At 44.5% G+C, this 115,343-nt stretch carries 107 protein-coding genes, 4 tRNA genes, 4 pseudogenes and 1 riboswitch (2 of these 116 running past the window's edge); of the genes and pseudogenes, 86 read left to right on the top strand and 29 right to left on the bottom strand.

The window, feature by feature from the left end; translation table 11 throughout:
* The 7 genes from jag to QRX25_RS19705 all read left to right on the top strand — a co-directional run.
* A protein-coding gene (gene jag, locus QRX25_RS19735) for an RNA-binding cell elongation regulator Jag/EloR (protein ID WP_065982831.1) crosses the window boundary here: on the top strand, positions 1-280 show its end. Its footprint begins 362 nt before the window's first position; 280 of the gene's 642 nt are visible here — the last part of the coding sequence; its start codon lies off the left edge, out of view; its stop codon occupies positions 278-280.
* 289 nt (positions 281-569) lie between these two features.
* Positions 570-1,949 carry a tRNA uridine-5-carboxymethylaminomethyl(34) synthesis GTPase MnmE gene (gene mnmE / locus QRX25_RS19730; RefSeq protein WP_007409903.1) on the top strand — a complete coding sequence of 460 codons (1,380 nt, stop codon included), beginning with the start codon at positions 570-572 and terminating at the stop codon, positions 1,947-1,949.
* A gap of 16 nt (positions 1,950-1,965) precedes the next feature.
* Complete coding sequence (gene mnmG, locus QRX25_RS19725; RefSeq protein WP_004392959.1) at positions 1,966-3,852, top strand: tRNA uridine-5-carboxymethylaminomethyl(34) synthesis enzyme MnmG; 1,887 nt, start codon at positions 1,966-1,968, stop codon at positions 3,850-3,852.
* A 13-nt stretch (positions 3,853-3,865) separates the two neighbouring features.
* A complete protein-coding gene (gene rsmG / locus QRX25_RS19720; RefSeq protein WP_212100021.1) occupies positions 3,866-4,585 on the top strand; it encodes a 16S rRNA (guanine(527)-N(7))-methyltransferase RsmG in 720 nt (239 codons plus the stop codon).
* 121 nt (positions 4,586-4,706) lie between these two features.
* Entirely contained in the window at positions 4,707-5,558 is an 852-nt protein-coding gene (gene noc, locus QRX25_RS19715) for a nucleoid occlusion protein (protein WP_007615083.1), read from the top strand.
* A gap of 298 nt (positions 5,559-5,856) precedes the next feature.
* Positions 5,857-6,618, top strand: coding sequence for a sporulation initiation inhibitor protein Soj (soj, locus tag QRX25_RS19710; RefSeq protein ID WP_004392964.1), 762 nt, complete (start codon positions 5,857-5,859; stop codon positions 6,616-6,618).
* Entirely contained in the window at positions 6,611-7,462 is an 852-nt protein-coding gene (locus QRX25_RS19705) for a ParB/RepB/Spo0J family partition protein (protein ID WP_212100018.1), read from the top strand. The genes soj and QRX25_RS19705 overlap by 8 nt, the downstream gene beginning before the upstream one ends.
* Positions 7,463-7,491: 29 nt before the next feature.
* Here QRX25_RS19705 and yyaC read toward each other — a convergent pair whose 3' ends face one another.
* Positions 7,492-8,106 carry a spore protease YyaC gene (gene yyaC, locus QRX25_RS19700; protein WP_212100016.1) on the bottom strand — a complete coding sequence of 205 codons (615 nt, stop codon included), beginning with the start codon at positions 8,104-8,106 and terminating at the stop codon, positions 7,492-7,494.
* Positions 8,107-8,203: 97 nt separating this feature from the next.
* Positions 8,204-8,446 (bottom strand): N-acetyltransferase, encoded by a 243-nt coding sequence (locus QRX25_RS19695; RefSeq protein ID WP_249199285.1) that lies wholly within the window; start codon positions 8,444-8,446, stop codon positions 8,204-8,206.
* A 405-nt stretch (positions 8,447-8,851) separates the two neighbouring features.
* Here QRX25_RS19695 and QRX25_RS19690 point away from each other — a divergent pair, with 405 nt between their 5' ends.
* The 12 genes from QRX25_RS19690 (at position 8,852) to QRX25_RS19635 (ending at position 18,205) form a co-directional block, all read left to right on the top strand.
* A complete protein-coding gene (locus tag QRX25_RS19690; RefSeq protein WP_212100013.1) occupies positions 8,852-9,856 on the top strand; it encodes a YkvI family membrane protein in 1,005 nt (334 codons plus the stop codon).
* 85 nt (positions 9,857-9,941) lie between these two features.
* Positions 9,942-10,148: a DUF951 domain-containing protein gene (locus QRX25_RS19685; protein WP_004392973.1), complete on the top strand. Its 207-nt coding sequence runs from the start codon at positions 9,942-9,944 to the stop codon at positions 10,146-10,148.
* A 46-nt stretch (positions 10,149-10,194) separates the two neighbouring features.
* Positions 10,195-12,198, top strand: a complete 2,004-nt coding sequence (locus tag QRX25_RS19680; RefSeq protein ID WP_212100010.1) for a molybdopterin-dependent oxidoreductase — start codon at positions 10,195-10,197, stop codon at positions 12,196-12,198.
* 126 nt (positions 12,199-12,324) lie between these two features.
* The gene (gene ychF / locus QRX25_RS19675) at positions 12,325-13,425 is read left to right on the top strand and encodes a redox-regulated ATPase YchF (protein WP_065982825.1); all 1,101 of its coding nucleotides are present in this window, start codon (positions 12,325-12,327) and stop codon (positions 13,423-13,425) included.
* Between the two features lie 111 nt (positions 13,426-13,536).
* Entirely contained in the window at positions 13,537-13,824 is a 288-nt protein-coding gene (rpsF, locus tag QRX25_RS19670; protein WP_013354264.1) for a 30S ribosomal protein S6, read from the top strand.
* Between the two features lie 39 nt (positions 13,825-13,863).
* Entirely contained in the window at positions 13,864-14,382 is a 519-nt protein-coding gene (gene ssbA, locus QRX25_RS19665; RefSeq protein WP_013354263.1) for a single-stranded DNA-binding protein SsbA, read from the top strand.
* Between the two features lie 43 nt (positions 14,383-14,425).
* Positions 14,426-14,665 (top strand): 30S ribosomal protein S18, encoded by a 240-nt coding sequence (gene rpsR, locus QRX25_RS19660; protein WP_004392983.1) that lies wholly within the window; start codon positions 14,426-14,428, stop codon positions 14,663-14,665.
* Between the two features lie 188 nt (positions 14,666-14,853).
* The gene (locus tag QRX25_RS19655) at positions 14,854-15,441 is read left to right on the top strand and encodes a bifunctional transcriptional activator/DNA repair enzyme AdaA (protein WP_212100007.1); all 588 of its coding nucleotides are present in this window, start codon (positions 14,854-14,856) and stop codon (positions 15,439-15,441) included.
* Positions 15,434-15,961 carry a methylated-DNA--[protein]-cysteine S-methyltransferase gene (locus tag QRX25_RS19650; RefSeq protein ID WP_283092404.1) on the top strand — a complete coding sequence of 176 codons (528 nt, stop codon included), beginning with the start codon at positions 15,434-15,436 and terminating at the stop codon, positions 15,959-15,961. Before QRX25_RS19655 ends, QRX25_RS19650 begins: the two co-directional genes overlap by 8 nt.
* 48 nt (positions 15,962-16,009) lie before the next feature.
* Positions 16,010-16,768 carry an exodeoxyribonuclease III gene (gene xth / locus QRX25_RS19645; protein ID WP_065982822.1) on the top strand — a complete coding sequence of 253 codons (759 nt, stop codon included), beginning with the start codon at positions 16,010-16,012 and terminating at the stop codon, positions 16,766-16,768.
* Positions 16,769-16,830: 62 nt separating this feature from the next.
* Entirely contained in the window at positions 16,831-17,769 is a 939-nt protein-coding gene (locus tag QRX25_RS19640) for a LacI family DNA-binding transcriptional regulator (RefSeq protein ID WP_212100004.1), read from the top strand.
* Between the two features lie 55 nt (positions 17,770-17,824).
* Positions 17,825-18,205 (top strand): VOC family protein, encoded by a 381-nt coding sequence (locus QRX25_RS19635; protein ID WP_013354257.1) that lies wholly within the window; start codon positions 17,825-17,827, stop codon positions 18,203-18,205.
* Positions 18,206-18,237: 32 nt separating this feature from the next.
* Here the strand turns inward: QRX25_RS19635 and QRX25_RS19630 are convergent, their stop codons facing one another.
* Positions 18,238-19,569, bottom strand: a complete 1,332-nt coding sequence (locus QRX25_RS19630; protein ID WP_212100001.1) for an MFS transporter — start codon at positions 19,567-19,569, stop codon at positions 18,238-18,240.
* A gap of 215 nt (positions 19,570-19,784) precedes the next feature.
* Between QRX25_RS19630 and QRX25_RS19625 the strand changes: the two genes are divergently transcribed.
* Positions 19,785-20,678, top strand: coding sequence for a CPBP family intramembrane glutamic endopeptidase (locus tag QRX25_RS19625; RefSeq protein WP_115996308.1), 894 nt, complete (start codon positions 19,785-19,787; stop codon positions 20,676-20,678).
* Here QRX25_RS19625 and QRX25_RS19620 read toward each other — a convergent pair.
* Positions 20,675-22,744: a thioredoxin domain-containing protein gene (locus QRX25_RS19620; RefSeq protein ID WP_212099998.1), complete on the bottom strand. Its 2,070-nt coding sequence runs from the start codon at positions 22,742-22,744 to the stop codon at positions 20,675-20,677. The genes QRX25_RS19625 and QRX25_RS19620 overlap by 4 nt on opposite strands.
* A gap of 61 nt (positions 22,745-22,805) precedes the next feature.
* Positions 22,806-23,687, bottom strand: coding sequence for a DMT family transporter (locus QRX25_RS19615; protein ID WP_212099995.1), 882 nt, complete (start codon positions 23,685-23,687; stop codon positions 22,806-22,808).
* Between the two features lie 135 nt (positions 23,688-23,822).
* Between QRX25_RS19615 and QRX25_RS19610 the strand changes: the two genes are divergently transcribed.
* On the top strand, positions 23,823-25,271 hold the full coding sequence (locus QRX25_RS19610) for an aminotransferase-like domain-containing protein (protein ID WP_212099992.1): 1,449 nt from the start codon (positions 23,823-23,825) through the stop codon (positions 25,269-25,271).
* A 157-nt stretch (positions 25,272-25,428) separates the two neighbouring features.
* On the opposite strand, the gene QRX25_RS19605 is transcribed toward QRX25_RS19610, so the two are convergent.
* Positions 25,429-25,902 (bottom strand): GNAT family N-acetyltransferase, encoded by a 474-nt coding sequence (locus QRX25_RS19605; protein ID WP_212099989.1) that lies wholly within the window; start codon positions 25,900-25,902, stop codon positions 25,429-25,431.
* Positions 25,903-26,022: 120 nt separating this feature from the next.
* On the opposite strand from QRX25_RS19605, the gene QRX25_RS19600 reads away from it, so the two are divergent.
* From QRX25_RS19600 to QRX25_RS19575, 7 genes and pseudogenes are all read left to right on the top strand, one after another.
* Positions 26,023-26,475: a MarR family winged helix-turn-helix transcriptional regulator gene (locus QRX25_RS19600; RefSeq protein WP_014471320.1), complete on the top strand. Its 453-nt coding sequence runs from the start codon at positions 26,023-26,025 to the stop codon at positions 26,473-26,475.
* A gap of 184 nt (positions 26,476-26,659) precedes the next feature.
* The gene (locus QRX25_RS19595) at positions 26,660-27,538 is read left to right on the top strand and encodes a YitT family protein (protein ID WP_065982813.1); all 879 of its coding nucleotides are present in this window, start codon (positions 26,660-26,662) and stop codon (positions 27,536-27,538) included.
* A gap of 83 nt (positions 27,539-27,621) precedes the next feature.
* Positions 27,622-28,111: pseudogene (locus QRX25_RS19590) on the top strand (MarR family winged helix-turn-helix transcriptional regulator).
* 12 nt (positions 28,112-28,123) lie between these two features.
* Positions 28,124-28,762 (top strand): nitroreductase family protein, encoded by a 639-nt coding sequence (locus tag QRX25_RS19585; protein WP_013354245.1) that lies wholly within the window; start codon positions 28,124-28,126, stop codon positions 28,760-28,762.
* Between the two features lie 30 nt (positions 28,763-28,792).
* Positions 28,793-29,161: a DUF1304 domain-containing protein gene (locus tag QRX25_RS19580; RefSeq protein WP_065982812.1), complete on the top strand. Its 369-nt coding sequence runs from the start codon at positions 28,793-28,795 to the stop codon at positions 29,159-29,161.
* Between the two features lie 94 nt (positions 29,162-29,255).
* Positions 29,256-29,385 (top strand): annotated as a pseudogene (locus QRX25_RS19895) (MFS transporter); the annotation flags it as partial.
* Positions 29,386-29,435: 50 nt separating this feature from the next.
* A complete protein-coding gene (locus tag QRX25_RS19575; RefSeq protein WP_065982811.1) occupies positions 29,436-29,945 on the top strand; it encodes a DinB family protein in 510 nt (169 codons plus the stop codon).
* Positions 29,946-30,013: 68 nt separating this feature from the next.
* On the opposite strand, the gene QRX25_RS19570 is transcribed toward QRX25_RS19575, so the two are convergent.
* From QRX25_RS19570 to QRX25_RS19550, 5 genes are all read right to left on the bottom strand, one after another.
* The gene (locus QRX25_RS19570) at positions 30,014-30,673 is read right to left on the bottom strand and encodes a GntR family transcriptional regulator (protein ID WP_212099983.1); all 660 of its coding nucleotides are present in this window, start codon (positions 30,671-30,673) and stop codon (positions 30,014-30,016) included.
* A gap of 79 nt (positions 30,674-30,752) precedes the next feature.
* The gene (gene levB / locus QRX25_RS19565; protein WP_212099980.1) at positions 30,753-32,297 is read right to left on the bottom strand and encodes a 2,6-beta-fructan 6-levanbiohydrolase; all 1,545 of its coding nucleotides are present in this window, start codon (positions 32,295-32,297) and stop codon (positions 30,753-30,755) included.
* Positions 32,298-32,370: 73 nt separating this feature from the next.
* Positions 32,371-33,789, bottom strand: coding sequence for a levansucrase (gene sacB / locus QRX25_RS19560; RefSeq protein ID WP_212101830.1), 1,419 nt, complete (start codon positions 33,787-33,789; stop codon positions 32,371-32,373).
* A gap of 359 nt (positions 33,790-34,148) precedes the next feature.
* Entirely contained in the window at positions 34,149-35,057 is a 909-nt protein-coding gene (locus tag QRX25_RS19555; protein ID WP_283092441.1) for an EamA family transporter, read from the bottom strand.
* 193 nt (positions 35,058-35,250) lie between these two features.
* On the bottom strand, positions 35,251-36,180 hold the full coding sequence (locus tag QRX25_RS19550; RefSeq protein WP_065982806.1) for a manganese-dependent inorganic pyrophosphatase: 930 nt from the start codon (positions 36,178-36,180) through the stop codon (positions 35,251-35,253).
* A 206-nt stretch (positions 36,181-36,386) separates the two neighbouring features.
* Here QRX25_RS19550 and QRX25_RS19545 point away from each other — a divergent pair, with 206 nt between their 5' ends.
* On the top strand, positions 36,387-36,758 hold the full coding sequence (locus QRX25_RS19545) for a winged helix-turn-helix transcriptional regulator (RefSeq protein ID WP_013354236.1): 372 nt from the start codon (positions 36,387-36,389) through the stop codon (positions 36,756-36,758).
* 36 nt (positions 36,759-36,794) lie between these two features.
* Here the strand turns inward: QRX25_RS19545 and QRX25_RS19540 are convergent, their stop codons facing one another.
* The gene (locus QRX25_RS19540) at positions 36,795-37,280 is read right to left on the bottom strand and encodes a spore coat protein (RefSeq protein WP_065982805.1); all 486 of its coding nucleotides are present in this window, start codon (positions 37,278-37,280) and stop codon (positions 36,795-36,797) included.
* Between the two features lie 133 nt (positions 37,281-37,413).
* Between QRX25_RS19540 and QRX25_RS19535 the strand changes: the two genes are divergently transcribed.
* The 10 genes from QRX25_RS19535 (at position 37,414) to QRX25_RS19490 (ending at position 47,506) form a co-directional block, all read left to right on the top strand.
* Positions 37,414-37,566, top strand: coding sequence for a hypothetical protein (locus QRX25_RS19535; RefSeq protein ID WP_004393059.1), 153 nt, complete (start codon positions 37,414-37,416; stop codon positions 37,564-37,566).
* Positions 37,567-37,809: 243 nt separating this feature from the next.
* Positions 37,810-38,745: a YybS family protein gene (locus tag QRX25_RS19530; protein ID WP_065982804.1), complete on the top strand. Its 936-nt coding sequence runs from the start codon at positions 37,810-37,812 to the stop codon at positions 38,743-38,745.
* A gap of 30 nt (positions 38,746-38,775) precedes the next feature.
* Positions 38,776-40,755, top strand: coding sequence for a DHH family phosphoesterase (locus QRX25_RS19525; protein WP_065982803.1), 1,980 nt, complete (start codon positions 38,776-38,778; stop codon positions 40,753-40,755).
* Positions 40,752-41,201 carry a 50S ribosomal protein L9 gene (gene rplI, locus QRX25_RS19520; protein WP_065982802.1) on the top strand — a complete coding sequence of 150 codons (450 nt, stop codon included), beginning with the start codon at positions 40,752-40,754 and terminating at the stop codon, positions 41,199-41,201. Before QRX25_RS19525 ends, rplI begins: the two co-directional genes overlap by 4 nt.
* Positions 41,202-41,340: 139 nt before the next feature.
* Positions 41,341-41,904, top strand: a complete 564-nt coding sequence (locus QRX25_RS19515; protein ID WP_212099974.1) for a kinase — start codon at positions 41,341-41,343, stop codon at positions 41,902-41,904.
* Positions 41,905-41,991: 87 nt separating this feature from the next.
* A complete protein-coding gene (locus QRX25_RS19510) occupies positions 41,992-42,648 on the top strand; it encodes a PIG-L deacetylase family protein (protein ID WP_065982800.1) in 657 nt (218 codons plus the stop codon).
* The gene (locus QRX25_RS19505; RefSeq protein ID WP_212099970.1) at positions 42,645-43,973 is read left to right on the top strand and encodes a glycosyltransferase family 4 protein; all 1,329 of its coding nucleotides are present in this window, start codon (positions 42,645-42,647) and stop codon (positions 43,971-43,973) included. Before QRX25_RS19510 ends, QRX25_RS19505 begins: the two co-directional genes overlap by 4 nt.
* Positions 43,970-45,157: a carboxylate--amine ligase gene (locus QRX25_RS19500; RefSeq protein ID WP_065982798.1), complete on the top strand. Its 1,188-nt coding sequence runs from the start codon at positions 43,970-43,972 to the stop codon at positions 45,155-45,157. Before QRX25_RS19505 ends, QRX25_RS19500 begins: the two co-directional genes overlap by 4 nt.
* On the top strand, positions 45,150-46,205 hold the full coding sequence (locus QRX25_RS19495; RefSeq protein WP_212099967.1) for a phosphotransferase: 1,056 nt from the start codon (positions 45,150-45,152) through the stop codon (positions 46,203-46,205). The genes QRX25_RS19500 and QRX25_RS19495 overlap by 8 nt, the downstream gene beginning before the upstream one ends.
* Before the next feature lie 35 nt (positions 46,206-46,240).
* Positions 46,241-47,506, top strand: coding sequence for a glycosyltransferase family 4 protein (locus QRX25_RS19490; RefSeq protein ID WP_212101827.1), 1,266 nt, complete (start codon positions 46,241-46,243; stop codon positions 47,504-47,506).
* 326 nt (positions 47,507-47,832) lie between these two features.
* On the opposite strand, the gene QRX25_RS19485 is transcribed toward QRX25_RS19490, so the two are convergent.
* Entirely contained in the window at positions 47,833-47,976 is a 144-nt protein-coding gene (locus QRX25_RS19485; protein ID WP_065522067.1) for a YycC family protein, read from the bottom strand.
* 119 nt (positions 47,977-48,095) lie between these two features.
* Here QRX25_RS19485 and QRX25_RS19480 point away from each other — a divergent pair, with 119 nt between their 5' ends.
* On the top strand, positions 48,096-48,305 hold the full coding sequence (locus tag QRX25_RS19480) for a hypothetical protein (RefSeq protein ID WP_115996337.1): 210 nt from the start codon (positions 48,096-48,098) through the stop codon (positions 48,303-48,305).
* A 30-nt stretch (positions 48,306-48,335) separates the two neighbouring features.
* Here the strand turns inward: QRX25_RS19480 and QRX25_RS19475 are convergent, their stop codons facing one another.
* Positions 48,336-48,533, bottom strand: coding sequence for a DUF2188 domain-containing protein (locus QRX25_RS19475; RefSeq protein WP_065982794.1), 198 nt, complete (start codon positions 48,531-48,533; stop codon positions 48,336-48,338).
* Positions 48,534-48,701: 168 nt separating this feature from the next.
* On the opposite strand from QRX25_RS19475, the gene dnaB reads away from it, so the two are divergent.
* From dnaB to QRX25_RS19395, 17 genes and pseudogenes are all read left to right on the top strand, one after another.
* Positions 48,702-50,066, top strand: coding sequence for a replicative DNA helicase (gene dnaB / locus QRX25_RS19470; protein WP_014471300.1), 1,365 nt, complete (start codon positions 48,702-48,704; stop codon positions 50,064-50,066).
* A 117-nt stretch (positions 50,067-50,183) separates the two neighbouring features.
* The gene (locus tag QRX25_RS19465; protein WP_212099964.1) at positions 50,184-50,597 is read left to right on the top strand and encodes a VOC family protein; all 414 of its coding nucleotides are present in this window, start codon (positions 50,184-50,186) and stop codon (positions 50,595-50,597) included.
* A 238-nt stretch (positions 50,598-50,835) separates the two neighbouring features.
* The gene (locus QRX25_RS19460; protein ID WP_013354219.1) at positions 50,836-52,128 is read left to right on the top strand and encodes an adenylosuccinate synthase; all 1,293 of its coding nucleotides are present in this window, start codon (positions 50,836-50,838) and stop codon (positions 52,126-52,128) included.
* A 202-nt stretch (positions 52,129-52,330) separates the two neighbouring features.
* Positions 52,331-52,406, top strand: a tRNA-Lys gene (locus QRX25_RS19455).
* An 8-nt stretch (positions 52,407-52,414) separates the two neighbouring features.
* A tRNA-Glu gene (locus QRX25_RS19450) sits at positions 52,415-52,486 on the top strand.
* A gap of 84 nt (positions 52,487-52,570) precedes the next feature.
* Positions 52,571-52,647, top strand: a tRNA-Asp gene (locus tag QRX25_RS19445).
* Positions 52,648-52,683: 36 nt separating this feature from the next.
* A tRNA-Phe gene (locus QRX25_RS19440) sits at positions 52,684-52,756 on the top strand.
* 337 nt (positions 52,757-53,093) lie between these two features.
* Positions 53,094-53,801: a cell wall metabolism DNA-binding response regulator WalR gene (gene walR, locus QRX25_RS19435; RefSeq protein ID WP_004393104.1), complete on the top strand. Its 708-nt coding sequence runs from the start codon at positions 53,094-53,096 to the stop codon at positions 53,799-53,801.
* A gap of 6 nt (positions 53,802-53,807) precedes the next feature.
* Positions 53,808-55,643: a cell wall metabolism sensor histidine kinase WalK gene (gene walK, locus QRX25_RS19430; protein WP_065982790.1), complete on the top strand. Its 1,836-nt coding sequence runs from the start codon at positions 53,808-53,810 to the stop codon at positions 55,641-55,643.
* Positions 55,633-56,991 carry a WalRK two-component regulatory system regulator WalH gene (walH, locus tag QRX25_RS19425; protein WP_065982789.1) on the top strand — a complete coding sequence of 453 codons (1,359 nt, stop codon included), beginning with the start codon at positions 55,633-55,635 and terminating at the stop codon, positions 56,989-56,991. Before walK ends, walH begins: the two co-directional genes overlap by 11 nt.
* On the top strand, positions 56,978-57,817 hold the full coding sequence (locus QRX25_RS19420) for a two-component system regulatory protein YycI (RefSeq protein ID WP_212099961.1): 840 nt from the start codon (positions 56,978-56,980) through the stop codon (positions 57,815-57,817). The genes walH and QRX25_RS19420 overlap by 14 nt, the downstream gene beginning before the upstream one ends.
* Before the next feature lie 15 nt (positions 57,818-57,832).
* Positions 57,833-58,627, top strand: a complete 795-nt coding sequence (gene yycJ / locus QRX25_RS19415) for an exodeoxyribonuclease YycJ (RefSeq protein ID WP_065982787.1) — start codon at positions 57,833-57,835, stop codon at positions 58,625-58,627.
* 86 nt (positions 58,628-58,713) lie between these two features.
* Positions 58,714-59,910 (top strand): serine protease HtrC, encoded by a 1,197-nt coding sequence (htrC, locus tag QRX25_RS19410; protein ID WP_212099958.1) that lies wholly within the window; start codon positions 58,714-58,716, stop codon positions 59,908-59,910.
* Between the two features lie 508 nt (positions 59,911-60,418).
* Positions 60,419-61,042, top strand: coding sequence for a response regulator transcription factor (locus QRX25_RS19405; protein WP_212099955.1), 624 nt, complete (start codon positions 60,419-60,421; stop codon positions 61,040-61,042).
* Positions 61,039-62,457, top strand: coding sequence for a sensor histidine kinase (locus tag QRX25_RS19400; RefSeq protein ID WP_212099952.1), 1,419 nt, complete (start codon positions 61,039-61,041; stop codon positions 62,455-62,457). Before QRX25_RS19405 ends, QRX25_RS19400 begins: the two co-directional genes overlap by 4 nt.
* Positions 62,458-62,562: 105 nt before the next feature.
* Positions 62,563-62,806 (top strand): annotated as a pseudogene (locus QRX25_RS19890) (ABC transporter substrate-binding protein); the annotation flags it as partial.
* An 18-nt stretch (positions 62,807-62,824) separates the two neighbouring features.
* Positions 62,825-64,015 (top strand): MFS transporter, encoded by a 1,191-nt coding sequence (locus tag QRX25_RS19395; protein ID WP_212099950.1) that lies wholly within the window; start codon positions 62,825-62,827, stop codon positions 64,013-64,015.
* A 164-nt stretch (positions 64,016-64,179) separates the two neighbouring features.
* On the opposite strand, the gene QRX25_RS19390 is transcribed toward QRX25_RS19395, so the two are convergent.
* The gene (locus QRX25_RS19390) at positions 64,180-65,598 is read right to left on the bottom strand and encodes a sigma-54 interaction domain-containing protein (RefSeq protein ID WP_373925708.1); all 1,419 of its coding nucleotides are present in this window, start codon (positions 65,596-65,598) and stop codon (positions 64,180-64,182) included.
* Positions 65,599-65,801: 203 nt separating this feature from the next.
* Here QRX25_RS19390 and QRX25_RS19385 point away from each other — a divergent pair, with 203 nt between their 5' ends.
* From QRX25_RS19385 to QRX25_RS19365, 5 genes are all read left to right on the top strand, one after another.
* Positions 65,802-67,007 carry an ornithine--oxo-acid transaminase gene (locus tag QRX25_RS19385; protein WP_088613768.1) on the top strand — a complete coding sequence of 402 codons (1,206 nt, stop codon included), beginning with the start codon at positions 65,802-65,804 and terminating at the stop codon, positions 67,005-67,007.
* A 222-nt stretch (positions 67,008-67,229) separates the two neighbouring features.
* Positions 67,230-68,630 carry an amino acid permease gene (locus tag QRX25_RS19380; RefSeq protein ID WP_065982778.1) on the top strand — a complete coding sequence of 467 codons (1,401 nt, stop codon included), beginning with the start codon at positions 67,230-67,232 and terminating at the stop codon, positions 68,628-68,630.
* Positions 68,631-68,704: 74 nt separating this feature from the next.
* Positions 68,705-69,595, top strand: a complete 891-nt coding sequence (gene rocF, locus QRX25_RS19375) for an arginase (protein WP_212099947.1) — start codon at positions 68,705-68,707, stop codon at positions 69,593-69,595.
* Positions 69,596-69,726: 131 nt separating this feature from the next.
* Positions 69,727-70,842 carry a response regulator aspartate phosphatase gene (locus QRX25_RS19370; protein WP_212099944.1) on the top strand — a complete coding sequence of 372 codons (1,116 nt, stop codon included), beginning with the start codon at positions 69,727-69,729 and terminating at the stop codon, positions 70,840-70,842.
* 168 nt (positions 70,843-71,010) lie between these two features.
* Positions 71,011-71,484: a GNAT family N-acetyltransferase gene (locus tag QRX25_RS19365; protein WP_115996351.1), complete on the top strand. Its 474-nt coding sequence runs from the start codon at positions 71,011-71,013 to the stop codon at positions 71,482-71,484.
* Between the two features lie 29 nt (positions 71,485-71,513).
* Here the strand turns inward: QRX25_RS19365 and QRX25_RS19360 are convergent, their stop codons facing one another.
* Entirely contained in the window at positions 71,514-72,494 is a 981-nt protein-coding gene (locus QRX25_RS19360; protein ID WP_212099941.1) for an aldo/keto reductase, read from the bottom strand.
* Positions 72,495-72,685: 191 nt separating this feature from the next.
* Between QRX25_RS19360 and QRX25_RS19355 the strand changes: the two genes are divergently transcribed.
* The 13 genes and pseudogenes from QRX25_RS19355 (at position 72,686) to QRX25_RS19295 (ending at position 88,678) form a co-directional block, all read left to right on the top strand.
* Complete coding sequence (locus tag QRX25_RS19355; RefSeq protein ID WP_212101824.1) at positions 72,686-73,435, top strand: YiiX/YebB-like N1pC/P60 family cysteine hydrolase; 750 nt, start codon at positions 72,686-72,688, stop codon at positions 73,433-73,435.
* Between the two features lie 10 nt (positions 73,436-73,445).
* Positions 73,446-74,609 (top strand): YycP family beta-propeller protein, encoded by a 1,164-nt coding sequence (locus QRX25_RS19350; RefSeq protein ID WP_212099938.1) that lies wholly within the window; start codon positions 73,446-73,448, stop codon positions 74,607-74,609.
* Positions 74,610-74,936: 327 nt separating this feature from the next.
* Positions 74,937-75,107: a CxxH/CxxC protein gene (locus tag QRX25_RS19345; RefSeq protein ID WP_004393147.1), complete on the top strand. Its 171-nt coding sequence runs from the start codon at positions 74,937-74,939 to the stop codon at positions 75,105-75,107.
* An 80-nt stretch (positions 75,108-75,187) separates the two neighbouring features.
* The gene (gene rlmH, locus QRX25_RS19340) at positions 75,188-75,667 is read left to right on the top strand and encodes a 23S rRNA (pseudouridine(1915)-N(3))-methyltransferase RlmH (protein WP_212099935.1); all 480 of its coding nucleotides are present in this window, start codon (positions 75,188-75,190) and stop codon (positions 75,665-75,667) included.
* A 280-nt stretch (positions 75,668-75,947) separates the two neighbouring features.
* Positions 75,948-79,652, top strand: coding sequence for a hypothetical protein (locus QRX25_RS19335; RefSeq protein WP_212099931.1), 3,705 nt, complete (start codon positions 75,948-75,950; stop codon positions 79,650-79,652).
* A gap of 232 nt (positions 79,653-79,884) precedes the next feature.
* Positions 79,885-81,261: a protein NO VEIN domain-containing protein gene (locus QRX25_RS19330; RefSeq protein ID WP_212099928.1), complete on the top strand. Its 1,377-nt coding sequence runs from the start codon at positions 79,885-79,887 to the stop codon at positions 81,259-81,261.
* 524 nt (positions 81,262-81,785) lie between these two features.
* The gene (locus QRX25_RS19325; RefSeq protein WP_212099925.1) at positions 81,786-81,974 is read left to right on the top strand and encodes a hypothetical protein; all 189 of its coding nucleotides are present in this window, start codon (positions 81,786-81,788) and stop codon (positions 81,972-81,974) included.
* 355 nt (positions 81,975-82,329) lie between these two features.
* Positions 82,330-83,347: pseudogene (locus QRX25_RS19320) on the top strand (FUSC family protein).
* A 69-nt stretch (positions 83,348-83,416) separates the two neighbouring features.
* Positions 83,417-84,439, top strand: a complete 1,023-nt coding sequence (locus QRX25_RS19315; protein ID WP_212099923.1) for an XdhC family protein — start codon at positions 83,417-83,419, stop codon at positions 84,437-84,439.
* Entirely contained in the window at positions 84,436-85,056 is a 621-nt protein-coding gene (locus QRX25_RS19310) for an NTP transferase domain-containing protein (protein WP_212099921.1), read from the top strand. Before QRX25_RS19315 ends, QRX25_RS19310 begins: the two co-directional genes overlap by 4 nt.
* 5 nt (positions 85,057-85,061) lie before the next feature.
* A complete protein-coding gene (locus tag QRX25_RS19305) occupies positions 85,062-87,392 on the top strand; it encodes a xanthine dehydrogenase family protein molybdopterin-binding subunit (protein WP_212099919.1) in 2,331 nt (776 codons plus the stop codon).
* On the top strand, positions 87,379-88,221 hold the full coding sequence (locus QRX25_RS19300) for an FAD binding domain-containing protein (protein ID WP_212099917.1): 843 nt from the start codon (positions 87,379-87,381) through the stop codon (positions 88,219-88,221). Before QRX25_RS19305 ends, QRX25_RS19300 begins: the two co-directional genes overlap by 14 nt.
* Positions 88,214-88,678 (top strand): (2Fe-2S)-binding protein, encoded by a 465-nt coding sequence (locus QRX25_RS19295; RefSeq protein ID WP_212099915.1) that lies wholly within the window; start codon positions 88,214-88,216, stop codon positions 88,676-88,678. The genes QRX25_RS19300 and QRX25_RS19295 overlap by 8 nt, the downstream gene beginning before the upstream one ends.
* Before the next feature lie 68 nt (positions 88,679-88,746).
* On the opposite strand, the gene fbp is transcribed toward QRX25_RS19295, so the two are convergent.
* From fbp to QRX25_RS19280, 3 genes are all read right to left on the bottom strand, one after another.
* Complete coding sequence (gene fbp, locus QRX25_RS19290) at positions 88,747-90,672, bottom strand: fructose-1,6-bisphosphatase (RefSeq protein WP_212099913.1); 1,926 nt, start codon at positions 90,670-90,672, stop codon at positions 88,747-88,749.
* Between the two features lie 541 nt (positions 90,673-91,213).
* Positions 91,214-91,678, bottom strand: a complete 465-nt coding sequence (locus QRX25_RS19285) for a DUF8821 family protein (protein ID WP_065982761.1) — start codon at positions 91,676-91,678, stop codon at positions 91,214-91,216.
* A 21-nt stretch (positions 91,679-91,699) separates the two neighbouring features.
* Entirely contained in the window at positions 91,700-92,185 is a 486-nt protein-coding gene (locus QRX25_RS19280) for a GyrI-like domain-containing protein (protein ID WP_115996387.1), read from the bottom strand.
* 109 nt (positions 92,186-92,294) lie between these two features.
* Here QRX25_RS19280 and QRX25_RS19275 point away from each other — a divergent pair, with 109 nt between their 5' ends.
* From QRX25_RS19275 to QRX25_RS19265, 3 genes are all read left to right on the top strand, one after another.
* The gene (locus QRX25_RS19275; protein ID WP_212099910.1) at positions 92,295-93,257 is read left to right on the top strand and encodes a helix-turn-helix transcriptional regulator; all 963 of its coding nucleotides are present in this window, start codon (positions 92,295-92,297) and stop codon (positions 93,255-93,257) included.
* Between the two features lie 192 nt (positions 93,258-93,449).
* Positions 93,450-93,530, top strand: a riboswitch (glycine riboswitch).
* 144 nt (positions 93,531-93,674) lie between these two features.
* Positions 93,675-95,027 (top strand): amino acid permease, encoded by a 1,353-nt coding sequence (locus QRX25_RS19270; protein WP_065982758.1) that lies wholly within the window; start codon positions 93,675-93,677, stop codon positions 95,025-95,027.
* A gap of 126 nt (positions 95,028-95,153) precedes the next feature.
* Positions 95,154-96,392: an L-dopachrome tautomerase-related protein gene (locus QRX25_RS19265; protein WP_065982757.1), complete on the top strand. Its 1,239-nt coding sequence runs from the start codon at positions 95,154-95,156 to the stop codon at positions 96,390-96,392.
* A gap of 49 nt (positions 96,393-96,441) precedes the next feature.
* On the opposite strand, the gene ahpF is transcribed toward QRX25_RS19265, so the two are convergent.
* Positions 96,442-97,971 (bottom strand): alkyl hydroperoxide reductase subunit F, encoded by a 1,530-nt coding sequence (gene ahpF / locus QRX25_RS19260; protein ID WP_014471271.1) that lies wholly within the window; start codon positions 97,969-97,971, stop codon positions 96,442-96,444.
* A gap of 13 nt (positions 97,972-97,984) precedes the next feature.
* Complete coding sequence (gene ahpC / locus QRX25_RS19255) at positions 97,985-98,548, bottom strand: alkyl hydroperoxide reductase subunit C (RefSeq protein ID WP_014471270.1); 564 nt, start codon at positions 98,546-98,548, stop codon at positions 97,985-97,987.
* 299 nt (positions 98,549-98,847) lie between these two features.
* Here ahpC and QRX25_RS19250 point away from each other — a divergent pair, with 299 nt between their 5' ends.
* A complete protein-coding gene (locus QRX25_RS19250; protein ID WP_212099907.1) occupies positions 98,848-99,534 on the top strand; it encodes a toxoflavin lyase-like VOC family protein in 687 nt (228 codons plus the stop codon).
* Positions 99,535-99,570: 36 nt separating this feature from the next.
* Here QRX25_RS19250 and QRX25_RS19245 read toward each other — a convergent pair whose 3' ends face one another.
* The 3 genes from QRX25_RS19245 to QRX25_RS19235 all read right to left on the bottom strand — a co-directional run bounded on the left by QRX25_RS19245 (position 99,571) and on the right by QRX25_RS19235 (position 101,654).
* Positions 99,571-100,026, bottom strand: a complete 456-nt coding sequence (locus tag QRX25_RS19245; RefSeq protein WP_212099905.1) for an RDD family protein — start codon at positions 100,024-100,026, stop codon at positions 99,571-99,573.
* 69 nt (positions 100,027-100,095) lie between these two features.
* Positions 100,096-101,262 carry an MFS transporter gene (locus QRX25_RS19240; protein WP_212099903.1) on the bottom strand — a complete coding sequence of 389 codons (1,167 nt, stop codon included), beginning with the start codon at positions 101,260-101,262 and terminating at the stop codon, positions 100,096-100,098.
* Between the two features lie 80 nt (positions 101,263-101,342).
* Entirely contained in the window at positions 101,343-101,654 is a 312-nt protein-coding gene (locus QRX25_RS19235) for an ArsR/SmtB family transcription factor (protein ID WP_014471266.1), read from the bottom strand.
* 142 nt (positions 101,655-101,796) lie between these two features.
* Here QRX25_RS19235 and QRX25_RS19230 point away from each other — a divergent pair, with 142 nt between their 5' ends.
* Both QRX25_RS19230 and QRX25_RS19225 read left to right on the top strand, forming a co-directional pair.
* Complete coding sequence (locus QRX25_RS19230; protein ID WP_065982751.1) at positions 101,797-102,216, top strand: DUF5391 family protein; 420 nt, start codon at positions 101,797-101,799, stop codon at positions 102,214-102,216.
* 129 nt (positions 102,217-102,345) lie between these two features.
* Positions 102,346-103,566 carry an outer membrane protein assembly factor BamB family protein gene (locus QRX25_RS19225; protein ID WP_115997079.1) on the top strand — a complete coding sequence of 407 codons (1,221 nt, stop codon included), beginning with the start codon at positions 102,346-102,348 and terminating at the stop codon, positions 103,564-103,566.
* Between the two features lie 38 nt (positions 103,567-103,604).
* Here the strand turns inward: QRX25_RS19225 and QRX25_RS19220 are convergent, their stop codons facing one another.
* Positions 103,605-104,942, bottom strand: a complete 1,338-nt coding sequence (locus tag QRX25_RS19220) for an aldehyde dehydrogenase family protein (protein WP_088613740.1) — start codon at positions 104,940-104,942, stop codon at positions 103,605-103,607.
* A gap of 141 nt (positions 104,943-105,083) precedes the next feature.
* Here QRX25_RS19220 and QRX25_RS19215 point away from each other — a divergent pair, with 141 nt between their 5' ends.
* The 4 genes from QRX25_RS19215 to QRX25_RS19200 all read left to right on the top strand — a co-directional run bounded on the left by QRX25_RS19215 (position 105,084) and on the right by QRX25_RS19200 (position 109,407).
* Entirely contained in the window at positions 105,084-106,241 is a 1,158-nt protein-coding gene (locus QRX25_RS19215; protein ID WP_115996398.1) for a TetR/AcrR family transcriptional regulator, read from the top strand.
* Positions 106,242-106,506: 265 nt separating this feature from the next.
* Entirely contained in the window at positions 106,507-107,556 is a 1,050-nt protein-coding gene (gene desA / locus QRX25_RS19210) for a Delta(5) desaturase DesA (protein ID WP_115996400.1), read from the top strand.
* 118 nt (positions 107,557-107,674) lie between these two features.
* Positions 107,675-108,811: a sensor histidine kinase gene (locus QRX25_RS19205; protein WP_115996402.1), complete on the top strand. Its 1,137-nt coding sequence runs from the start codon at positions 107,675-107,677 to the stop codon at positions 108,809-108,811.
* Entirely contained in the window at positions 108,808-109,407 is a 600-nt protein-coding gene (locus tag QRX25_RS19200) for a response regulator transcription factor (RefSeq protein ID WP_013354167.1), read from the top strand. The genes QRX25_RS19205 and QRX25_RS19200 overlap by 4 nt, the downstream gene beginning before the upstream one ends.
* Before the next feature lie 29 nt (positions 109,408-109,436).
* On the opposite strand, the gene QRX25_RS19195 is transcribed toward QRX25_RS19200, so the two are convergent.
* Positions 109,437-110,258 carry an SDR family oxidoreductase gene (locus tag QRX25_RS19195; RefSeq protein WP_065522928.1) on the bottom strand — a complete coding sequence of 274 codons (822 nt, stop codon included), beginning with the start codon at positions 110,256-110,258 and terminating at the stop codon, positions 109,437-109,439.
* Positions 110,259-110,485: 227 nt separating this feature from the next.
* On the opposite strand from QRX25_RS19195, the gene htpG reads away from it, so the two are divergent.
* The gene (gene htpG, locus QRX25_RS19190; RefSeq protein WP_014471258.1) at positions 110,486-112,366 is read left to right on the top strand and encodes a molecular chaperone HtpG; all 1,881 of its coding nucleotides are present in this window, start codon (positions 110,486-110,488) and stop codon (positions 112,364-112,366) included.
* A gap of 42 nt (positions 112,367-112,408) precedes the next feature.
* Here the strand turns inward: htpG and QRX25_RS19185 are convergent, their stop codons facing one another.
* The 3 genes from QRX25_RS19185 to QRX25_RS19175 form a co-directional block, all read right to left on the bottom strand.
* On the bottom strand, positions 112,409-113,797 hold the full coding sequence (locus tag QRX25_RS19185; RefSeq protein ID WP_065982744.1) for a sugar porter family MFS transporter: 1,389 nt from the start codon (positions 113,795-113,797) through the stop codon (positions 112,409-112,411).
* A 115-nt stretch (positions 113,798-113,912) separates the two neighbouring features.
* The gene (locus QRX25_RS19180; protein ID WP_115996403.1) at positions 113,913-114,845 is read right to left on the bottom strand and encodes an aldo/keto reductase; all 933 of its coding nucleotides are present in this window, start codon (positions 114,843-114,845) and stop codon (positions 113,913-113,915) included.
* A 77-nt stretch (positions 114,846-114,922) separates the two neighbouring features.
* A protein-coding gene (locus tag QRX25_RS19175) for a DeoR/GlpR family DNA-binding transcription regulator (RefSeq protein ID WP_115996405.1) crosses the window boundary here: on the bottom strand, positions 114,923-115,343 show its 3' portion. It continues 335 nt past the right edge of the window; only the last 421 of its 756 coding nucleotides appear in the window; its start codon lies off the right edge, out of view; it ends in the stop codon at positions 114,923-114,925.

The raw sequence follows: 115,343 nt of genomic DNA, 5'->3' as shown, positions 1-115,343 counted from the left end.
GAACCGCGGCTCCGGCCAGTACCGCCAAGTCGTTGTCGACGCTGAGAATTATCGTCTGAAAAGAAGAGAAATTCTGGATCAGCTGGCAAACAGGCTGGCCAAGCAGGTATCGAAAACGAAAAAAGATGTGCATTTAGAACCGATGCCGTCTGGTGAAAGAAAAATCATCCATGACGCTCTGGCGAAGCACCCAAATATCAAAACTTTTTCTACCGGTGAAGGCCGGTACCGCCATCTCGTTATTTCCCATAAAGATAGCAGAAAACCGAAGTCCGGGTAAAATCGGAACTTCGGTTTTTTTATTGGCAAAAATGGCTCTATTCCTAAGCAGAATCATACTTTTGGCGTTTAAGTTTTTTCTTTTTCGGTTTATGCTGTTGATAAAAAAGGTTTTAGGAAATAAAATTAATTGTTATTCACATGTGGATAAGTTAAAGTAATAAGGGATGAATTTCTGCCTTTGTGGATAACGTATCTTCCACTTCAAACCAAACTATGTTATCTTTTAATTTTGGCGTAAATAAAATTTTTTATATAGATGGAAACAGAGATAAAGAGAGGTGAACAGCATGGATACAATTGCAGCGATTTCAACTCCGATGGGTGAAGGCGCGATCGCGATTGTTCGGCTGAGCGGGCCGGAAGCCGTAAAAATTGCCGACAAAATGTACAAGGGTCCGAAAGGCAAAACGCTCAGTTCGGCAGAATCGCATACCATTCATTACGGGCATATCGCAGACAGCACTACGGGACGGATTATTGAGGAAGTGATGGTGTCTGTTTTAAGAGCGCCCAGAACATTCACAAGGGAAGATGTCATTGAAATCAACTGTCACGGAGGGATTGTGACGGTTAATCAGGTGCTCCAGCTTGCTTTAAGAGAAGGCGCGAGACTGGCAGAACCCGGTGAGTTTACGAAGCGCGCATTTTTAAACGGACGGATTGACCTGTCACAGGCGGAAGCGGTGATGGATCTGATCAGGGCCAAAACGGACCGTGCCATGAATGTCGCCATGAATCAGATGGAAGGACGGCTTTCCGCGCTTGTCCGCCGTCTTCGTGATGAATTATTAGAAACACTTGCCCATGTTGAGGTTAATATAGATTATCCGGAATATGATGACGTCGAAGAAATGACGCATCAGCTCTTAGTGGAGAAGGCGAGCGGCGTGAAGAAAGAAATCGAGGCGCTGCTCCGTACGTCTGAGCAGGGGAAAATTTTGCGCGAGGGACTGTCTACCGTCATCATCGGCCGTCCGAACGTAGGAAAATCCTCTTTGCTTAACAGTCTTGTCCATGAAACGAAGGCGATCGTAACCGATATTCCGGGAACGACGCGTGATGTGATTGAGGAATATGTCAATGTCCGAGGCGTGCCGCTCCGGCTTGTCGATACCGCCGGAATCCGCGAGACCGAAGACATCGTCGAAAGAATCGGTGTAGAACGGTCACGCCAGGTTCTGAAGGAAGCGGATCTCATTTTGCTTGTGCTTAACCACAGCGAAGAGCTTTCTGAAGAAGATGTGAAATTATTTGAAGCGGTTGAGGGAATGGACGTCATTGTCATTATGAATAAGACGGATCTCGAGGCTAAGATTGACGCTGAGCGCGTCAAAGAGCTTGCGAAAGGCCGGCCCGTCGTCACGACCTCATTGCTGAAAGAAGAAGGCATTCAAGATTTAGAGGAAGCGATTCAGTCGCTATTTTATACAGGAGCGATCGAAAGCGGAGATCTCACATATGTCAGCAACACCCGTCATATCTCGATTCTGCATCAGGCAAAGCAAGCCATTGATGATGCGCTGAATGGAATTGAACAGGATGTTCCGATTGATATGGTGCAAATTGATCTGACAAGGTGCTGGGAGCTGCTGGGCGAAATCATTGGTGATGCCGTCCACGAAAGCTTAATTGATCAGCTCTTTTCACAATTTTGTTTAGGTAAATAAAAGGGAGGAAAAAACCATGGGGTATGAAGCAGGCCAATACGACGTGATTGTCATCGGCGCCGGGCATGCCGGTGTTGAGGCTGCGCTCGCATCCGCGCGCCAGGGAGCTAAAACGCTTGTTTTGACGATTAATCTTGATATGGTTGCGTTTATGCCATGTAATCCGTCTGTCGGCGGCCCCGCGAAAGGGATTGTCGTCCGCGAAATTGACGCGCTCGGCGGAGAAATGGCAAGAAATATAGATAAAACTCATATTCAAATGAGAATGCTGAATACAGGAAAAGGTCCGGCCGTACGGGCGCTGCGAGCGCAGGCGGATAAATTCCAATATCAGCATGAAATGAAGCATACGCTGGAAAAAACACCGAATTTGACACTTCTTCAAGGGATTGCCGAACGTTTAATCATTGAAGACGGCGAGTGCCGCGGTGTCATTACGCAAACCGGTGCTGAATATAAGGCGAAAACGGTCGTGCTGACAACGGGGACGTATTTAAGAGGGCGGATCATTCTTGGTGATCTGTCTTACTCAAGCGGTCCGAATAACCAGCAGCCCTCTATTAAACTTTCTGAGCACTTAGAGGAGCTCGGTTTTGATCTCGTTCGTTTTAAAACGGGAACCCCTCCTCGCGTATCAAGCGATTCCATTGATTACAGCAAAACAGAAATCCAGCCGGGGGACCCGGTTCCGCGCGCTTTCTCATATGAAACGGTTGAATACATTACCGATCAGCTGCCTTGCTGGCTGACTTACACGAGTCCGGAGACTCATGAGATCATCGACAGCAATCTGCATCGTTCGCCAATGTATTCCGGTATGATTAAAGGAACGGGGCCGAGATATTGCCCTTCCATTGAAGATAAAGTCGTTCGGTTTAATGATAAACCGCGTCATCAGATTTTCCTTGAGCCGGAAGGCAGGAATACGCAGGAAGTATACGTTCAAGGTTTATCCACGAGCCTTCCTGAGGACGTACAGCAGCGGATGCTGGCGACCATTCCGGGACTGGAAAAGGTGCAAATGATGAGAGCCGGATATGCGATTGAGTATGACGCGATCGTACCGACGCAGCTCTGGCCTACACTGGAGACGAAAAAAATTCCTAACCTGTATACGGCCGGTCAAATTAACGGTACATCAGGTTATGAAGAAGCAGCCGGACAAGGAATTATGGCGGGAATCAACGCGGGCCGCAAAGCGCTTGGAAAAGAAGAGGTGATCCTCAGCCGTTCCGATGCGTATATCGGTGTATTGATCGATGATTTGGTAACGAAAGGAACCAATGAACCATACCGTCTGCTGACTTCACGTGCGGAATACAGACTGCTGCTCCGCCATGACAATGCGGATCTTCGTCTGACGGAAATCGGCCATGAAATCGGCTTAATTTCTGATGAGCGCTATGAAGCGTTTGAAAAGAAAAAAGCGGCGATTGAGGCTGAGAAAAAACGTCTCTGGTCTGTTATTATCAAGCCGTCTCCTGAAAATCAGGAATATATCCGTTCACTCGGCGGAAGCGAGCTGAAAGACGGAGTGCGCGGCACAGATTTAATGAAACGTCCGGAAATGAACTATGAAACAGTGACAAAACTTGCACCTGCTGATTCTCCGGTTCCGCAAGATGTGGCGGAACAAGTGGAAATTCAGGTGAAATATGAAGGATATATCGAAAAATCCTTGCAGCAAGTGGAGAAGCTGAAGAAAATGGAAAACAAAAAAATCCCTGATCGGATTGATTATGACGCCATTAAAGGAATTGCAACTGAAGCCCGTCAAAAGCTGAAAGAAGTGCGTCCTTTATCAGTTGCTCAAGCGTCCCGTATTTCCGGAGTCAATCCGGCAGACATTTCAATCCTGCTGGTATACCTGGAGCAGGGCCGTATTGCCAAGGTAGCTGAATAGAAAGGATGACGGCATGAATATAGAGGAATTTACATCCAGTTTAGCGGAGAAAGGGATTTCCCTTTCTGACCGCCAGCTGGAGCAATTCGAGTTGTATTACCGGATGCTCGTGGAATGGAACGAAAAGATGAATCTGACGTCTATCACTGAGAAAAAGGAAGTATATCTCAAGCATTTTTATGATTCGATTACGGCGGCATTTTATATTGATTTTGAAAAGGTCACCACTCTTTGTGACGTCGGCGCCGGTGCCGGTTTTCCAAGCCTGCCCATCAAAATCTGCTTCCCGCATCTGCATGTCACCATCGTCGATTCACTGAATAAGCGGATTACGTTTTTGGAAAATCTCGCTGATGCTTTACAATTAGAGCATACGACATTTGTCCATGACAGGGCAGAGACGTTCGGACAGCGGAAGGACGTCCGGGAAAGCTTTGATCTCGTGACGGCCCGTGCGGTGGCGCGTCTGTCTGTTCTGAGCGAGCTTTGTCTGCCGCTGGTCAAGAAAAACGGCGTATTTGCCGCTCTAAAAGCAGCAGCGGCTGATGAAGAATTGAAAGCGGGACAAAAGGCGATTAAAGTATTGGGAGGAGAGCTTGAACAAGTTCATTCCTTTACACTTCCCGTTGAAGAAAGTGAACGGAACATTATGTTAATTCGCAAGATGAAAAGCACTCCGAAAAAATATCCGAGAAAACCGGGTACTCCAAATAAATCGCCAATTGAAGGGTAATTTAGACAGCCTGATGTGACAATTCCATCATATTTTCTGCAAAATTGATGAAGATACAGCAGGAAAAACCATGAGAAAATAGAATTATAAAAATGGCAGTTTTTAAAGGTGGTGTAGGTACATGAAGCATTCATTCTCTCGTTTCTTCGGGTTTGGTGAGAAGGAAGAGGAACCGGAGATAGCTGAGCATGATACAAATAAAGAAGAGATACTCGAGATACCGGTACATGCTATCGTTCCCAACCGTTTTCAGCCACGCACCATTTTCTCAGATGAAAAGATCAAAGAGTTAGCAATGACGATCCATACACACGGCATCATTCAGCCGATTGTTGTCAGACATACAGAAGATGAAGGACAATATGAGCTCATTGCGGGTGAAAGGCGCTGGAGAGCGGTACAGACGCTTGAATGGGAGAAGATTCCCGCAATTATAAAGGATTTCTCTGATACGGAAACGGCATCTGTCGCTTTGATTGAAAACCTGCAGAGGGAAGAATTGTCCTCCATTGAGGAAGCTCATGCGTACGCAAGGCTGTTAGAACTTCATGATTTAACACAGGAGGCCTTGGCGCAGCGTTTAGGAAAAGGCCAGTCAACGATTGCGAACAAGCTCCGATTGTTAAAGCTTCCGGAACCCGTTCAGGATGCGATTATGGAGAAAAAAATCACGGAACGCCATGCAAGAGCCCTGATCCCGCTCAAACAGCCGGAGCTTCAGGTCACTTTGCTTGCGGAAATCATTGAGAAAAGCTTAAATGTCAAGCAGACGGAAGACCGAGTGGTGAAAATGCTTGAACAGAATAAGCAGAAACCAAAGCCGAGACGCAAAGCGTTCAGCCGAGATACACGAATTGCGATGAATACGATTCGCCAGTCACTGTCCATGGTGGAAGACAGCGGCGTCAGACTGAATACTGAGGAAGAAGAATTCGAAGAGTACATTCAGCTTACCATTCGGATACCTAAATAAAAACTCTCCTGATCAGCAGGGGAGTTTTTATTTTTATCAAAAAACTATTTTGGAATAATGATAGATTTATTGTACACCATACATTATAAATGTAAAAATTTATATTTTTTCGTCGTATATTGTCTTTTTACAGTCAAAAAAGTCACTTTATCGGAGAACTTATAAGAGAAAGTGTCTTTTTCGTTTACATTTTTTTCACTTGCTGATAAACAAATTATGAAAAAAATAAAACGCTTTACTCTTTTTTTGATAAGATAGAAACAAGACAGTACATGTTCATGTGAAGGTAGGTGACATCGTGGGAAAAATCATAGCAATTACGAACCAAAAAGGCGGAGTCGGGAAGACAACGACTTCTGTTAATCTGGGGGCTTGCTTAGCTTACATAGGTAAAAGGGTTCTTCTTGTTGATATTGATCCGCAGGGCAACGCAACGAGCGGATTAGGGATTGAAAAAGCCGATGTGGATCATTGTGTGTACGACATTTTAGTAGATGACGCAGATGTAACAGAGATTATCAAACCGACTTCAGTAGAGAACTTAGATGTCATTCCAGCCACGATCCAGCTTGCGGGAGCGGAAATCGAATTGGTTCCGACGATTTCAAGAGAGGTCAGGCTGAAAAGAGCATTAGAATCAGTGAAACAAAATTACGATTACATGATTATTGATTGTCCTCCGTCTCTCGGGTTATTAACGATTAATGCGCTTACCGCGTCAGATTCAGTTGTTATCCCGGTTCAGTGCGAATATTACGCTCTCGAAGGATTGAGTCAATTATTAAATACAGTTCGGCTTGTGCAAAAACATTTAAATACAGACTTAATGATAGAAGGAGTGCTTCTGACGATGCTTGATGCCAGAACGAATCTCGGCATTCAAGTTATAGAAGAGGTGAAGAAATACTTTAGAGATAAAGTGTATCAAACCATTATTCCTCGCAATGTCCGTTTAAGTGAGGCGCCGAGTCATGGCAAGCCGATCATATTATACGATCCGCGTTCGAGAGGTGCGGAAGTATATTTAGATTTAGCAAAGGAAGTGGCAGCGAATGGCTAAAGGCGGGCTCGGAAAAGGGATTAATGCATTGTTTAATCAAGTTGATTTGTCTGAAGAGACAGTAGAAGAGATTAAGATCAGTGATTTGCGCCCCAATCCTTATCAGCCAAGAAAACAATTTGATGATGAGTCATTAGCTGAACTGAAGGAATCCATCATTCAGCATGGCATTCTTCAGCCCATTATCGTGAGAAAATCATTGAAGGGCTACGATATTGTAGCCGGCGAACGCCGTTATCGCGCCGCAAAACTTGCCGGTAAAGAGACAGTGCCGGCTATCGTGCGGGAGTTATCTGAATCGCTGATGCGGGAAATCGCCCTGTTGGAGAACCTTCAGCGGGAAGATTTATCGCCGCTTGAAGAAGCTCTTGCATATGATTCACTGCTGAAGCATTTGGATATTACTCAGGAACAGCTCGCTAAACGGCTCGGGAAAAGCAGACCTCATATTGCCAACCATTTAAGACTGCTGACGCTTCCTGAAAGTATCCAGAACCTCATTGCAGAAGGTACGTTATCCATGGGGCACGGCAGAACCTTGCTCGGTTTGAAAAATAAAAACAAGCTTGAACCGCTTGTGAAGAAAGTTGTTGAAGATCAGCTTAACGTCCGTCAGCTCGAGCAGCTCATTCAGCAATTAAACAGTAATGTTCCACGTGAAACAAAGAAAAAAGAACCTGTTCAAGATGTTGTGTTAAAAGAGCGGGAGTCGTATTTGCAAAATTACTTCGGAACAACGGTCAATATTAAGAGACAAAAGAAAAAGGGGAAAATTGAGATTGAGTTTTTCTCAAATGAAGATCTTGAACGTATCCTTGAGCTTTTGTCTGAAAGAGAAGCGTAAAAACCATCTTGTTAAAAAAGATGGTTTTTTTATATACGTCTTGTCAGCTTATGAAACGGACTGAGCCGTTCTTGGCGGCCTTCTGTTTTATCTGTCAGCTCTAATCCCTCTGCTAAAACATTCGCCATGCTCATAACAAGATGAAGCCTCGTATTCTGCAAGACAAAATACTCCATAAACCCGCTGACATTGACGATTCCATTGATATGGACGTCACCGATCTCAGGAAGGTCTTTTTGAACACCGGCTCCGGGTTTTAGCGGCCCATCGCCGATTTGAAATGACCCTACGCTTTTAACGCGGCCTAAACAAGCGTCAACCGCAATAATAAACGGATTTTTATGTATATGGTGAATATCTTTCAGTTTGTCTTTCATGTTTACGGCATGAACAGGATCTGACAGTGTGCCGTAAACGTGCAACCTGCCTAATTTCATGTTTTCTAACTTTGTTCCTACGAGCGGACCTAATGAATCTCCGGTCGATCGATCTGTACCGATACATACGGTGACTAACGGTCGGCCGGCTGCTTTACGTAAAGATGAAGCAAGGATCGCTTGTATTTGATTCGCGGCAGAAGAATCCGTATGAGACACATATTGTTTTGCCCGTTCTTGAGAAAAAAGCCCGCCTTTTCGATTCATAGGGTTCACTTCCTTGTCATGTCATACGAGTATTACACTGATGTTTTTGATGATGTATGGTTGTTTACAGTATATCCAGCACCGCCTTTTTTTATGCTTATGCAGTGATCAGCATGCCGGTTGTTTGAAAAGAGCGGGATAGAAAAAAGAACTTAGAGCCGTTGTTCTCTAAGTTCACGAAAGAAATAAGACCATTTGATCTAATTTCAGCGCTCTTTTTTCTGTAGGTGAATCCTAATTGAGCGCAGAGTTTTTTGGCGGGTTCATTTGTTGAAGTAACAGAGAGATGGAGCTGTTCCGTGTCTTTCATCTTCTTTGCTTGGCTGATGGCTTGAGTCATTAAGGCTCTTCTTGCGCCTGGTCCCCAATGTTTAGACCGATAAACGCAATGTGACTTAGTTTTAACAGCGGCTGCTTGGAGATCTTGAGGATTCCTATCAGTTTGTCTTTTTCAAAGGCTTCAAGTTTTTCGGGCCGCCATTCTTTTTCCTCATCATAGCTGTCGGAGAATGCACCCGGGTGGTCCTTTAAAGCTTGATGAAATAAGGCCGGAAATCACGCGCTTAAACGTCTGATGTACATGTTTGAGGCTGCTTATATAAATTAATTTTCTGATTAGTCAATTATTTTTATCATGCCATATTTGTCCCGTTTGTATGAATGATTGCCGCTGTCACTCAATATAGTAGCAATATGCAGAGATTATCTGAAATTTTATGAGGTGATAAGGGTGTGGAGAGCCGGGATGCGGTGGATGCTGCTCATATTAAGCAGCCAGATTGGGGCCGGTTATGCAAGCGGGCAGGAAATATGGCAGTTTTTCGGTGTTGAAAGCGGACTGGCTATTATATTGTTTACAGTCATGTTCACCATTTCGGCTTATATAGTGTTGAAGATCAGCTATCGAGTTCAATCAACGCACTTTTTACCTGTGCTTGAGCATCTGATGGGGCCGGCTCTAGCCAAAGTCTATGATGTACTTATCATGTTTTATTTGTTTTCAACGACGACGGTCATGATTGCCGGAGGCGGTGTGACGCTGCAAATGTACAAGCTGCCGTTTTGGATCGGTATTTTTCTTTTTTGCATCGTGACCGTCTGTTTATTCTTTTGGGATATAAAAGGAATATTATCTTTGAATAGTATTTTGATACCGATTCTTGTAGCCGGGCTTTTATATGCATTGGTCTTTTTTCAGACAACCCATCATTACACGTGGACGATAGATTTGACCCGGCAATTTAATTGGCCGGCAAGTATTACCTTTACGTCATTAAACATCCTTTCTGTTGTGGCGGTTCTTTCTTCTGTCGGAAAGGATATGAAAGGGCTTGGGGAAGCGAAAATCGCCAGTATTGCAAGCGGGCTTATTTTTGGTGTGATTTCTTTTGTCTACAATGAAACGCTTGTGCAGCTTTCAGGCAGTCTCACACAATACGAGATTCCTCTCTTTGCCGTCCTTGAAGGCGCTCCTTATCCGTTATTTCTTTGTATGGCCGCGGTCCTTTTTTTAGCCATCTATACGACAACCGTGACCGGTCTGTTCGGGCTGTCCAGCCGCATGCTTGTATTTGTGAAATTGCCGAGATGGATGCTCGTTTTTCTTCTTTTAGCTGTGATGGTGCCTTTTACGACAATCGGCTTTTCAGATTTAATCGCCATTTTGTATCCCATTTACGGGCTATTAAGTCTTTATTTGCTGGTATGTCTTCTTCTTTACCCTATATTAGGAAGATGGAAAAAAGTATAATACTCATTTTGAGTGCGGCCGTTGCTCTTATCCTGTCTTTTTTTGTACAATAAATAAAGCAGTCTATGAAGAGAGGTGAAGGGTCTTGGCGGATAAAGACTTTGGCCTGAATGATATTGTTGAAATGAAGAAACCGCACCCTTGCGGTGAAAACAGGTGGAAAATCATTCGGATGGGAATGGATATTCGGATCAAATGTACGGGGTGTTCCCACAGTGTCATGATTCCGAGAAGAGATTTTGAGAGAAAGCTGAAAAAAGTACTCGTCAAGCATGAGGAGCCTACATCATAAAGGCTGGCGCTCATGCTTTTTCATATAGAGGAGAGGAAGAGGCCCGATGAGCAAAGTGCATCAGTCAGCGTGCCCGCTGAATTGCTGGGACAGCTGCGGCTTTTTGGTGACAGTTGAAGATGGGAAGGTGACGAAAGTAGACGGAGACCCGAATCACCCCATTACAGAAGGAAAAATTTGCGGCCGGGGCAGAATGCTGGAGACGAAAACGAATGCTCCGGAACGGCTTCGTTATCCTTTAAAAAAGATAGACGGCGATTTCGTCCGCGTTTCCTGGGAGCAGGCGTTAGATGAAATTGCTGAAAAAATGGCGGTGATTAAGGAAACGGTGGGCACTGCCGCTGTGCTGCACAGTCATGATTACGCAAATAACGGTCTTTTGAAGGCGCTCGACCAGCGTTTTTTCAATGGATACGGCGGTGTGACGGAGATTGCGGGAAGTATTTGCTGGGGATCCGGAATTGAAGCGCAGCGCTGGGATTTCGGGCGCTCTTACGGGCATGGACCGCTTGATATTTATCACAGCAAGCATGTGATCGTATGGGGCAGAAATGTGTCTCGGACGAATATGCACCTCTATCATCATTTGCAGCAGGTGAAGAAAAAAGGGGCGACACTGACGGTCATCGACCCTATTTTTAATCCAACCGCAAAGCTTGCCGACCGGTATATATCCGTCAAACCCGGCATGGATGGCTGGCTTGCGGCGGGTGTTTTGAAAGTATTATGCCAAACCGGCAGAACGGATGCCGATTTCATTCAAAAGCATTCAGTCGGTTTTGAAGAAATAGAAAAGCTGCTGCGCGCGATTTCTTTTGATGAGATCATTGAGAAAACAGAAACGTCTTTAGAAGAGATTGAATATCTTGCTGATCTATATGCAGACGGTCCCGCTTCTACTTTTATGGGTCTTGGGATGCAGAGATATAAAAACGGCGGCGGGACGATACGCTGGATTGACGCTTTAGCGGCGGCGAGCGGAAATGTCGGTATTAAAGGCGGCGGCGCAAACTTCGGAAATGTGCAAGTCGGTGAAAGCTTTGCGAAGACCGAACTCACCCGTCCTGATCTGAAGAAAAACGCAAGAACATTTTCGATGATGACTCAAGCTGAAGAGGCGCTGAATGCAGCTGACCCGCCGATTGAGATGATCATCGTGACGTGCGGCAATCCGCTGACACAAGTGCCGAATACGAAAAAAGTGAAGGAAACGTTTGAAAAAACACCGGTTACAGTGGCTATTGATTCGATCATGACCGATACGGCAAAGCTCTGTGATTATGTGCTGCCGACGGCCGCTGTTTTCGAAGAGGAAGATATTTATTACTCCAGCATGTATCATCACTATGTGCAATATGGCAGGAAGCTTGTGGAACCGCAGGGGGAGGCGAAATCAGACCGTTGGATTTGGACGGAGCTGGCAAAGCGTCTCGGATTCGGAGAGCTGTTTGATTATCGTCCGGAAGATTTCTTGAAGATGGGGCTTTCTTCTTTGGAGGAAGAGGGGATCACCCTTGAGCGATTAAAGGAAAAAGGTCATATGCCGCTTCCGGTCAAACAGGTCCCGTGGGATGATTTCCAATTTTTAACCCCGAGCGGGAAATTTGAATTCATCTCGTCATTGGCAGAAGAGAAAGGATACAGCGGCCTCCCTCAATTGGAAGTGCCGGAGGAGTCTGTTTATCACGACGGCGAACTGGCCGAGAAATATCCGTATACGCTGCTGTCCATTCACCCGCAGCGCTCCAACCATTCACAGCACGTGCCGTTTATTGAAAAACTTCAGCAGATTCAGGTGGATCTGTCGCCTGATATCGCCGAGGAGCTTGCCCTTCAGGACGGAGATACGGCAGAGGTATACAATGACCGCGGGCGTCTGCGCGGCAGGGTGAAAATCATGAAGCAGGCTCACCCCAAGACGGTGAATATAGATGAAGGCATGTGGTCGGCATTCGGAGGCTCTGTCAACACGCTCACAAAGGATTCAAATTCCGATAATGGAATGGGAAGTACGCTTTTTGACTGTCTGGTAGCGGTTAAAAAAGGATAATCTAAGGAGAGAGAGCGCGGGAAATGCTTTTTTCTCAGCTTGTCTTTTCCTATGAACCTCCTTATAATTGCTCTAGGTTTACAATACGTTTATACGATGATGGTTTGATATAGAGGAGATGAAAGAATGGCTTTAACTGCTGGAATTGTCGGTTTGCCGAATGTCGGAAAATCGACGTTGTTTAATGCAATTACCCAGGCTGGTGCCGAATCAGCCAACTACCCGTTCTGTACAATTGACCCTAATGTGGGAATCGTGGAAGTGCCGGATGAACGTCTGCAAAAGCTGACTGAATTGGTAAACCCGAAAAAAACGGTGCCGACTGCGTTTGAATTCACTGATATCGCGGGGATCGTAAAAGGCGCATCTAAAGGCGAAGGACTCGGAAATAAGTTTCTTTCTCATATCCGTCAGGTAGATGCGATCTGCCACGTTGTACGCGCATTTGCTGATGACAATATTACGCACGTGTCAGGGAAAGTCGATCCGATTGATGATATTGAAACGATCAATCTTGAATTGATTCTTGCCGACATGGAGACAGTCGAAAAACGCATCACGCGGGTAAGCAAGCTTGCGAAGCAAAAAGACAAAGAAGCGGTTTTTGAGTTTGACATTCTGTCTAAATTAAAAGAAGCTTTCGAACAAGAAAAGCCTGCCCGTTCCGTTGAATTTACGGAAGAACAGCAAAAGCTTGTGAAGCAGCTTCACTTGCTTACGTCAAAACCTGTGCTTTATGTGGCAAATGTGAGCGAGGACGAAGTGGCTGATCCTTCAGAAAATGAATACGTTGCGAAAATCCGTGAGTACGCCGCGGGGGAAAATGCCGAAGTTATCGTCGTCTGTGCAAAAATCGAGTCTGAAATTGCTGAATTGGAAGGCGAAGAAAAGCAAATGTTCCTTGAAGAGCTCGGCATCGAAGAATCAGGTCTTGATCAGCTGATTAAAGCGTCATACTCTCTTCTCGGCCTTGCGACATACTTTACGGCGGGTGAACAGGAAGTGCGCGCTTGGACATTCAGAAAAGGCATGAAAGCTCCAGAGTGTGCGGGTATCATCCACACAGACTTTGAACGCGGCTTTATCCGCGCTGAAACGGTTGCTTATGAAGACCTTTTGGCAGGCGGCGGAATGTCCGGAGCAAAAGAAGCCGGAAAAGTGCGTCTGGAAGGTAAGGAATATGTAGTCCAAGACGGAGATGTCATTCATTTCCGATTTAATGTATAGGACACAGTTGTAAAGGGACAAGAGCTTTGGTATAATATAAACTTGTGAGTAATAGAATTATTGCTCCTTGCCCATTATAGGGCCGCTTAGACCAAAAGGAGGTGCAAACAGATGAAAAAGTACGAAGTTATGTACATTATCCGTCCGAACATTGACGAAGAGTCAAAGAAGGCAGTTATCGAGCGTTTCAACAACGTTTTGACTTCTAACGGAGCGGAGATCACTGGAACAAAAGATTGGGGTAAACGTCGTCTTGCTTACGAAATCAACGATTTCCGTGACGGTTTCTACCAAATCTTAAACGTTCAGTCTGACGCTGCAGCGGTTTCTGAATTCGACCGTTTAGCTAAGATCAGTGACGATATCATTCGCCACATCGTTGTTAAAGAAGAAGAATAAGCAATTTGAAATATATAATGTTAAAAGGTGGTCTTTCATATGCTTAACCGAGTTGTATTAGTCGGAAGACTAACAAAAGACCCAGAGCTTCGTTATACGCCAAGCGGTGCGGCTGTCGCCACGTTTACTCTAGCTGTGAATCGTACATTCACGAACCAGTCCGGAGAACGTGAAGCCGATTTCATTAATTGTGTCACTTGGAGAAAACAAGCCGAAAACGTTGCAAACTTTCTTAAAAAAGGAAGCCTTGCCGGCGTAGACGGCCGTCTTCAGACAAGAAATTATGAAAATCAGCAGGGACAGCGTGTCTTCGTGACAGAAGTCCAAGCTGAAAGTGTTCAATTTCTTGAGCCTAAAAACAGCGGCGGTTCTGGTTCAGGCGGATACAACGAAGGAAACAGCGGCGGAGGCCAATACTTTGGCGGAGGCCAAAATGATAATCCGTTCGGCGGAAATCAGAACAACCAGAGAAGAAATCAAGGGAACAGCTTTAATGATGATCCATTTGCCAACGACGGCAAGCCGATTGACATCTCGGATGATGATCTTCCGTTCTAATAGATTATCGCTATTTTCATAACAAGAAAGGTGGGAAATGACAATGGCAGGAGGACGCAGAGGCGGTCGTGCGAAACGCCGTAAGGTTTGTTACTTCACTTCAAACGGCATTACGCACATCGATTACAAAGATGTAGATCTTCTTAGAAAGTTTGTTTCTGAGCGTGGTAAAATCTTACCTCGCCGTGTAACTGGAACAAACGCGAAATACCAACGTAAATTGACTATCGCAATCAAACGCGCACGTCAAATGGCTTTACTTCCATACGTAACTGGCGAGTAAGCCGAAAGAAAAGAGCAAGAGCCTGCGGGCTCCTGCTCTTTTTTTATATCACTCAACCCCCTGCCGAAATGTTCCACATGAAACATAGAAATGCTTCTGAGTCTTATCTTTGTTATCTTGCTCCTCTATTCAAATATGCGTACTTATGTAATGGATTTGTTTATACTGAGAAACAGGGGGTGGCTGAGATGGAAACGGAAAGAAATATCCTGACAGATGAAAAGTGGAATGCAATCATTCACAATGATGCTTCCTACGATGGGACATTTTATTATGCTGTAAAAACGACGGGAATTTTCTGCCGGCCTTCTTGTAAGTCGAGAGTTCCGAATAAGGAAAACGTGCTGGTGTTTGATACGGCTGATGCAGCACTGGAGAGGAATTTTCGTCCTTGTAAAAGGTGCCGCCCCAACGGTCTGCGTCTTCCTGATGAAGAATGGATTGCGCAAATCACCGAGTATATTGACAGCCACTATCACGAAGCACTGACTCTGAGCGTACTGGCCGATATGTGTCACGGCAGTCCCTATCATTTGCAGCGGACATTTAAAAAAATCAGGGGGCTGTCTCCAATTGAGTATATACAGATAAAAAGACTGACGAAGGCGGAGCACCTTTTAATCCATACTGATAAGACAGTCATGGAGATCGCTCTGACTGTCGGAATTCCAAACACAGCACATTTTGCGACTCTTTTTAAAAAGAGAACGGGAAGTTCGCCCACAGCATACAGAAAAACTGTCGGAAAGGGACGGGGGGAGGTTCACTGTGAGTAAAGAAAAGATGATCTATTGGACACTCTTCACACGGACTGAGTGGAGCCTGTATACAGCCGCCACTTCTAAGGGGCTTTGCTTTATAGGTTCGAATCATGGAAACTTTGAAGAGCTTGAGCGGTGGGCAGGGAAAGCAATGCCGCAACACCGATTGGCGCGTGATGATGAAAAACTGGCGCCTTACACGGCAGAGCTGTCCGAGTACATCGAAAACGGCAGATCAGCATTTTCAGTGCCGCTGGATCTTTACGGAACAGAATTTCAGCTGGCTGTTTGGAAAGCGCTGATGGACATACCGTACGGTGAGACATACTTCTATTCGGATATTGCAGAAATGATTCAGAAACCGGCAGCCGTAAGAGCCGTGGGCGCCGCAATCGGGGCAAATCCGGTGTTGATTACGGTTCCGTGTCATCGTGTCATCGGGAAAAACGGCAAACTGACCGGATTCAGAGGCGGTTTAGAAATGAAAAAGCAGCTGCTGGCACTAGAGGGCAGAAACATTGAAACACTGAAATAAGACATATGCTGAATGTTAATACCGGCTGAGCCGGGCGGGAGGGGAAACATGAAACTGATTTCTTGGAATGTGAACGGCTTACGTGCCGTGATGAAAAAAATAGATATCAATACTTACGTGCAGGAAACGAAAGCCGATATTCTTTGTCTGCAAGAAACAAAAGTACAGGACGGACAAGTATCATTGCAGCCTGAAGGATACCATGACTATTGGAACTATGCGGTGAAAAAAGGCTACTCAGGCACGGCTGTTTTTTCGAAAGTAAAACCGCTGCAAGTGTCTTATGGATTGGGAATTGACGACCATGATCAAGAAGGACGGGTAATCACGCTTGAGTTTGAGAATGTGTTCGTCGTCAACTGTTACACGCCAAATGCCAAACGCGGGTTAGAGCGAATTGATTACCGTCTTCAGTGGGAGGCAGATTTTAAGGATTATCTGCAAAAGCTTGATCAGAAGAAGCCCGTGATATTATGCGGCGATTTGAATGTTGCGCACAGGGAGATAGACTTGAAGAATCCAAAAGCCAACCGAAAGAACGCCGGTTTCTCGGATCAGGAACGGGAAGCGTTCAGCGTACTGCTGAATGCCGGATTTACCGACTCATTCCGCTATTTATATCCCGATCAGGAAGGCGCGTATTCCTGGTGGTCTTACAGGACGAATGCACGCGAGAAAAATATCGGCTGGCGGCTTGATTATGTGATTGTTTCAGACAGGCTGAAGCAGCGGATCACTCAGGCGGCCATTTGTGCCGATATCATGGGTTCGGACCATTGCCCTGTTGAAATGACACTGGATTTATGATGAGATAGCAGTAAGAGAAATTCACTCTTGCTGCTTTTTTATTACCGAAAATGGAGGAGCACATGGCAAATATAAAAGAGATTGCGAAACTGGCGAATGTGTCGGTGGCTACTGTGTCACGCGTGTTAAACCACCATCCGTACGTATCTGAGGAGAAAAGGCGTCTTGTGAATCAAGTGATGAAGGAGCTGGATTATACGCCTAATCGAACCGCCATTGATCTGATTCGCGGAAAGACCAATACGATCGGCGTGATATTGCCGTACAGTGATCATCCCTGCTTTGACAAAATTGTAAACGGTATCACGAAGGAAGCATTTGCCCATGATTACGTGACAACCCTTCTCCCCACCAACTATGACCCCGCTATAGAGATTACATATTTCGAGCTGTTGAAAATGAAAAAGATTGACGGACTGATTGTCACTTCCCGCGCAAATGAATGGGAAACCGCTGTGCCTTACCTTGAATACGGCCCCATTGTCGCCTGTGAATATACACAGCACCAAGCGATTCCCTGCGCTTATAATGACAGACAGGCGGCATACAGAGAGAGCTTTTTGTATTTGAAAAACCGCGGGCATCGAGACGTTGCTTTTACATGTGTGCGGGAAGCGTTAAAAAGCCCAAGTACGACAGATAAGGTAAACGCCTATAAAGCGGTTTTCGGTTCTTTTGATGAAACCCGCATTCTGATTGGATGCCATGATATGGACGACGGAAAGCGTGCGGGTGAGCACTTCCGGGGTTTCAGCAAGCCGCCGACAGCCATTTATGCGCACAGTGATGATGTGGCTGCCGGCTTGTACCAGTTTGCGAAAGAACAGAAATGGGACGTGGAGATCATCGGCGAGGGAAATGTGAGCGTCAGCCGGGCTTTGAATATTCCTTCCTTGGAACTTCATTTGGAACGGGTCGGAAAGGAAGCGTTTTTGCTGTTTTTGAACGGAGAAACGGCTAAAAAACAAATTATGCATCAATTTCAGCGGAAAAAGACTTGAGCTGAAATGGATTTCATGCCTTATAAATAGATTGAGAAAAAAAGGAGGCGGACCTATGAAAATTGAACATGCGGCGATATGGGTGAAAGATTTAGAACGAATGAAAGAGTTCTATGAGAAATACTTTGGGGCAAAAGCCAATGACCTTTATCATAATGAGAAAAAGGATTTCAAATCGTATTTTCTTTCATTTGACTCCGGATGCCGGCTGGAAATTATGAAAAAAGGCGGCATTGAGGAAACGCCGTCACAGAATATGACCGGGTGGGCGCATCTCGCATTTTCTACAGGCAGCAAGGAGCGGGTGAATGAACTGACGGAGACGTTTAAAAACGACGGATTTCAGGTTGTAAGCGGCCCGCGCGTGACGGGTGACGGGTATTATGAGAGCGTGATAGAGGATTGGGAAGGCAATTTAATAGAAATCACAGTGTAACAGTGCGGAGTGAGTCCGCACTGTTTTATTGATTAAATTTGCTGTGCATTTGTTTTCGGGCCGAAGAGGATTAACAGAACGGAACATAGAAGCCAGCAGCCGCCGATAAACAAAAAGACACTGATGTAGCCGAGCTTTACGGCAATAAATCCGACGAGCAAAGAGCCGAATATGTTGGAAAAACGGCCGAGCCCGTACGCCAGCCCGCTCCCTGCCGAGCGATATTCCGTAGGATACGGCTCTGATGTGTATGCGTATAGATTTGAGGTGAATATCCGTTCTGTGACGTTGACGACAAATCCAAACACAATAATCATGACGGGAATAAACGTCATGCCGTACAGCAGACCGGCCGCTGCAGTCAGAAAAGCGCTTGCGGCCAGAATCCATTTCCTTTGGAACCTTTCGGATATCATGGATCCGAGCAATGCGCCAAGCGGGGCCCCGACAGAGTGCAGTACATTGTACCACAGTGTTTTTTCCATGGTGATGCCGTTGCTTTTCAGCAGGCTTGGCACCCATGAGGCAAAGCCGTAAAAGCCAAAGGTTTCAAGGATCCATACCGCAGACAGGATGATGGTGATTTTTAGATTCCTGCCGTGAAACAGCCCTAAGTAGCCGGCGTGTTTCACGGCATGTACTTCTGCTGCTTCTTTCGGTGCGGGGAGCGGGCCTTTTTCTTTCTCTACACGGGTTTCAAGCCGATTCATAATGGCGTTTGCCTGGTCATAATCACCGCGATTTTCGTGCCAGCGCGGGGATTCCTCAAGCCGGCGGATAAAAAAGAAATAAATGAGACCGGCCGCGCCCCATACAAAGACGAGCCGCCATCCCCATGAGCCTAAAGGAATGACAAAGGCGGATACGACGTTTGTGACGGGAACGCCGATTAATCCGATCATGGCGCAAAAGGAGATATATTTTCCCCGTACGGAGGATGGAAAGAACTCCGCCAAGTAGCTGTTCGTCACAATCATGGCGGCTGCGACGCCGAGACCTGTCAAAAATCTGAAAATCATTAAGGAAGGAATGTCCCATGCCAGCGCATTCAAAAAAGATGAGATCGAAAAGATAAGGACAAAACAATTCAGCGCTTTTTTCCTGCCGATCCGATCGGACAGCCTTCCGCCGAGGGAGGCGCCTAAAAACATGCCCAAGAAGGATGCAGCCGTAATGTCGGCAATGGTGGACAGCTCTGCGCCCCAATGCTCAATCAGCGCCGGAGCTACGTTACTGAGCGTAAACAGATCAGCGAGATCGAAAAAATAGATGATTCCGAGAGCGGTTAATACTTGATAGTGCACACGAGAAATGGGGAGACGGTCTAAACGGTTCGCTACATTTGAGAATGTCTGATGTTTCATAAAAAACCCCCTGACTTGGCAATTGTAAACAGAAAATACTGTAAATTTATCTGACAAATACATTATAAAGGTCTTTTTTTGGCAAAAACAGAGTGTAAATAACCAGAGCCGAAGGAAACGGCATAGCGCTTTCTTCTTAAAAATATATGAAATTTCCTATATCTGTTTCTGTTTCTATTGTAAAATGTTGAAGGAAAGGAAGCTGATGCATAAATATGAATACTTTTGTACGGCCCGCAGAGGGAAAAAATAGTGTATGGAGATATCTCCTTTCTCTGCTGGTCATAGTGGGTTTGTTCTTTTTCGGAAGCATATTGATCGTATTTTATATGTTCCTCATGTCCGAGTTCAATCCGTCATTGACGATAAACTGGGATGAGTTGGCATTAAGTGACCCGCTGGCGGATATTTATTTACAGCATATCGTCTACTTCATAGCGATTCCGGGCATTTGGATAGCGGTTCGTTTCATTATGAAACGGCGGTTTTTATCCATCATCACACCGAATCAGTCGCTGAACTGGAAGAGGATTTTCTTTGGATTCGGCACTTATGTTTTGCTGATGTTTATTGCGGGGCTGGTTGATTTTTTAATCCACCCGGATCGCTTCGTGCTTCAGGAATTCCATGCTTCACGCTTTCTGCTGCTGTTAGCGGCGGCCGTCTTTTTGGTGCCGATTCAAACCTCTGCGGAGGAATTTCTCTTTCGGGGTTTTCTGCTTCAGTTCGCCGGAAAATTGACGGCAAACGCGGTGGTTCTGACTGCCATCATCGGCGGATTATTCGGCGTCCTTCACTTCGGAAATCCGGAGATGGAAAATGGGGCTCTCTGGGCGGGAATCGGATATATCACCATTGGTGTGATCTGGACCTTTATCACGATTAAAACGGGCAGTCTGGAGCTGTCCCTGGGCGGTCACGCTGCCAATAATATGTTTTTATTTATCTTTCTCACCGAGGATCATTCGGTTTACGGCGGCATTCCATCTATATTTGCTTCAGCCGGCGGCTATGAAATATATGATTGCATATCGAGTCTGGTGATCAACATGATCTTCGCATGGCTCGCATTCCGTTTTGTGAAAAAAGAAAAGCAGCAGGCCGCCTAGGCTCTGCTGCTGATTTGTAATATATTCATCGCTTTATCAATATCCGTCGTGGGCCTGCGGCAGGTGAAATTCTCACAAATGTAAACCGTCGTTTTTCCGTCAATTATTTGATAACCCGCGGCAAAATCAGAAATGCCTGTAAGCTCTTCCGGATGTTCCGCAGCGAGAATTGTATAGGCGGGAGTGAAATGCTCCTGAAGCGCTTCAATGAACCGCTTTCTGTCCGGGTCATCTTTGCTTCCGAAAACGACGATTTCTTTTTGAGGCATTATGTGCGTCAGTACGCTTTGCATGAAGAAAGCGCTGCTGCTCGGATAGGCCTCTATTTCCCGTTTGAAGACGGAAAACATGGCTTCGGCTTTTTCAATCAGTGATACATCACCCGTCAGGCGGCCGAGACGAAGCAGCTGAACGGCTGCCGCGCTGTTTCCGGAAGGGACGGCACCGTCGTAGACTTCTTTTTCTCTCACAAGAAGGGTCTCGGCATCATTCCCGGTAAAGAAAAATCCTCCGTGCCGTTCATCCCAGAACAGATCCAGCATGCTTGTACATAACGTTTTCGCTTTCTTCAAATAAGACGGGTTAAAACCCGCTTCATACAGTTCAAGGTAAGCCCAGATCAGAAAAGCGTAGTCATCGATAAACCCTTTGTTTTTTACTTCGCCCTCACGATAGCGGACCATGACGCGCCCGTCCGGTATGAGATGCCGTTCGAGAAAACGGATCGCTGTTTCCGCCATATTGAGAAAGTCCGGCTCGTGAAATACCTTTGCGGCTTTTGCCAGTCCGGCAATCATGAGCGCGTTCCATGAGGTCAGCACCTTGTCATCTGTGTGCGGATAGATTCTGTTTTCCCGCGCTTCCAGCAATTTTTTCCGTGCGCCTTCAAGGCGTTCGGTCAGCTCGTGTTCAGTAAGGCCGGTCTCTTCAAGGATGGCCTCACGCCGCGTGAAAATGAGGTTCGGAATGTTTTCTCCTTCGAAATTGCCTTGTTCTGTGATGTTATACACCTTGCAATAAAGTGAGCCGAGTTCGTCACCGAGAAGATTCATGATTTCTTTTTTAGACCATATGTAATATTTCCCCTCGCGGCCTTCTGTATCGGCGTCTAATGCTGAGAAAAAGCTGCCGTCTTCATGCATCATTTCCCGCTTAATAAACGTCACGATCTGCGTCGCAATCTGTTTGTAGCGCTCATTGTTCGTGACTTGATAGGCTTCTGTATAAGCGCTGAGGAGAAGGGCGTTGTCATACAGCATTTTCTCAAAATGCGGCACGAGCCATTCATTATCAGTCGAGTATCGGGCAAATCCGAACCCGATGTGGTCAAAAATACCGCCGTTTGCCATGCCGTCGAGTGTCTTGGTTACGCCGGCCAATGCCTGTTCCTTGCCCGTATAGCTGTAGTAGCGAAGCAGAAACAGGAGCATATGCGGCATTGGAAATTTCGGAGCCTGGCCGAACCCGCCGTACACCGTATCAAACCCGCCTGCAAGCTGACGATACGTGTCATGCATCGCTTGTTCGCCAAGCATGCCCTCGGTCGGGTGAACTTTAACTTCAAGATGAGCGGCGGCGTTTTCCGCGATATCCTCGACATGCTGCCGATCATTCGCAAACGTTTCAGACAGATGTTCAAGCACATCAATAAAACCCGGGCGGTTAAATTTGCTCGTCTTCGGAAAATAAGTCCCCGCATAAAACGGCTTCTGATCAGGTGTGACGAACACATTCAGCGGCCATCCGCCCTGCCCCGTCATCAGCTGGCAGATTCTCATATACACGGAATCCACATCAGGCCGCTCCTCACGATCAACCTTGATGGCTATAAATTTATCATTTAAAATACCGGCGATTTCTTCGTCTTCAAAGGATTCGTGAGCCATTACGTGACACCAGTGACAAGTCGAATAGCCGATGCTGATAAGAACGGGTTTGTTTTCGCGTTTTGCTTTTTCGAAGGCTTCTTCTCCCCATGGGAACCAGTCCACTGGGTTGTGGGCGTGTTGGAGTAAGTAAGGAGACTTCTCTGTGATTAAACTGTTGGGTTTATTGTTAGTTGGCATGGAATCACCTTCTTTCTTTTAATATTTGTATGTTTAACATACCACAATTCCCTAAAAAGATTCATTTAAGCCTGATTTTACTTGCTTCCAGATAGGTAAAACATACCCCGCAGACTGTAACTGCTCCGCCCAGAAGAGAAATAAAGGCAGGTATTTCACCTAACCACAACCAAGAAATGCCCAAAGCTATAGCTGGTGTTAAATAAAGTGAAATGGCTGCTTCTGAAGCGCCGACGAGTGAAGTGACGTATGCAAGTGCAAAGTATGGGATAACTGTTGGTAATAAACCTAAGTAAATGGCAGACAATGTGGAATTCATCGATGCGTGAACAACTTCTCCCCATAACCCCGGAAGAAACACCAGCATTGGCAATGTTGCACCCCAAATGGTGAATGTCACAAATGGAATAAAACCATATTTTTTTATATAGCGGGATTGAAAGACAAAATAGATACTCTCTGAAAAAGCAGCCAGCAGAATGAATAACATACCTTTCATTGAATGAGTATAGTCTGCTGTCCCAAATGAAATACATGCTACACCCAATAAGCTAATGATAGATCCGACCCATTTAGAAAATCCAAAATGTTCACTGAAAAAAAGCCGGGATAACACTGCAGAAAAAATCGGTGCTGTGGTTACGAGCAAGCTTGCTATCCCTGCGCTAACTGTTTTTTCTCCGATATTCAGCAAAATGTGATACAGTGCAAAACCTAAAAATCCTAAAGATAAAATAGCAGGGATATCCTTCATGTCAGGTAAACGCATTTGAGTCAAAACAGCAAAAAGCAACAGTGCCATCGACCCAATCAATAAGCGAAACAAAGCGAGGTGTTCCGGCGTGTAACTCTCCAAACCCGCACGGATTCCCGGGAAAGCTGATGCCCACAACCCAATCATCAGACTGTAAGATATACAGATTCGAACCGTTTTCTTATTCAAAATTTTCACTCCTTCTCTTATAAAAAACCAACCAGTCTCTTAATGTGTTTTATACTAATAGAGAATTAGTAAAATGGCTTCAACCAGTTAATCAAGTGTTAACCCAACCACTTATAATGAAGGAGATTGCTTTTTATGAGCCTTACAGAAGGAAAAACGGTTAGAAAACTGCCGAAATACTTACAAATCATTGATTATATAAAAGAGAAAATAGGAAATGGAGAATGGCCGATTGGAAGTAAGATTCCAAGCCAGCGCACGCTCGCTAAACACTTTGAAGTAAACAGAAGCACGGTAATTACAGCTTTAGAGGAATTGATGGCGGATGGATTAATCGAAGGCAGAATGGGTAAAGGCACAGTTGTTATTAACAATACATGGACACTTTTGGCTAAGAATTCCGCCCCCGATTGGGATCAGTATGTAACCTCCGGAATTCAGCAGCCAAGCAGAAGAATCGTCCAAGAGATCAATAAATCGGAATCAAACCGTGATCTTATACAGCTCAGCAAAGGAGAACTTTCAAACGAGATTTTTCCTTTAGCTGCTATGAAAGAGATTATGGGAAAGGTATCTCATAACATAGAGGCATTCGGATATGAGGAACCAAAAGGATATTTACCTTTAAGAGAGGCATTGAGTCACTATTTAAAAACATTTGGAATTCGTGCTTCACCTTCTTCTATACTTATTGTTTCTGGAGCGCTGCAAGCTTTACAGCTTATATCAATGGGGCTTTTGCAAAGGGGATCGACCGTTTTTCTCGATCAGCCATCTTATCTTTATTCGCTGCATGTATTTCAGTCAGCCGGGATGAATCTTACCGGGCTCCCTATGGATAAAGAGGGGCTTCTGCCAAACCATATTCATATGACAAAGGGAGAACGGGGAAGAGCCATATTATATACAAATCCCTGTTTTCATAATCCTACAGGTATTTTAATGTCAAAAAAGAGACGAGAAGAAATCCTTGCGGCAAGTGAGAATGCACAGCTTCCTATTATTGAAGATGACATTTATCGTGAGTTATGGATAGATGAAATTCCTCCAGATCCTATTAAAACAATAGATAAAAATGGGCATGTGCTTTACATAGGAAGTTTATCTAAGACATTAAGCCCCGGATTAAGAATTGGATGGATAGCGGGGCCGGAACCGGTAATTGAACGTTTATCTGATATTAAAATGCAGACAGATTACGGATCCAGTTCATTATCTCAAAGGGTAGCGGCAGAGTGGTTTACATCCGGTGAATACCAACAGCATTTAGAACAGGTTAGAAGTGAGTTAAAGGTGAGAAGGCAATTGGTCATGAGCGCTTTAGAAACCAATTTGAAGAGTGTAGCTACATGGAATATTCCGAAGGGAGGATTCTTTATCTGGGTAAAAATATTGCCTTCAATATCTATGAAATTACTTTATACAAAAGCTTTAACAAAAGGGCTGCTTCTCAACCTCGGCAGTATCTATGCTCAGGAAAAAGGGAATTATGTTCGCTTATCATATGCTTATGCATCTCTTGAAGACCTTCAAAAGGGAATTTATGAATTGAGTTTGATTATTAAAGAATTGGCAATCAGATAAATATATAATGATTACTTTAAAAGAAAGAGACATGCCACAGTGACATGTCGAATAGCCAAAACCGCCTTGTTTTTCGCGTTTTTCAAAGGCTTCTACCGGTCCACAGGGTTATAGGCGTGCTGGAGCGCCTTCTTTCCGATTCGATTTTTTAAAAAGATCAAAAAAGAAGGGATCCGGACGTTTCACTGTCATTAGGTGAAGACAACTCTTTTGTCATTAAGATATGCGGGATGCCGTCTTCCATAAATTCCGGAGAACTTGTCTGATAGCCCAGTTTGTGATAAAAGCCTTCCGCATGTGTTTGTCCATGCAGTTTACATTGGGTGATGCCTTTTTCTTTCACAATGTTTTCTAATTCGCGTATCATCACTTTGCCTAATCCGTATTTGCGGTAAGGCTTCAGGATACAGATTCGTTCGAGCTTACCTGTATGGTTTACGATGCGGACGCGTCCTGTGCCGGCAGGCTGATTTTCATGAAAAATCAAGATATGGCGGCACTGTTCCTGAAGCGTATCGAACTGATCAAATTCATCAGATTCAGGTACTTGCTGTTCCTCGATGAATACCGTTCTTCTAATATCAAGAGCTGCTTGTAAATCAATTTCCGTTGTTATTCTTTTTATCTTCATGATCAATCAATCCTTTTCACACATTAGTCTGGACTGCGCGGCTTGCTTGTGGTCTTATAGAAGTAACGATAAAACATTTTTATTGCAAATGCAACGAAAATACGAAGGGTTTGAAAAGATATGACTGATATTTTGCGGGAAATCGGCATGATCGCACGGGCATTGGATTCCATCAGCAATATTGAATTTAAAGAATTAGACTTAACCAAAGGGCAGTACCTCTATCTGGTGCGAATATGTGAAAACCCGGGGATAATACAAGAAAAATTGGCGGAAATGATTAAAGTTGACCGAACAACAGCGGCGAGAGCGATAAAGAAACTGGAAATACAAGGGTTTATTGAAAAGCGTCCTGATGATCAAAATAAAAAAATAAAAAAACTGTTCCCGACTGAAAAAGGGAGAAAGGTTTACCCGTTATTGCAAAGAGAAGGTGAGCACTCTGCGGAAGTAGCCTTGTCCGGCTTTACGCCTGAGGAAAAAGAAACCATTTTCAGCCTCCTTCAGCGGGTGAGAAAAAATATAGAACATGATTGGGAATATGTGAAGAAGGGAAACAAAAGGGAGTATTAATGGATTTTAATTCCTTTTACTGTTTTTCGTATTCTGAATGATAAAAATCATAAATGGATATGTTATCTGTAAAATCACCTTTTTTGGTTCCTGCTTCAAAATCGGCTGACAGGCTTGTTTTTTAACGAAAAGTATCAATTATGGTATATTTAAATAAGACAAAATAATTGAAGCGGGGAATGAGATGAGTACAATCGAAAAACAAAAACGTAAGAAATCCAGAGCAAAATCCATCGTACGGGCTATTATGGTCATCATCGGCGGAATAATAGCGGCTTACGGGCTGGAAACCGTATTGATTCCGAATAGCGTATCTGACGGCGGGGTGACCGGACTCAGCATTGTCGGTTCACAGCTGTTTCATATGCCTCTTGGGATCTTAATTGCGGCGATCAACATACCGTTTGTCTGGTTAGGATATAAGCAAATCGGGAAGAACTTTGCGTTTCTATCAATTCTCGGTATTGCTTCACTTGCCGCGGGCACGATTTTTTTCCACCACACTCCGGCAATCATCGAGGGAGACACCCTATTAATCACCGTTGTCGGCGGGATTATTCTTGGTCTGGGAATGGGATTGGCACTGCGCAACGGCGGCGCCTTAGATGGAATTGATATGCTGGCCGTGCTGCTGTCACGGAAATTGCCATTCGGCACGAGCGACCTCATTTTATTTTTAAACATTTTTGTGTTTATTTTCGTTTCTTTTGTATTCGGGCTGCAAGGCGCTTTGCTTTCCGTCATTGCTTACTACATTGCGTCTAAGGTTATTCATGTGGTTGAGGAAGGTTTAAGCGGTTCTAAAACATTTCAGATTATCACCAACGAGCCTGCATTAATGGTAGAGACAATTCGTGAGGAATTAGGCCGCAGCGCTACTTACAAAGAAGCATACGGCGGTTTTTCCCATGAAAAATTCAAAGAAATCACATGTGTCGTCAACCGTTTGGAAGAAACTAAACTGAAGGAAATTATTAATGACATTGATAAGCAAGCCTTTGTGACGGTATATGATGTGGCTGAAGTAAAAGGCAGTAATTTCAGAAAAGTTCATAATCATTAATAAAAGAGCTGCCGTTAACCGGCAGCTTTTTTTAAAAAAGGAGAAAAAACTTGCAAAAAAAGAATGGCGGATGTATATTGTTGATGTATCAAACATTGACTAGTCAATTAATTGTGCATAAGAAAGAGGGGATGGGTTTTGCCAACATGTTGTTCACAGGAAGGCGAGATTTTATATCAGCTTCAATCACTGCATAAAGTGATCGGAGCAAAATTTGAAGCGTGCACCGGAATCAGCCAATCCCGCCTTGAGCTTCTCGCCGTGCTCTTTCACGTTGATGAGATCAGCCAAAGCGATCTTCAGAAAAAGGTGAATATCGATGGCGCAGCCGTTACAAGACACTTGAAACAGCTTGAAGCCAAAGAAATGGTTACAAGAAGGCGGAAGCCCGAGGACAACCGAATCATACTTGTCAGGCTTACTGAACAGGGGCGGGAGAGAATTGAGACTTCCAAAAAAGAAAAGGAGCGTTTCATAAAGGAAATGCTTGCCGGCGTCAGCGCGGAAGAACGCAGTATGTTAAAAAACGTATTATCACAGATGCAGAAAAATATAGAGAATATGAAAGCATAGGAGTGTTTACACATGAAAACAGAACTGAAAACAAACGATTTTATGGACATTATGAAAGGCCGCCGTTCTATTCGGAATTATGATCCGGCCGTAAAAATCAGCAAAGAAGAAATGACTCAGATCCTGGAAGAAGCAACGACAGCGCCGTCTTCAGTCAACGCGCAGCCGTGGCGCTTTCTCGTAATTGACAGCCCGGAAGGAAAAGAAAAACTCGCACCGCTTGCAAGCTTTAACCAAACACAAGTCAGCACATCTTCTGCGGTTATCGCGGTTTTTGCAGATATGAAGAATGATGAATATTTAGAAGAAATTTATTCAAAAGCGGTCGAACTGGGCTATATGCCGCAGGAAGTAAAAGACAGACAAATCGCTGCTTTGACGGCACATTTTGAAAAACTGCCGGAGCAAGTGAACCGTGAAACCATTCTGATTGACGGAGGCCTCGTTTCCATGCAGCTGATGCTTACGGCCCGCGCGCACGGCTATGACACAAACCCGATCGGCGGCTACGACAAAGAAAAGATCGCCGACGTTTTCGGACTGGAAAAAGACCGTTATGTACCGGTTATGCTTTTGTCAATCGGAAAAGCGGCGGACGAAGGATATGCTTCCTACCGTCTCCCTATCGAAACGATCGCACAATGGAAATAATTTTGAAGTAAAGCTGAGAGGAGAGAGACAGTGGACATTATTGCAGCTGTTTTAGTCGGCATTGTAGCCTTAGAACATGTATTTATCATGATACTTGAAATGTTTTTTATCAATTCGAGGGCTGCCAAGCGGTCTTTCAATTTGCCGAAGCATTTAGAAGGTGATCGGAATGTAGCGGTCATGTTTGCAAATCAAGGTCTGTATAATGGATTTCTGGCTGCCGGCCTCATTTGGGGGCTGATCCTCGGAGCTGATCCGATTGGCCATATGATTCAGATGTTTTTCGTCATTTGTGTGGTCATAGCGGCCATTTTCGGAGGCTTTACTTCAAACAAATCAATTATCGTAAAACAAGGACTTCCGGCTGTTTTAGCGCTTATTTTTCTATTATTGGCGTAAGCAGACGGAGTGAGGGCTTCCGGGAAGGAAGCCCTTTTCATCTTACAAACATTGGAACTGTGGAGCATAGAAGCAATTAGGCAGACAGTGGTGGAGCGGGGTTATCTCGGATGTATTCGGCGTGCGGTTTATTTATGTCGGCGCGGGCCTTCCTTTTATTATTTTCGGTTATTATCGGATTTTCACAGCTGCAAATGAAGAAAACGGTACAAAGCCGTATGTAGCGTGGTATAATTAGGAACGTACGTTCTGTACCAAGAGAGGAGAGGGTTTTGTGGGACATCCGGCACTGCAATTGTATGATTATCATCTTTGGGCAAATCAGCAAATATTCACCCGGCTTAAAGAGCTTCCGGAGGATGTGTACCGTAAGGAGATTCAAAGTGTCTTTCCATCGATAGCTGGTGTATTGACTCATGTGTATTTGTCGGATAAGGGATGGTTTGATGTGTTCTCCGGAGAGCGTCTGGAGGATACGCTGAAATCAGCTGATCAGCAAAAAGAGGAAATCTTGTCTAAAGAGATAGAAGAGCTGGAAGATATGTTTTTGGAATTATCAGACCGATATCAACTATTTTTGCAAAAGGAAGAAAATATCAGCCTTCCCCTTGAAATAGAGCATCCGTCAGGTGACATTATGAAAACCGCGGCGGCCGATATGGTTCTCCATGTTGTGAACCATGGAACGTATCATCGCGGGAATATAACAGCCATGCTCAGACAGATGGGGTATGCTTCTGTGCCGACGGATTACGGTGTTTATTTATATATAAACAAAAAGTAAACAAGACAGCCAGCGCGGCTGTCTTGTAAAAAAGCCAAATCATATGATTTGGCTTTTTCGTTTCGCTATTACATGTTCTGCAGGCGTTCTAAACTGTTTTTCCAATTCGCTTCAAGCGCTGCCAGGGCAGCGCCGTCATCCTGCTGTTCTAATGCGTGAATGATATCAGAGTGTTCGTTATATGATCTGTTTAACGCGTCATTCTCACTGAAATAGCGGATTTCCATTCTCTGAATTTTTACTTTCAGGCTGACAAGCAATTTGTGAAGCTCAACGTTGTCCGCAAGCAGAATGATGCGATGATGAAATGCATTATCCGCTTCCAGAATGGCCATTTTATCGCCGTCTTTCATCGTTTGAAGCAGATCCTCATTAAGCTGTTTTAATTCCTGAATCACTGCAGCGTCCATATGAGGGAGGGCTTGCTGCATTGCGAGTTTTTCAAGCGTCCAGACAATGGAATATAAGTTTTCCGCTTCTTTTACCTCAATCGGAGCGACAAGCGTCCATCTGTTTGCCTTTGTTATTACCAAGCCGTCATCTTCCAATCGCAATAACGCTTCCCGTATCGGGGTGCGGCTGATTCCTAATGTTTCTGACAGTTCCTTGTCCTTTAACTTTGTTTCCGGTTTGAGCTTGCCCGTTATGATCCAGTTTCTGAGCGTGTGATACACTTCGTCCCGCATGATGGTTCTTTTCAGCACAGGTTCTTTGTTTTGATTATCCAATGGAACACCTCATGAATCGTAGTATACATATCTGCATTTTAACACAGTCCGGACGCTGATAAGAAATGAAGAGGGGAGCCTAAGAATGAATCGAACCGAGATGCTTCATCTCAATATGCTGAAAGTCAGCGGAACCGCCTTCAGAAAAGAGCGTAATGCCCTGATCCTCGGCTTTTGGGAACACTTCATTGGTCAGAACGGTTTTTCCGTCGTCTGCAAATACTTCAATACTTGTTTTATCCACGAGAATTTTCAGATGGACGCGGCCCTTGTTTCCGTCAAATGGCGCTTTGCTTTCGGCGTATGTTCCGGTTTTATCAGGCTGGTCTGTAAACGATCTGTTTACATAGGCATAGCCGTCTTCTGTTGAAATACCGACATCAATATGCCGCTTTTGGTCTGCTGATTCTCTGAGTCTGACGCCTGCATTTTTGATATCAGACCAAGCGATATCCATATCAAGCTGATACGTATCACCCTTGATCGGCAGTGTCTCAGAACCGTTCACCTGTTTGTCTTCAATGCTGTCAGTTGAAGAGGTTAATTGGTTCAATGCTTCGACCGGCTCTGACATCAGACTGTATGTGCCGCCGTCCTGCTGCTGAAGGCGGATTTCACGAACGATAGAATCCGTGCCGTTAAAGCCGTTCTTTATTGTCGGTGTTTCATCCGGATAATCCCAATTGTTCATCCATGCCAGCGCATAACGTTTTGTCAGCGGATCTTTGCTGTTGCCGTCTTCAAATGTGACGCCGCCGTACCAGTCAAAGCCGTAATCGAGCCATTGCGGTTCTGCTTGATCGGCAGTAAATTCTTTCCCGTCAAAGTTTCCGGTCCAATAAGCGTACGTATTCGGTTTGCCCTGGGGTTTGCCATTTGCGCTTGCGCCGAGAACCCACTTGGTCGTTCCGTCATCTGCACGCATCATATAAAGGTCGGGGCATTCGACGAGGCCGATCTCCTGCGTGATAAAACCGCCCGTGTATTGCCAATTCTTTAAATCGGGTGATTCATAAAAGCCGATTTTTTCGCCTTCGGCCATGGCCATCACCCATTTGTCATCCTGCTCATCCCAGATCACTTTCGGGTCCCGGAAATCCTTAGTGCCAGGGTTTTTCATAATGGGCTGATCACTATAGGATGTAAATGTTTTTCCTTTATCCGTGCTGTACCATAAATATTGTTCCTGTGCTTGTGTTTTGGCAGTCGGCTGTGTTGTTACGGCGACCAGTGCGTTTTCGCCGAAGCCTGCCGTGTTGTGCTTATCAATGACGACAGAACCGGACCATATATCGCCGTTTTGGTTGGTGTATTTCGGAATAGCCGTGCCTTCATCCGTCCAGTGCACCAAGTCCTCTGATACGGCGTGCCGCCATTCTGTGCCGTTGCCGTTCGGATAGTCCCGATTATAAAGATAGTAGTAATGATATTTTCCCTCGAAAAAAATCGGTTTTTGAGGGTCGTTTTTCCATTTGTCCGGGGCCGTAAAATGATACGCCGCCCGGTAATCCGTCTTATGCGCCGTGTTTGTTTCAGAGGAATTGTGGTTTTTGTCCGGCAGTAATCCGACAAACAGGAACGCACCCAGAAAGATCAATATTGCAATGGGCCATTTTCGTGCCATAGTTGAATTCACCATCTTGTTGAGAAATAAAAGAAAATGCCAATGAAGTATCGGCATTTTCTTTTTGCTGTTATTAGTTGACTGTCAGCTGTCCTTGCTCAAGGATGCTGTTTTTGACAACGGATGTTTTCTTGCCTTTGATGTTCATTAAGAAGCTTGGCGCAAATGTTGCCTTTTTATCCTCGAAGAAGCCTCTGTTTGTCATGTAGCTTGTGATAACCACATTGTTGCCTTTGGCTTGCGGCACTGCGAAGTGAGAGTAAGTGAACGTCACATCGTTTGGATCAAGACCCATTTGCAGCACAAGACCTGTTTTGTTCAGCGGCTTGTAAGGGCCGGTTAAAGAGTTTGATACATAACCAAGCATGTAAATATCGTTTGAGTTAATACCGTCGATCGTCATTTTTGAACCGCGTGAATCAGTGAACAAGTACCATTTGCCGTTCATTTTGAAAACATTCGCGCGCTCGATTTCATCAGTTACCGTGTTTGAAGTGATCAGCGGCTTCATTACTTTTTTCAATGTGTAATCATTATTTAACTCTATGATACCGAGGGCGCCGTTCGCTAACTCAGCATCGCGTTTTTTAGCGCTCTGCTGAAGCTTCTGGCTTTCTTTACGGAAGAAGTTCATGCTGCCGCCGTAGTACGCTTTGTTAAATAAAGATTCTTCGCCTTGGTATCCGTTTTCTGTTCCCGTGTTGGCTTCGAATACAAGGTATTTATGGCCTTTGTCTTCAACGTAGTGAGGGTCTCTCAGCGTATGGTTGTCGCCGGATGTATAATTGCCTTCATCGATAAACTGCTGAACGTTCTGATATGTTTTTCCGTCTCCGTCAAAAATCGTTTTGTGATCTTCCACTCCGTTGATTTTGAGTGTGTCATCAGATTTTGACACATTTACCTGCGCTGTTGTCAGGCTTTGTTTGCCGTAATGTTTACCGGAAAAGTCAGTGTAGAATAAACGGATTTTTCCGTCAGATGTAAAGGTTGCAGAACCGGACCATTCTTGCGTCTGATCTTTCAGGATCGGATCGTTGGCGTCGAACTTATCGCTGTCTTTAAAGACACGGCCCGCGTTTTTCCAGCTGTCGATTGAGTTGTCGCCGACCTTTTGATAAAACATGTAGATTGATGTGTCATCAGCGTCTTTCGGGCTTCCCGCAAGAGCAAACACAACGTGATAGCCGTTGTATTCAGCTACAGTTCCGTCAGCGTTTTGCAGCGGCCAGCTGTCCCACACATCAAGTCCTTTTGCAGACTCAATATTTTTAATCGTTGATTGATCGAATTGAGGCACTTGGTATTTTTCGTTTTGCTGCTGTTTAGGGATCTGCAGCATATCATGGCGTGTGATATGAGAGACGCCGTACGTTTCTTTGTATGGTTTTTGGTTATTTTCTTTCGCGAAGGCTTGAGTGGCTCCTCCTGCCAGAAGTGCAGTCGTAAAAGTCAGAACTGTGGCTTGTTTTACAATTTTTTTGATGTTCATGTTCATGTTCATGTTCATGTCTCCTTTTGTATGTACTGTTTTTTGCGATCTGCCGTTTCGATCCTCCCGAATTCATGGATGGCAGGTTTGTTACAGAAAAAAAGACCCAAAATATGTAAGGGGTGACGTCAAAGAATACACTTTGCCCTTAACACATTTTAGGTCTTGCCTGCTTTATCAGTAACAATCCTGCGTGATTTACTTTTCGACCTCATTCTATTAGACTCTGATTCTATTGACAACTGGTCTATTTTCCTCTTTTGGGAAATAGTAAAATGAAAAAAGACCTTTTAATATATGGGTAATTGAGACTAAGGGGTGCTCTGTGCCTAGGGAAAAACCTCTCTGAAAAAGAGAGGTTATTTTTTCTTGATAGATAATAAAGCGATGGTGGCTAAAATCAGTAAAGTACCCAGCCATTCTGATATTCCGAAGGGAACACGCAGCCAGATCACCGCTAAAAAAGCTGCTGACAGCGGCTCTGCACAGGCGAGGAGGCTGGTTTCAGAGGCACTCAGATATTTCAGGCTTTCCAAATAGCAATAAAAAGCGATGAGCGTTCCGAAAATGATGATAAACACGATCGCGGCATATGCGGACAATGACCATTGGCCTTCAAACTTCCAAGGCGGCCGGATCAGGCTGAGAGCGGCTCCGCCGATCAGCATGCCCCATCCGACAATAATGGAGGAGCCCCATTTCTTCAAAAGCCGATGCGGCTGGAGGGTGTAAAACGCCAGTGCAAATGCCGAACTGATGCCCCAAAAAACAGCCAGACCGGATATAGACAGGCTGCCGACATTCCCGTGCGTGACCAAAATAAATGTGCCTGCAACCGCTAATAAGACAGCCAGCAGTTCTTTTCCTGAAGGAATTCTCTTTGCGCGGATCGCTAAAAAGCAAGTAATAATGGCCGGTCCTAAATATTGGAGAACGGTAGCGGTGGCCGCGTTGCCGTACTCAATTGCCGCAAAATAGGTGTATTGAACGCCTAACATTCCGAAAATCCCGAATAAGAGAAGAGGAATTCTGTCCTGCCTGTCTTTCCAAACGGCCCATATGCGCCCTTTTTCTTTGCGGTACGCAATCCCGAGCAGAAGTACTCCTGACATCAGCAGACGCACTGAAGTCAGCCACTCTGTATTAAAATGGCGGTGCTGAAACAGATACTGGGCAACCGTTCCTGAGACACCCCATAAGATAGCACCTGTAAGCACAAGCCAAATTCCTGTTGTTCGTGAATAAGAAAGAGAAGCGTGTTTTTCCAGCGTATAAACCCCCGATTCTGTTGTTGTCGCACTGATTTACAATAATTAGAAAGAGAGCGCTTTGTGTGTGATATATTATATACCACATATCAAAATGCGTCAAAGTGATTTATCAGAGTATGCGCTTACAAAATCGCGCCTGGTTAATGATGGTATAAAAAAACACCCCGGCAAGGTGTCCGGGGTGTTTTGGTTATTCTGCAATCGCATCTGTTAAAACAGGAACGACTTGTTTCTTTCTGGATACGACGCCTCTCAAAAGAGCCGTATTGTTTTCTAAAGTGACGTTGAACGCTTTTTCCACTTTTGACGCTTGATCACCGATGGCAAGCGCAAGAGAATCGTTTTCCAAAATGTCCGTAATCACAAGAAGGAACAGATCAAGGTTTTTCTCAGCAATTACTTTTGAAAGAGCCGCTTCTAATTCCGGCTGACGCTTTTTGACATCTTCAATATCAACCGTGTTGACTTGGGCGATTTCGACTTTTTTGCTGCCGAGTGTGAACTCTTTCGCATCAAGAGAAATCAGCTCTTCCACAGTTTTCTTGCTTAAGTCTGCGCCTGCTTTCAGCATGTTTAAGCCGTACTCTTCCGCATCTACGCCGGCAATTTCAGCAAGCTCTTTTGCCGCCGCGATATCTTGCTCTGTGCAAGTCGGGGATTTAAATAAAAGAGAGTCAGAAATAATTGCTGAGAGCATGAGGCCCGCAATTTCTTTCTCGATTTTCACGTTATTTTCTTTGTACATTTTGTTTAAGATTGTAGCCGTACAGCCGACTGGCTCAGCACGGTAGTAAAGAGGTTCCGCTGTTTCGAAGTTCGCGATACGGTGGTGATCGATCACTTCAAGAACCTGAACGTCTTCGATATCCTTGATGCTTTGCTGGCGTTCATTGTGGTCAACAAGGATGACGCCGTTTACTTCGTTTGCGGCTGTTTCCACGAAACGCGGGCTTTCCTGCTTGAAATAATCAAGCGCGTATTGTGTTTCGCCGTTGACTTGTCCGAGGCGGACAGGCTCAGCGTTGAAGCCGAGTTTATTTTTTAGATCAGCGTAGGCAATGGCAGAGCAAATGGTATCTGTGTCTGGGTTTTGATGTCCGAAAATAAGAATTTTTTCCATAATAACTCCTTGTCCTTTTTTGTAGTGTAAACAATCTTTTTATAGTTTAACACGTCTTGCGGAGGGTGTAATCTTCAAAACCTTAAAAATTGATGTGAAAAAGAAGCATTTTTGTTGAGAGGGAGAGATGATTGCGAGTAAAATACTGGGTAAGTCAGATGCTAATCAGCATATAGTATCAAAAAAGGTACTATGGAGGATGAAAAATGAACATATATCCGAATAAAGAAGGTTGTCCGGTTGAGCTGACGCTTTCCGTTATCGGCGGAAAGTGGAAGGGCATTTTGTTTTATCATATGATCGGCGGAAAAAAGCGGTTTAATGAGTTTCGGCGCATTTGCCCCAGCATTACGCAGCGTATGCTGACGCTCCAGCTTCGTGAGCTTGAGGCGGACGGCATCGTGCATCGCGAGGTGTATCAGCAGGTGCCTCCAAAGGTGGAGTATTCACTCACCGAATTCGGCAGGTCGCTTGAACCGATCGTGCTGCAAATGAAGGAATGGGGAGATGCCAACCGGGAGTTTCTTGAGACATACCGGGAAAAAACGTCTCCTCGAGATCAGTCCGTTCAAAAATAAGAAGCAGCAAAGGATGACATTCCTTGCTGCTTTTCTTTATTTCATCGCGATGGCCTTTCTGGCGTTGCGGACGTCGTTTTTCAGTAATTCACTCAGGTTATGAGCCGGATAATGACCGTGTTCTTCCATATACTCAAAGACCATTTGGTGCCACTTGATGGCCGCGTTTAAGTGCTTGACGAAGACGTTTCTTAATTGGGGTGTGGCCGTCTCTGTAATGGCGCCGGCGTAGTTGCGCACGGACGTTTTGGCCATGATCAGCAGGCCGCCGCTGTAAAAGGAGGAATCAGTGCGCTCTTCTGTTTCATCTTCACGAAAGCCGGGGGCTTCCGGAAAGAAAGGAAGCAGCTCACGCAAATTTTGTTCCAGCGAATGGATGGAAAATCTGTAAAGCTGTTTTAATCTGGGATCGCTTACTTTCTGTTCTGTTCTTTTTAATTTCACAAGTCCATTTGCTTGGAAAGCCACTAACTCATGCAGTTCTAACGTTTCATGCCATGCTAATGTTCTCCGCTCAGTCATGGTGTAAGAATCTCCTTTATCCTTCATTTTCACTATCAGCATATGCCCCGGTGCCGATGTTGTTCCTGATGTTTTGAAGTTTCCAGAAAGGGAAACTTAATGTAAAGGAAATACGAAACAGAGGTGAAACTATATGTGGGACATGATAAAGAACTTCTTCCTTTTCAGCAGCGGTGTTTTACAGGCAACCACTCTCTTACTTATCGTTATCGTCTTGTTATATGTACGAAAAACCAAAAAGAAAAACAGAGATACTTCTGGTTTCATGGATGATCAGGATCACTGATACAACGGGCATTCTTTCACTGGGATGTCCGTTTATCTGTTTCTATGTTTCACATGGAACATTGCGGCTGTCCGCGCTCATTTTACTTACGATTTTGACTTATGTTAAAATGTATACGTGTATTTTGGAGAGTTTATGGAAAATTCAGGTCTTGAAAGAGACATTGCGGCGTAAAAGAGCAGTCGTCTAAGCTGCTCTTTTCTATTCGTATGTTCTGAATGATACAAGGTTTGAGGTGAGTAAGTGAAAAATACAAGGGCTCTAATAGAAGGCGCCATTTTGATCAGTATTTTTGCAATCATTTCCCTTTTGGTCGTGTACCTGCCTTTACTGGGGGCGGTTCTTCTCTTTGCTTTGCCGCTGCCGATCATTCTTTACACCATTCGGCACGGTCTGAAGCCGGGGATATGGATGGGTCTTGCCAGCCTTCCTGTCAGTTTTATTGTGAGTTCGTTTACCGGACTTACAGGCGCTTTTACGGCGGTCTGTACGGGAATCGCTATGGGATATTACTTTAAAAAGAAACAGCCCGGTTATGCGGTTGCATCCGGCGCTTTGGCGTATGTGCTGTGCGGCGTCGTTTTTTTTGTGGTCAGCATCGTGTTTCTAAATATGAATGTGGTTGATAATACTATGTCCCAGCTTCGGGAGTCGCTGTCTGCGGCAGACGCCATGTCAAAGCAGCTGGGTTACGGAGATCAGTTCGGGAAGCAGATGAAACTGATGGAAAGTCAGCTGAGCACGCTTCAATATCTTTTTCCGGCCGCGCTCGTATTGATCGGCGTTGTTTCTGCTTTCATCAGTTATGCGATAGCAAGGCCGCTTTTAAGGCGATTCTCCCCCGATCTTCCGAAAATGAAGCCTTTTAGAGAGCTCAAACTCCCGCAAAGCGTTGTCATTCTGTACTTTATTGTGACGATATTAGGGTTTCTGCATTTGGAAAAAGGGCATATGCTGTATTCGGTTTCATTGAATGGGGGATTTATTCTCAGCTTGCTGATTTGTATTCAAGGATTAGCGTTTATTTTTTTCTACTGCCATGAGATGGAGATGCCAAAAGCCGTTCCTGTATTAGCGATTGTGCTGGGTGTGCTTTTTCCGTTTATCCTGTCCGTGTATCTCCTCTTAGGCATCATTGACATAGGCTTTAACATAAGAAATAAGGTGACGCGAAATTGAGTGTGACTTACAGGTGGGGAGTTGATAGAAATGCCTAGTTTTTATGAAAAACCGTTGTTTCGGTATCCCATCTATGCATTGATTGCATTATCAATCATCATAATCCTCATCAGCATCTACTTTAACTGGGTGATAGGAGCCGTCGGCGTTGTGCTGCTCGCCGTGATCTTGTTTTTCATTAAGCGTGCGGATTCTCTGATCAGAAGAGAAATTGACGATTATATCTCCACGTTATCGTATAGATTGAAAAAAGTAGGCGAAGAGGCATTAATGGAAATGCCTATCGGGATTATGCTGTTTAATGATCAATATTACATTGAGTGGGCGAATCCGTTTTTGTCTTCCTGCTTTAATGAAAGCACGCTCGTCGGGCGCTCGCTGTATGACACATGTGAGGCCGTCGTGCCGCTGATCAAGCAGGAGGTCGATTCGGAAACGATCACCTTGAATGAGCGGAAATTTAAAGTGGTGATTAAAAGAGATGAGCGCTTGCTTTATTTCTTTGATGTGACAGAACAGATTCAGATTGAAAAGCAGTACGAAAATGAGAGAACCGTGCTGGCATATGTCTTTTTAGATAATTACGATGATGTCACACAGGGGCTGGATGACCAAACGAGAAGCACGATGAACAGCCAGGTCACCTCATTATTAAATGCGTGGGCGCAAGAGTACGGCATTTTCCTGAAGCGGACGTCCTCGGAGCGGTTTATCGCGGTGTTAAATGAACACATATTAACTGAGCTTGAAAACGCGAAGTTTTCGATTTTGGATGAAATTCGTGAAAAAACATCAGTTCACACTGTATCTTTGACCCTCAGCATCGGCATCGGCGCTTCGGTTTCTTCTTTGAAAGAGCTTGGGGATCTGGCGCAGTCCAGTCTCGATTTGGCTCTCGGCCGCGGAGGCGACCAAGTGGCGATCAAAATGCCGAACGGCAAGGTGAAATTTTACGGCGGCAAAACGAATCCGATGGAGAAGCGCACAAGGGTGCGTGCCCGGGTGATTTCCCACGCGCTCAAGGAAATTGTCTCAGAAAGCAGCAATGTCATTATCATGGGGCATAAATTTCCTGACATGGACGCAGTCGGAGCCGCAATCGGAATATTGAAGGTGGCGCAGGCCAACGGCAAAGAAGGCTACATCGTCATTGATCCGAACCAGATCGGATCAAGTGTTCAGCGCCTGATTGAAGAAATTAAAAAATACGAAGAGCTGTGGTCGCGGTTTATCACGCCGGAAGAGGCGTTGGAAATTTCAAATGATGACACGCTGCTTGTCGTCGTGGATACACATAAACCGTCCTTTGTGATGGAAGAGCGTCTCGTGAACAAAATCGAGCACATCGTTGTGATTGACCACCACCGAAGAGGCGAGGAATTTATTAAAGATCCGCTGCTCGTTTATATGGAGCCATACGCTTCATCCACCGCGGAACTCGTGACGGAGCTGCTTGAGTACCAGCCGAAGCGGCTCAAAATCAATATGATTGAAGCGACGGCCTTGTTAGCTGGTATAATAGTGGATACGAAGAGCTTTTCCCTTCGTACGGGCTCGCGGACGTTCGACGCCGCTTCTTATTTGAGAGCGAAAGGCGCAGATACGGTTCTGGTGCAGAAAGTCCTCAAAGAATCGGTCGGTTCTTATATCAAGCGGGCGAAGCTGATCCAGCATACATCTCTATATAAAGAAAATATCGCGATTGCTTCTCTTCCTGAGAACGAAGAGGAGTACTTTGACCAGGTGCTGATTGCGCAGGCGGCCGATTCCCTTTTATCGATGAGTGAAGTGGAAGCTTCATTTGCCGTAGCCAGACGGGATGAACATACGGTGTGCATCAGTGCGAGATCGCTTGGCGAGGTCAATGTGCAGATTATTATGGAGGCGCTGGACGGCGGAGGGCATTTAACCAATGCGGCGACCCAGTTATCGGGCATTTCTGTTTCCGAAGCGCTTGTCCGGCTGAAGGAAGCCATTGATGAATATTTTGAGGGAGGCGTTCAGAGATGAAGGTTATTTTCTTACAAGATGTAAAAGGTAAAGGAAAAAAAGGGGAAATGAAAAACGTAGCAGACGGTTATGCACATAACTTTCTCATTAAAAAAGGCCTCGCTGTCGAAGCAAATGCGACAAACATGAGCGCATTGAAAGGACAGAAAGAAAAAGAGAAAAAAGAAGCAATTGCAGAGCTTGAAAGAGCGAAAGACTTAAAAGAAACACTTGAACAGCTGACTGTTGAACTGAGTGCCAAATCCGGTGAAGGCGGCCGCCTATTCGGGTCTGTCACAAGCAAACAGATTGCAGAAGCGCTGCAAAAAACGCACAAAATTAAAGTGGATAAACGGAAACTGGAGCTCCAAGACGGTATCCGCACACTGGGATATACAAATGTGCCTGTAAAGCTGCATCCTGAGGTTCAGGCTGTGCTGAAGGTTCACGTGAAAGAAGAAGCGTAATATCAAATGAAAAACCCGCCGATCCGGCGGGTTTTTTTATGTCATCAGAGGCGCATCGTAAGAAAATGATGAGAATGTTTCATTTCCGAAGGTTATCAAATTGCATATTATATTACATCATAACGAAGGATGTGTCGGTATGAAGCGATTTTTTTCTGAAAACTTCTTTCAAAACCCTGAGAATAAAAAGGTACTGGAGGACTATCCGCTGGTCGGCAAGGGAAAAGACGGGGAAGTCTATCGCTTAACACCTAACCACTGCATAAAATACTTTTTTGAAGAAGAGACACGCAAGAAGGAATTGGCTGCTTTGCAGATCGGACAAGTTTCACCGGTGATTCCAAGACTGCATGAATACGGAGATCATTATATTGTGATGGAATATGTCCAAGGCACCTCCCTTGCCCGCCATATCAAAAAAGAAAAATCTCTATCCCTAGAACTGACAGCAGCAGTTTTAAATATGCTGGATGAATTAAAGGATCTCGGTTTTACCAGATGGGATGCCGAAATCAGGCACATTCTGATCAACGAACAAGGTGAACTTAAAGTCATAGACCATAAAAGAGCCTTTTCCTCCGTTGCACGAGTGCCCGTAAAACTGTTAAAAGGGTTGGGAAAATACGGCTTGGCGGCTGAGTTTTTGAACACCGTGAAAAAATTAAATCCGTCACGTTACCTGGAATGGCAGCTGCACATGTAAGTTTCTGAAAATCCGCACATGTAAGTTTCCTTTTTTGGGGGTCGTCATATGATATTTGTAACATTTGTTTGGTGGAGTGTGGAAAAAATGGAAGAATACATTATGGTCATCGGTGCTCATCCTGATGATGAACTATTGGGATCAGCAGGCACCATAAAACGGCTGATCAATGAAGGATATAAAGTGATTTCCATTATTACGGCATTAGGCAGAAAAGAAGAAGCGCATCACATTAAGCAATTAGGCGAACGGGCGAATCAAGAGCTTGGAATTGAGAAAGTCATCTTTTTAGAGCATACGAATTTAGAACTTGAATGTATCCCTCTTCATAAGCTTGTCAAAGAATTAGAACAGCTCATTCACGTCTATCAGCCTTCTAAAATTTTTACTCATCATTACGGTGATATCAATATGGACCATCAGAAAACATTCCAAGCAGTTTTGACAGCCGCCAGACCTCTTCCAGATCAAAAGCCTATTGAACTGCTTACGTTTGAAACGCTGTCTTCAAGCGAGTGGGAGAGGAATACGGCTGATAAACTCTTCAAGCCCAATTACTTCGTTAATATCACAGAGACGATGGACGCCAAACTTGCGGCGCTTCACCACTATGACGTAGAAATGAGGGATTATCCTCATCCCCGTTCATATGAAGGCGTTAAACATTTAGGAAGAGTCAGAGGGATGACAGCGGGCGTAGAATACGCCGAGGCATTTGAAGTGGTGCGGAGGATTTGGAAATGAACGAGATGTTTACCATCCCGTATCCATATATGGTCCAGACGCTTGATCAGTACTACGGAGTCAAAACGCGCCCGCAAAAAAAGACAGCAATCAAGACCCAGATGAAACAGTCACATCGTATTCCGCGAGTATACAGGAAGAAAAAGAAGTTATCCATTCTGATTGCCACATTTTGGGACTACCCGCACACCGGCGGTTTATCCAACTATATTAAAACGCTTAGTGAGGGTCTGAAAAAGAGAGGCCATAAGGTGGATGTCATATCCCCCAATCAGTTTCCTTCCGCAAAAGTAAAAAAACTGCGGACGGCTGTTGTTCCGTTATTAAAAGATTTCTTTAGAGACAGATACGGGGATTATAACGATCATATTTTGAAAAATAATCGGCTGATGTTCATATACGAGCAAATGCTTCAAAAGGTGAATTTGGGAAAATATGATGTGTTTCATGCTCAGGATTTATTTACAGCCAATATATTAGGCAGATTCAACCGTATCTATAAAAAACCTTTATTGTTTACACCGCATGGCATGTTTACTTTCAACAGACTAAAATTTCACATATTTAAAAAAGGCTCGGTAGAAGAGGCTTATTACAAAAAACTAGAGATGAAAGCCATTGAATATGCAGATCGCCTGATTATTATCAGCGATACGTTTCGCAGCCCGCTGATGAAGCTTGGAGCCGAACAGGAAGACATGACAACGGTGATCACAGGAATCGATTACGATGCAAAAACAGGCTGGAAAAAGAAACTTCCGTTACCGAAAAATAAAATCATCATCTCATGTATTGCGAGATTAGGCCCGAGAAAAGGGCATAATCATTTGCTTGACGCACTTGCGAGAATTCCGTCTGATGTACTTGACCATGTAGAAGTGCTGATCGTGGGCGACGGAGAGACACGGAGCGCGCTGGAGGAACAGGCTCGAAAACTGAAACTATCAATGGTCTCCTTTTTGGGAAAAAGAGATGATGTTCCCGCTATTTTGGATGTGACGGACATATTCGTACTGCCGACCATTAATGATAGTCTGCCCATTTCTATTATTGAAGCGATGTTCAGCGGCTCGGCCATCATCGCGACCGATTGCGGCGGCATCCCGGATCTGATCCGCCATAACAAAACGGGGCTTATTGTCGAGCCGGGCAATGCAAAGGATCTTGCCCGGGCATTGGCGTTTTTTATCTCTAACAAACCTGCGCGGAAGAGAGCTGCTTCAAATGCAAAAGCCTATGCAGAGAAATATTTAAGCAGTGAGACGATGATAAAAAATATCGAATCCGTTTATCAAAATACCATCAAGCTCGGAGGGAAATCATGAAACATGAACATGCGGCCGTTGTACTTGATTTCAGTGCAAACGGGATCGGGATGATTCGAAGCCTGGCCCGAAGAGGAATAGATGTTTACGCGTTTGACACGGAGGGGCCTTATCGTATCGGAAAATCAAGATTAGCAGATTGCGGGATATGTCCCAGTCCTTTAACACAAGAGGAAGAGCTTCTGACATTTCTGACTGATTTCGGGAAGCGATTTCAGGCAAAACCGGTTCTGTACGCAGGATCTGATGATTATGCGGGATTTATATCTAAATTCCGCAAAACATTAGCCGGTTTTTTTTTATTTTTGCTCCCGAGCCACTCTCTGTTAGAAACGGTTTTAGATAAAAGCAAAGCATATGAACTGGCGGTGAAGCATAACATCCCCTGCCCGAAAACCTTTTTTCCGAACAATCAGGATGAATTGGAAGAAGCCATCGCCAATATTGAGTTTCCGTGTATTTTAAAACCGGTGTCCGGCCATGAATACAGGAAAAAAGTAAACAAGAAAGCAATTGTGATGAAGGATGCGGCACAATTGCGCAAGGAGTTCAGCTCCTACAGAGAAAATGGAAAACTGCTCGTGCAGGAAATCATTCCCGGAGACAATCAGTGTTTTTATAAAGTCGCCACTTTTTATGATGACCAAATGAAATTAATGGGCTTATTTTCTCTGCAAAAAAACCATCAATTCCCTGCTGATTTTGGCGCGGGAGCTCATGTCGTGAGCAAACGGATTCCTGAATTAATTGAGAAGACCCTGCCGTTTTTTGAAGCGATTCAGCTGAAAGGAGTAGGCATGGCGGAATTTAAAAAGGACCCCCGGGACAATGTTTACAAATTTATAGAAATTAATCCGCGCTTTTGGCTCAGCCATAGCCTGACAGAACCGGCAGGCGTTCATTTTGTTTACATGTACTATCTGTATTTGACCGGACAACATGTGAAGCCTCAGCTCGAGCAAAAAGAGGGAATCAATTGGATTTATGAGGTGCGTTACTTCTTAACGTTTTTGAAGAAACGAAAAAGAGGAGAAATGACGTTCCGGGATTTTTGGAAAGGGTGTAAAGGAAAAAAGGAGTATGCTCTTTTTGCTTGGAATGACCCGATGCCTTTTATCAGAAACACTTGGTCACATCTCAAAAACAGCTGGAAACGGAAGCGGAAGGAAGGTCAGCATGTCTGAAAAGGATCTTTTATATGACGCATTTCAGAAACTGAGAATTGACGAAAAACTGTCTCATTCATTTGGCGAAAAGGCGGCTGTGAATCCGGATGACATCACATGCCTGAAAACAACAGACAGAAGCGCTATTTATAAACTGCTTGTGAAAAAGAAATCCGACACCGTCCCGCTGATTTTGAAGGTGTATAAATCCTCCCGTGAAAAAAACAAGGTCGAGATTAATATATACAGTAAAGCCCGTGCTGTCTTAGGGGATTTGCTGCCGGACATATATCTTATAGAAGAAAACGACCGGGAAACGTGGATATTTATGGAGTTTGTCAGCCAGATCAGGGGACAGCTTACATTTCATCCTAAGCATTTTCGGTATATTATTCCGTCTGTTGCTGAACTGCACAGCCGCACCTTTGAAAACAAGAAAATTTCTGACGGGAAATGGCGGTCATGGCTGCCGGTATATGAATCGGAAACCATGAGGAAGGGGCGTAAAAAGCAGATCAAAAAGACAGCGGAATTACTGGATCGGGCCCTCAAAGATGAGCGCACAAAGGATATCGTAAAGCCTCATTATCGGCAAATCGCAAACCTGCTGGAGCGAAAGGGGCCGGATTTTTTCCCTGAATTGATGCAAAACGGCTCAGCCATTACACATGGCGACCTTCATATGCAGAATATTTGCACCCACGATGCGTCCGGCCATGAACCGTGGGATATTCAATTCATCGATTGGGAATCAGCAAAATACGCGCCGGTTTGGTTTGATATGACGGTGCTGGTTGAAATTCTGCTTGGCTTCAGAAAAGATTGGAGCCCGCACGCGGAAGACATTCGGACGTATTGCGTAAAAGTGTATACGAAAGAAATGAAAAAGCGGGGTATTCATTTTCAGACCCCTCCTATGACGCTTTATAAAATGTCTTATTTGCAGAGGACACTTGAGAAAGGGCTTCATACCCAATTGCGAAGAATCTTCGACAATCGGGGAGGAGAGCTGCTCCCGTATCATGTAGACAAAGTGTCACAATGGGGGCGGGAACTAGGCTTATAGGTTTGAGAGAGGGGGGAGCGGATTTGAGAGAAGAGATGGTGCCTCTTGCCTTATTGCGCGTCATGGATCAATTTTACGGAATCGAACATCAAAGTGAGCAAGAGATGCTGCATTCATTTTGTTCGGAAGGAAATAGCTCCCCCAAAAGAAGAAAGAAGCCATTGCGCATTTTGTACGCAACCTTTCTCCGTTACCCGAATGTCGGAGGATTGGCTAGTTATATCACGTCCGTTAAGACAGGTTTTGAGCGAATCGGTCATCATGCGGATGTCATCTCGCCGCTCCAAATGCCGCCTTCATTTTTTCAGGAAGATATCCCGCGGGCCGCTGATGAAGTCAGAGCGTTTCTTCTCGGCAGATACGGCGCCGCAAACGAAAAACTTGTGAAGAATCTCAGCTATTTACATGTCTTTCAAAGATTTTTGAAGGAAAAAGATTTAGAACAATATGATCTGTTTCACGCGCAGGATTTATTTGCGGTATTTTTGCTGGGATACCTTAATCGAACGTATCGGCGTCCTCTTTTCTTCACGCCTCACGGACATTTTACGAAAAGCCGGATGAAGTTTCATAAAATCCAAAAGGGTTCAATTGAAGAGGCATACTTCACTGAAATAGAAAAACAGGGCATTCGGGCTTCGGATAAAATCATTACCATCAGTGACTCCTTTCACGCGCCTTTACTGGAGTACGGCGCGAAGGAAACACAGCTGACGACTGTTTATACCGGCATTCACATCCAGGATGCCCCCAAGCCGAAACGTACTGAAAAGCTCGTGATTGCGTGTGTTTCACGTCTGACTGAGCGAAAAGGGCATGACGTGCTGCTGGATGCCCTCGCGCAAATTCGGCAGCATTTATCGGGAGTCGAAATTTGGATAATCGGAGACGGGAAAATGCGGGGTTTTCTGGAAGAGAAGAGACGGAAATTGGGTCTTTCAAATGTCTTTTTCCTTGGAAAACGACGTGATGTGCCGGCGCTTTTGGCTGAATCGTCTATTTTTGTGCTGCCCACATTGAATGATAATTTTCCCATAGCGGTCATCGAAGCTATGTTTTCCGGTAAAGCCATTATCACATCTGACTGCGGGGGAATTCCTGAAATGATCCGGCATGAGAAAACAGGGCTTATCTGTCAGCCCGGCAATAGCCGCGAGCTTGCTGCTGCCCTCGTGTCATTGATTACGGATCAGTCTCTCAGAGAACGGCTCGGAAAAGAAGCAAAATCCTATGCCAGTCAGCATCTGCGTCAGGAAATCATGGTTTCAAAAATAGACAGTATTTATCAATCATTTTTATAAAAGGTTCCATATTGCCGGCGCCGGCCTGACAGGTGTTTCAAGAGCAAATAAAAGGCCGGCGTTCGATATCCGGCCTCTTTTCCAGAGCTGCAGTATTGGTCAGCTGAGATTTTTATGCCGTTCTTTTTAATCCAAGAGACAAGCTTCGTGTTGCCTGAACTGTTTCCGGATAATAAGAAGCACTTCACTTTTCCCTCAGCGTAAAAAATAAATATGAAAAGTTATGAATAAGCGATAACGAATGTTTCACCGGAATTTTCTCCATAAAAAAAGAGGCGGAAAGCCATCGCTTCCGCCTCCCGTACATATATATGAGAGAGCAGCCTTTATTTGTGTTCGTTCTCTTTTTGGACTTCAGCTAATTTGGCAAGCAGAATGTGCTGAGGCATGTGCATGATTCTCTCAAGCGGCATGTTCAGTGATTCTGCAAGCTTTTGTGCCGTTTCGGCGGAAATTTGCAGCGGTTTCATGTTATCACTCCTTCTGTTTCTTTATTGTACTAAAATCAAAAATCTATCGTAAGAGGATATGACAAAGAAATGGAGGTTTGAAAAGCCGGGCGTTATAACAGAATGGGGGGAGGTTTTTTATGCAATCGCCATTAATGTTATTACAGCTGAAGCTGGCTGATTATCAGAAAAAAGCCGCAGAACTGCGGACAATTGACGAATTTATCTTGCTGAGACAGACCTTGCAGGAAATGATGAAAGTATTTGCCGCTTGTGAAGAATGGGATCTGTATCAAAAAACGGCCGATCTCCTGGCGCAGACGGTGCTGCGTATTCGCTTCATTGAATGAGAAAAGCCCTCGCACGGGCGAAGGCTTTTCTTAAAAGGATCGTTCTTCTTCAATGTTTTTGTGCTGATCATAAATGACAAGCTTAGCCGGGCTGTTCTCTTTAGCCGTCTGCTCCGCCTTCTCAATCGCCGCGTCCTTTGATGTATAAAGAGCCGTCGGCGCCACATTTTCTACCTTCACAAACCATCCGTCCGCATCAATACTTGGTGTTACCGCATATGTTTTCATTTTTTCCCTCCTGGTTTCGATTTATTTATGTGTTTCCCAGCATTCGGAATGGTGAAACACATATCCATTGTCTGACAAATACAGGGAAAGCGATATTTTTCTATTCTTTTTCATGAGAAATGGTAAAATGGAGTTTGGATATTTTTTAAGGAGAGGACGGTGCTTAGCATGACAGACCTTCTGAATGATCGGCTGCCGCCGCAAAACATAGAAGCTGAGCAGGCCGTGTTAGGTGCTGTTTTTTTACAGCCGTCTGCGTTGACACTGGCTTCTGAAGTGTTGATTCCGGATGATTTCTACAGAATGTCACATCAAAAAATTTACAATGCCATGCTCGTGCTCGGAGATCGCGGCGAACCGGTTGATTTGATCACGGTAACGTCAGAGCTTGCGAATACCGACCTGTTAGAAGAGGTGGGAGGCGTCTCGTACCTGACGGACATCGCGAATTCCGTTCCGACAGCGGCTAATATAGAATATTACGCGAAAATCGTTGAGGAAAAATCGATTCTCCGCCGTTTAATCAGAACGGCGACCACGATCGCCCAAGACGGGTATACACGCGAGGATGAAGTTGAAGATTTATTAAGCGATGCGGAAAAAACGATTATGGAGGTCGCGCAGCGAAAAAATTCGGGCGCCTTCCAAAATATTAAAGACGTGCTTGTGCAAACATATGACAACATTGAGCAGCTTCACAACCGGAAAGGCGATATTACCGGGATTCCCACTGGTTTTATCGAGCTTGACCGGATGACGGCGGGTTTTCAGCGGAATGATTTGATCATTGTCGCAGCCCGTCCGTCTGTGGGGAAAACGGCGTTTGCCTTAAATATTGCGCAAAACGTGGCCACCAAAACGGATGAGAGCGTCGCGATATTCAGTCTGGAGATGGGTGCCGAGCAGCTTGTCATGCGTATGCTCTGCGCCGAAGGGAATATTAACGCCCAAAATCTCAGAACGGGAAATCTGACGGAAGAGGATTGGGGTAAGCTGACGATGGCGATGGGAAGCCTGTCAAACAGCGGTATCTTTATAGATGACACCCCCGGCATCCGTGTCAGCGAAATCCGTTCAAAATGCCGCAGACTGAAGCAGGAGAACGGCTTGGGCATGATTTTAATTGACTACTTGCAGCTCATTCAAGGAAGCGGCCGATCAAGCGACAACCGCCAGCAAGAGGTATCGGAAATTTCACGGGCGCTAAAAGCGCTGGCACGGGAGCTTGAAGTTCCGGTCATCGCTCTGTCTCAGCTCTCCCGGGGTGTTGAGCAGCGGCAGGACAAACGTCCGATGATGTCAGATATCCGTGAGTCAGGAAGTATTGAGCAGGATGCCGACATCGTCGCCTTCCTGTATCGTGATGATTACTATGATAAAGAATCCGAAAACAAAAACATCATCGAAATCATAATCGCCAAACAGCGTAACGGCCCGGTGGGAACCGTTTCATTGGCTTTTGTGAAAGAATACAATAAGTTCGTAAACCTGGAAAGACGCTTTGATGACGGCGGTGTTCCGGCAGGTGCGTAAAGCCTCAAGCAATGTCTTGAGGCTTTTTTTCATACGAAAGAACGAGAGAATGACATCCGTTGGGCAGACGAAAAAAGGAAAGCGCTTTTATATAATGGTATCAAGGGAGGAATAACGATGACAATTGAATTTCCGCAATTTCAAGCGGCGCAAATCCGGATCGCCCGGCCGACCGGACAGCTCAAAGAAATCATCAGGTTTTATGAAGAAGGCCTCGGACTGAAGAGGGTCGGCAGCTTTTCCGGCCATGAGGGCTACAGCGGTGTCATGTTCGGTCTGCCCCATACCCAATATCATTTAGAATTCACTGAAGAAACGGGCGCATCCCAGCCGGCGCCCGTTCCGCACGGCGACAGCCTGCTTGTCTTCTACATCCCGGATCAGCAGGAGGTCATCCGCGTCAGCATGAAATTAAAGCAGATGGGTTATGAAGAGAAAGAACCGGAAAACCCGTATTGGGGAGAAAAAGGCGTGACCATCGAAGATCCTGACGGCTGGCGGATCGTCCTGATGAATACAAGCGGAATATAAGCGGCTGTCCGAAGAACCTGTAACCCGGGTTCTTTTTCTAGTTAAAGCGTGAAAGTTTCATGAGTAATAGATAATAAATGAAAGAGAAAACGCTTTTAATCAGAGTTAAGGCGAACAAATATAGAATAATAAGATTTTAATGTTCGGATTTACGATTGACTTTCTGCATCGTCACTGATACACTTAATTTGTTTGAATGAGATATCGTTTTGAAAGGTTAACGGAGGTGCACGGATATATGTCTTCAGTAGTCGTAGTAGGTACGCAGTGGGGCGATGAAGGAAAAGGTAAAATTACAGATTTCCTGTCAGAAAATGCAGAAGTGATCGCACGTTATCAAGGCGGAAACAATGCAGGACATACCATCAAGTTTGATGGAGTCACGTACAAGCTTCATTTAATCCCATCAGGAATTTTTTATAAAGAAAAAGCGTGTGTCATCGGGAACGGAATGGTTGTTGATCCGAAAGCGCTCGTAACGGAGCTTGCGTATCTTCATGAACGCAATGTGAGCACGGATAACTTGAAAATCAGCAACAGAGCTCATGTAATTCTCCCGTACCATCTGAAACTGGATGAGGTAGAGGAAGAACGCAAAGGGGCCAACAAGATCGGCACAACGAAAAAAGGAATCGGACCTGCTTATATGGACAAAGCGGCACGGATCGGCATCCGGATCGCAGACCTGTTAGATCGAGACGTGTTTGCAGAAAAGCTTGAACGGAATCTTGAAGAGAAAAACCGTCTGCTTGAAAAAATGTATGAAACGGAAGGCTTCAAAATTGAAGATATTCTGGATGAGTATTATGAATACGGCCAGCAGATTAAAAAGTATGTATGCGATACATCCGTCGTCCTGAATGACGCGCTGGATGAAGGCCGCCGCGTCTTATTTGAAGGCGCTCAAGGGGTCATGCTTGATATCGATCAAGGAACATACCCGTTTGTTACTTCATCCAACCCGGTCGCCGGAGGGGTGACGATCGGTTCAGGCGTAGGCCCGACAAAAATCCAGCACGTCGTTGGTGTATCTAAAGCGTACACAACCCGTGTCGGTGACGGTCCTTTCCCAACTGAGCTGAAAGATGAAATCGGAGATCAAATCCGTGAAGTCGGACGCGAATACGGCACAACGACAGGCCGCCCGCGCCGTGTCGGCTGGTTTGACAGCGTTGTTGTCCGCCATGCCCGCCGCGTCAGCGGAATCACAGATCTTTCTCTGAACTCAATCGATGTGCTGACAGGCATTGAGACCTTGAAAATCTGTGTCGCTTACCGCTACAAAGGTGAAGTGATTGAAGAATTCCCGGCAAGCCTGAAAGCTCTTGCAGAGTGTGAACCGGTGTATGAAGAAATGCCTGGCTGGACGGAAGATATCACAGGCGCAAAAACATTAAGCGATCTTCCTGAAAATGCGCGCCACTATTTGGAACGCGTGTCTCAGCTGACAGGTATTCCGCTTTCTATTTTCTCTGTCGGTCCTGACCGTTCACAAACGAACGTCATCCGCAGTGTATACCGCGCTAACTAAGGGTTTGCAGCAGACAAGCCTCCGTGACCGGAGGCTTGTTTTTTCATGTGGGAAAAAAATAATAGTTTTTTTTCAAAAAAGTAGTTGCCACTTTCGAATGTTCTATGATATTATAAATCTCGTTGTTACGGAACAGCTTCAATAGAGTACTGCAAGAAAGCTTTTGTCTGAATGCTCTATGATACATAATCCGACACATCAAGAGCCATTAGCTCAGTTGGTAGAGCATCTGACTTTTAATCAGAGGGTCGAAGGTTCGAGTCCTTCATGGCTCACCACTTTTTATGGCCCGTTGGTCAAGCGGTTAAGACACCGCCCTTTCACGGCGGTAACACGGGTTCGAATCCCGTACGGGTCATTGATTTACTTTAGCGTTATTGCTAACTCCTTATTTGTCCTCGGAGGGCCGCCACGATACGGTTCTCCGGACAAATTACTGTAAGGTCCGGTAGTTCAGTTGGTTAGAATGCCTGCCTGTCACGCAGGAGGTCGCGGGTTCGAGTCCCGTCCGGACCGCCATTTTACTTTACTTTATAGTATAGAAAAGAAACATCTGGCTCGGTAGCTCAGTTGGTAGAGCAACGGACTGAAAATCCGTGTGTCGGCGGTTCGATTCCGTCCCGAGCCACTTACCCAAACGCATCTGCAATAGTAGGTGCGTTTTTTTCTTTGTTATTAAAAAAGGGAGAGCCGGCTTTTCAGCCGGCCCAGAAGAAGACGTCAAACAGTAGACGGCGATTTTTTTCGTGAGGTTTCAAAAAAATATTATTTTTTAAAAGAAAATAAAAAACATGACAAAAGGATGGCAGTTCAATACGTTTTTGCGCTGTTCTCTTTAATTTTTTTATCTTTTGACCTGAAACCGTTATAATAGACGGGGAACGTTTTTCACGTTCCGAATTGTGATCATCATGAAACAACAATAGATAAAATGAAGTCATTCTAGCAGGAGGAAAATCAAGATGATGGATAAGAAAATCCTTGTAGTCGATGATGAAAAACCGATTGCAGATATATTAGAGTTTAATTTAAGAAAAGAAGGCTATGACGTGCACTGTGCGTACGACGGAAATGAAGCCGTGGAAATGGTGGAGGAGCTTCAGCCTGATTTAATTCTATTAGATATTATGCTTCCGAATAAAGACGGAGTTGAAGTGTGCCGGGAAGTCCGGAAAAAATATGATATGCCGATTATTATGCTGACGGCTAAAGACTCTGAGATTGACAAGGTCATCGGACTTGAAATCGGAGCGGATGACTATGTCACTAAGCCTTTCAGCACGCGTGAGCTTCTGGCCCGCGTCAAAGCGAATCTGCGCCGCCAGCTTACGGTTGCGCCGGCTGAGGAAGAATCAGCTTCAAATGACATTCATATCGGATCTCTCGTCATCTTCCCTGACGCATATGTCGTATCAAAAAGAGAAGAAACGATCGAGCTGACCCATCGGGAATTTGAATTGCTGCATTACTTGGCCAAACATATCGGACAGGTCATGACGCGTGAGCATTTGCTGCAGACGGTGTGGGGCTATGACTATTTCGGTGACGTGAGAACGGTGGATGTAACAGTGCGCCGCCTCCGTGAGAAAATCGAGGATAACCCGAGCCATCCAAACTGGATCGTCACAAGACGGGGCGTCGGTTATTACTTGAGAAACCCTGAACAGGACTAACCGGCGATGAATAAGGTTGGTTTTTTTCGGTCGATTCAGTTTAAGATCACGCTGATCTATGTGCTTCTCATCATCATTGCCATGCAGATTATCGGCGTGTACTTTGTGAAACAGGTGGAGAATTCTCTCCTCAAGTCCTATGAATTATCGTTAAATCAGCGGATTGACAACCTTTCCTATTATATTGAGCAGGAATATAAAGGTGACAATGACAGCACCGTCATTAAGGATGACGTCAAACGTATTTTAAATGATTTTACGAAAAATAATGAAATACGGGAAATTACTTTTGTTGATAAAAGCTATGAGGTCATCGGTTCTTCGAGGCCTTATGGCGAGGAAATAGCGGGGAAACAGACGACGGACCCAATTTTCAAACGGATTTTCTCTACAAAACAGGCCTATTCAAAAAAATATTATGATCCTAAAAGTAAAAACAGAGTGCTGATTTCGGCAAAACCGGTCGTCACAGAGAATCAGGAAGTTGTCGGCGCGATTTATGTGGTGGCCAGTATGGAAGATACCTTTAACCAGATGAAAACCGTCAACTCGATTCTTGCTTCCGGAACAGGCTTGGCCCTTGTTCTGACGGCTCTTCTCGGTATATTTCTCGCCCGGACCATTACTCATCCGCTGTCGGATATGCGTAAGCAGGCGATGGAACTGGCAAAAGGGAATTTCTCCAGAAAGGTTCGAAAATACGGGCACGATGAAATCGGTCAGCTCGCAACGACTTTCAACCATCTGACGAGAGAGCTTGAAGATGCCCAAGCCATGACGGAAGGGGAGAGAAGGAAGCTTTCTTCCGTTATCGCCTATATGACGGACGGAGTCATCGCTACGAATCGCAACGGAGCTATTATTCTTTTAAACAGCCCTGCGCTTGAGCTGTTGAATGTTTCACGTGAAACGGCTTTAGAGATGCCGATTACGTCTTTATTGGGCATAAAAGAGAACTTTACTTTTGAGGATTTAGTAGAACAGCAGGATTCCATGCTGCTGGAGATCGAACGTGACGATGAAACCACTGTACTGCGGGTGAATTTTTCCGTTATTCAGAGAGAGCACGGAAAAATTGATGGTTTAATCGCGGTTCTTTATGATGTCACCGAACAGGAAAAACTCGATCGCGAGCGCAGAGAATTTGTTGCCAATGTGTCTCATGAGCTGAGAACACCGCTGACGACAATGCGAAGCTATTTAGAGGCGCTTGCAGAAGGCGCGTGGGAAAATAAAGAGATCGCTCCGCGTTTCTTAATGGTGACCCAAAATGAAACTGAGCGCATGATCAGATTGGTGAATGATCTGCTTCAGCTTTCTAAATTCGACAGCAAAGATTATCAGTTTAATCGAGAGTGGATTCATATGATCCGCTTTATGTCTCTGATTATTGACCGTTTTGAAATGACAAAGGAACAGCATGTCGAATTTATCCGCGAGCTGCCGGACAGAAATCTGTACGTGGAGATTGATCAGGATAAAGTGACGCAGGTTCTCGATAATATCATTTCTAACGCATTGAAGTACTCACCGGAAGGCGGACATGTCACCTTCTCAGTCGATGTGAATGAGAAAGAAGAGCTGCTCTACATCAGTGTAAAAGATGAAGGTATCGGCATTCCGAAAAAAGATGTGGAAAAAGTCTTTGACCGTTTCTACAGAGTGGATAAAGCGCGTACGAGAAAACTCGGCGGCACCGGGCTCGGCCTTGCGATTGCAAAAGAGATGGTTCAGGCGCACGGCGGTGACATTTGGGCCGACAGTGTAGAAGGCAAAGGAACGAAGATTACATTTACTCTTCCATATAAAGAAGAGCAAGAGGATGATTGGGATGAGGCGTGAAAATATAAAAACAGTCATACTGTCGGTGCTAGTCGTCATTAGTCTTGTTTTAACATGGGGAATTTGGACGTTCCAGCCCAATTTTTCAGAAGGCACGGCCTCAACCAAATCGACTGTTCGGGAAAAGCATAAAATTGATAAAACGAGCCAAAAAATGTCGCAAACGGTAAAACCTCGGGACATGTTTATTCATACAAACGGCTCTCATTATAAAGTGGATGATGAGACACTCTTTAATGACCTGTGGGCGGATTTGCCGCAATGGGAAGTAAAAGGGATGAAAGATATTTCCGATCAATACGACAAGCTCGGTTTTAAAAATTGGCTTTACGGCAGAAACGGAAATTCGGCAAAGCTCGATCTGCAATTCAATGACACCATTCCGATTGATTTCTTCCAATCGATGTTTAAATGGTCGAATCAGTCAATGGAATACAGCTCATTTGACCATATAGTCATTCCGTTTAATGAGAATAAAGCGAATAAGAAGATTTACATGGTCTCATACAGCAAACAGCTGATTCTGGAAGTGGCTGTGGAATCGGCGAATTACCGCAACCTGATGAATGAGCTGTACAGCAAAAAATCGAGTATGCCGTTATACCACCTCTATTCGGTCGGAAAAAGCAAAGAATTTCTCATGCCGAATTCGCGGTTTAATATGAAGGAAAAAGAATTTATTACTGAAACCATTAAGACGAATCTGTTTAAGCAGACGCTCTTTAATGATCCGAGCACGGTCAGAGAGGATCCGAATTACAATCGGAATGTGCTGACTGATGGAATCAGCCGTCTGGAAATCAATTCGACGCAGCGGCAGATTCAATTCCAGCACCGGAACCTGGCGCAAAGCGCTTCTTATCAAACGGGAGAGCTGATTAAGAAAAGCTATAAATATTTAGAGGATACGGGGAGCTGGACGGATCATTATCAATTTTTCAATGTGAGTGATAACCAGCAGCTGAGTTTCTACATGTTTAAAGATCAAATGCCTGTCATCAACAGCACGTCTAAGCCTTTCGGAGCCGGGCCTGTTATGACCCTGCAATGGGCCAATGACGAGGTTCTCAGCTACAAGCGGCCGAACTATGTTCTCGGGCCGAACCCGATTAAAACAAAAGACGTAAAAATGATGAGCGGCAATGAGGTTGTGTCGCTGCTGGAGCAGCAGGATAAATACGATGTGAACAAAATCGACCAGATCTTCCTGTCCTATCAAATGGTATCTTCGTCAACGAATGATCTTGTTGAGCTGGAACCCGTCTGGAGTATGAAAATCAACGGAAAGATCATTCCGATTACGAAAGATCTGCTGGGGAAGGAGGAGGACGATAATGGAGTGGAATAAGACAAAAACGATCTTCATCATTGCCTTCCTCATCCTCGATATTTTTCTCGGCTATCAGTTTTTTGAAAAACGCTCTAGCAGCGAATACGAAGTGATTAAAAATTCAAATGTGGAAAAAGACATGGAGATGGATCATATCACATTCGGCAACTTGTCTTCTGATTCCGAGACGGGCTACAGGCTGACAGCGGGCCAAAAGGTATTTACCGCGGAAGATATTGAGGCCTTGAAGGATCAGAAGCCGTTAATGGAGATGCCGACGGATGATCACAAGGTCACGACGCTGAGAATGAAGTTTTCCGATCCGGTCGGTTTATCGAAGCAAAAGCCGCAGAATGATGCGGAATCGCTCGTCAGCTCCAAATTAACCGGCGGAGAAAAATATAAACTGTGGAAAGTCGATAAGGATAAAAAACAGATCATTTTTTACCAGACGTACGACGGCCAGTTTATTTATCAGGATTTTGACTCGTCCTCAGACGCGATCGGACAGGTCATTCTGCATCTGAACGATAAAAACGAGGTCGTATCTTACGAGCAGACCATGTTGGAGTCATTCAAGCGAATCCAGACGGAAAGCCTGATTCCAGAGCTGGATGCGGTCGAATTATTGTATTCTCAAAATTACTTAAAAGCGAATTGCGCCGTCAAAAGTGTCAAGTTCGGCTATATCGCCCAATACCCGCTGACAAGTACGCAGGTGCTGGCGCCGGTATGGAGAATTACAATTGAAGATAAGACAAAAGGTCCGAAGAAGAAGACACAGCAAACGTACACTGTGAATGCATTGGAAAGCACAGTCATTGATAACAATCAAAATAAATAATGGAGTGAGACACAAATGGGCTTGCAATTTAGCGTGCTTGCGAGCGGGAGTACCGGAAACGCGTTTTATCTGGAGACAGAGGAGCACTCCTTTCTGGTGGATGCCGGCCTGAGCGGAAAAGCGATGGACGGGCTGATGGAGCAAATCGGCCGTAAGATAGACGACGTGGACGGCATCTTTGTCACTCATGAGCACAGCGACCATATTAAAGGGCTCGGCGTCATTGCGAGAAAGTACGGTCTTCCGGTATACGCCAATGAAAAGACGTGGAAAGCGATGGAGAATCAGATCGGCAAGCTGGACACCGGACAAAAGTTTTTGTTCCCGATGGAAAGCGTGAAATCCTTCGGCGGGCTTGATGTTGAGTCATTCGGCGTCTCTCATGACGCGGCCGAGCCGATGTTCTATGTTTTCCATTACCAAGGCAGAAAGCTCGCGCTGATGACGGACACCGGGTATGTGAGCGACAGAATGAAAGGTATTATCCGTTCGGCCAATGTGTTTGTGTTTGAAAGCAACCATGACGTCGGCATGCTGCAAATGGGCAGATACCCATGGAGCATCAAACGGCGGATTTTAAGCGATGTCGGCCACGTCTCAAATGAAGACGCGGCGCTCGCCATGACTGATGTCATCGGCGACAGCACATCACGCATCTATTTGGCGCATCTGAGCCAAGACAACAATATGAAGGAACTGGCGAGAATGTCCGTGCAGCAGACATTGGCTGCGAAAGGATTTGTCGCGGGGGAAACGTTTCAATTATTTGATACCGATCCGAAAATCCCGACGCCGCTGTGCGCCGTGTAATTTTTCCAAATGAATCATGATTATTAATCCGCGATCTAACCCACACTATAAGCAAATTAAGTTCTCTTGAAAGGATTTGAGATAGGGTGGATTATAATCGCGATGATGAACAGTACGCCCCTGAGCAGCCCCGCCGCAGCAAGAGAGGATACTTCCTTTCAAGTCTGATCGGCGTCATCGTCGGGGCCGCGCTCATGGCTTTACTGCTGCCTTACTGGACAGGCGGAGACCATGGAGAAAGCAGCAAAAGCACCAATCAGCGTATCGGCAGCGAACAGGTGAAAACAGTCAACGTAAATGTCAATGATGCTGTCACGAATATGGTCAGCCGTGTATCGGATTCGGTAGTCGGCGTTCTCAATATCCAAAAGACCGATATTTGGGGAGAGGGCGGCGAAGCGGGAAGCGGGTCCGGCGTCATTTACAAAAAGAACGGAAACACTTCTTATATCGTAACCAATCACCATGTCATTGAAGGTGCGACTGAAATTGAGATCAGCCTGAAAGATAACTCGCGCGTGCCTGCCGAGCTGATCGGGAGCGACCGTCTGATGGATCTCGCCGTGCTGAAGGTGAAGACTGATAAAATCAAATCGGTTGCCCAATTCGGAAATTCTGACCAAGTGAAAGTCGGCGAGCCGGTCATTGCGATCGGAAACCCGCTCGGGCTTGAATTTGCGGGATCGGTGACACAAGGGATCATTTCAGGAACGGAAAGGGCGGTGCCCGTTGACTCAAACGGCGACGGACAGCCGGATTGGAATGCGGAAGTGCTGCAGACCGACGCCGCGATTAATCCGGGCAACAGCGGCGGCGCTTTGATGGATATATCGGGCAAGGTGATCGGCATCAACTCAATGAAGATTGCTGAATCCGCCGTTGAAGGAATCGGCCTCTCCATCCCGTCAAAGCTTGTTATTCCCGTTATTCAGGATTTAGAAAAATACGGAGAAGTCAGACGGCCTTTCCTTGGTATTGAGATGAAATCCTTAACGGATATTGCGAGCTACCATTGGAGCCAGACGCTCAAACTTCCGAAGGGTGTTAAAACCGGAGCGGTCATTATGGGTGTTGACGCGTTTTCACCGGCCGGAAAAGCAGGATTGAAAAAGCTCGACGTGATCACCGGATTCGACGGACATAAGGTCAATGACATTGTGGATCTCCGTGAGCGTCTGTATCGCAAAAAGATCGGCGACCGTGTGAACATCACGTTCTACCGTTCAGGAAAGAAAAAAACAGCGGAAGTCAAACTGACAGAAGCGGATCGATTGCAGAGATAAAAAAGCAGCCCGGAAATCCGGGCTGTTTTTTATTGATTTATTTGTTAATATTATGAATGAAAGGTGGTGAAAAACATGAAAACAGCTGATATGATCATTGTATTGAATGAAATTGAAGGTGAATGTGAAGGAAGAATTATATTAGAATGCAGAATTTAAGAAATGAACATATCATATCAAACGTCCTTTTCCAGGGCGCTTTTTTTTATGCCATTTTTCAGCAGCTCACAAAAAAGAACTGAACGCGGGTCACAGCACGTTCAGTTGGAAATGGGTATATTTAGAAAAAGGCAGACATATGAACTTAGAACTTTTGTGATTGAAACAGACTGGTGTTGCAAAATTGAAGCGTCCCAACTAAGGCTTATTGTAAAGACCCAAGCTGAAAACTTCCTGAATTCAGCAGATTTTCAGCTTAGATTCAGTTTTGTTTCAGATAAAAGCGAATAATAGAGGGGGAAGCGAAAAAAATAAACTCAGGCTGATACATCTAAGGAGAGACTGCATCATGGATAAGTTGAAAGGCATCAAGGTGCTGATTGTAGACGACGAGCCGGCGATCATTGATTTTTTAACGATGGGGCTTGTCAATGAAGGATTTGAAGTGATGTCCGCGGCAGACGGGATGTCGGCAATGAATCTTGTTAAGGCATTTCAGCCTCATATCGCAGTTTTGGACGTTATGACGCCGGGAATGGATGGGCTTGAGCTGTCAAGAATGCTCAAGAAAACAAGCAATACCGCCGTCATTATGCTGACTGCGAAGGATGAAGCAGAGCTTCGCGTAAAGGCGCTGATTGAAGGTGCTGATGATTACATGATCAAACCGTTCAGCTTTGAGGAACTGCTTGCCTGGATTTACGCAAGAATCCCCAACCGGTTTCCGCATCTTTTTGATGAGGTGGTGCCCGGCCCTATCCGAATCGATGACCGGAGCAGAGAGATTCATTACAATGAACAGTCTTTGAAGCTGTCCGCCACAGAATATGAACTGCTTAAATTTTTAGTGCTCCGCAGAACGGTTCTCAGCAAAACTAGGATTCTCGATCAAGTATGGGGCTATGGTTTTTACAAAGAGCATAAGGTGACCCGCACGGTGCGGGGCCCGGGGTACAAGGGGGATCTGGCATGAAGAGGCTGTACAGAACTCTGCGATTCCAGCTCCTGTTCAGGTCGCTGGCGATTTTGGCCCTGCTGTTATGCTTCATCGGCGGCACACAGTACATGTTTATGAAAAGGACGATGTATGAAAATCAGGCGATCAGCATGCAGAGCTATATCAATTCAATGGATCAAAGCGTATGGAGGTCAATCAAAACCCTTGCCCGTTCTGAAACACCGGCTCATCCGAATTTGATTTATCCCGGGGTGACGGTTGCTTTTATCGATCAATCATACAAGATGTCTGTTTTATCTGAGGACCCGCACGCGGGAACCGCTCCTTCTTTTCCGAAAAACGTGTATCGGGATGCGCTGACAGACACAATGGCGCTTCACTATCAGGTGGCTCACAATAAGTCGGGTCAGGAAATCATCGTCGTGTTTCAGGCGATTTCCATTGACGGAAGGCAGGCTGGTGTTATGCAAATGAGCACGCTGACACAGCCTCTGGATGATTCGCTTTTCCGCCAGGTCGGTATTTTTGCGGTGCTTTCTTTTGCGGCTTTGGTCATCGGGCTGTTTGTTTTTTTTCCGGTGATCCGGCTCACACTCAAGCCATTATCGCGCATTGTGCATATGATGGGTGGCATGAATGCCGGCAGTCTCGATAAACGGCTGCCGATTGATAAAAAGCAGGCCGAAATTGAGTCATTAGGCATATCCATCAACCAGATGCTGGAACGGATTGAAACCTCTTTTCAGGCGGAAAAAGAAGCAAAGGAACGCATCCGGCAGTTTGTATCAGACGCGTCACATGAGCTGAGAACACCGCTTACCTCCATTCACGGCTATATCGAAATTTTAATGCGCGGAGCGGCGGAGAAGCCAGAGCAGAAAGAAAAAGCGCTCCGAAGCATGTACGCCGAAACCGTCAGGGCGAATAAGCTGATAGAGGACCTTCTGTTTCTTGCGAAGATTGACCGGGAGCCGAGCTTTGAAATGCAAAAAGGCGCACTGGGAGCCGTCATTTTGGAAATGGAAGGTCAGCTGAAGCAACTGGCGGGAAACCGGAAGCTCGAGTTTTTTGTCGATCAACAGATTGAAGCCGTTTTTGACAAGGGCAAAATGAAGCAGGTCATTCTCAATCTCTTTTACAACGCGGTGCAGCATACGGATGAAGAAACGGGCGTCATCACCGTTTCCCTGCAGAAAGACGGCGGCATCATGCTCATGATTGCGGACAACGGAACGGGCATCGCCCCCGAACATGTGCCTCATTTGTTTGACCGGTATTACAGGGCGGAAACCTCCCGATCCCGTAAATACGGCGGCACCGGGCTGGGTCTTGCCATTACAAAAACCATTATCGACAGACATAACGGAACAATTGAAGTGAAAAGTGAGCAGGGAAAAGGCTCCGTGTTCATTATCCGGCTGCCGGGATAAGTCTGCTGATCCGCAAAGATGCCGCTCATACAAGAGTATTGATATTCACCCGGACTATGGTGCCGAAATAATCAAAGCCCACAGCTTAGCAATTTCTGACATAAAAAAAGCGGATTTAATATTAAGCTTCATTTGTTCCTTCCGGCTTACATGCATGAGCTGAGCTATATGAAGGCGACATCAGCGAGGTGTTGGAAAAAAGAAGGAAATTTTTGTGTTATTCGAGAATACAACTCATTATTGCCCAATTTGTTTTGGGAAAAGTCTGTATCTGCAAGATCCATGTATAGAGGGTTTTAGTGTTAAGACTGACGGGCTCCTTTCTGTTCATGATGTTAAATGCAGATAGCTGGAAAGGGGTATTCATGTGCGGAATAGAAATTTGCTTTACTTCTCCGGTTTTTTCGGAAACTTTTTTTTCGAACGGGGAATTTGGATTTTATATTTAACAAGTATGAATTATTCGTTGTTTCTTGTGGGCATCCTGCAATCGGTCTTGAATTTGGCGATGTTTCTGGCGGAAGTGCCGAGCGGCGTCATCTCGGACAGAATCGGGAGAAAAAAATCGCTCTTGCTCGGCCATTTTATGGTCATTGTCTATTTGGCGATGTTCCTGAGCTTTCATAACTTCATCGCCCTCTTCATCGCCCATATTATATACGGCGTCGGGCTGACGTTTATATCAGGAACGGATCACGCCTTTTTGTTTGATTCACTGAAAGAACAAGGGAAGGAAAAGTGGTACGGCAAATCCATCGGAAACTATAACGGACTTGTCATACTCGGTCTTGCGATCGCCATGGGCATCGGCGGTTACTTACAGGAAATATCATGGGCTTATGTGTTTATCGCGGGGATTGTGACTCAGCTGATTGCAATGGCGGTCATTACACAGCTGACGGAAATCAAATTTGAAAACAGTGAACACGAAACGCAGACGGTCGGTGACATTTTAAAAGAAGTCAAAGATTTCTTCAGGCTGAACAAAGCCTTTAAATATCTGGTGCTGTCACTCTCTGTTTTCTTTGCGATTACATCGGTTTTTTATATGTACGGACAAGATCTGTTAAGTCAGGAAGGTCTGTCCGTGCGCAATATATCCATTATTTTTGCGGGACTGTCCATCTTGCAGGCGCTGTGCTCCATCTTTTCTTCAAAGCCGGCGGAAAAATTCACGCCGAGGCGCGTGCTTCTGCTGACATTCTGCACAATCGGGGCAGCCTATCTGTTTATACCTTCGGGCAGTCTGTACGTGACGATTGCCGCTTTTGTCGTCATTAACGCGCTCTATGATGTGATAGAGCCCGTATCCAGTCAGGTAGTGAATAATGAGATTCCGTCAAGAACGAGAGCCACGCTGCTGTCGATTATCAGTTTGATGACCTCTCTCTTCATGTTCATTGCCTTTCCTTTTATCGGATTCTTAACGGACTATTTTGATTCAGCCTTGCTGCTGACCGCAATCGGGGTATTATCCATCTTATTGTCGCTGTTTATGATGCTCAGCTTTTACAAACTGAAAGCGAGTGTCGCCATCCAGAATAAAGTCGAGCTTTGAATCAGAATTGCAAATTCAGGTAATGGAATGGTGGCACCAAGTCGAGAATACGGAACATACATTGGCAGTGAGCGAAAACTTTTGGTTTACCGGAGAGCGGCTTGCCAATCAGACATAAGCTGAAAAAAGGCTGAGGAGCATCTCAGCCTTTTTTCAGTATGGATTCATTTCATCCGTTCCAGCCCGAATTTTTTCAGGCGGTATTGCAGGCTCTGTCTGCTGATACCGAGCTCGTGTGCCGTTTTGGATATGTTGTTGCCGTGTTTTCGCAGAATGTTTTCGATCATATATTTTTCAAAATTCTCCATTTTATCTTTTAAATCGGTGCCGGGCTGGGTGTTTGGAGCGGCTTTGGCATCCGTGTCAGCCGGTTTGATTTTCATACGGTATTGATAAGGCAGGTGTGCCGCCGTAATCGTCGTTTCATCCGTCATAAAGTTCATGGCGCCTTCAATCATATGTTCAAGCTCACGGATGTTGCCCGGCCAGTCATATTCCAGGAAGAATTGCTGCACATCGTCACTGATCGAATCGACATGCATTTGGAACAGGTGATTGTTTTTCTGGATAAATACTTCAGCCAGAGGCAGAATGTCCTCTTTGCGCTCCCGGAGCGGCGGAATGATCAGCGTGACAACGCTTAATCGGTAATATAAATCTTTGCGCAGCCGCTCTTCCGAAATGGCGGTGATCGGGTCTTCATTCATCGTGGCGATGATTCGGACGTCAATCGGTTTGTCCTGAGCTGACCCGATGCGCCTGATTTTCTTTTCCTGCAGGGCTCGGAGCAGTTTGGCCTGCAGGCTGAGATTGAGAGAGTTGATCTCATCCAGCAGCAGGGTGCCGCCCTGTGCCTGCTCAAATAAGCCGGGCTGGTCGATGGCTCCGGTAAAGGCGCCTTTTTTCGTGCCGAATAAAATACTTTCGACCAGACTGTCCGGCAGGGCGGCGCAGTTTTGTGATATGAACGGGGCGCCGGAGCGCTGGCTGCCGTTGTGAATGCTTTGGGCGAACAGTTCTTTTCCTGTTCCCGTCTCACCCGCCAAAAGCACGGATGAAGACGTGCGGGTTGCCCGTTTTGCGTTTTCGATGACTTCCCGGATGACCGGACTGTTGCCGAGAATGCTGTCAAACGTATAGCTGTTCTGTTCTTTTCTGTGCATGTTCTCCCTGATCAGCCGTTCGAGCTTGGTGACGTCCTTGGCGATTTCCACGGCGCCCTTGATCTCCCCGTTTTGCACAATCGGAAAGGTATGGTTGATCGTCGTGATTTCCTGGCCTTTGTTATTGAAATAGCTTTGCTTCACATTTTTAATCGTTTTGCCTTCCTGAAGGGCCTGAACGAGCGTGCTATCCTGCTGATTGGAAAACATAAATACATCGGTCAGATTTTTATGCAGGACGTCCCGTTCATCCATATCTTCAATCTGCATCATTTTCTTATTGTAAATGACGGTGCTGCCCTTTTCGTCTACCACATGCAGCCCGACATCAATCTCTTCCAGAATGCTTTGTAATACGAGTGTGAAAAATTCGCTGGTTGTGTGCAGTTCAATTCCCCTCCCAATCGTCTTAACATTCATTATTTTAAAATAAATTGAGCCGGAAACGCAAAAAAATTTTGCGCTTTTCAGAGCTTTGCATGCAAACCGCATGAAAATTTTGCAGGAAGAGAAAGAATTTTGGCGAAACATCCCGTTTTTTCGGATTGGCACGGAACTTGCTTTATAAAAAGGGAAAGCAAGAGCTTATGTTGAATGTTTACAAAACAAGGGGGAATCAGATTATGTCAGCTTTCACAAAATCTCAAGAAATTATCAGTCAAACTTCACATTACGGCGCGAACAACTATCATCCTCTTCCGATTGTTATTTCCGAAGCGCAGGGTGTTTGGGTAAAAGACCCTGAGGGGAATCAATATATGGATATGCTGAGTGCTTATTCTGCCGTGAACCAGGGACACAGACATCCGAAGATCATTCAGGCGCTGAAGGATCAGGCGGATAAAATCACTCTGACGTCACGCGCGTTTCATAATGATCAGCTCGGCCCGTTTTATGAGAAAACAGCCAAGCTGACGGGAAAAGATATGATTCTGCCGATGAATACGGGGGCGGAAGCCGTTGAATCAGCTGTCAAAGCGGCGAGACGCTGGGCATATGAGGTCAAAGGGGTAGCCGATAATCAGGCAGAAATCATTGCATGTATCGGCAACTTCCACGGCAGAACGATGCTTGCGGTATCTCTTTCTTCAGAAGATGAGTATAAACGAGGTTTCGGACCTATGCTTCCGGGTATAAAATTAATTCCGTACGGAGATGCAGAAGCGCTGCGCCGGGCAATTACGCCGAACACAGCCGCTTTCTTATTCGAACCGATTCAGGGAGAAGCGGGCATCGTCATTCCGCCGGAAGGATTTTTACAAGAAGCGGCCGCCATTTGTAAGGAAGAAAATGTGCTTCTGATCGCTGATGAAATACAGACGGGACTCGGCCGCACAGGGAAAACATTCGCGATTGACTGGGAGAATATCGTACCGGATATGTTCATCTTAGGAAAAGCGCTCGGCGGCGGCGTCTTCCCGATTTCGTGCATCGCGGCGAACCGTGACATTCTCGGCGTGTTTAATCCGGGTTCCCACGGCTCGACATTCGGCGGAAACCCGCTCGCTTGCGCGGTATCGCTCGCATCTCTTGAAGTCCTTGAGGAAGAAGGGCTGGCAGAGCGTTCGCTTCAGCTTGGCCGGTATTTTAAAGAAGAGCTTGAGAAAATCGATAACCCTATCATAAAAGACGTGCGCGGACGCGGCCTGTTTATCGGCGTTGAACTGACCGAAGCGGCCCGACCATACTGTGAAAAGCTGAAAGGCGAAGGGCTTTTATGCAAAGAAACACATGATACTGTGATCCGGTTTGCACCTCCGTTAATGATTTCCAAGGAAGACTTGGACTGGGCGATCCAAAAGATCACAAATGTGCTTCAAAACGCGTAAAACTTTGATGCAGCAATGCTTTCCCTCGGCTTGTATGGAATTTACAAATAAAAATTCATCACACTCTATTTGCGCGGCGACAGTATTTTAGTATAATGTATCTTTATGTACGAAAATGAATTTTATATAACATCCATATACAAATAGAGGCTCTTTGGACAGCAAATCGGTTTCAATGCACCGGCTTGGTTCCAATACAAGTTGCTGAAGGGGTGCAGAATAGTGAATACAAATCAAAATGAGAATCAGCTTCAGCGCACGATGAAATCGCGACATTTGTTTATGATTTCATTGGGCGGAGTGATCGGCACCGGGTTTTTCCTGAGTACCGGATATACAATCAACCAGGCGGGACCGCTGGGGGCGGTCCTGTCTTATCTGGTCGGCGGTTTTATTATGTTTTTGACAATGCTCTGCTTAGGCGAGCTTGCGGTTGCCCTTCCCGTATCGGGGTCGTTTCAGACGTACGCAACCAAATTTATCAGCCCCGCTTTCGGTTTCGCATTCGGCTGGCTGTACTGGCTCGGCTGGGCGGTGACATGCGCCATTGAATTTTTATCTGCGGGCCAATTGATGCTCCGCTGGTTTCCGCATGTTCCCGTGTGGGTGTGGTGCCTCGTGTTTGTCGGGCTGATGTTTCTTTTGAACGCCATTACCACAAAAGCGTTCGCTGAATCGGAATTTTGGTTTTCCGGCATTAAAATTTTAGTCATTCTGCTGTTTATTATTTTGGGCGGCGCCGCCATGTTCGGCCTGATTGATATGAAGCATGGCGAGCCGGCTCCTTTCTTCTCTCATTTTTATGAGGATGGATTGTTTCCGAACGGCATTAGAGCTATGCTTGTTACGATGATTACCGTCAACTTCGCGTTCCAGGGAACGGAGCTGATCGGGGTTGCCGCGGGAGAAAGTGAAAATCCCGAGAAAACGATTCCGCGCTCTATCCGTCAGACGGTATGGAGAACGCTTGTCTTTTTCGTTCTTTCTATCATTGTCATTGCCGGCATGATTCCGTGGAAGCAGGCGGGAGTGGTCGAAAGCCCGTTTGTCGTGGTGTTTGAACAAATCGGTATCCCGTATGCCGCTGATATCATGAACTTTGTTATTTTAATTGCGCTGCTGTCAGTGGCCAACTCAGGCCTGTTCGCATCGACGCGTATCCTATATGCCATGGCGAATGAAGGACAAGCCTTTAAAGCGCTCGGCAGAACAAACAAACGCGGCGTGCCGATGAACGCGCTGATCGTGACGCTGGCCGTCGCCTGCCTGTCACTGCTGTCTAAAGTCGCAGCGCCGGCAGCCGTTTATATGTTTCTCTTATCATTAGCCGGATTAAGCGCGCAGGTCGGCTGGATTGCGATTTCTCTGTCGCAGCTGATGTTCAGACGGAAATACATCCGTGAAGGCGGCAAAGTGGAAGACCTTAAGTTTAAAACACCGCTGTACCCGGTGCTGCCTATTATCGGGCTGACGTTAAATACGGTTGTTCTGATCAGTCTCGCATTTGATTCAGAACAGCGGCTCGCCCTTTATTGCGGCATCCCGTTCATGGTAGTGTGCGTTATCGTCTATCATCTGTATGTAAAAAAGCATAAACAGTCAGAAAAACAGATAGAGCTTTAAAATCTTTTCGTGTCCAAGTCATCTTTGAGAAACCCGCACAGGACAACATACAACATGTTGAGGTGGAAAAACGGATGAACAAGAATATCTCAGTTATTGGAATGCCGATGGATTTAGGACAAGCACGACGCGGAGTGGATATGGGCCCGAGCGCCATCCGCTACGCGCATCTCATTGAACGGTTATCTGACATGGGGTATGCGGTGGAAGACCTGGGCGACATCCCCGTCAATCGTGAAAAACTCAAAAAAGATGAAGAGCTGAAAAATCTGAACTCTGTGCTCTCAGGTAACGAGCAGCTCGCCCAAAAGGTGGACAGCGTCATTAAGAGTGAGCGGTTCCCTCTCGTTCTGGGCGGCGATCACAGCATCGCGATCGGAACGCTGACAGGAACGGCCAAGCACTATAAACAGCTCGGCGTTATCTGGTACGATGCGCACGGCGACTTAAACACGCTGGAAACATCGCCGTCAGGCAATATTCACGGAATGCCGCTGGCCGTCAGCCTCGGCGTCGGCCACGACACATTGGTGAATATGGGCGGCTATGCCCCGAAAATCAAGCCGGAGAACGTCGTCATCATCGGCGCGAGATCGCTTGATGAAGGCGAGCGCGAATACATTAAGGAAACAGGCATGAAGGTATATACGATGCATGAGATTGACCGCCTCGGCATGACGAGGGTCATGGAAGAAACCATTGACTACCTGTCAGGCTGTGACGGCGTTCACCTCAGCCTCGATCTCGACGGCCTTGATCCGAGTGACGCGCCTGGCGTAGGGACGCCTGTCGTCGGCGGCATCAGCTATCGTGAAAGCCATTTGGCAATGGAAATGCTGTATGATGCCGACATTATCACCTCAGCTGAATTTGTGGAAGTCAATCCGATCCTCGATCACAAAAACAAAACCGGCCAAACAGCGGTTGAGCTGGTGGAGTCCTTGTTAGGAAAAAAACTATTATAAAATATACGCCTCCGCACCTGCGGGGGTTTTTTTTGTTGCCACTAGGAAACTAGCAGGCTGTCAGCCTCTTTTTGATCCTGTAAATATGATATATTTATTACACAAAATGGGAAAGGGAGGTGTCCTGACAGATGGCTGAGGTGATGGCCCACGAAACTGTTGCGAAAAAAATCAGTGACTGGTATGAGGAAATCAAAAAGCACAAAACCAAATCGGCTAAGGCGTTAAGAGAACAGCTGCTTACAGATCTGCAAAATATGACACAAAATCAAACGGTGCTCCTTTATTTTAATTTAATTGATTCCCGCTATAAGCTTTTGATGGAAGAGTATGAGAAAACAGACGGCATTTTAAAAACGATCCAGCTGAACGCCGATAAAGAAAAAACAGACCAGATGATTCAATACTATTATTACTTTTTTTCCGGAATGCACGAGTTTTACCGGAAACGATTCATGAACGCCATTAATTTTTACCGGATCGCTGAAAGCAGGCTCCGGCACATACCGAATGAGATTGAAAGAGCCGAGTTTAATTACCAAGTGGCGATTGCCTACTATGAAATCCGCCAAAACTACTTTGCGATGAATCATGCGGAAAAAGCGTTAGAGATCTACAAAGCCAACGAAATGTACGGGGTCAGAGAAGCGCAGTGTTTAATGGTGATCGGCTGTAACAGAATGGACTTGTTTCACTATCAGAAAGCCGAAGAGCTCCTGCAGACGGCAGTTCATCAAGCCGCCAAAGCAGGCGATCCGCATATTGAGGCGCTGGCCCACTTTAACGCGGGCATTTGTTTTGAAAGACAGGAGAAATTGGAGGAGGCGCGAGTCGAGTTTGAAACGGCTCTCGATAAAAAGGAGCATTTGCAATCAGCATATTCGGTGCGGAGTCTGTACATGCTGGCCAGAGTGTTATTGAAGCAGGAGCAGGCGGATGAGGGCCGGTTTTGGCTGCACAAAGCGCTCAACGCCGCAGACGAAAAAAACGAGCCCGTGTACACCCAAAAGCTGCGCATCTTACAGCATGTCTTTATTGATCATAGTGAAGAAGCGCTTGAATCAGCGTTCGCCGAGTTAAAAAAGAAAGAACTGTGGAGTGACGTTTCCGATTTATCATATCAGGCCGCTGCGCAATTTAAAAAACAGGAGAATTACAAACTGGCGGCGAAGTATTTCCAAGAATCAATAGATGCTAATGACCAAATTTTGAGATTGACGGAGGGGATTCGTAATGAAAACATGTAAATTCATTGTACTCTCAGCAGCCTTGGCAAGTCTCATTTCGATTGGATTATTTGCGCAAACTGGTTCAACGGCACAAGCCCAACAAATCATAAAACCCGCAGAAAACGGAGCCTTCGGATAATACTGCATGATACCGCTTTCAGTCTGTGTTTTGTAAGGAGTGATTCAATGGCTATCACACTGCAGCCGATGACAGGACAAGAATTTCAATCCTATCTTGCCCAGTCAACAAAGCATTACGCTGAAGAAAAGATAAAAGCGGGAACGTGGCTGCCTGAAGAAGCGCCGGAGCTAGCAGAATGGACATTTAAAGATCTGCTTCCTGACGGCTTGGAGACGGCTGACCACTATTTATGGACGCTGACATTGGACGGAAAGGACAATGCCGGCTGGCTGTGGCTGCACGCCGATCCGGACAACCCGCAGCAGGACGCATTTATTTATGATTTCGGTCTTCATCCTCCTTACCGCGGCAAAGGCTATGCAAAAGAGGCAATCGCAAGGCTGGAGGACAAGGCCAAAGACCTGGGTGTCCGCAAGCTTTCTCTTCATGTGTTCGCTCATAACGAAACGGCGCGGAAGCTGTATGAGAAAACGGGATTCCTGGAGACGGATGTAATCATGAGCAAAAAGCTGTCATGAAAAGAGGCCCGCACGATGGGCCTCTTTTGTTATTCATCTAACAATGTCATCATATGCTGCGGATAACGCTCGCCGGCCGCGGTGCCGATCGGAAACATCTCATCCAACTGTGCCTTCACCTCTTCGGGAAGCGTAATGTCGAGAGCGGCGAGGTTCTCTTCCAAGTAGTGTTTCTTTTTTGTACCCGGGATCGGGATGAGATCATCACCGTTTGCGAGAACCCATGCGAGCGCAAGCTGAGGCGCGGTTATATTCATTTCCCGGGCAATGTCGGTCAGTTTTTGGACGAGTCTTATATTCATCGTCAAATTGTCCCCCTGAAATCTCGGTGTTCTTCTTCTGTAATCGTCGACATCCAGCTGATCTGTCGAAGTCATCTTTCCGGTCAGAAAACCTCTGCCGAGCGGACTGTAAGGCACAAATGAGATGCCGAGCTCACGGCAGGCGGGCAGCACATGCTCCTCCGCTTCCCTGCTCCATAAAGAATACTCTGATTGAAGCGCGGCAATCGGATGGATGCGGCCGGCGCGCCTGATCGTTTCTGGAGAAGCTTCTGACAGGCCGATATACTTCACCTTTCCTTCTTCAACTAGCTCCTTCATGGCGCCGACGGTCTCTTCAATCGGCACCCGCGGATCAACCCGGTGCAGATAATAAAGGTCGATATAATCCGTCCCGAGGCGTTTCAGACTGGCGTCACACGCTTTTTTGACATAATCGGGCCGGCCGTTGATTTCAATAAACTCGCCCTTTTCACTTCGGACATAGCCGAATTTCGTCGCGAGATAAAGCTCCTTTCTGTACGGGGCAAGCGCTCTGCCGACAAGCTCTTCATTCGCGCCCAATCCATATTGATCAGCCGTATCAAACAAATTCACCCCGAGATGAACGGCATGATGCAGTGTGGAAATCGACTCTTCCTCACTCTGGCTGCCGTAGTATTCCGACATGCCCATGCACCCTAACCCCAATGAGGAAACCCGCATCGAACCGATTGTTCTGTATTTCATATTCCTCCCCCTTTCTTATCTTGTGTATATGATAACCGGATTTCCTGATATTTCAAGGCGGTTTATGTATATCTTTTCCTTATTGTTATAAAATTTTTAAAAATCTGTAAATGGTCTATTTTTTTATGACAATTCTGTCATATAATGCATATGTGGAAAAATTATACTCTAAGAAAAGAGGCGAAGTAATGATGTGTAAAAAGCTGTTCAAAGCCGTCCTCCCGTTTGCCCTGTCATTCACCATGGTTCTGTCCTTCTCCGGTATGAATGTAAAAGCGAAAGAAACAGAAACATCCCGCTACGCAAAAGAAATCGCCGATCTTCAGCAGGGCACGACCCCTCAAGACGTTCTCCGATCCGCCAAAGAGCTCGCCAAACAGAAGCACGTGTCAACAGAAGCAATTCTCAAGCAGTTTCATCAAGAAATTACGGCAGACAAGGTGCAAGGAGATGTAACCGCTTCCAAAGAAGGGCTATCTGCGATGGGCGGATCGTCAGGCACCAAAAAACTTCCGAAAAGCACAAAAGGCAATATTTATTACACGAACTCATACACGGCTTATTACAACCACGGCCATGTCGGCATGTATTCTGCCGCTGATAAGATCGTCGAATCCGTACCGGGAGACGGCGTCCGCCAAATCGCCTATAACGGAAGAGAAGTCGAGGATAATTCAATCGTACAAACCGTGAAAGTCACCGATGCCCAAAAACAAGCCGCCGCTGACTGGGCCGTATCACGAGTTGGCGACGAGTACTCCTTCAACTTCGTTAATAACCGAAATACAGGCCATGAAGGCGCCAAAAACTGCTCGAAACTGCTGTGGTCAGCGTTCCTCCTAAAAGCCGGAATCGACATTGACTCTAACGGCGGCCTGGGTGTATATCCGCGCGACATCACAAGCTCACCTTATACGACAACGATTCTGACCATTAACTAAGGAGAAAAACGTGAAAAAAATCATCTGGATACCCTTAGTCATCATCATCGCCGCAGCAGTCTTATGCTTCTTCCATTTTCGCACGGAAGAGCCTGCGGAGGTTAAGAGGGAAACATTAAATGATCCTGATTTTCTGAAAGATAAAGAGGCGCTGCTGTATTTCTCCACCACGGCTGACCAAGACACGTTCGGCGGCGGAAAAAGCTATGCTCTATTCGCTGATAAAAAAGGCCGGCTCTTTTCTTATCAAATGAGAGGGCTAGAGCTCGGATCGGCCAAAGTGCATGACGAAAGCGTCCTGCTGGAGGACAAAAAAGGGATCTACACTGTAAAAGACGGCCTTTACACGTATAAAAGAGCGTACCAGCATACGGGCGACAGCGCGGGATATATCGAACGGACGGGCGGCTTTTACACGCTGTATAATTCGGGCTACGACAAAAGCGGCGGCAGCTATCGCTCAGAGCTGTACCGCCAGATTGACGGCAAGTGGAAGCAAGACGTCATCCCGCACTATATCCGCGCCTCAGGCTTTTTTAAAGATCATCTTTTCGCACTCACGCCGACAGATGACGAAAAAGGCTATCACATCCAAGACATTCAGGCCGATAAAGAGAAGCTCCATACAAATACAATCGCGACATGGACGTATAAAGAAGGCACGTCTGTCGAATCCCAGCTCGCCGCGGACGATAACGCCATCTGCTTTCTCACAAGAGGAGAAAAAGCCGACCACATCTATCAAATGGTGAAAGTCATGAAAAACAGCGGCGCCATCAAAACGTATGACATCGTCTCTTATAAAGATGACGAACAAACCCTCTATGACTCTATGCCGTTCAGCTTCAAAAACAGCTTTTTCATGGAGCAGCGAAGCCTCTATTTCGTTGACGGCTTCGGAACCGTATACCGCATCAACCCTGAAACCGGAAAAAGCAAAAAAGCCTTCACCCTCCCCGCATCAGGAATGAAGGCTGATTTCAAAGACCTGACCCATCAAAACGGAAAGCTGTATCTCTTCACGTACAGCTACAAAAAACCCGCCAAAATCGAATCCTTCGATCTGAAAACGGGCAAAAAGCTGAACGACCGGACCATCCCAAACCTGAAAAACATCGTCACGCCGAAAAGCCATCTCAAGCTGTATGACGTGCAGGTGATGGATGGATTTTGAAGTACGAACATTTGGTAAGAGCTTGCCGCGTAACCATTCTCATGGTTTCCGTGATAACCAACTATTTTTTAAACGGCGGAAAGCCGGACTGGATTAATGTATGCTCTGCACTGCTGGCGTGTATATTAGGAATTCTGTTCGTACTTCGCTTAGAAAAAAAGAGAAAACACGTAAAGAGCCGGACGCTGCAAACGCCGGCTCTTTTTACGCGGAATTTGCCGAATTGTGGATAAAACTCAGCCCGAAGCACTACTAACATGTGTATAAATAGGTTATATTGAGAAGAGAACAATTGCCGTGCGCAAAAGGAAACCGGAGGATGTAACAATGAAAACCGCTTATTATTCTTGTGAAGAACATATCGAAACCGTGCTGGACATGTACATAGATGATCATGAGCTTCCGCCCGAAATCAGAAAAATCGAACATACTAACAGTTTATCCACAGCCTGTGAATTATGTGGGGACACCGCAACATATCTAGTAGGGAACGAATGATCTTACACAAAATACAGAAAAGATATCCACAATTGTGGACAATATATATGAATAACTTGTTTCTAAAGTGGGGATGACCTGTGAATATCAATATTGTGACAATCGGAAAACTAAAAGAAAAATACCTCAAGCAAGGCATTGAAGAATACAAAAAACGACTCTCAGCCTACGCAAAAATCGACATCATCGAACTCCCGGACGAAAAAGCCCCGGAAAACCTGAGCGACCAAGACATGAAAATCGTCAAAGACAAAGAAGGCGAACGCATCCTGGCCAAACTCAGCCCGGACACTCATGTTATCGCCCTCGCCATCGAAGGAAAAATGAAAACATCCGAAGAACTGGCCGATACAATAGATAAGCTGGCGACTTATGGAAAAAGCAAAATCACCTTCGTCATCGGCGGCTCACTTGGATTGAGTGACGTAGTGATGAAACGAGCGGATGAAAAGCTGTCGTTCTCGAAAATGACGTTTCCTCATCAGTTGATGCGTCTTATTTTAGTTGAGCAGGTTTATCGAGCTTTTAGGATTAATCGTGGGGAGCCGTATCATAAGTGAGTGTGGTTTTCAAAAGTAAATATATATTTGTTATAGTTCTATGTCACCTCACGAATTTTAAATAGCAGTAGAACACTTATTATCTAAGGGTAAGTCTGATGATTTTAGGGTATATAAAATATTTTTAAGGGACAATTTAATGGCGTGGAAAATACGTAGAGAGGTTCTAGAGTTTGCTTTCTAAAATTTTCGACGAATTTAATGAACATACTTATATCTTTATATACAAAAAAGCTTTAGTTAGCAGTAAGACGTAAAATATTTAATAGAGGTGTAGACATTGTCAAAAATAAATGAAATCCAAAATAAGATTAATGAGCTAAACGGTGGCGAGTTTCAAAAAATGATGGATATTTATTTTTCTAAGACAATTGATGGGGAAGTCTATTCCATAGGTTCTGTAATAGGGAACAATAATACAAAAACAGGAACACCAGATACTCTAATAAAAACCCCAGAAAATAAGTATATTTTTATTGAATATACAGTTCAAAAAAATAATCTCTATAAGAAGTTTGAAGATGATCTAGATAAGTGTTTAGATGAATCGAAAACCAATATTTCACTTAATGATATAGAAAAAATTATTTGCTGCTGTACAGGGAGGCTATCTACAGAGGAAATTAGTAAATTAGCTTCAAAAGTAAGTAACTATAACATAAGGCTAGAGTTACTTACTTTAGATGCTATTTCTTTTAAAATTTACGAGTATCCAGCAATAGCATCCGATTTTTTAAATATAACTTTAGATACAGAACAAATTTTAGATATTGATGACTTTGTAAAAGTCTACAATCGAAGTAAATTGGCAACTACATTAAATACAACTATTTATGCCAGAGATTCAGAAATAGATTTAATAATAGATTCAATATACGGGAATCAAATAACTATATTGTCAGGAAAACCTGGGGTCGGGAAAACTAGGATAGCCTTAGAATGTGTTAAACGATTCAAAGAAACAAACCCAGAATATGAAATTAAATGTCTCAGAAATAATGGTCAAAATTTATATAAGGATTTAAAGTTACACTTCAATAGTCCTGGCAGTTATTTGTTATTTATTGACGATGTTAATCACCTAACTCAGTTGAATTTAATATTAGAGTATTTAGGTTTAAAAGATGAAGGAATTGAGTTCAAATTAATTGTTTCCGTAAGAGAGTATGCAGAAAGTAAGATGTTGGATAAAGTATCGGGATTCAACATCAATTTAATAAAAATTGATGTTTTAGAAGATAAAGATATAGAAACCTTATGTAAAGAAGAATATGATATAAAAAATTATTTATATATAGAGAGAATATGTAAGATTTCCAAGGGGAATGCTAGGTTAGCAATAATGGCATGCGAGACTGCAATAAGAGAAAATACATTAAAAAGTATAAGAAACGTTATAGAATTATTGGAAGAATACTACAGAGGTGTTAAAACTGACTTTGAAGATGAATTAGAAAATAATGACCTTTTAAAAACTGCAACTATCTATAGCTTTTTAAATGTTGTAAATCTTGGGGATGATGAAAATTTAGATTTAATGGCTCGATTAACAAATCTGGAAAAAGATAACTTCTTAAGAATTACTGAGAAGCTTCATTCAATGGAAATATTGGATATTTATGAAGGGGAAATCGCCAAAATATCTGACCAAATTTTGAGTACATATATCTTTTATCTAGCTGTTTTTGATAAAAAACTTTTACGGTATTCAGATTTAATAAGAATATACTTTCCAAAATTAAAAAATAGGATTATTGAAAACCTAAATAGTGTTTTTTCATATTTTTATCAAAAGGAAAATTACGGACTAATAAAAGAGGAAATTACCAAGGTTTACATAAATTTAAAAGAAAAGTCAGATGAAAATTTAGAGGGTTTCTTACACACTTTTTGGTTCGCGTTAGAAATAGAAACACTTATTTATATTGAAGATAAAGTTGATCAGCTACCCAGAGAAGAGGAGTATCAAATAAATTTTGATACTTCTAAACAAACTTCAAATCGGTCTGAAATTCTCTCTACACTATCTAATTTTAGTCAAACTAAGTATTATAGGGAATCACTCGAATTAATAATAAAATACTTACAAAAAAAACCTACAGAATTTTCTTCTGTCTATTTTGTTTTAACTCAAGACTTTGGCTTTAAGGAGTTTTCTGACAGACAAAGTTTTACTATACAAAAAGAAATGTTTAATTTGTTAATATCTCAGTATGAACAGGAAGATTCTATTGTTTTTGAAATGCTGTTAATTAGGCTCATTGAATATTATTTGAAGTATAGCCATCATGTTACTGAAATGTCAGATAAAAATACTATCAAATACTATGACTTAATTTTAAAATATTCTCCAGCTATTCTTGAAATAAGAGAAATTGTTTGGAATAAATTAAAAGACTTATATTACAAAAATGGTGAAGAGATAAATAAAATACTTTTTAAGTTTGGATACCAAGATGTAGAAAAAATAAACAAGGATATTTTAATATATGATATTAAATTTATTGAAGAACTAGTAGAGAGTTTAGCAGTGGTAACATTGAAAGAAAGTATTATATTTAATAAAATAAATGATTTTCTATTAAGACATGATTTGAAATTAGATACTAGTTTAATAAATAAATTGAATTCTGAAAAATATAACATCTATAAAATATTAGCAAAAAATGTTTATGGTCATAATTATCGAGAAAGAGAATTAGAAAAAAAGCAGTTATTAGTTAATATGGCAAAAAGGTTTAACTCTCAAGAATTTAATGCTGTTTTTCAAGTTTATGATGAAGTTATAGGTAATGAAATTTTTCAAAATGAAATAAATTCAATAGTAAGTAGCTTAAATACTCTTTTGGAAAATGCTAATGAGGAATTTTTGATTGATATTATTAGAACTTATATTTCTCGGAACTACCAAGTACAATTGTACCCACTTCCTATTATAAATAAATTAAGAAGTGTATTAGATGACAATGATACAGAAATGTTATTACGTGAAAAGACATTCTATGATCAAAACAATTGGCTGTATTGTTTTTTTAGAGCTATATCTGAAGAAAAACCGAGCACAGACCTTCTCAATAAGATATATGATTACTTTAATGAAGATGAAGAAAATATTTCTGGATATTTAATAGATCTTGACTTTTTAAAAAATTATATACAAATTGATGAAAATGTATATGTAAATGTGACAAAAAGGGTATTACAACACAAAGATATTACTATACAAAGAACATTAAGCAAATTATTTAACCCATTCTCTGAAATTAATAAAGAGTTATTTTTCTTGTTTCGAAATGATTTAAGTACGTTAAAAGATGCTTATTTCAAGATAATAGAAATAGATTCTAATATAGATCATGAGTTTTTAATCTTAAAACAGTTTACTGATTTTGATTTAACTATAATAGATCAATTTCTGGAGCAGATATTAAAAAGTCAAAATAAATTATTACGGGTAAGAGATGTTGATTTCTCTTTTGTTTGGGAAAAAGATAATTGGGAATCAATCCTCGAAAGGATAGTTCCTATAGTCTTTAATCAGTCAAAAAGTAACATTTATGACACAGTATCTATATTTAAAAATTTATTATGTGGTCCTAAGGATGAAATAATTATTGAAAGACGGGATTCGTGGTTAAGAGAGAGAATTTCTCTATGGAGTTCCGATGAAGAAAAAATTACTTTATTGTTTTATGGGATAGCTAATTTGAGTAAAGAAAGTAAGGCGCAGTATTTAGTCCATCTATTGGAAAATAATAATTCGTTTGACTTGTTTTGCAAAACACCATTAGACCCACCCTTTTTTTCTTGGAGTGGAAGTGAGGTTCCGGTTTTAGAAGATAAAATTGAGTTATTAGAATTAATTGATAAGAGTTTAACTGGAATTAAATTTTTGAGACATAAAAGATGGATTCAAGATAAAATTGAAGGCTATAAAGAAAGAATAAAGAAAGTTAGAATAAATGAGTTTATGGAGGATTATTAAAACTGGGCACTAAACTAAAATTTCAATCTATGTAAATATCGAAACTAATGTAGGTAATAACTCATTTAGACATTTTACGGAGAGTCGTATCATCAATGATGGTAAATCGGAAATTTAAAATAACACTCTAAATATTGCTTAGTGGCAAGAGTAAATAACAATATATCCCTACGCGTTTTTGGACTCTATAAAGAAATACTTAGTCATATGAAAAAATTGTGAGGTATAAACTATGACCACTAAAAGTTTGAAAAAGAAGGATACACGTTCTAAAAAAACAAAATATGAAAGTATTACCCCTAAAAATAAGGATTATATCTTTAGATATCTCGAAACTTTAGGAAAGAAGGATTCTGCTGATATTTATGAGGGGTCATTATTAAAGATTATATTATTTATCGATAAGGAAATAACTGAAATTAATAGTGGGGATATTGATGATTATGTAGCTGAAGCTAAGAAGATTTCTTATGCCGTTCAAACAATAAATAGAGATTTAGCGGCGTTTAGAAATCTAATTAAATTCTGTATAGAGGAAAAAATACCTGTTGAAGCTTCCTTAAAAGATTACAAAAATTTACCGGACGAGGGGAACGAACGTGCCTTAGAGGGTGTACCGTTAACATATAAACAACTCTTGAAAGTAAAAGATGTTTTAAAGGTTCCTGATACTATTAAAAAAATGGAGTATTCAATAGTTTGGCATTTGGTATTTGAAAAAGAACTACGGAATGGTGTACTTACTGAGTTCTGCACAGAGAAGTTTTCTTCGAAGGAAAATAAGTTTGTTACGTCTTCTGGTGATGTATTTTTGGACGAATTAAATGGTGAGTTTATGAAGAAATTAATAGCTGAAAAGGGAAAGGAATTTGGATTTTCTAAATATCTATCCGATAGGATTATTAGGGATTTAGGAAACGTTATTGGAATTAAAGAATTAACTTATAGAGATATAATTGCTACAAAGAAAAAATATAGCATGAGATGCCCGGTTTGCGAAAGTGTATTAGAAAACCGTGGTGATTTATGGGTTATTCTAGGAGGGAGAATAGTTTGTGTTAACTGTTCAGGGGAGATAAAAAAAAAAATAGTAGTGAATGAGGTTTCTATACCGACGAGTGAATTTTTGGTTGAAAAGGAGCCACATCCTCTACTGGAGGATAACTTTGTTTCCTCTAGAAAAAAATTTGGAATGACTATAGATGATCTATTGAACTTAAAAGATTTTCAAAGAAGAGTAGGAAGTTTAGGAGAACGGTTTGTGTTAGACCGAGAAATTAAAAAATTGGAAGGTACAGAATACTATCCTGAATATGTAGGAGAAGTTGATGTTACTGCTGGATACGATATTGTTTCTTATGAGCGAACAGGAGAAAAAATTTATATTGAAGTAAAAACCTCTGTTAATGTAGATAGCTGTTTTTATTTATCGACTTCGGAATATAACAGGGCAAAAGAATTAGGCGATTCTTATTATATATACCGTGTTGAAAATGTATTGGCAAGGGATTCAAAAGAAGTAAGATTAAATCGGTATAAGAATCCGTGTAAAAACCGTTTGTTTAACTTTAATAATAATGGCTGGAAAGTAAATGTTGTTTTAGATTAGATAACAATAGCTTATAGGTGATTTTAGTTGTAAGTTATTGTATTGTTTTATTTTAATAAGAGTAAAGAGTTCTTTTGGTAAATTTAATTTAAATGGAGTTACTGTTCTCTCTAAAATATTACGGTATCCCCGATTGGGGTGAGTACCGTGATGAATAAATCGAAAAAGTGTACGTAACAAATTACCATTTGTATTATATGTCGCAAGTTTAGTAGTAAGGGGCTAAAAACATGTAAGACTAATTTGACAATAAAAGAAGTATTAAAGAAGAAAGTCCTTTGAATGATTCAAGTGCTCTTAAGTGATTTTAAGGAAGAGAAAAGGTCTAAAATAAACTCGAAGAGGATGATGTATGAACTGCCCCCTTACCAATTAATAAAAACCTCTGTAAGAAACGTTCTAACTGAGAAAAAATCAGTAACGACTATTATGCGGAAAGGATAGATACAGGAGTTTATAATAATCAAGCCAAAACGCTAGAGGGGATAGCTAGTTTAGAAGAGAATAGGAGAAGGGCTGAGAGAGTGTTAGACGAGTTGAAATCCCGAACGATTATAACTAAAGAAGCTATGTATCGGGATTTAGAAAATTTTGAGGAATTGTACGAAGGTGCTAGCAATCAGGAAAAGAAATTGTTGATAAGAGCACTAATTTTTTTAAAAAAAGTTTCTACTGAACCGAAAGGATATGGATTATATAACTTTTTGGTTTAATTATAATGACGCTTTACTACCTAGTAAGACGGGGAGAGGTATATCATAAATAAATACCTAAATTTAAATTCGAATAAATATATATAAAGCGTATAACAAAAATTGGATTAATTATAGCTCCCATTCCGCCAAACCTGCAGCTTCATGTTTCCTAAGCACCTTTACTCCAAAGAGTCCTCAATAATGTATCATTTGCCATTGTTTTCCCAATGTTTCCCCAACCCCAAAAAGAAGCTGTTATTCAAGGATTCCTCCTTTGAATAACAGCTTCTTTTCTCTTTTTCCATATGTCGGTATAAATCCCTTTGCGTAACGGAAACCTAGTGGAAAAGGTTCTTGAAGGAGGGGGCGTATGATGAAGAAAAGTAAAAAAAATCAAAACAACACATCGTTGGTTTGGAAGATGGCGCTTGCCTCTGCTGTTTCTTGGGAAGCGGCAAAACTGGCGGGCTCTCATCACCCCTATTTAGCACCTCTATCTGTTATCTTATGTTTGCAGCCAACCATAGATCAGTCGATTCGATTTTCTTTTCATCGTATTGCGGGAACTGCGATTGGGATCATGTTAACATCCTATCTTGCCAGTCACTTACCAATGAATGGCTGGATGCTGGGGCTGTTACTATTAGGCGGGACCTATATTGCAAAGTGGTTACGAATAGATGAAACGGTTTTACATCAGGTAGCCCTCACCATTTTATTGGTATTTACGTTTGAACGAAATTCCAAAGATTATGCAATGGATCGAATCATCGATACGGTGATCGGCGTCATCATCGCTATTCTGGTTCATATGTTCCTTTTTCCGCCGGACTTTACAAAAAAGGCAGCAGACTCATTTCGATCATTAGCTCGCCAGCTTTCTGACACACTTTCTGACCTTTCCAAATGGGTTCAATCAGAGTGGGGACAAGGAAAGGGAAACCTTGTGGAGTATAAAATGAACAATCTTCTGCAGGAGCTGCATACGGCAAAAGAGATGCTGCAAACAGCCTCTGACAGCTTAAAATTCAACCCAATCCGTAAAAAGCATAAAATCATTCTTTCAAGATATCAAATAGAGATACAAAAGATGAATGCAGGGTATGAGTATATATCAAATATAGTGAAAACGTTAAAAGAATGGGAAAAAGAAGGGCCTTTATCTTCAAGTGACAAAATGGAGCTGGGCAATGATTTAAAGGTGATAAGTGAATTTTTTGAGGGCTTTAAAGGAATGCAGCAGGGTGAAACAGACAATTGGAAACAGAAGGAACAGAACATGTTATTGGAATCTCTCCGTTCCAAACTGCTATTGTACCCGCCGCCCGATCATAAGGTCTATAAAGACTCTTTTTTTTTTAGAAACGAAGAAATTGCTGAAACGTTTGTAATGTTTTCTGGAAAAAAAGAATATGGTTATACAGATGCAGATATGATCAGGTAAAAGCGGGGGAAATCAAATGGATGATATACACCGGATTTTGGATGTCATCACGAATTCTGCAAAACCTAAGGTACTGGCTACCATCATTAAAACAGAGGGGTCCGCTTATAAGAAAGAAGGGGCCTCCATGTTAATGTTAGGGGACAAAACAAGAGTCGGAATGTTATCCGCCGGCTGTCTGGAAGACGATCTTGCTGAAAGGTCAGAGCAAGTTTGGGCTGCAGGAGAGCCGTTGATTGTTCACTTTGATATGAGTGCTGAGGACGATTTATCCTGGGGGCAGGGCGTTGGCTGTAATGGTGTTTTGACGGTTTTACTTGAGCCTGTCAAAGGGGAATTGGAAAGACATCTGCTGACAGTCAAGAAATGCTTAGATGGAAAAAAGTCTGTTACCCGAGTGAAACGATTCACGGAAACGTTAGAGCCAAAGGAAGATATGTATATAGCTGAAGACGGCAGCGTGTTTGGAACCGGGGATTTTATGAAGCAAGTTCAAAACCTGAAAAATCCTCTTTATGACACGGAAAAGGGAATCAAAAAGGATGAACATACATCTGATTTATTTTTTATCCATCAAATGATTCCAAAACCTTGTTTATATGTTTTTGGAGCGGGCGAAGATGCTAAGCCATTGGTTTCTTTGGCTGCTGGTACGGGCTTCCATGTGACGGTGATTGACTGGCGTCCTGCTTTATGTCATAACGGCCATTTTCCTGAAGCCGGCTATTTGATTGTCGGAGCACTGGAAGAAGTAATGGAAGGTCTGAGCATTACACACAGGGATTTTATTATCATAATGACACACAGCTTTCAAAAAGATCGGACCATTTTACATAAATTCGAGAATGAAGATGTGTTTTATAAAGGTGTATTAGGCCCTAGAAGGCGTACGGAACGCCTATTAGGCGGGGTTGAGATTCCGGAGGATATTCATTCCCCTATCGGGCTTTCCATTGGTGCACAAGGCCCTGAGGAAATTGCTGTAAGTATTGTTGGCGAGATGATCAAAAAAATGCGAAAACAAGGGTCTGTTTTATGAAAACAGCAGCCATTTACCTGGCAGCCGGTACAAGCAGACGTATGGGGACGGATAAGCGAAGTTTATTTCTTAATGGGGTTTCCCTGGGAAGTATGGCGCTTAAAAATGCCTTGTTATCTAAATTAGATCATATTTTCATTATCACCAGAAAGGGAGATTCACTGCATTGGCTCTCGGCTTTTTTCTTTTTATATCCTATGTCAAATAAGTGGAGCCAAGTAGAATGTGAGCAGGCGGATAAGGGCCAAGGCCACTCCATACAATGCGGGTTACAAAGAGCGGTAAAGTATGAGGCTGACGCCGTTATCATTCTCCTTGCAGATCAGCCATTTGTCACCACAGATAGCATCAATACGTTAATTGATACCTATCAAAAGGAGCATCGCTATTCATTTATTGCTGCTGAAAATCAACATCTTCCTATGCCCCCTATCCTATTCTCCAAACAATGTTTTCCGCTATTGCATCAGTTAAAGGGAGATCAAGGCGCTCGGTATGTAATCCGTAAAAGTATGATCAATACGGGAAAAATGATCAGCTTTCAAGACCCTTTGCTTTTTTATGACGTAGATACAGTTGAAGATTATACTCTGCTGCTGAATAAATTCGGGGAGTGAATGAGTTGGGGTATATCGGGAAAAGTGTTATTCGAAAAGAAGCCCTTGAAAAAGTGACCGGTAAGGCGAAATATACGGATGACTTTCAAGAAACAGGTGCACTGCACGCGAAAATGCTGATCAGTCCATATGCTCATGCCGATATTGCTTCTATTGACTTTTCAGAAGCTTGGAAGATTCCCGGAGTGATAGCGATATTGGGTGATGAACCTTTTCCGCTTGTCGGTGAAGAAATTAAAGACAGGTCGCCGATTGCTTATAAAAAAGTCAGATACCACGGTGAGCCGGTTGCTGTTGTTGTTGCGGAAAATCCGATCATTGCTAAAAAGGCAGTGCATGCTATCAAGGTGTCCTATAAACCTCTTCCCGTCGTAAATTCCCCCCGGGAGGCCTTTCAAAAGGATGCGCCCCTCGTCCATGAAAATGCGGACCGCTATGAGAAGACAAAAGGTGTATTCCCGGTTCCGAACACAAATATCGCAAACCTCGATAAAATCAGAAAAGGGAATATTGAAGACGGATTTAAGGAAAGTGATGTAACAGCCGAATTCCGAATTTCTTTTAACCCTTCTGATCACGCTGCTATGGAAACAAGATGCTCGATTGTTGAAATTCGCGGGGATGAGGAGATTATCATTACAACATCCTCTCAAGCTCCTTTTGCCATTAAAAAATTAATGCAGTGGTATTTTGGAATCGAACCCGGAAAGGTAATCGTCAAAACGCCTTTAGTTGGAGGGGCGTACGGGGGAAAAGCAGCCGTTCAGTTAGAGGTGATTGCCTATTTGGCATCAAAAGCGGTTGGAGGCCGGCCCGTCAAATTGTTTAATACGAGAGAAGAGGATATGATCACATCCCCCGTTCATATAGGGTTGGATGCCATTGTTAAATTAGGGGCAACAAAGGATGGAATCTTAAAGGCGGCAGACATTCAGTTTTTATTTGATGGCGGAGCGTACTCTGATAAAGGAGTGGACATCAGCCGGGCTGCAGTGGTTGATTGTACGGGTCCGTACGCTATCGACCATATACGGTGTGATTCATATTGTATGTATACGAATCATCCGTATCCCAGTGCATATAGAGGCTACAGTCATGCTGAAGTTTTATTTGCCTTTGAGCGGACGATGGATGTATTGGCAGAAAAGCTGAATATGGATCCGTTGGAACTCCGCTATAAAAATGCCATTCGTCCCGGTGATACGACCCCTACTCAAGTTCTTCTCAATTCAAGCACGGTCGGAAATGTACCAAAATGTATTGAAAGATTGAAGGAATTAATGAATTGGGATGAGGGACAGAGAATTGAAATCGGTGATCGGAAGATACGGGCAAAGGGGATCAGCTGTATTTGGAAAACGTCAACATTTGATACAAATGCAACTTCAGGGGTTATTTTAACCTTTAATCCTGACGGAAGCATTAATTTGATGTCAGGGGTCGTGGAAATTGGAACAGGTACAAAAACAGTGTTAGCCCAAATCTTAGCGGAACGAATGAAAATGGATATAAGTAAAATTCACGTAAAAATGCTTATAGATACACAAACAACACCTGAGCACTGGAAAACTGTAGGCAGCAGAGGGACTTTAATGGGAGGAAGAGCTGTACTGAATGCAGCGGAGGAAGCCATTCGAAAGCTTAAGGACGTGGCATCATGTGTTTTAAGAGTTCCTGTCGAGGAATTGGAAGTGGCCGACGGAAAGGTTTATTTTATAGATCATCCTTCTGTACATGTTGAAATAAAAGACATTGCTTACGGATATACGTTTCCAAATGGAAATACCATCGGCGGGCAAATCATTGCGAGCGGCAATTACACATTAACCCGAATGACGCATTTAGACCCGGAAACAGGAAAAGGAAAGCCGGGACCCGAGTGGGCTGTAGGTGCTCAGGGAATTGAAGTTGAGCTGGATAAACGGGATTATACGTATCGAATTACAAAAGCTTATTCTGTTGTGGATATAGGAACTGTATTGAATAAAAAAGCTGCATTGGGTCAAGTGATGGGGGGGATGAGTATGGGAATCGCATTTGGAGGAAGAGAAACCTTTGTTTTTGATCCATATGGAAGAGTATTAAATCCTCAACTTAGAACATACAGACCCCTTCACTATGGAGAGCAGCCTGAATATATCATTGAATTTGTTGAAACCCCGCATGTTATTGCGCCTTATGGAGCGCGCGGCGGCGGGGAACATGGACTGTTGGGGATGCCGGCAGCATTAGGAAATTGCCTTTCTGCCGCATTAGGTGTCCAATTGAATCAGCTTCCTCTTATTCCTGAACGATTATGGAGGACACAAGAGGGGTGGAAAGATGATACCGTTTGATTTTGAATATTTTAAACCGAAGACAATTCAAGAAACAATCAATCTATTTCACTCCCTTGCGGCCCAAAAGAAAACACCGTTGTATTATTCCGGCGGTACAGAAATTATAACGTTAGGAAGGCTGAATCTCATCTATACGGATGCAGTGATAGATATAAACGCACTTCCGGGATTTCATACCATTGGTTTTTATGAAAATAATCTAGTGATCGGAGCGGGTGTGTCATTAACGAAAGTGGAGGAAGAAAATCCATTCCCGTTATTAAGTAAAACAGTAAGTGAAATTGCGGATCGGACGACTCGAAATAAAATCAGCCTGGGCGGAAATATTTGCGGGGGCATCTATTACCGTGAGGCAGTCTTGCCGTTGTTAATTTCCGATAGTGTGGCAGGGGTTGCAGGGAGAATAGGGCTTCATTATCATCCTATAAATAAAATATTTAACAGGGAAATACAGCTGCAAAAAGGAGATTTTTTATTTCATATCGTTATAGACCGGACGTATACAGACTTGCCATTTGTCAGTATAAAAAGAAGACAGCAGTGGAATGTCGGATATCCATTGGTGACAGTTTGTGCACTGAAAAAAGATGAAAAGATTAGAATGGCCTTTAGCGGCGTATGTCCATTTCCTTTTCGTTCTGTTGAAATGGAGGCTATGTTTAACGATAAAAGCTGCTCATTAGAAGATAGGGTACGCAGGTCTTTACAGTATCTTCCGAAACCTATTCTTGATGACGCAGAAGGCTCAAGTGACTATCGAATATTTGTTTTACAGCATACAATCTTAGATGCCTTACATGAATTAGAAGGAGGTCCACATGTCTGATCCTATTACATTGAAAGTAAATGGCCAGGAAAGACAGATTACTGTCAGACCGGCCGATACTTTGTTATATGCCCTTCGTCTTCGTCTTGGATTAACTGGTTCAAAGCCGGGCTGTTTAAATGGTGATTGCGGCGCCTGTACGGTATTAATGGATGGGATACCGATGAAATCTTGTTTAATGCTTGCGGCAGAAGGTGAAGGAAGGGAAATTACGACAATTGAAGGACTCATCAATACGCCGATTCAAAAGGCCTTTGTTGAAAAATTTGCGTTTCAATGCGGTTATTGTACGCCGGGTTTTCTAATGAATTGTCATGCTTTAGTGAATACTGAGCCAAATGCAAGTGATGAAACGATAAAAAATTGGCTGGAGTCCAATATTTGCAGATGTACTGGTTATAAGGAGATTGAAGAAGCGGTTAAATCTGTTTTAAATAAAGTGGAAGGGACTCGTTAGCCGGTATGACTGTTACGGAAAAGCGTAAAAAAGAGCCCAGAGAATCACCTCTGGACCCTGAAAATTTCTCACTTCATATACCGATACTCCCGCAGTTTCTCCAAAATAGCCACTTCCTTCAGCAGCTCCTCGCCAACATTCGTTTCTTTTACTTTCTTCCGCTCCAGCTCTTTGTCGACTAAGCGTTTCACTGTTAAGACGTCGGTTCCGGTGCTCAGTACTTCGGCCTTTGAGTTAAAGTGTTTATGAGCGACGAGCTGCATGCCGTAAGAGTTGTACAAGAGCGTGTAGCCGGCGATGCCTGTTGTGGATTGGTAGGCTTTAGAGAAGCCTCCGTCGATGACGATCATTTTTCCGTTTGCCTTGATCGGATCTTCGCCTTCGATTTCTTTTACCGGTGTATGGCCGTTGATGATATGGCCGTGATCCGGGTTGAGACCGAACTCTTTCAGGATGTTTCGGCAGGCTGCCTCGTCTTCGCGCAAATAGTAATACGGGTTTTTCTTTTCTTTATGCGTTTCTTTCTCTTTAATGAAATACCGCTCAAAGGTCGTCATGGCGCGTTTTCCGAAGAGGGAGGAGTATTCGCCTGTCCATAAATACCAGACCATGTCTGTCGCCAGATCATCGGTTTCTTCCGGGTGGGCGAAGGCATTCCGTAAGAACCGTTCAAATACATCGAGCAGCTCACGGCCCGCATAGGCTTTATCCTCAATCATCATCGTTTCCATGCTGCCGTTTTCGTCGACAGGAATACAGCCGTGAATCAATAGGTTGCCGTTGTATTTTAAGTAAAGGCTGCCTTTTTTCATCATAAAGTTCATATGGCGGCCCAGCTTTTCGGAATGCTGAACAGAGAACAGCAGCTTGTCCATGACTTCCGCTTCTTCCTCTAATAGCTCATCCGGCTGTTTTGGATTAACCGTCGCAAAGCAGGTGTTTTCCAGTTGATATGTTTTTCCGTTTAGCGTGATTTCATTTCGGTCATAATCAATCTTTTCCAGTAACAGCCGTTCCTCCATATTAAAGTTTGGCCGTCTCTTGATAATCGGGCTCTCAAGCTTGAATTGGATCATCGCGATCGCCTGATGAATTTTTGTGATTTGCTTAATTTCATCTTCCGGTCTGTTTTCATCCGCTTTCGGGCGGAAAGACGGGTTATCATCATAATATTTTTCGGCCAGGTTCAAGAGCGGTCTCAGGTTGATGCCGTAGACGTCTTCAATAATATCCAGGTTGTCATAGCGGGCACAGATGCGGATAATATTGGCCAGACATACTTTCGAGCCGGAATAGGCGCCTATCCAGAGAACATCATGATTCCCCCATTGAATATCCACTGAATGATAGTTGATCAGTTCTTCCATAATTTTATCAGGCTGGGGTCCGCGGTCGTAAATATCGCCGACAACATGCAGATGGTCGACCACCAATCGCTGCGTGCTGTATGCAAGACCGGTGATCAGCTTATCGGCTTGGCCGAGCGCAATGATCTGTTCTATGATTTCGGAATAATATTGTTCCTTGTTGGCGGCTTGTTCTGTTTTGTACAGCAGCTCTTCAGAAATATAAGCAAATTGGGCAGGCAGAGCCTTTCGCAATTTGGAGCGGGTGTATTTGGAAGAGCAATAAGAAACGAGCTTAATCATTCGATGAATCGTTTCTTCATACCAATCGTTTAATGCTTCTTTCGAATCAAAGTCATGTTTGATTAATTTGAGTTTGTCTTCCGGATAATAGACCAATGCTGCCAGTTCATCAATTTCTCTATCGTAAATGACACCGCTGAAAATATCGCGGATCTTCTCTTTTACTCTTCCTGAACCGTTCCGCAGCACGTGCTGAAATGCCTGATACTCCCCGTGCAAATCACTGACGAAATGCTCGGTTCCTTTCGGCAGGTTCAGTATCGCTTTCAGATTAATGATTTCTGTGACCACTTTTTCTTCACAATCGTATTTTTGTGCGAGCAGATCTAAATATTTCGTTTCCAATCTCGTCCATCCCCTTTTTATTTACGAGCATTTACATGATAAGGTGAATTTAAAAGTATGACATTATGAGTAAATCATTAGACCTTATATGATAGTACCGCATAACGCCTTTTTGAGACAATCAAAACGAGGGCAAGGGGCGCCGAGATGGCGGAGAGAAAGCTTAAGCAAACCGCGGAGAAGGTTTCTTTAACATGAATCGGGACACCGATTGCAGCTTAGGAAGCACCACGGCTTTGGTCATGGAATTGATTTTCTTCTATCACAGGATTGTCTCGTTTTCAGAAATGAGATGAATGAAACAGATAGTTTTCAAGGGCCTTGAAATGGCGGCGTTTGGATTGCTTTGAAGCAGATTCTGGAGAGACCGCGGAATTTCGCGGTGCCGAAGGGTTCACGATAGTATTTGGCGTGCTGATAATTTCAGCGCATGTTTATGCGAAAAAAATAACAGCACCTTCAAATTTGATGGAGAGGTGCTGTTTTGTAATTTGAATGCCTAGATGAACATTCGATGCATGAACAGTTGTTTTTGCTTACTTTAATATTCTCCTTTAATGACAAAAAACGAGCCCCGAATGGTTCCGGCTAATTTAGACTTTTGCCTGGCAAACTTAAACTTCCCTTCTAACTCCTTCGGCACTTCCATCCCCTCAGAAAGCTTAAAACCAACAGCACGCTTCTTAGGGTCATCAACCGTATACATGACGTTGACCTCAAGACCATCCTCATAAAAGACGTAGGCCATTTTGATATTTTCCACTTGGAAACGCGACGTTTCTAAAGGTTTGGCCGCAAACTCAATATCACGTTCTTCTTTCAAAATTCGGTTTACATACTCAAGGGTCTCTTGGCTTTCGCCGGCTGGTACCACCGTAAATTCATGCTTGTATTTGTTCATTAAGTAACGGGCTTCATTAGCACGTAAACCAGCAAGCGCTTCTGCCACAGGTGAAGACTCTAAACCAACAGCAGACACATTTTTAAAATCAACGATATATGACAATGCCATCTCTCCTTTTACTCTTTATTTCCTAACAACAGGAATCCACATTTCACCAAATACTAAGCCGTTTCGCTGCCCCATCTCAACCGTTGCATTCGGCCCGCCGACATAAGCAAAATTCTTTGCTTCCGGCAAGATCTGACCAAAGGCAATGCCGGTAAGCTTATTGCTCAATTCATCGGCCGTCTTCCCTTCCCCTTTCACAACCAGGTATTCCCCCTTAGGAAATTGGATGACTCTGGTTTCTCCTGTCACTGACGCCTCTTCCTCTGTCATCACGCCGGCATAATGCATCATCCTGTTGTTTACCGCTTCGTTCACGGCAAAAATATAGTCATTTGCGGCAATGGCTTTCAACGTGTCAAGCCTTCCATCTTGTTTGACGGCTTCCCAAAAGTCAGCCTTTTCCTTGTTTATGCCGGCATAGTCTGTGTAATCGCTTTTAAGCTCAGTTCCAATACCAAAAACGGTAAAGCCGTCTTTTTCTTCCAGAGCGTAATTTTCCATATTCAAAACCTTCCTCTTTTTAAAATAATCAAATGATTTGTCTTTTCAATTGATGCGTTTATAATAACCTTAAATCATGTCAAAAAATGATACTGTTTAGGAGGTCCCGATGAAAAAAGTTGAACGGATTAATATTATCATGCGGTATATCAACAACCGCGCCCACTTTACAATTTCTGAAATCATGCGGGAATTTCACATCTCTCGTTCGACAGCTATTAGAGATATCAGAGAAATTGAAGCCATGGGGATGCCGCTTGTTGCTGAAGTTGGAAGGAGCGGGGGTTATTTTGTCATGAACCACTCTGTCCTGCCCACTGTTCGCTTTACCGATAATGAGATTAAAGCTCTGTTTATTGCTTTTATGGCCACAAGAAATCAACAGCTCCCTTATCTAAAGAGCCGTCAATCTTTAGCTGAAAAATTACTGGGCCTTATCTCAGAAAGCCAGCAAGAGACCCTGGTCTTTTTAAATCAAATCTTGCTTTTTGAAGGGACAAACCCCCATAATCCCGACCTGCTTGAGCTTTCAGATCTCCCCCATCCCATGTTAGAAAAACTCATCCAGCTCCTTCTTTCGGATAGCTATTTATTGATTACCATCAAAGAAGAGAAGGTAATAAAGTCTTATCCAATCTGCCTCTTGCACCTTTATCATGAAAAAGGCCTTTGGCTGATTGAAGGCTTTGATGTAAAGGATGAGAAGAGGAGGATTTTTCCTGCGGACAATCTTACCAATGTCAAACCATACTCTGCGAAAAAAAGAATAAGCAAGAAAAAGATTTTAGAGAAACTAAGTAAGCAGGAAGAAGTAATCAACCTTGTCCTTGAACTTGGTCCAAAGGCGATTGCCCAATTCAAAAAATATCATCCTTTAAAAATGTCAATTTCCTATACGAATCCTTATCAATCCACAGCCATTCTAGAGACTTATATCAATGTTAGTAATCCCGAAGAATTGACCGAAATAACAAATTGGCTGCTTTTCCTGGGTAAGGATATCAAGGTCAGGGAAGTACCGAAAGAAGTCTTAGAAGGTTTACAAGAGAGATTAAGCTTATTCTGTCCATAAGCAGTGCCGGTTAAACCCCGGTATTTTTCGAAAAGGATTCCGTAATAGAGGTTGATTTGTGTGGAAATATTGTAAGTAAGACCATTGACAAACCACTAGACTCCTATTAAAATAAAAAGTTAGCTGATAGGTATTTTCTATCAGAAACTCAATACGTAGCAGGCTATGATTGCTGTGGGTCGCACTACAGCAGGAGCGGCTTCTGGAGAGACCGCGGATTTTCCGCGGCGCCGAAGGGTTCACAATCTCAGGCAAAAGGACAGAAGAGTACCGAATATGTATTTGTCATGCTGTTGATTGTCAGTGGCGCAAATATAATTTGATATTCTTATGACCATGAGATTGGAGGGCATCCAATCTCTTTTTTTATTGGCTTTATTTTCTCGTCGTTCATAAAAAAGTAAGGAGGAGTCAGATGTGGAACAGCGAGAGCTAAAGAGGGACTTATCGAATCGGCATGTGCAGCTTATCGCCATTGGCGGCACGATCGGCACCGGATTGTTTTTAGGGTCCGGTAAGGCGATTCAGCTGGCGGGTCCTTCTATCATCTTTGCGTATTTTATTGTAGGTATTGCGCTTTTTTTCGTTATGCGGGCGCTGGGAGAACTGCTGTTATCTAAAGCGGGGTACCAATCATTAACGGATATTGCCGAGGCGTATTTAGGGCCGCGGGCAGCATTTGTCACCGGCTGGACCTATTGGTTTTGCTGGATTATGACGGCTATGGCGGATGTGATCGCCGTCGGTGTGTATGTGAAATATTGGTTTGATATTCCGCAGTGGATTCCTGCACTGATCTGTTTGCTCATTTTATTGGGGCTTAATCTGTTAACGGTCAAGATTTTTGGAGAATTGGAGTTTTGGTTCGCTTTAATTAAGGTGATCACGATCCTCGCGTTAATCGTCATCGGGGTGATTCTGCTTGTGATTGGGTTCAAAACGCATACTGGAACGGTTTCAGCAGCGAATCTGTGGGCTCACGGCGGCTTGTTTCCAAATGGATTTTCAGGCTTTTTGCTTTCGTTCCAGATGGTAATCTTCGCCTATGTCGGTGTGGAATTAGTCGGTGTGTCGGCAGCGGAAACTTCAAATCCGAAAAAAAACATTCCGTCTGCGATCAATAAAATTCCTTTGCGGATTTTATTTTTCTACGTCGGGGCATTGATTATCCTCTTATGTATTAATCCTTGGACGCAGCTGAATGCGGCGGAAAGTCCTTTTGTGAAGACCTTCAGCTTAGTCGGCATTCCGCTGGCCGCGGGAATCATTAATTTCGTCGTATTAACGTCAGCCGCTTCTGCTTGTAACAGCGGAATGTTTTCAACAAGCCGGATTTTGTATAACTTAAGCAAAACGAAACAGGCGCCGGCAAGTTTCGAGAAGCTGAATAAAAATCATGTGCCGAGCCGCGCGTTATGGGTGTCGGTCATTGTCCTGTCAGCAGGGGCACTTTTAAGCAAATTGATTCCGGAAGAAGCGTTTGGCATCGTGACAACCATCAGCGCGATTTGTTTCATTTGGGTGTGGGGTGTGATTCTTGTCTGTCATATCAGATATAGGAAAACCCGGCCGGACTTACACGCGGCATCAACATTCAAAGCGCCGTTCGCGCCGTTTATCAATTACGTTGTTCTGGCGATGTTTGCGGTCATTCTGGTTATTATGCTGTTTGCGGATGCGACTCGCCCGGCTTTGCTGCTGACGCCGCTGTGGTTTATTGGATTATTTATTTTATATTGGATGAGAAAAAACAGGACAACAAGAACATGATGAGTCAAATCAAATCTCTTGAAAAGACGGTGTACTGGATGCAGTATGCCGTCTTTATTTTTAATTAACCGTTTCCTTTTATAGGCATATGTTTAATGTAGAGATGAGAACGAGAGGAATGGAGTCATGGAAAACAATTCGTACATGAATGGACAATCGCCATATCCCGCTTATGCTGAGCCCTATCTATTAAGACAATACGAGACACAGCCGGGCAGAAGAGGACACTATGAAATGATATTTCATTGGAACCATTTAGATTGGGATTTTCCGAATGATGAGATGAAAAAAGAATTTTACAAAAAGGAATATTGGAAAAAGTGTATGCCGGCCGGCATTAAAATGGATCGACAGGGGCATTATTATGTGTCGGTTCCCCGCTGGGCTCACGGTGTTCCGGCTACCTTGAACAAGATTGTGATAAAAGACGGGAAGCCGTTATTAGAGGCCTTTCCAAGCTGGGAGTGGAATCGGGCTGGAAACCCGGCTGTTCTTCAGTCCGTCTTGGGGTATGAGATTGATGAATACAATCGGATGTGGATTCTTGACCAAGGGAAAATTGCCTATGAAACGTCACCGGAGGGCTCACAGAAGCTTGTGATCATTGATTTAGACCGCAATCAGCTGATCGATTCAATTCAGATTCCGAATGAGATTGCCAATTACCGTACGTCTTTCTTAAATGATGTTGTCGTTGACAATAAAAATGGGTTTGCCTATATCACGGATTCGGGTAATGGCTGGCCGGACCATCCTCTTGATGGGGGAATCATTGTGTTTAATATAAGAACAAGGACTTTCCGGCGCGTGCTTGACCGGCACTTCAGCACACAGGACTTTCCGGGATTTCATTTTGAGATTGATACCCGGCCGGTGTTTACAAACAAGCCGATAAAGATTGGGGCGGATGGAATCGCACTGTCCGGAGAACGGACGGTTCTTTACTATTGTCAGGTCACGGGACGGAATTTATATGCGATTGATACATCTCTCCTGCAGGATTTTCAGACGCCTCTGGAAGTGATTTCGAGGTCCGTTCGGGCGGTGGGAAGCAAGGGCACGACGACTGATGGTATGCATGCTGATCATCAGGGAAATGTTTTTTACACCATGCTTGAGGGGAAAGGCATCGGCATTTACCAGCCTGAAGATAACAGCTTTCATCAGTTCGTCTCGGATGACAGAATGCTTTGGGTCGACGGGGTGGCTTTCGATCAAAAAGGGGCGATCATTTTTAACAGCAATCGGCTGCATCAAATGTTTGATGAGTCACGGCAGGATATTAACTGGTCCTATCCGTACAATTTGATCGTATGGAAAGCGTTTGTCGGTCATGATGTGAAGTCCTATTTATATGGACTGTAACATAAAAAAGCGCCATACTGCGGTTTCAGCAGCATAGCGCCTTTGGGAACTAGTTCCGGATCAAATAATCAAATGCGCCTAAAGCGGCGGTTGCACCTGATCCCATTGAGATAATGATTTGGTTGTACGGGCCGTCTGTGCAGTCCCCTGCGGCGAATAGGCCGGGAACGCTTGTCGCGCCGCTCTTGTCGACGATGATTTCGCCGATGCGGTTGCGTTCGACAGTTTCGTCTAACCATTCTGTGTTTGGCACGAGACCGATTTGGACGAATACACCTTGGAGTTCAACGTGTTTTTCTTCGCCTGTTTCACGGTCAATATATGTGATGCCGTTTACGTTTTGGTCGCCTGTGATTTCTTTTGTTTGTGCATTTTTGTGTACAGTCACGTTTGGCAGGCTGTAGAGACGTTTTTGCAGAACTTCGTCTGCTTTCAGTTCAGGCGCGAACTCCAGCACAGTCACGTGATTGACGATACCTGCAAGGTCAATCGCCGCTTCGATTCCGGAGTTTCCGCCACCGATAACCGCTACGTCTTTGCCTTCAAACAATGGTCCGTCACAGTGCGGGCAGTAAGCGACACCTTTGTTTTTGAACTCTTGCTCACCAGGTACGTTGACATTGCGCCAGCGGGCACCTGTTGACAGGATCACTGTTTTACTTTTCAGGACAGCGCCGTTTTCGAGTTCAAGTTCGAAGAGGTCTTTTTTCTCAAGGCGTTTCGCACGCTGCAGATTCATGACGTCAATATCATAATCTTTCACATGCTCTTCAAGGCTTGCAGCAAGCTTCGGTCCTTCAGTCGCTTTGACGCTGATGAAGTTTTCGATGCTCATGGTGTCGAGTACCTGACCGCCGAAGCGTTCAGCGACGACACCTGTGCGGATGCCTTTACGTGCTGTGTAGATGGCCGCGCTTGCGCCGGCCGGTCCGCCGCCGACAACAAGAACGTCAAACGGCTCTTTGTCAGCAAACTCAGATGCATCTGCGCCGCTGCCCAATTTCGCGAGAATCTCTTCAAGGGTCATACGGCCGCTGCCGAAAGATTCACCGTTTAAGAAAACAGTCGGAACAGCCATGATATTTTTGCTTTCAACTTCTTCTTTGAATGCCGCGCCGTCAATCATTGTATGTGTGATATTCGGGTTAAGCACGCTCATCATGTTTAATGCTTGGACGACATCAGGGCAGTTGTGGCACGTCAGGCTGATATAAGACTCAAAACGGTATTCTCCGCTGATGTTCTTAATCTGGTCAATGACCTTTTGATCAGCCTTAGGCGCTCTGCCGCTGACTTGAAGCAATGCGAGCACTAATGAAGTAAATTCGTGGCCGAGAGGAACACCGGCGAATGTAACGCCTGTGTCTTCTCCTGCACGATTAACGCTGAAGCTTGGTGTTCTGTATAATTCAGCTTGTTCAACCGAAATTTTAGATGACATGGAAGCCAGCTCGTCAACGAGAGCCAGCATGTCCTTAGACGTGTCATCGTCACCCGCGCTTACTTTGAGAACGATGTCGTTCTCAATTAGCTGCATATATTGATTTAATTGTGCTTTGATATTTGCATCAAGTACCAATTGAATGCACTCCTTAGATTTTACCTACCAGATCAAGGCTAGGTGTAAGTGTTTCGCCGCCTTCTTCCCATTTAGCCGGGCAGACTTCACCTGGGTTTTGACGAACGTATTGAGCTGCTTTTACTTTATTTACAAGGTTGCTTGCGTCACGGCCGATACCGCCTGCATTGATTTCAACTGTTTGGATGACGCCATCCGGATCGATGATGAATGTTCCGCGGTCAGCAAGTCCGCTTTCTTCGTCAAGAACGTCGAAGTTGCGAGAAATCGTTTGAGATGGGTCACCAATCATTGCGTAAGTGATTTTGCCGATTTTTTCAGAGCTGTCATGCCAGCCTTTGTGTACGAAGTGAGTATCTGTAGAAACAGAGTATACTTCAACGCCTAATTCTTTCAGTGCAGCGTATTGTTCTTGAAGATCTTCAAGTTCAGTCGGGCATACGAAAGAGAAATCTGCTGGGTAGAAGCAGAAAACGCTCCATTGACCTTTCAAATCTTCGTTTGTTACATCGATGAATTCACCGTTTTTGAAAGCTTTTGCTTCGAATGGCAGTACTTCTTTTCCGATTAAAGACATAATATCTTCCTCCTGAAATGTGATTTGAAATATATTAAAAAGACAAAGCATTCACTTTATCTTTCAATAATAATTCTAATTATATATAGATTATTAAATAACATTTATTTTTTGTCAAGCTATATGGGGTATTATTTTCTTCTTTTTTTGCTTTAGACGTTAAAAAACCCTAGGTATAAGCGGTTGGGCGCTGTTTTGCATGTTTAGCGCCGGACGAAAGGGGGATTCTCAATTGGTTGAAACAAAATAGTGGGAGTAAACCCCTCTATATGGCAGTATAAACCAAAGGGGGTATGGTCATGCAAATAAATAACATAACTTTGTACAGTTGTGCTTTGGAGGAGACGAAACACTTCTATGAACGGGTGTTAGGTTTCTCTTTAATTGAGGCGTCCGGTGATTCATTTACAATCAAAGCCGGAGAAAGTGAATTGGAATTCAGGCGCACCGATTCTCAATCTCATCCGAATTATCATTTCGCGTTTAACATTCCGAACAATCGTTTTGATGAGGCGAAGGCGTGGATAAAGGATAAAGTCGTTTTTCAAACGGAAGATGGAGAGGATGAGGTGTATTTCTCTCATATTAAGGCGCGTTCCTTTTATTTTAAAGATCCGTCCGGCAATCTGGCGGAATTCATCGCGAGAGAAACGTCGCCGGCAAGCGCGGAACGCTTTTCAATTGAGTCCGTGCTGAATATCGGCGAGGTGAACCTGACGGCTGCTGAAGTCGTTTCAACCGGGAGAAAGCTGCAGCGTTTCGGTATTCCGGTGAGAGACCATTCGCCTCTTAGGGAAGACGGGTTTCATTTTATGGGGGATTATAATGATGGGGCGTTTTTGCTTTTAGGGCCGAACGGACGCCGCTGGATATTTTCTGATCAGCATGCGGAGTTCCATCCGCTGTCTGTCATTGTGAACGGTACGATCCGCATTGAGGCTGACGGAAAAGGCGGCATTGACATCAGGCAGGCTCAGCCGTCATAAAAAAGCCCGGGCTCAAAAGGCCCGGGCTTAAGGACATTATTTATAGACAACGCGCGTGCTGCATATGATGTCGTGCAGCGTTTTTTTCTCTCCGAAGGCGCCCATGATGAAACCGATATAAAGAATGAGCTTAGAGATGATAGAAGCGAAAGCGCGTCCGAAGGCCTGGCCCATGGAAATCCGTCCGCCATCTTCATCGATGACCTTAAGGCCGAGCAATGCTTTTCCCAGTGTCCCCTGCATCTTTGAGGCAGTGAGCAGGCTGAAATATAAGATGCTGATCACAATAGAGATCAGAAGAATCGGGATGACGCCGAATATCAGAAACGAAATGGTAAACTGATTTTCGGTCATCAAGGGGTCAGCCGCAGCAGCGCCTGCCGCAAATAAAAAAGTGATTATAAATTGAATGATAAAAATCGGAATTCCTATGATGATCTGATCAATGACATAAGCCAGAAACCGAATCCAAAATCCTGCCGGTCTTTCCATGTATCTTTTTCTCTCCCTTGTCGTAATCTGGCATATTATACGTAAATATGCCGGATTTTGCAACGGAGCTCAAGCTTCGGCGAGCGGCCTCTTTCCCCATGCCAAGCGCCCCATGATCAGCCCGAAAGCCAGAAGGGCGAACATGATGCCGCACCACATCAGCTGATGAATCCCCAGATGAGAAATAAACCAGCCGCCCGCCGCCGTTCCGATGGTGATGCCGAGGTTGGAAAAGGAGACAAACAGACTGTTGCCGAATTCAGGTGCCTCCTTTGCTTCTGCTGTCAGCCATGTCTGGCTGACAATGAGCCCGCCGGAATGGACGGCGCCCCATACGAAGACGAGCACGGCCATCGGAGCGAAAGACGTCCCAAACCCGTATATGAGCAAGTAGGCGGCCGTATAAAGAAGCGGAAACACGATGACGGTCTTTTTCATATTTTTGTATAACAAAGCGCCGAAGACGAAATTCCCGGCTATCATAATCACCCCGAACGTCATCAGCATAAAGCTGACCCATGTGCCGTTCATATGGGACACCCGCCCGAGGTATTCCGCGAAATAGCTGTAGACAGAAAACATGGCCGCAAACAGACAGATGACGGCAGTGATATTGAGCCACAAAGCCGGTTTGCGAAGGATGCCGAGCTGGCTTCTGAAAGACATTTTTTCTGTGACCGGCATGGATGGCAAAAAGAGAAGAATGCCCGTAAAAGCGATGATACTGACGATAGCGCCGAATAGGAAGGCCGATTCCAGGGAGAGACGCTCCGCCAGATAAGAAGTGAAAGGCACGCCGAACGCAAACCCGGCGGTGATGCCTGAAAAAACTTTCGTTACGGCTTTTCCGGATTGGCCGGCGGGGACAAGGCGGGCCGCAGCAGCAAGCGCTACAGAAAAGAACACCGGGTGGCATAAAGCGGGAATGATCCGAAACGCAAGCATGACACTGAAATGCGCCGTATACGCATAGACAGCGTTTGAAACGGCAAACATCAGCACCGCCAAAAGCAGAATGTATTTCCGGTTTATGCCTGAAGCAAGCAAGGTCAAAAACGGCCCCGACACAGCGACGATGAACGCGAAAATACTGACGAGCCATCCCGCCTTTGAAGCGGTGATGTGAAATCTGTCGGCCACTTGCGGAAGAACACCGATAATGCCCATTTCGGTCGTGATAATGCCGAAAACCCCTAATGCCAAAAATAGAATGAAGATGGAACTGCTTATTTTCATTGTTATGTAAGCCTCCTTTTTTGTAACTACATATACAGAAAAATAGATATGTTAAAGCGGAAAAAGCCCTCCTTTCATCGTTATAGCTGGTGCTGAACATAGTCAGCAAAGGCTTTAATTTGTTTTTCATTCCTTCTGTAATAAGTCCATTTTCCGATTCGTTCAGATTCCAGCAGGCCGGCTTTTTGCATCGTCAGCAGGTAGCTGGAGATGACGGACTGCGCAAGCCCTGACTTTGCCTGAATATCACCGACGCAAATTCCGGTGCGGAAACTGAGGCCCTGCTCAAGATAAGGCTTTTCATCAAAATGGTCCTCCGGGTGTTTGAGCCATGTCATAATGTCACTTCGTGTTTTGTTAGATAACGCTTTATGAATCAATATCGGTTCCATAACGTTTATTATATCTATTTTTCTGGATTTGTAAATTCGTTTTTAACAAAACATTCTCAAATTAAGTAAAAATCGTGCTAACATATAACATATTATTAAAATAACGGTAAAAAAGCCGGGTTATTGTCAGGAGGATATTCACATGAATCAAAAGAAAAAAGGTGCGGTTGCGGTGACACTGCTTTCCGCTCTGATGTTTTGTTTATTGCCGGTCGTCGGCTCGCTTTCTCCGTTTGCAGAAACGGGGCCGAACGCGAATCGCTTTAACTCCTTGGGGATGTGGGCCGCCGTCGGTCAGATCCTTTTTATATATGCGGTCCCGCTCATTATGTATATTCTCGGTGTTCGTGTCATGAAAATCATCATGGCCGTTTTTTGCGGAATCGGGCTTATCATTTGTGCGGCTGTCATTTTGGTGACGCTATTGGTCATAACTTCTTCGGAACAGGAGCTGTCTCTTTATTACGGTCTTCTCGTTTGGTCAGGAACGGCTTTTATCGTCAATGTGATGTGGTACATTATCGCGTTTCGCTCGTCTCCAAAGCATCAGCAGGCTATGTGACATTTGTTCTATAAATTTACCGAAAATACAAATATTTCATAGGGTGATTATGGTATGATCATGGCGTATAGCAGTTTTTGATAGAAACGGGAGGAACTGACATTGAAAAAAAGGACAGCTTCATTTCGAATGAAAACATTGGCGGCCGGCGCTGCGGTTGCTGCGGCTTTATCTGTGGGAGCGGTTTCTGATCTGCCGGCGGGAAAATGGCTGCATCCGGCCGCTGCTCAAGCTGCGGAAACGGTATTTAAACAAAATCACGCCGCATCCGGTTTCTTGACGGGACGGTATGACGCGCAGGCCATGTCTCCGACGATGTTCAACTGGTCAAGGGAAAGCCGGTTTACAAGCAATGCCGACGGCGCATTAAAATGGGAAAAAAATGTACCGGCCAATCCTCAAAACGGTGCGGGAGCCGCGGTTGACGGGGACGGTACCGTGTTTATTCAATCAAAAGACGGGAAGCTGACGGCGTATCATCCGGACGGTACTGTGAAATGGGTGACGGAAAACCTCGGGACAACCTATACGCTGACCCCGGTGCTCGGAACAAACGGTGTCATTTATCTTCCGTCTCATGACAAAAAACTGTATTTCATCGACAAAGAAACCGGAAACATTTTAACATCAGTTCCGCTGAGCGGAGCGCCGAGTTCCGATGCGGCTATCGGTTCTGACGGCACGCTGTATGTGTCGACGCTGGATAACTATATCTATGCGATTAAACCGACGTCTCCTTCGACATGGACGGAAAAGTGGAAATTTAAAACAAACGGCGTGGTCGGCTCCGCTCCCGTGTTAGCGTCAAACGGCACTTTGTATACGGCAACGTACAATAATATCTTTTACGCGATCAATTCAGGAACGGGCCAAGTGAAATGGTCAAAAACAACATCCAACGGGTTTAAAGGATATCCGGTTATTGATAAAGACGGCACCGTTTACGCCGGAAACCAAGACGGCAACCTATATGCCTATACGTCAACGGGTGCTGTAAAATGGACGTTCCCGTTGAACGGTTTCTCCAGCTCTTCATTAGCGATTGACCATAACGGCAATGTGTATATCGGTTCTGGAAGCGGCGAGCTGTTTTCCATCAGCAAAACCGGAAACATGAACTGGTCTTTCTATACGGACGGGCCTGTGAGAACGGCGCCGCTGATTGATGCCAACGGCAATGTGTACTTCGGCTCTGACGATAAAAACGTCTATGCGGTTGACGCTGACGGTAATGAAAAATGGCGCTATCAAACGGACAGCAATGTCATTTCCTCCCCGGTTCTGGCTGAAGACGGCACACTCTACGCCGGCACTTATACGAAACTGCTCGCATTCGGAGCAAAAAAATAATAAAAAAGAATCCGCGTCATCTGAGCGGATTCTTTTTTTTATTTAGAGGCTTGAATAAATACGCCTTTTTCATGAGAGAATTCTTTAAAGCCGTATACACCGTGATATGAACCGATCCCGCTCGTATTGACGCCGCCGAACGGAAGGTTGACGTCAGTGAAATGAACGACGACATCATTGATAGAAGCGTTGCCGGATGTCGTATGCTGCAGCACATAATCGATTAGCTCCTGATTATGGCTGAATACATATAGGGCAAGCGGCTTGTCCCGGTCAGTGATGTAATCAACGGCTTCACTGATATCTTCGTAATTCATAATCGGCAGAATCGGTGCGAAAATTTCCTCCTGCATGATCTTCATATCAGGAGTGACGTTTGTCAGCACGGTCGGGGAAATCGTGCGGTCATGAGCATCAAATACGCCGCCGAACGCCGTTTTCGCCCCTTTTTCAATGGCATCATCATACAGGGCTTTGACACGGTTAAAGTTGCGGTCATTGACAATCTGCGTGAATTTATTGCGGTCAACCGTATGATCATCCTCCATAAAACCTGCATTGACAATGGTTTGCAGGAGATCTGTAAAAGTATCCTGTACATCTTCCTTCATAAGGAGATAGTCAGGAGCGATACATGTCTGTCCCGCATTGACAAATTTGCCGACGGCGATTTTTTTCGCCGCGTCCATCAAATCATATTCGCTGTCAATGATCGTCGGGCTTTTTCCGCCAAGCTCAAGCGTGACGGACGACAAGTGCTTCGCCGCTGCCGTCATGACGATTTTACCGACATTCGTGCTTCCGGTGAAGAAAATGTGGTCAAACGGCTGGTCGAGCAGTTCTGTCGCTACATCGACCTCACCTTCAAAAATGGCGACTTCTTCTTCGTGAAATGCCTCGCGAATGACTGTCGCGGCGATATGGCTCGTCTCCATCGTAAAATCGGACAGCTTCACAATCGCGCTGTTGCCGGCCGCAATGGCAGCGGCAAGCGGAGCCATCGTCAGCATAAATGGATAATTCCATGGGCCGAGAATGAGGGTGACGCCTTTTGGCTCGTACATTAATACGCCGTCTGCGTCCGGGCTGACGGATGAGCCGACGCGTTTCGGCGCCATCCAGGTGTCGAGATTGTTCATATTATCTTTTATCGCCTTGATCGTTCCCTGCGTTTCCGCTCTTTTCACCTCGTGATAAGGCTTGCGGACGTCCCGTCTGATCGCCTCGATGATTTCTTCTTCATGAGCGGTGACGGCATCTAAAAAGCGCTGAAGCTTTTCTCTGCGCTGCTCGGCTGTTGAAGCACGCAGCGTTTTCTGATTTTTTTTCTGAAGCTCAAAGACGCGTTTGATGTCTGCTTTTATATGCTGATCCATCGGTCTTCCTCCTCTGGTTGCTTTTTTATTTCTTCAGGGCCTATTATAATGTGATATGTTTTTGCGGCAAAGACAGCATAAACACATCTATACGTTACCGTACAAATTGCGGTGATCTGTCTAATGAAAGGAGTGTCTCTTATGCCGGATTCTGTGACAACTGATATCAAACAAGCGCTTCTGGCTATGCTTGGAGAGCGGGATATCCGCCGTGTGACCATGAAGGACATCGCCGAGCGGGCGCACGTGAGCCGGGGGACATTGTACCTTTATTACGAAGATAAATATGCAATTTTAGAAGATATGGCGGAAGAAATGAAAGACGGCCTGAGCGAAGCGCTTTATCATTCGCTGAAGCATAAAGATGTGCTTCATTTAAATGGCGGATGGCAAAAAGTGCATCCGACCCTGTCTTTTGTTGACCGGCATCGGGCGTTTTTCCAAACGATGATGGATCGTCATAAAATGCCGTATTTTCACTTTCATGCTTTTTTTAAAGATGTGTTCCGGCATGATGTGCTTCTGTCTCCGGTCAATGCGGATTTCTCACCGACTGAACAGGATATGTACATTCATTACCGCGCTTTATACACGTATGCTATTGTTCTGTACTGGCTGAATGAGGATCAGGCGGCATCCCCGGAAGCGATCAGCGGGCAGGTGTGGGATTTGATTTCTCAAAAACGGTTTTACTGGCTGTTTGGCCGCCGGGTGTCAGAACAGGAAGAAAAAAAGCCCGCCGACCGCCGGGTGATCCGAACGAGACAGGCCTTGCAAGAAGCTATGATCAGCTTAATGGCGGAAAAAAAAGATTACGCGGCGATTACGATTTCCGATATTGCCCGGAAAAGCAATCTCCGCCGGGCCACTTTTTATGACCATTACGCCAACAAAGAAGGATTGCTGAAAACGATCATCCATCAATCATGCCGGGATTTGATCGGATTATTGACGGTGAAAGGAGAGCCTGCTGATTGCTCTATGGAAGAAGCGGAAGCCGCGCTCGTCCGTCTCTTTTCCGCACTGTCGGAAGGCATGCCGCTCGTCCATTTTCTGAGAGAGGGTTCCGGAGTGCCTGACGTCATCCCGGAGATCTTCAGAGCACTGCAATCGTTTTATCTTCATCAGCCTCTGCATATTCAGGCGGGCAAAAAGCTATACGCATACTATGTCGCATCCATGCTCGTCGGCCTGATTCAATACCGTCTTCATGAAGGAAAAGACCACGCGCCGGACGTGCTGGCCCGGGAATTTCTGCAGTTTTTGGATGTGAAGAAGTACCGTGTGATTTTGCTGTGAATAGGATGAAAAAAGAACTCCCGAAACAGGCTGGAGTTCTTTTTTGCTGTTTTCTTCGATATAAAAATTCGTCTTTTCTTTCAGTCTTCAAAATTCTCCAGCTGTATCCCTTGCAAAAAAGTAACCGCTCTATATGACGTCTGATCAGCATTCTGCCGCCAAACATGACAAATGTCATATTCGGGGCATGATGCCTGCTACTACAAGCGCGCCGAGCGCCTCGGTATACTTGGAATCATAATGAAAAAGAAGGGAAATGACATGTATGACCAATCACACCGCAACTCAAAAACAAGCATCTTTGAAAAAGCAGGTTGCTGCATTTTCCGGTGCCGATACAAAGCATAGTGTCATTCAGCTTTTCAATACGTTCGTGCCGTTCTTTGGCCTTTGGTTTCTTGCTTACTTCAGCCTCAATGTCTCCTATCTTCTGACCCTCGCCTTTACTGTTATAGCAGCGGGCTTTTTGACAAGAATATTTATCATATTCCACGACTGCTGCCATCAATCCTTTTTCAAACAAAAGCGGCTGAACCGGCTGTTCGGGTTCATTTCAGGTGTGCTGACACTGTTTCCGTACCTTCAATGGCAACGTAGCCACTCCATTCATCATGCGACAAGCAGCAACTTAGATAAACGGGGCACCGGCGATATTTGGATGATGACTGTCAAAGAATATAACGAAGCGTCAGCCTGGACAAAAGTACGCTACAGACTTTATCGCAATCCGTTTATTATGTTTATTCTCGGACCGATTTACGTATTTCTTATTCAAAACCGTTTCAATGTAAAAGGCGCCCGCCGCAAGGAGCGCTGGAACACGTATTTCACGAACGCGGCTATTGTCATATTGGCTGCCGCAACGTGCCTGCTTGTCGGCTGGGAAAACTTTTTGCTTGTTCAAGGTCCGATTTTCCTTATTTCGGGGTCAATCGGCGTCTGGCTCTTTTATGTACAGCATACGTTTGAAGACTCTTATTTTGAAGCCGATGAGCATTGGAACTATGTGCAGGCCGCTGTAGAAGGAAGCTCCTATTACAAGCTGCCGAAGCTTTTGCAATGGCTGACAGGCAATATCGGCTACCATCATGTCCACCATTTAAGTCCAAAGGTGCCGAATTACAAGCTGGAAGCGGCTCATGAGGGGCATGAACCTTTAAAAAATGTACCGACCATTACGCTTAAAACAAGTCTTGAATCCATGAAATTCCGTCTGTGGGATGAGGATGAAAAGCAGTTTGTCACGTTTCGGGAGGCGCGAAAAACACCGTCGCCCCGGCAGGCGCCGGAAAAACCTTTAAAGAAAAATGCCTGATATGGCGCGCGGCTCTTTCTCTTATCAGAAAGGGCCGTCGCTTTATGAGTGAGGATGCAATGAAGGCGTTGTTTTGGTAAAGTGAGGATAGACATAAGCAGCAGAAGGTGGAACAAGGATGAAGAAGTATTTTAAATTTCAAAAACTGAACGGGATTTCTCCTTATATATGGACGATTTTTTTCATTCTGCCTTTTTATTTTATTTTTAAAAGCTCTTCTACCTTTGTGATGGTTGCCGGCGTCATTTTCACACTTGTTTTCTTCGGCGCATATCGCTTTGCATTTGTTGCAAAAGGCTGGCCGCTTTATTTATGGGCGTTTCTTCTGATCGGCATTTCGACCGGCTCAGTCATGCTGTTCAGTTATATTTATTTCGCCTTCTTTATCGCCTACTTCATCGGCCATATCCGAGAGAAAGTTCCTTTTTACATCTTATATTACATTCATATCACCAGTGCGGCGATTGCCGTCAACTTCAGCCTTGTTCTGAAAAAAGGGTGGTTTCTGACTCAAATTCCGTTTATCGTCATTACACTGATCAGTGCCATCTTGCTACCGCTCAGCATTCGAAGCAGGAAAGAACGAGAACGCCTTGAGGAGAAATTAGAATATGCAAATGAACGGATTGCGGATCTTGTGAAGCTGGAAGAAAGGCAGCGCATCGCCCGAGACCTCCACGATACACTTGGACAAAAGCTCTCCTTAATCGGACTAAAAAGCGATCTTGCCCGAAAGCTGATATACAAGGATCCTGAACAGGCCCGCACTGAGCTGAAAAGCGTTCAACAGACGGCCCGCTCCTCCTTAAATGAGGTCAGACAAATTGTCTCGTCGATGAAAGGCATCCGATTAAAGGATGAACTCGGCAATGTTCGGCAAATACTTGAAGCAGCGGGAATTGATTTTGTGTACGAAGAAAAAGAAGCCCCAAAAAATATCTCCCTGCTGAACGAAAATATTGTCAGCATGTGCATAAAAGAAGCTGTCACCAATGTCGTGAAACACAGCGGCGCCACAGTTTGCCGCATCACCATTCAGCAGCTCTGGAAAGAGGTTGTCATTACGGTAGAAGACGACGGCAGCTTCCAATGCAGAGAAGACCGCTTTTTTTCAAAGGGGCACGGCCTGCTTGGAATGAGAGAACGGCTTGAATTCGCAAATGGCAGTTTAGCCATCGATACAGCTGCCGGTACAAAGCTGACCATGAGCATCCCAAATGATTCAAAAACAAAAGAAAAGGATGGTAGCAGATGATCAACATCTTCATTGCCGAGGATCAGCAAATGCTGCTCGGCGCACTTGGTTCGCTGTTGAATTTAGAAGAGGACATGACGGTTGTCGGCAAAGGCACAAGCGGCCAGGATGCCATCGATTTCGTGGAAAAACATGCTCCTGATATCTGTCTGATGGATATTGAAATGCCCGGGGTATCAGGTCTTGAGGCGGCGGAAAAGCTCAAGGACAGTGATGTGAAAATCATCATTTTAACGACCTTTGCCCGCTCCGGCTATTTTCAGCGGGCGCTAAAAGCAGGCGTCAGCGGTTACATGCTCAAGGACAGCCCAAGCGAGGAGCTCGTCAGCGCCATCCGCAGCGTCATGAAAGGAAGACGCGTCTACGCACCTGAATTAATGGAGGACATCTATGGCGAAGAAAACCCGCTGACCGAACGGGAAAAAGCGGTGCTTGAGCTCGTCGCAGATGGAAAAAACACAAAAGAAATCGCAAACGCCCTCAGCATCAAAAGCGGCACAGTCCGCAATTATGTTTCGATGATTCTGGATAAATTAGAAGTAAAAAATCGAATTGAAGCAATAACCCGATCAAAGGAAAAGGGCTGGTTTAAGTAACCAGCCCTCAGCTTGTTCTTCCACTCGCCTCACTCCGTCTCTTCCTTCCACTTCTTATCAATCAGCATTTTTCCCGGCCATGTGTATGCCATGATGCCGCCGTCTGCGGTGATGTCTTCTCCTGTGACGTACGAGCTGTCGTCTGAAGCAAGGAAAAGTGCGACGGCTGCCATTTCTTCCGGTTTTCCGAGCCGGCCGAGCGGTGTGATCCATTTATTGGCTTCACGGAATGCCTCGCCCATCTCGTCTTCTGTCGTGCCTGCCAGTTTATCAATGAGCGGTGTTTCAATCGTGCCCGGCGATAAGGAATTGACGCGGATGCCGCTTCTGGCGTAATCAATGGCCATCGCTTTTGTCAGGTTCGTGATACCGCCTTTTGCGGCGTTATAGCCTGAACGGTCAAGGTCTGCGGCCCGGCCGGACATGGAGGAGGTGTTGATGATGGAGCCTCCTTTTTCAAGCATGAGCGGAATCAGATATTTGCTGCAAAGAAATGTGCCGCGCAGATCGACGGCGATGATCCGGTCAAACAGCTCGACCGGGTACTCATGGACTTTGCCGCCCTCTTGGTCAACACCGGCATTGTTAAAAAGAATATCAATTGTTCCGTACTTCTGCTGAATGCCGTCTGCAAAAGACTTTACGTTTTCTTCGTCTGATACATCAAGGTGAAAAGCTTCTGCTTCTCCGCCGTTTTTTGTGATGGCGCGGACGGTTTCATTCAGCTCGCTTTCATTGATGTCACCGCAGATCACGCGGGCGCCTTCATCGGCGAAAACCCGTGCCGTCGCCTGCCCGATGCCTGTTGCGGCCCCTGTGATGATTGCGGTTTTTCCGGATAATCTTCCCATGCTGCATTCTCCTTTTTTCTTTGACTTTTTCCCGTTATGTGAAGGAGTAAACATGGAACCGGGTGATTAAAAACAAACCAATAATTGTGTTTTATGTTAAATTATTAATATGGAAGACTCAGCTGACAATCATATTGCAATAGATTGACAGATGTCATTGAATATGATAAATAGATGCTGAAAAGATTTTACATAACATCAAAGCATAATTAAAGGAGAGATCTGAATTGCGGAAAAAAAAGTTTAAAGCAGAATCCAAGCGTTTGCTGGACATGATGATTAACTCCATTTACACGCAGAAGGAAATTTTTCTCAGAGAGTTAATTTCCAACGCGAGCGATGCGATTGACAAAATCTATTACAAGGCGTTAACCGATGATTCGTTAACATTTGATCAAGACAATTACTACATAAAAGTGACGGCGGATAAAGAAGCAAGAACGCTCACTGTTACAGATACCGGTATCGGAATGACAAAAGACGAGCTTGAACAGCATCTCGGAACGATTGCGAAAAGCGGTTCACTCGCTTTCAAGGAAGAAAACGACGCGAAAGACGGCCATGACATTATCGGTCAGTTCGGGGTCGGGTTTTATGCGGCGTTTATGGTGGCTGATAAAGTCACGGTGAAAAGTAAGGCGCTCGGCAGTGACGAGGCGTATGTATGGGAGTCGGAAGGGGCTGCCGGCTACACGGTCGCGCCGTGTGACAAGGAAACCGTCGGTACGGAAATCACCCTGAAAATAAAAGAAAACACAGAAGATGAAAGCTATGATGAGTTTTTAGAAAACTACCGCATCAAAGCGATTGTGAAAAAGTACTCCGACTTTATCCGCTACCCGATCAAAATGGAAGAGACGGTCAACAAGCCGAAAGAGGGCAGCGAGAACGAGTTTGAAGAGGTTCAGGAAGAACAGACGGTCAACAGCATGGTGCCGATCTGGAGAAAAAACAAAAGCGAGCTGACGGATGAAGATTACGAGGCTTTTTACGCCGAGAAGCATTACGGCTTTGATAAACCGCTGACTCACGTGCATATCAGCGTAGACGGAGCGGTGCGCTACAATTCGATTTTGTTTATTCCGGAAAACATGCCGTTTGACTATTATACGAAGGAATTCGAAAAAGGATTGGAGCTGTATTCCAACGGCGTGCTGATCATGAACAAATGCGCCGACCTGCTTCCGGACCATTTCAGCTTTGTAAAAGGCATGGTCGATTCTGAGGATCTGTCGCTGAACATTTCCAGAGAAATGCTGCAGCATGACCGCCAGCTGAAGCTGATTGCGAAAAACATCAATAAAAAAATCAAAGCTGAGCTGAAGAGCCTGCTGAAGAACAAAAGGGAAAAATATGAATCTTTCTATGAATCTTTCGGCAGACAGCTGAAATTCGGCGTCTACAATGATTTCGGCGCGAATAAAGACGTATTAAAAGACCTGCTTCTCTTCTATTCATCTAAGGAGAAAAAACTCGTCACACTGGATGAATATGTGTCCAGAATGCCTGAGGATCAAAAATATATCTATTACGCGTCCGGCGATTCATATGAGCGGATTGAAAAGCTGCCGCAAACTGAAATGGTGGCCGACAAAGGCTACGAAATTTTATATTTCACGGAAGATATTGATGAATTTGCGATCAAAATGCTGACAAGCTACGAGGAAAAAGAGTTCAAATCCGTATCAAGCGCGGACTTAGGCATCGACGCTGATGAAGATGAAAAGCAGACCGAGGCCGAAGAAAACGAATATAAAGACCTGTTCGAAAGCATGAAAGAGATTCTTGCGGATAAAGTGAAGAACGTCAGAGCATCGAAACGCTTAAAATCCCATCCGGTATGCTTTGCGACAGACGGCGAAGTGACGATCGAAATGGAGAAAGTGTTAAACGCCATGCCTGACAGCCAGCAGGTCAAAGCGGAAAAAGTGCTGGAAATCAACCCGAATCACGAAGTGTTTGAGACGTTAAAGAACGCGCACGGACAAGATCGGGAAAAGCTTGCATTATACACAAACCTTCTCTACAATCAGGCGCTTCTGATTGAAGGGCTGCCGATCCACGATCCGGTAGAGTTTACGAATGATATTTGCAAAGTCATGGTATGACGCCAAAAAGGAATCGCCCATCGGGGGCGATTCCTTTTTTGATTACAGCGTGCGCTGTTTAAGAATTTGATTTTGTTTGCTGCGTTTCTTTAAGGAGAACCGTTTTTTCAAGTGCGTTTCGATTTCTTCTAAACTTCTGCCCTTCGTTTCCGGAACGATGTAAGCGGCGAAGAAGAAGGATGTAAGGCAGATGACTGAGAAAATTCCGAATACCCAGCCGATGCCCATGGCGCTCAGCATAAGCGGGAATACCAGTGAAACGACCAGATTGGTTGCCGACAGAATCAATGTCGTAAATCCAGTTGCGGCTCCGCGTGCGTTTGACGGGAACAGCTCCGGCATCAGGACCCATACGACGGGACCCCATGTCGCCTGGTAAAAGACGATATAGATTCCGAGGAACAGTACGGTCAGCCAAGCTGTTGAAGCTGACAGGCCGGCGAGAAGGAGAATGGCTGATAGTGACGCCAGGCTCAAGGTGATGCCGACACTTCCCCACATCAGCAGTTTTTTCCGGCCGATCCGGTCAATTAAGATCATGGCGGTGATACACATGATGACGTTTAAGACACCGATTCCCATCGTGCCGAGAACGGACGCCGAAGTGCCGAGTCCGGCCTTCGTAAAGATGGTCGGCGCATAGTAAATCACCGTGTTGATACCGACTGCCTGCTGGAAGATGGCGAGGCCGATCCCGATCAGCAGCATAGGACGGATCCATTTTGCTTTCAGCAAGCCGAGCGTCGATTCTTTTTTCTCGGCTTCTCCTTGTTTCATCTCCGCCAATTCAACGGCGATATCCTCTTTGTCGTGCGTCATTTCCATGACTTTTCTGGCTTCCTGTTCACGGCCGCGTTTGACGAGCCATCTCGGAGATTCCGGCATAAACGCGATTCCGATTAATAATAGCGCCGCCGGTACTGCGGCAAGACCTACCATCCAGCGCCAAGCTTCAAATGGGGTGAATATGTAATTCACAATATATGCGAGTAAAATTCCGGTCACAATCATTAAGTTATTCAATGTACCGAGCGTTCCGCGTATTTTCGTCGGCGCCATCTCAGAAAGATAAACGGGAACAAGCGCCGTTGAACCGCCGACGGCTAACCCGAGAATGACACGGGAGATGATCAGCATAGTGACGGTTTGCGAAGTCGCGCAGGCAAGCGCGCCGAAAATAAATATGAGTGAAAGGACGAAAACGACTTTTCTCCGGCCCCATCGGTCAGAGCATGTCCCGCTTAACGCGGACCCGAAAATCGCACCGAGCAGCAGCATGCTGACGACCAATCCCTCGGTCAGCGTATTCAAAGGAATATCTTTGTTAATAAATAGCAAAGCCCCTGAAATCACACCGGTGTCATAACCGTAAAGCAGCCCACCTAATGCTCCGAAAAAGTAAATCAGGTATTTTTTGGTGTTTTTCTTCACAGATGATCCTCCTCATCTTTTGGAACGCATAATAGTTTATTTAGATAACTATTTCATTCCCCTGTGAAAAAAATATAAACATAAAAAAACACGCCTTTTAAAAGGCGTGTTTTACTTATGAAAACAGCTTGTCGATAAACGCGATTTCTTCAGCAGAAAGCGTAATGGAGGCTGCTTTCATATTGTCTTTTAATTGATCCGCACGTTTGGCGCCCGGAATCAGGATGTCAATTTCAGGTCTTGCCAAATACCAGGCAAGCACGATATGCGCCGTGTCGGCATTGTGCTTTTCGGCAATCGGTTTGAGCTGGTTGACTTTTTTGATGTTTTCTTTAAACTGCTCCCCTTGGAAATGAGCCTGATCATTACGCAGATCGCCTTCAGGGAAGGTTGTGTTCTCGTCGTATTTGCCGGCCAGCAGTCCGGAAACGAGCGGAAAGTACGGAATGAATGAAATATTGTGTTCTGTCGTATAAGGGAAGAACGTCTTTTCAGCCTCACGGTTCAGCAGGTTGTATTCCCCCTGAATCACATCGACTAAGCCGTCTTTATTGGCTTCTTTCAGCTGCTCCAGAGAGAAATTGGAGACGCCGATGGAACGGATTTTCCCTTCTTTTTTCATCTCATTCAAGGCTTGGACGGCTTCGTCCTTCGGAGTGTCCTCATCCGGAAAATGGATGTAGAATAAATCAATGTAATCAGTCTGCAGGCGTTTCAGGCTGTCTTCGACTGATTGTTTCAAAAAGGCCGGTGAGTTGTCGAAAACGAAGTCATCGCCTTCTTTTCTGTGCGCGGCTTTTGTGGCGATGAAGACATCCTCACGGTTAAACTCTTTCAGCACCTCGCCGATTAATTCTTCAGAACGGCCCACACCGTAAATATAGGCGGTATCTAACATGGTAACGCCGCTTTTAATCGCTTCCCGAACCAATTCTTTTCCCGTTTCTTCATTCAGATTCGGATAGAGATTGTGTCCGCCGACCGCATTTGTTCCCAAACCGATCGGAAATACCTTTAAGTCAGTTTTGCCGATTGTTACTTTGCTCATGTTTTCGCCTCCTGAAAAAATACGATATCATAGCGCCTGCCGGAAAATGACGGCAGCGTTCTCTATTAACTATAACGCTATGCCAAGTGAATGTCGATTTGGTGCTCTTGGCAATACTTCGTATATTCCTCATCAAGCTGCTGAGAAGTGACGATGCTGTGAAGACGGTCGAACGGCGCGTATGTCAGAAGTGTGGATTTGCCGAATTTAGAATGATCCGCGAGCAGATACACTTCGTTCGCCTTTTCAGAAATTTTCTTTTTCACCTCGTATTCCAGTAAGTCGGAATTCGTCAGGCCATGGGTGATCGTTGTCCCGGTAGCGGACATGAACGCTTTGTTAATGTTGTATTTATTGAGTGTGCTCGGATCATCAATTCCGACAAACGACCTTGTCTTCCGCTTGTAGTTATTGCCGATGATGATCAGGTCGATATTTTTCATGGATGAAGCGGCGTTAATAATATCAAGACTGTTCGTCAAAACCGTCACATTCTTA

It is taken from the genome of Bacillus sp. L381 (assembly GCF_030284525.1).
GTDB lineage: Bacteria > Bacillota > Bacilli > Bacillales > Bacillaceae > Bacillus > Bacillus amyloliquefaciens.
This window is presented reverse-complemented; position numbering and strand designations above follow the sequence as displayed.

What these genes read in the sequence shown, in the direction of transcription:
- QRX25_RS19385 (WP_088613768.1), top strand. Translation starts at nt 65,802, where the DNA reads ATGTCAGCTTTCACAAAATCTCAAGAAATTATCAGTCAAACTTCACAT.
- QRX25_RS19230 (WP_065982751.1), top strand. Translation starts at nt 101,797, where the DNA reads ATGAATCAAAAGAAAAAAGGTGCGGTTGCGGTGACACTGCTTTCCGCT.
- QRX25_RS19705 (WP_212100018.1), top strand. Translation starts at nt 6,611, where the DNA reads ATGGCTAAAGGCGGGCTCGGAAAAGGGATTAATGCATTGTTTAATCAA.
- xth (WP_065982822.1), top strand. Translation starts at nt 16,010, where the DNA reads ATGAAACTGATTTCTTGGAATGTGAACGGCTTACGTGCCGTGATGAAA.
- QRX25_RS19605 (WP_212099989.1), bottom strand. Translation starts at nt 25,902, where the DNA reads ATGAAGATAAAAAGAATAACAACGGAAATTGATTTACAAGCAGCTCTT.
- QRX25_RS19495 (WP_212099967.1), top strand. Translation starts at nt 45,150, where the DNA reads ATGTCTGAAAAGGATCTTTTATATGACGCATTTCAGAAACTGAGAATT.
- QRX25_RS19180 (WP_115996403.1), bottom strand. Translation starts at nt 114,845, where the DNA reads ATGAGCAAAGTAACAATCGGCAAAACTGACTTAAAGGTATTTCCGATC.
- QRX25_RS19690 (WP_212100013.1), top strand. Translation starts at nt 8,852, where the DNA reads ATGCGGTGGATGCTGCTCATATTAAGCAGCCAGATTGGGGCCGGTTAT.
- ssbA (WP_013354263.1), top strand. Translation starts at nt 13,864, where the DNA reads ATGCTTAACCGAGTTGTATTAGTCGGAAGACTAACAAAAGACCCAGAG.
- walH (WP_065982789.1), top strand. Translation starts at nt 55,633, where the DNA reads ATGAGGCGTGAAAATATAAAAACAGTCATACTGTCGGTGCTAGTCGTC.
- QRX25_RS19600 (WP_014471320.1), top strand. Translation starts at nt 26,023, where the DNA reads ATGACTGATATTTTGCGGGAAATCGGCATGATCGCACGGGCATTGGAT.
- QRX25_RS19585 (WP_013354245.1), top strand. Translation starts at nt 28,124, where the DNA reads ATGAAAACAGAACTGAAAACAAACGATTTTATGGACATTATGAAAGGC.
- QRX25_RS19370 (WP_212099944.1), top strand. Translation starts at nt 69,727, where the DNA reads ATGGCTGAGGTGATGGCCCACGAAACTGTTGCGAAAAAAATCAGTGAC.
- QRX25_RS19265 (WP_065982757.1), top strand. Translation starts at nt 95,154, where the DNA reads ATGGAAAACAATTCGTACATGAATGGACAATCGCCATATCCCGCTTAT.
- ahpC (WP_014471270.1), bottom strand. Translation starts at nt 98,548, where the DNA reads ATGTCTTTAATCGGAAAAGAAGTACTGCCATTCGAAGCAAAAGCTTTC.
- QRX25_RS19465 (WP_212099964.1), top strand. Translation starts at nt 50,184, where the DNA reads ATGACAATTGAATTTCCGCAATTTCAAGCGGCGCAAATCCGGATCGCC.
- mnmG (WP_004392959.1), top strand. Translation starts at nt 1,966, where the DNA reads ATGGGGTATGAAGCAGGCCAATACGACGTGATTGTCATCGGCGCCGGG.
- QRX25_RS19480 (WP_115996337.1), top strand. Translation starts at nt 48,096, where the DNA reads ATGCAATCGCCATTAATGTTATTACAGCTGAAGCTGGCTGATTATCAG.
- QRX25_RS19195 (WP_065522928.1), bottom strand. Translation starts at nt 110,258, where the DNA reads ATGGGAAGATTATCCGGAAAAACCGCAATCATCACAGGGGCCGCAACA.
- QRX25_RS19360 (WP_212099941.1), bottom strand. Translation starts at nt 72,494, where the DNA reads ATGAAATACAGAACAATCGGTTCGATGCGGGTTTCCTCATTGGGGTTA.
- levB (WP_212099980.1), bottom strand. Translation starts at nt 32,297, where the DNA reads ATGGCACGAAAATGGCCCATTGCAATATTGATCTTTCTGGGTGCGTTC.
- QRX25_RS19595 (WP_065982813.1), top strand. Translation starts at nt 26,660, where the DNA reads ATGAGTACAATCGAAAAACAAAAACGTAAGAAATCCAGAGCAAAATCC.
- QRX25_RS19510 (WP_065982800.1), top strand. Translation starts at nt 41,992, where the DNA reads ATGGAAGAATACATTATGGTCATCGGTGCTCATCCTGATGATGAACTA.
- QRX25_RS19550 (WP_065982806.1), bottom strand. Translation starts at nt 36,180, where the DNA reads ATGGAAAAAATTCTTATTTTCGGACATCAAAACCCAGACACAGATACC.
- dnaB (WP_014471300.1), top strand. Translation starts at nt 48,702, where the DNA reads ATGACAGACCTTCTGAATGATCGGCTGCCGCCGCAAAACATAGAAGCT.
- QRX25_RS19295 (WP_212099915.1), top strand. Translation starts at nt 88,214, where the DNA reads ATGTCTGATCCTATTACATTGAAAGTAAATGGCCAGGAAAGACAGATT.
- walR (WP_004393104.1), top strand. Translation starts at nt 53,094, where the DNA reads ATGGATAAGAAAATCCTTGTAGTCGATGATGAAAAACCGATTGCAGAT.
- walK (WP_065982790.1), top strand. Translation starts at nt 53,808, where the DNA reads ATGAATAAGGTTGGTTTTTTTCGGTCGATTCAGTTTAAGATCACGCTG.
- rplI (WP_065982802.1), top strand. Translation starts at nt 40,752, where the DNA reads ATGAAGGTTATTTTCTTACAAGATGTAAAAGGTAAAGGAAAAAAAGGG.
- QRX25_RS19640 (WP_212100004.1), top strand. Translation starts at nt 16,831, where the DNA reads ATGGCAAATATAAAAGAGATTGCGAAACTGGCGAATGTGTCGGTGGCT.
- QRX25_RS19300 (WP_212099917.1), top strand. Translation starts at nt 87,379, where the DNA reads ATGATACCGTTTGATTTTGAATATTTTAAACCGAAGACAATTCAAGAA.
- QRX25_RS19345 (WP_004393147.1), top strand. Translation starts at nt 74,937, where the DNA reads ATGAAAACCGCTTATTATTCTTGTGAAGAACATATCGAAACCGTGCTG.
- QRX25_RS19485 (WP_065522067.1), bottom strand. Translation starts at nt 47,976, where the DNA reads ATGAAACCGCTGCAAATTTCCGCCGAAACGGCACAAAAGCTTGCAGAA.
- desA (WP_115996400.1), top strand. Translation starts at nt 106,507, where the DNA reads ATGACCAATCACACCGCAACTCAAAAACAAGCATCTTTGAAAAAGCAG.
- QRX25_RS19280 (WP_115996387.1), bottom strand. Translation starts at nt 92,185, where the DNA reads ATGGAAAATTACGCTCTGGAAGAAAAAGACGGCTTTACCGTTTTTGGT.
- QRX25_RS19460 (WP_013354219.1), top strand. Translation starts at nt 50,836, where the DNA reads ATGTCTTCAGTAGTCGTAGTAGGTACGCAGTGGGGCGATGAAGGAAAA.
- rpsF (WP_013354264.1), top strand. Translation starts at nt 13,537, where the DNA reads ATGAAAAAGTACGAAGTTATGTACATTATCCGTCCGAACATTGACGAA.
- QRX25_RS19540 (WP_065982805.1), bottom strand. Translation starts at nt 37,280, where the DNA reads ATGACTGAGCGGAGAACATTAGCATGGCATGAAACGTTAGAACTGCAT.
- QRX25_RS19545 (WP_013354236.1), top strand. Translation starts at nt 36,387, where the DNA reads ATGAACATATATCCGAATAAAGAAGGTTGTCCGGTTGAGCTGACGCTT.
- QRX25_RS19625 (WP_115996308.1), top strand. Translation starts at nt 19,785, where the DNA reads ATGAATACTTTTGTACGGCCCGCAGAGGGAAAAAATAGTGTATGGAGA.
- QRX25_RS19505 (WP_212099970.1), top strand. Translation starts at nt 42,645, where the DNA reads ATGAACGAGATGTTTACCATCCCGTATCCATATATGGTCCAGACGCTT.
- noc (WP_007615083.1), top strand. Translation starts at nt 4,707, where the DNA reads ATGAAGCATTCATTCTCTCGTTTCTTCGGGTTTGGTGAGAAGGAAGAG.
- rocF (WP_212099947.1), top strand. Translation starts at nt 68,705, where the DNA reads ATGAACAAGAATATCTCAGTTATTGGAATGCCGATGGATTTAGGACAA.
- QRX25_RS19400 (WP_212099952.1), top strand. Translation starts at nt 61,039, where the DNA reads ATGAAGAGGCTGTACAGAACTCTGCGATTCCAGCTCCTGTTCAGGTCG.
- QRX25_RS19390 (WP_373925708.1), bottom strand. Translation starts at nt 65,598, where the DNA reads ATGAATGTTAAGACGATTGGGAGGGGAATTGAACTGCACACAACCAGC.
- QRX25_RS19235 (WP_014471266.1), bottom strand. Translation starts at nt 101,654, where the DNA reads ATGGAACCGATATTGATTCATAAAGCGTTATCTAACAAAACACGAAGT.
- QRX25_RS19515 (WP_212099974.1), top strand. Translation starts at nt 41,341, where the DNA reads ATGAAGCGATTTTTTTCTGAAAACTTCTTTCAAAACCCTGAGAATAAA.
- QRX25_RS19315 (WP_212099923.1), top strand. Translation starts at nt 83,417, where the DNA reads ATGGATGATATACACCGGATTTTGGATGTCATCACGAATTCTGCAAAA.
- QRX25_RS19225 (WP_115997079.1), top strand. Translation starts at nt 102,346, where the DNA reads ATGAAAACATTGGCGGCCGGCGCTGCGGTTGCTGCGGCTTTATCTGTG.
- QRX25_RS19405 (WP_212099955.1), top strand. Translation starts at nt 60,419, where the DNA reads ATGGATAAGTTGAAAGGCATCAAGGTGCTGATTGTAGACGACGAGCCG.
- sacB (WP_212101830.1), bottom strand. Translation starts at nt 33,789, where the DNA reads ATGAACATCAAAAAAATTGTAAAACAAGCCACAGTTCTGACTTTTACG.
- QRX25_RS19205 (WP_115996402.1), top strand. Translation starts at nt 107,675, where the DNA reads ATGAAGAAGTATTTTAAATTTCAAAAACTGAACGGGATTTCTCCTTAT.
- QRX25_RS19275 (WP_212099910.1), top strand. Translation starts at nt 92,295, where the DNA reads ATGAAAAAAGTTGAACGGATTAATATTATCATGCGGTATATCAACAAC.
- rsmG (WP_212100021.1), top strand. Translation starts at nt 3,866, where the DNA reads ATGAATATAGAGGAATTTACATCCAGTTTAGCGGAGAAAGGGATTTCC.
- mnmE (WP_007409903.1), top strand. Translation starts at nt 570, where the DNA reads ATGGATACAATTGCAGCGATTTCAACTCCGATGGGTGAAGGCGCGATC.
- yycJ (WP_065982787.1), top strand. Translation starts at nt 57,833, where the DNA reads ATGGGCTTGCAATTTAGCGTGCTTGCGAGCGGGAGTACCGGAAACGCG.
- QRX25_RS19655 (WP_212100007.1), top strand. Translation starts at nt 14,854, where the DNA reads ATGGAAACGGAAAGAAATATCCTGACAGATGAAAAGTGGAATGCAATC.
- QRX25_RS19310 (WP_212099921.1), top strand. Translation starts at nt 84,436, where the DNA reads ATGAAAACAGCAGCCATTTACCTGGCAGCCGGTACAAGCAGACGTATG.
- QRX25_RS19490 (WP_212101827.1), top strand. Translation starts at nt 46,241, where the DNA reads ATGGTGCCTCTTGCCTTATTGCGCGTCATGGATCAATTTTACGGAATC.
- rpsR (WP_004392983.1), top strand. Translation starts at nt 14,426, where the DNA reads ATGGCAGGAGGACGCAGAGGCGGTCGTGCGAAACGCCGTAAGGTTTGT.
- QRX25_RS19220 (WP_088613740.1), bottom strand. Translation starts at nt 104,942, where the DNA reads ATGGATCAGCATATAAAAGCAGACATCAAACGCGTCTTTGAGCTTCAG.
- QRX25_RS19215 (WP_115996398.1), top strand. Translation starts at nt 105,084, where the DNA reads ATGCCGGATTCTGTGACAACTGATATCAAACAAGCGCTTCTGGCTATG.
- QRX25_RS19240 (WP_212099903.1), bottom strand. Translation starts at nt 101,262, where the DNA reads ATGAAAATAAGCAGTTCCATCTTCATTCTATTTTTGGCATTAGGGGTT.
- QRX25_RS19610 (WP_212099992.1), top strand. Translation starts at nt 23,823, where the DNA reads ATGAGCCTTACAGAAGGAAAAACGGTTAGAAAACTGCCGAAATACTTA.
- ychF (WP_065982825.1), top strand. Translation starts at nt 12,325, where the DNA reads ATGGCTTTAACTGCTGGAATTGTCGGTTTGCCGAATGTCGGAAAATCG.
- QRX25_RS19365 (WP_115996351.1), top strand. Translation starts at nt 71,011, where the DNA reads ATGGCTATCACACTGCAGCCGATGACAGGACAAGAATTTCAATCCTAT.
- QRX25_RS19525 (WP_065982803.1), top strand. Translation starts at nt 38,776, where the DNA reads ATGCCTAGTTTTTATGAAAAACCGTTGTTTCGGTATCCCATCTATGCA.
- yyaC (WP_212100016.1), bottom strand. Translation starts at nt 8,106, where the DNA reads ATGAATCGAAAAGGCGGGCTTTTTTCTCAAGAACGGGCAAAACAATAT.
- QRX25_RS19620 (WP_212099998.1), bottom strand. Translation starts at nt 22,744, where the DNA reads ATGCCAACTAACAATAAACCCAACAGTTTAATCACAGAGAAGTCTCCT.
- QRX25_RS19200 (WP_013354167.1), top strand. Translation starts at nt 108,808, where the DNA reads ATGATCAACATCTTCATTGCCGAGGATCAGCAAATGCTGCTCGGCGCA.
- QRX25_RS19680 (WP_212100010.1), top strand. Translation starts at nt 10,195, where the DNA reads ATGAGCAAAGTGCATCAGTCAGCGTGCCCGCTGAATTGCTGGGACAGC.
- QRX25_RS19245 (WP_212099905.1), bottom strand. Translation starts at nt 100,026, where the DNA reads ATGGAAAGACCGGCAGGATTTTGGATTCGGTTTCTGGCTTATGTCATT.
- QRX25_RS19500 (WP_065982798.1), top strand. Translation starts at nt 43,970, where the DNA reads ATGAAACATGAACATGCGGCCGTTGTACTTGATTTCAGTGCAAACGGG.
- QRX25_RS19475 (WP_065982794.1), bottom strand. Translation starts at nt 48,533, where the DNA reads ATGAAAACATATGCGGTAACACCAAGTATTGATGCGGACGGATGGTTT.
- QRX25_RS19630 (WP_212100001.1), bottom strand. Translation starts at nt 19,569, where the DNA reads ATGAAACATCAGACATTCTCAAATGTAGCGAACCGTTTAGACCGTCTC.
- QRX25_RS19635 (WP_013354257.1), top strand. Translation starts at nt 17,825, where the DNA reads ATGAAAATTGAACATGCGGCGATATGGGTGAAAGATTTAGAACGAATG.
- QRX25_RS19355 (WP_212101824.1), top strand. Translation starts at nt 72,686, where the DNA reads ATGTGTAAAAAGCTGTTCAAAGCCGTCCTCCCGTTTGCCCTGTCATTC.
- QRX25_RS19535 (WP_004393059.1), top strand. Translation starts at nt 37,414, where the DNA reads ATGTGGGACATGATAAAGAACTTCTTCCTTTTCAGCAGCGGTGTTTTA.
- QRX25_RS19250 (WP_212099907.1), top strand. Translation starts at nt 98,848, where the DNA reads ATGCAAATAAATAACATAACTTTGTACAGTTGTGCTTTGGAGGAGACG.
- QRX25_RS19330 (WP_212099928.1), top strand. Translation starts at nt 79,885, where the DNA reads ATGACCACTAAAAGTTTGAAAAAGAAGGATACACGTTCTAAAAAAACA.
- QRX25_RS19695 (WP_249199285.1), bottom strand. Translation starts at nt 8,446, where the DNA reads ATGACTCAAGCCATCAGCCAAGCAAAGAAGATGAAAGACACGGAACAG.
- QRX25_RS19420 (WP_212099961.1), top strand. Translation starts at nt 56,978, where the DNA reads ATGGAGTGGAATAAGACAAAAACGATCTTCATCATTGCCTTCCTCATC.